Raw genomic sequence first — 112,875 nt, forward strand, 5'->3', positions numbered from 1 at the left:
CGCCGCCTACCTGCAGCAGAACACCAGCCTGCAGCCGGGTGACCGCATCGCGGTGCAGCTGCCTAACGTGCTGCAGTACCCGGTGGTGGTGTTCGGTGCCATGCGCGCCGGCCTCATCGTGGTCAACACCAACCCGCTGTACACCGCGCGGGAAATGGAGCACCAGTTCAACGACTCCGGCGCCAAGGCGCTGGTCTGCCTGGCCAACATGGCCCACCTGGCCGAGGAAGTGCTGCCCAAGACCGGCATCCGCCACGTGGTCATCACCGAAGTCGCCGACCTGCTGCCGCCGCTCAAGCGCCTGCTGGTCAACTCGGTGGTCAAGTACGTCAAGAAGATGGTCCCGGCCTACCACATCGCCCAGGCCGTCAAACTCAACGACGCCCTGGCCAAGGGCCGTGGCCAGACCGTGCGCGAAGCCTCGCCCAAGAGCGACGACGTCGCCGTGCTGCAGTACACCGGCGGCACCACCGGCGTGGCCAAGGGCGCCATGCTGACCCACCGCAACCTGGTGGCGAACATGCTGCAGTGCAAGGCACTGATGGGCGCCAACCTGGACGAAGGCTGCGAGATCCTCATCGCGCCGCTGCCGCTGTACCACATCTACGCCTTCACCTTCCATTGCATGGCGATGATGCTCACCGGCAACCACAACATCCTGGTGACCAACCCGCGCGACCTCAATGCGCTGGCCAAGGAGCTGTCGCAGTGGAAGTTCACCGGCTTCGTCGGCCTGAACACCCTGTTCGTCGGCCTGTGCAACAACGAAGCCTTCCGCAAGCTGGACTTCACCAGTCTGAAGCTGACCCTCTCCGGCGGCATGGCCCTGCAACAGGCCACCGCCGAGCGCTGGAAGGAAGTCACCGGCTGCGCCATCTGCGAAGGCTACGGCATGACCGAAACCAGCCCGGTGGTGTCGGTGAACCCGTTCCAGAACATCCAGATCGGCACCATCGGCATCCCGGTTCCCTCGACCCTGTGCAAGGTCGTCGATGACGCCGGCGTCGAGCAGCCGCTGGGCGAGCGCGGCGAGCTGTGCGTGAAGGGCCCGCAGGTGATGAAGGGTTACTGGCAGCGCCAGGAAGCGACCGACGAGATCCTCGACAAGGACGGCTGGCTGCGTACCGGCGACGTGGCAATCATCGAGGCCGATGGCTACATGCGCATCGTCGACCGCAAGAAGGACATGATCCTGGTGTCCGGCTTCAACGTGTACCCGAACGAGCTGGAAGACGTCCTCGCGACCCTGCCCGGCGTGCTGCAGTGCGCGGCCATCGGCGTACCGGACGAGCGTTCGGGCGAGGTGATCAAGGTCTTCGTGGTGCCCAAGCCGGGCGTCAACCTGACCAAGGAGCAGGTCGTCCAGCACATGCACGACAACCTGACCGGCTACAAGCGACCGAAGTACGTCGAGTTCCGCGAAAGCCTGCCGACCACCAACGTCGGCAAGATACTTCGTCGGGAATTGCGTGACGAAGAGCTAAAGAAGGCCAAGGCCTGAGCCGATAACCAGAAAACCCGCCACATGGCGGGTTTTCTGTCTTGTCGTCCTGGAGGTCTGCCGCCGTGATCCCCTCCCTGCGCCTGCGCGCCAAGGTCCTGAGCCTTGCCCTCGTTCCCATCCTGATCCTCACCGTGGTGCTCTGTGCCGTTACCCTGGTCGCCCTGAACAAGTTGGCCGACCAGCAGGAACAGCAGATTCGCCAGAGCCTGATCGCCGACCGCCAGACCCAGCTCAAGCAATTCGTCGATGTCGCCCTGGCTGCCGTCGGCCCGCAATACGACGCCGCGAGCGAAGGCGATGCCAACGCCCGAGCAGCGGGAATTGCCGTGCTCAAGCGCTTGAACTACGGCAACGGCGGCTACTTCTGGGGCTACGACACCCGCGCCATACGCGTCTTCCAGGGCACCAGCGAAGAGCGCATTGGCGAAGACTTCAGCAGCTACCAGGACCCCAACGGCGTCTACGCCATTCGCGAGCTGGTACGCGCCGGCCAGGACGGCAGCCACGTCGTGCACTACAGCTTCACCCTGCCAGGCAGCAACAAGATCGTGCCGAAGATCGGCTACGCGCAGTACCTGCCGAAATGGAACCTGGTGTTCGGCACCTCGCTGAACCTCGACGACATCGAGCGCGACGTGGCCAAGGCGCGTGACGAGTTCCAGGGCCGCGTGCACGACCTGGTGCTGCTCATGCTCGGCTCCGCCCTGGCGCTGCTGGTGGTCATCACCCTGGTGGCCCTGCCCACCGGCAACGCCATCGTCCGCCCGCTGTTGCGGATCAAGGCCAACCTCGACGACATGGCCGCCGGCGACGGCAACCTGACCCACCGACTGGCGGTGGAGAGCCGCGACGAGTTGGGCGAGCTGGCGACCTCCTTCAACCGCTTCGTCGAGAAGATCCACGCCCTGGTGCAGCAAGTTGCCGGTACCACCCAGCAGTTGTCCGGGCTGGTCGGCGATGTTGCCCAGCAAGCGCAGCGCTCGGAGCAGGCGATGAACGGCCAGCGCAGCGAGACAGACCAGGTCGCCACGGCAATCAACGAAATGACCGCCGCCGCCCAGGAAGTGGCGCGCAGCGCCCAGCGTGCTGCCGATGCCGCCCAGGAAACCGACCGCGAGGGCCAATTGGCCAAGCGCGAAGTGGGCCTGTGCGTGGCGCAGATCAACGACCTGGCCGGCGAAGTCGGCAGCAGCAGCGAGGCGCTCGACACGCTCAGCCAGGACGTGCGCGGCATCGTCGGCGTACTTGAAGTGATCCGCTCGATCGCCGAGCAGACCAACCTGCTGGCGCTCAACGCGGCCATCGAAGCGGCCCGCGCCGGCGAGGCGGGGCGCGGTTTCGCGGTGGTTGCCGACGAGGTCCGCGCGCTGGCCAGCCGCACCCAGCAGAGCACCGGCGAAATCCAGCAGATGATCGACCGTCTGCAGGCCACTACTGCCGGTTCGGTAAGTGCCATGCAGCGAGCCAGCGAGATGGCCGAGCGTACGCGCGGGCAAGCCAACCAGGCCGGCCAGTCGCTGGACGCCATGGCCCACCTGATCGGCACCATCAACTCGATGAACGCGCAGATCGCCAGCGCCGCCGAGGAACAGACCGCGGTGGCCGAGGAGATCAACCGCAGCGTGCACCAGATCGCCGGCGCGGTGGACCAGGTCGCCGACGACGCCATGCACAGTGCGCGTACCGCCGGTCAGTTGAACGGCCTGGGGGATCAGCTGCACAAGCTGGTCAGCCAGTTCCGCATCTGATCCATCCCTGAACCCCCGTCGCCACGCATTGGGCGTGGCGGCGCGGGGCGCTCCTCTGCGACAATCCCGCCTTTCCTTTATTCCGCAGCGGCCCGCCTTCAAGGCGCCAGGCCGCGCACGCCGGTATTGCGCAGCCAATGACCCAAGCCACGCCCAGCCCCGAACAGCTCCTGCAACGCCTCGACCAGGCCCTGATCCGCGACCGTCATCGCCTGCGCCGGCAGTTCCACGACCTTCGCAAGCAGCCCGACGAGGGCAAGCTGGCGCAGTGGGTCGAACGCTTCCAGGCGTCCTGCGCCAAGGTCGAGGGGCGCCGCGCGAGCATCCCGGCGATCCGCTACGACGACAGCCTGCCAATCGCCGCCAAGCGCGACGAGATCAAGGCCGCCCTGCAGAAGCGCCAGGTAGTGGTGATCGCCGGCGAAACCGGCTCGGGCAAGACCACCCAGCTGCCGAAGATCTGCCTGGAACTGGGCCGCGGCACCCACGGCCTGATCGGCCACACGCAGCCGCGCCGCCTGGCCGCGCGCAGCGTCGCCACGCGAGTTGCCGAGGAAATCGGTACGCCGCTCGGCTCATTGGTCGGCTACCAGGTGCGCTTCGAGGACCAGAGCGACGACAGCACCCTGATCAAGCTGATGACCGACGGCATCCTGCTCGCCGAGACCCAGCACGATCGCTACCTCGAGCGCTACGACACGATCATCGTCGACGAAGCCCACGAACGCAGCCTGAACATCGACTTCCTCCTCGGCTTCCTCAAGACACTCCTGCCGCGACGCCCTGACCTCAAGCTGATCATCACTTCGGCGACCATCGACCTGGAACGCTTCTCCAAGCACTTCGGCGATGCGCCCATCGTCGAGGTCTCCGGCCGTACCTACCCGGTGGACACTTGGTATCGCCCGCTGGCGGCGGAAGTGGACGAAGACGGCGAGGCGCTATTCGACGACCTGTCCGTCGACCAGGGCATCCTCCGCGCACTGGACGAGATCGCCGCCCATGAGCGCGAAGTCGGCAAACGCCCCGGCGACGTGCTGGTGTTCCTCCCCGGCGAACGCGAGATTCGCGATGCCGCCGACATGCTGCGCAAGGCCAACCTGCGCCACACCGAAGTACTGCCGCTGTATGCGCGCCTGACCCCGGCCGAGCAACAGAAGATCTTCGCGCCCATGCCCGGTCGCAAGATCGTGCTCGCCACCAACGTCGCGGAAACCTCGCTGACCGTACCGGGCATTCGCTACGTGATCGACAGCGGCACCGCGCGCATCAGCCGCTACAGCTACCGCGCCAAGGTCCAGCGGCTGCCCATCGAAGCCGTGTCCCAGGCCAGCGCCAACCAGCGCAAGGGCCGTTGCGGGCGGGTCGAGCCGGGCATCTGCGTGCGCCTGTACAGCGAGGAAGACTTCAACTCGCGTCCGGCCTTCACCGACCCGGAGATCCTCCGCACCAACCTGGCGGCGGTGATCCTGCAGATGCTCCACCTGCGCCTGGGCGACATCGAGGCCTTCCCCTTCATCGAGCCGCCGGACGGCAAGGCGATCAAGGACGGCTTCACCCTGCTGCAGGAACTCTCGGCGGTTAACCGCGAAGGCCAGCTGACTCCGCTCGGCCGCCAGCTTGCGCGCCTGCCGATCGACCCGCGGCTGGGCCGCATGCTGCTGGAAGCGGCCAACCAGGGCAGCCTCGACGAAGTGCTTACCGTGGCCAGCGCGCTGTCCGTGCAGGACCCGCGCGAGCGCCCGATCGAACGCCAGCAGGCGGCCGACCAGGCGCACGCGCAATGGAAGGACCCGGACTCCGACTTCGCCGCGCTGATCAACCTCTGGCGCGGCTTCGAGGAGCAGCGCCAGGCGCTCGGCTCCAATGCCTTGCGCGCCTGGTGCCGGAAGAACTTCCTCAACTATCTGCGCCTGCGCGAGTGGCGCGATGCGCATCGCCAGCTGACGCTGATCTGCCGCGAGCTGAAGCTGCCGTTCGGCAAATCGGACGCCTCTCGTAGGAGCGAGCTTGCTCGCGAACAACCCAACGCAGAGAAGCCCCAGGACGACAAATCCGTTGGAAAGGACGCCAAAGGTGTCCGCAAGGGATCGGAGCCCGACGCAAAGCTGCGCGACATCGACTACGCCGCCGTGCACAAGGCGATCCTTTCCGGCCTGCTCAGCCAGATCGGCCAGAAGGCGGAGGAGGGCGACTACCTCGGCGCGCGCCAGCGGCGCTTCTGGATTCACCCCTCCAGCGTCATCGGCCGCAAGAAGCCGCAGTGGATCATGGCTGCCGAACTGGTCGAGACCACCAAGCTGTTCGCCCGCATGGTCGCCAAGATCGAGCCGGACTGGCTCGAGCCCCTGGCCGGCCACCTGCTGAAGAAGAACCACCTGGAACCGCACTGGGAGAAGAAGCGCGGCCAGGTCGTGGCATACGAGCAGGTCACCCTCTATGGCCTGATCATCGTCGGTCGCCGCGCCGTGCATTACGGCCCCATCGATCCGCCGGTGGCGCGCGAGCTGTTCATCCGCGAAGCGCTGGTGCGCGGCGAGATCAACAGCCGCGCCAAGTGCCTCTCGGCCAACCGCCAGTTGCTGGAAAAGCTCGACGAGCTGGAAGCCAAGGCGCGCCGCCGCGACATTCTCGCCGACGAGGAAACCCTGTTCGCCTACTACGACGCGCGCCTGCCGGCGGACATCTACCAGACCGCCAGCTTCGAGAAGTGGTACGAGCGCGAGCACAAGCAGCAGCCGAACCTGCTGATCATGCGCGAGGAAGACGTGCTGGCCCGCGATGCCAGCGAAGTCACTGCCGGTCTCTACCCGGACCGCCTGCGCCTGGGCGAGCTGCAATTGCCGCTGAGTTATCACTTCGAGCCGGGCCACGTGCGCGACGGCGTGACCCTGCGCGTGCCGGCGCCGCTGCTGCCGCAATTGCCGGCCGAGCGCCTGGAGTGGCTGGTGCCCGGCCTGCTGGAAGCCAAGTGCGTGGCGCTGGTGCGCAACCTGCCCAAGGCCATCCGCAAGAACTTCGTGCCGGTGCCGGATTTCGTCCGCGCCGCCATCGGCAAGATGACCTTCGCCGAAGGCGCATTGCCCGAAGCGCTCGGCCGCGAACTGCAGCGCATGACCGGCAGCCGCGTACCCGAGGAAGCATGGGGCGAGGCGGCGGCGCTGGTGGAGAGTCACCTGCGCATGAACATCGAGGTGGTCGATGCGCGCGGCAAGTTCCTTGGCGAAGGCCGCGACCTCGCCGAACTCACCGCCCGCTTCGCCGAAGCCAGCCAGGCCGCCCTGGCCATTCCGCAGGCCGACAAACCGCAGAAACCAGTAGAAGCCAAGGGCTTCGCCGAGGTCGCGGAAAAGGCCCAACAGAAGATCGCCGGCCTGTCGATGACGGTGTACCCGGCGCTGGTGGAAGAGGGCGGCACGGTCAAGGAAGGCCGCTTCCCGACCCAGGCCGAAGCCGAATACCAGCACCGCCGGGCGCTCCAGCGCCTGCTCCTGCAGCAGCTCGCGGAGCCGGCCAAGTTCCTCCGCGGCAAGTTGCCGGGGCAGACCGAGATGGGCCTGCTCTACCGCGAACTCGGCCGTGTCGAGGCGCTGGTCGAGGACATCCTGCTGGCCAGCCTGGACAGTTGCATCCTCGAAGGCGAGGCCAGCCTGCCACGCGACGGTGCGGCGCTCGCCTCGCTGGCGGAGAAGAAGCGCGGCGCCTGGACGGAGCACGCCGAACGCATCGCCCGCCTGACCCTGGAAATCCTCAAGCTCTGGCACGGCCTGCAGAAGCGCTTCAAGGGCAAGGTCGACCTGGCCATGACGGTGCCGCTCAACGACGTGAAGGGGCAGCTGGCCAACCTGGTCTACCCGGGCTTCGTCCGCGACACACCGGTGGAATGGCTGAAGGAAATCCCGCGCTACCTCAAGGCTATCGAGCAGCGCCTGGACAAGGTCGCCGGCCAGGTCCAGCGCGACCGCGTGTGGAGCGGCGAGATGGCCGGCTACTGGGACCAGTACAAGGCCCGCCAGGCCAAGCACGCCCAGGAAGGCAAGCGCGACCCGGAGCTGACGCTGTATCGCTGGATGCTGGAGGAGTACCGCGTCTCGCTGTTCGCCCAGCAGTTGGGGACGAAGATGCCGGTGTCCGACAAGCGCCTGACCAAGCAGTGGAGCCAGGTCGAGGTCTGATCGCTCGCCGTTTGGCGCAGTCGATGGGTTTCGCTGCGCTCAACGCCATCCTACGGAGTGTGTTCGTAGGATGGGTTGAGGAACGAAACCCATGCCGTCGTCGTGCTGTGACTCAATCCCGCTTCGGAATCCCCAACCCGCGCTGCACCGCCGGGCGGGAGAGGAAGGCTTCGAGCACGCGCTTCACGTTGTCGAAGCGCTCGAACTGCACCAGCTCGCCGGCCTCGTAGAAGCCCACCAGGTTGCGTACCCAGGGGAAGATGGCGATATCGGCGATGCTGTAGTCCTTGCCCATCACCCAATCACGGTCTTCCAGGCGTTGGTCGAGCACCGCCAGCAGGCGCCGCGATTCTTCCACGTAGCGGTTCAGCGGGCGCTTGTCCTCGTATTCGCGGCCGGCGAATTTGTTGAAGAAGCCGACCTGGCCGAACATCGGGCCGATGCCGCCCATCTGGAACATCAGCCACTGGATGGCCTCGTAGCGCTGCGCCGGGTCCTGCGGCAGCAACTGGCCGGTCTTGTCGGCGAGGTAGATGAGGATGGCGCCGGACTCGAACAGCGCCAGCGGCTGGCCGTTCGGGCCGTTGGGGTCGATGATCGCCGGGATCTTGTTGTTGGGGTTCAGCGAGAGGAATTCCGGGCTGAACTGGTCGTTGCGCTCGAAGCTCACCAGGTGCGGCTCGTAGGCCAGGCCGGTCTCTTCCAGGGTGATCGAGACCTTCACGCCGTTGGGCGTGGGCAGCGAGTACAGCTGCAACACGTCGGGACGGGTGGCGGGCCATTTGCGGGTGATCGGGAAATCGGCAAGCACTGACATGGAGTCTCCGCTTCAGTTTGAAGAAAGCAGCCAGCATAGCCCGCCCGGCTGGCGCAGGGGAGGCGCCAACCGGTATGGTGCGGCCTCCGATCCAACGCTCAAGGACTGTCGCATGAGCCTGCAAGGCACCTACGATCCGCAGAACATCTTCGCCCAGATCATTCGCGGCGATGCCCCCTGCTACAAGCTGTACGAGGACGACGATGTGCTCGCCTTCCTCGACCTCTTCCCGCAGTCCGTCGGGCACACGCTGGTGATCCCCAAGCGCAGCGCCGCGCGCAACATCCTCGAAGTCGACCCGGAGGCCCTGGGCAAGGTCATGGGCGTGGTCCAGCGCCTGACCCGCGTGATCGTCGACGAACTGAATCCCGACGGCGTGCAGGTGGCCCAGTTCAACGGCGCACCAGCCGGGCAGACGGTGTTCCACATCCATATGCACATCGTCCCGCGCTACGCCGGCCAGGGCCTGGGCATCCATGCCGCGCAGAAGGCCGATCCGGCCGAGCTGGAGCAGCTGCAGGCGCGCCTGCGCCAGCGCATCGAAGGCTGAAACGACGACGGGGCCAAGCAGGCCCCGTCGCTGTATTCGTTACTCACTTCTGTTCGGCGGGCTTGATGTCGAAGCCTGTCTGGGCATCGCTGAGGATGCGGAACTGCGCGGTCTGCCCGGCCACCAGGTCGACGTTCAGTTCGCGCAGCAGCCGGGCCTTGCTGCACAGGCCTTCGCCTTTCTCGTCGGCGCCGATGCCGACGATGTGCTGGCCGGGCGGCAGGTGGAAGCTGGCGATTTCGCCCACGGCGATGCGCGCGGCGAGCTGGCGGTCGATCTTGAAGGCGACCATGCAGCCGCCGCCGAGGAAGCCCAGGTCGCGCTCCACTTCCAGCCGGGCACTGCCGTTATCCTCCTGCTGGTAGCCGAGCAGCCGGTCCGGCGGCACGGCACTGGCTTCCTTGGCCTGGAACGAAGAGCAACCGGCCAGGGCCAGCAAGGACAGCGAAACGATGAATGCGCGCATGAAAACCCTCCGTGGGATTGGACTCCACCTAGGCTAGTCCAGCACCATCGGGGGCGCTCGTCGGATTGCCTGTGGCGGGTATCAACGCGTTTCTGCGCGTACGACTAGAATCATGCGCAATGCAGCGGGGGCCGGGCGCTTCCGCTGCTCGGTGTCCGCCAGGCGGCGGCCAGGGAAAGGGCAGAATGTCCAACAAGGCGAAAGACCAGACGACTCCAGAAAGCACGACCGGCAGCGGCGGGCTCGATCTCGCGGACCAGCGCCTGGTGATGCGCCTGATCTTCGTCTGCACCGGTGTCACCCTCGCGGTGTTCTCGATCCTCCAGGCGTTGTCCGGGAACTACTCGCTCGCCAGCCTGGAATTCCTGGTGTTCGCCTTGCTGATGTGGGCTGCCGGGCGCCTGAAACGCGTGGCCAATCTCACACCCTGGATCTACGCCTACCTGCTGCCCACCTTCTGCTTCCTGGTCTACATCATCGTCATGCCGCATGCCTCGGCCACGGCCTTCGTCTGGCTATACCTGATGCCGGTGATGGCCTACCTGTTGCTCGGGGCGATGCGCGGCTTCCTGCTGTCGACTCCGTTCGTCGTGATCGCCACCCTGATGTACCTGCGCCAGCACCCGGTGACGATGGACGCGCCGGGCATGATCGACATCGGCAACGCTTTGCTGTGCGGCCTGCTGATCATGACCTTCGTGCACATCTACGAATCCCGCCGCGCCGAGGCCCAGCGGCTGCTGCGGCGCCTGGCGCTGAACGATGCGCTGACCGGCGTGGCCAGCCGGGAGGCGTTCCAGCGCGCGGTGCAACGGTGCCTGGAGGAGGCCGAGCACGGCGGTCCGCGCTGGGTGCTGGTGTTGCTGGACGTCGACCACTTCAAGGCGGTGAACGACCGCTGGGGGCACGATGCCGGGGACAAGGCGCTGCAGCACATCTGTACGCGCCTGCGCCAGCACCTGCGTGCCGGCGATCTGGTCGGTCGGCTGGGAGGAGAGGAGTTCGGCCTGCTGCTGCGCAACACCGCGCGCCTGGATGCCGCTTCACTGGTCGAGCGCCTGCGCCTGGATCTGGTAGCCAATCCGCTGCTCTACGCCGGTAACCTGATCACCCTGTCGGCCACCTTCGGCCTGGCCGAATGGCCCAACGACGGCCATGACCTGGAAGCCCTCTATCGCTGCAGCGACCGCCGCCTTTACCAGGGCAAGGCGCAGGGGCGCAATCGCCTGGTGTGCAACGACGCTGATTGAAGTCAGCCGACCGGCCAAGGCAAAAGTGCAAGATGATGGGGCGCCTCGGCCATTGGCGCCTCTGCTTGTGTCGAAGGCCGTCTCCGGCCAGTCCAATCCCCGTTCACTGGGTGGAAATGTGCAGCGCAATGGCGGCATTTGGCGCGCATTTGCCGCATAATCCGCGGCTATTCGCGCGGACTCCGCCGCCGACACCGTTGGGCGGCCGGAAGTGCTGCCTCCACAGGTGGGTGGCACACTGCCTGGTCATCAAGTGCGCCATCGCCGGGCGCCGTCCGCGAAACGCTTTTTTGTTGCCCGCCGCGCGGGCATTGAATGCCTAACCACGCTGCCGGACGCGGCAGCCAGATTGAGAAGAGGATTGACCGTGCATAACGTCGTGATCAGTGGGACCGGTCTGTACACCCCGCCATTCAGCATTTCTAACGATGAACTGGTGGAGTCCTTCAATACCTATGTCCGCCACTTCAACGACCAGCACGCCGAAGCCATCGCCAAGGGCGAGATGGAAGCGCTGAGCGAATCCAGCTCGGCGTTCATCGAGAAGGCCTCCGGCATCAAGAGCCGCTTCGTGGTCAACAAGGAAGGCATCCTCGATCCGCAGCGCATGACCCCGCGCATCCCCGAGCGCAGCAACGAAGACTGGGGCATCCTCTGCGAGATGGCCGTCCACGCTGCCAAGCAGGCCCTCGAGCGCGCCGGCCGCACCCCGGCCGACATCGACGGCGTGATCGTCGCCTGTTCCAACCTCCAGCGCGCCTACCCGGCCGTAGCCATCGAAGTGCAGGCTGCACTCGGCATCCAGGGCTTCGGCTTCGACATGAACGTCGCCTGCTCCTCGGCCACCTTCGGCATCCAGGCCGCGGTGAACAGCGTGCAGCTCGGCCAGGCCCGCGCGATCCTCATGGTCAACCCGGAAATCTGCACCGGCCACCTGAACTTCCGCGACCGCGACAGCCACTTCATCTTCGGCGATGCCGCCACTGCGGTGATCGTCGAGCGTGCCGACCAGGCCACCTCCAAGCACCAGTTCGACGTCGTCAGCACCAAGCTGCTGACCCAGTTCTCCAACAACATCCGCAACAACTTCGGCTTCCTCAACCGCGCCGCGGAAGAGGGCATCGGCCAGCGCGACAAACTGTTCGTCCAGGAAGGCCGCAAGGTGTTCAAGGACGTCTGCCCGATGGTCGCCGAGCTGATCGGCGAGCACCTGGCGCAGAACGACATCCCGGTCGGCGACGTCAAGCGCTTCTGGCTGCACCAGGCCAACCTCAACATGAACCTGCTGATCACCCGCAAGCTGCTCGGTCGCGACGCCGAACCGCACGAAGCGCCGGTGATCCTCGACACCTACGCCAACACCAGCTCGGCCGGCTCGGTCATCGCCCTGCACAAGTATCAGGACGACCTGCCAGCCGGCTCCATCGGCGTGCTGAGCTCCTTCGGCGCCGGCTATTCCATCGGCAGCGTGATCCTGCGCAAGCGCTGATCCATGTCCGCAGCCGACGCTGACCTCCTGGCGCGGCTGCGCAACGGAGAGGAGCAGGCCTTCCGCGAGCTGGTCGACACCTACCAGGGCGCCATGCGCGCGGTGGCCTACGCCATCGTCGGCGCATCCGGCGCCGACGAGGTGGTGCAGGACGCCTGGCTCGCAGTGGTTCGCCACCTCGATGGTTTCCAGGAACGCTCCAGCCTCAAGACCTGGCTGCTGACCATCACCGCCAATACCGCCAAGTCGCGCCTGCGCCAGGTGCGCCGTGAAGTGTCGCTCGACGACCTTCCGGCGCCGCACGGCAGCATCGACGACAACCGCTTCGCCGCCGACGGCCACTGGAGTGCGGCGCCGCTGGCCTGGCACTCGGACTCGCCCGAGGCACTGCTGGCCGAGGACGAGCTGCGCGAATGCCTGGAGAAGACCCTGCTCAGCCTTTCCGAGATGCAGCGCAGCGTGTTGCTGCTGCGCGAGCGCCAGGGGCTGGAGTTGGAAGATATCTGTAATCTTCTGGAGCTTTCGCTCTCCAATGTCAGGGTGCTGCTGCATCGCGGACGACTGAAGCTGTTCGCCACCCTGGAGCACTTCGAGGAGACCGGCCAATGCTGACTTGCAGGCAGCTGGTAGCCCAGTCCAGCGATCTGCTGGACGGGCAGCTCGGCTTTCGCGAGAAGCTGGCCCTGCGCCGGCACCTGTTGCTGTGCCGCAATTGCCGGCGCTTCATCCGCCAGATGCGCCTGACCCAGGCGACCCTGCGCCTGCTGCCGGAAGCGCCGGTTACCGACGGCGACCCACTCGCCGGTCGCCTGGCTGCCTTGCGCCGCGATCAACTGCGTCGCTGAGACAGTCCCCTTGTAGGAGCGAGCTTGCTCGCGAACCCGTAGCGGAAACGCTTCGCGAGCAAGCTCGCTTCTACGAAAGCGTTTCCTCCTGATCGGCATGCCACGCATCCAATCCGCCCGACAGCGCCCAGGTCCGCGCATAGCCGCCCGCCTGCAGGCGCTCGGCGAGCATGGCAGCGGAGAGTTCGTGCGGGCAGGCGCAATAGATGACGACGTCGGCATCGCCGAGGGTGTCTTTCAGGCTGTCCAGCGGTGTGTCCAGGCCGACCGAAATGGCGCCGGGAATGCCGTCCTCGCCCAACTCGGCGCGCACGTCGAGGATGCGCGGAGCATCGCCCTGGTCCAGACGCCGACGCAGTTCGCTCACGCTGATCCGTGGAATGCGTGCGGTGCGGCGCAGCAGGCGCTGGCGGCGGAACACGCGCCAGGCGAGGAACAGCACGAAGGCGCCGAGAATCACCAGTGCGCCCAAGGATGCGTAGTCGTGCAGCAGGCCCAGCAGGTGGTCGACCGCGTCGTTGAAGATGGCCCCCAACAGCAATGCGGAGCCGGCCCAGAGCGCTGAGCCGGCCAGGTCGTAACCCAGGAAGCGGCGCATCGACGTGCCAGTCATGCCGGCCAGGCTGGTGGACAGCGCGCCTGCGCCCGGCAGGAACTTGCTGATCAGCAGCGCGCGCGGGCCGATGCGTAGATAAAGGCTCTGGCTCTGGCGGATGCAGCTGTCGCGTGACAACGAGACCCGGCAGATGCTGCGCAGCAGGAAACCGCCGTAGCGCTGGCCGGCGAAATACCAGGCGCTGTCGGCGATCAGGCAGGCCAGGGTGGCGACGGCCAGGGCCTCGCCCAGGGAGATGCCGTGGCCCTGGATGGCCAGGGCTCCAGCGACGATCAGCGCCGGATAGGCGGGTATCGGCAGGCCCAGCTGTTCGAGCAGCACGTTGAGGAAGAGCACGGCAGGGCCGTAGCGTTCGATCAGGGGTTGCAGTTCGGACATGGCGGTGCGTACCGGAGCGGGAAGCCGACAGCATACTGCCGCTCGTCGCGGTCGTCAGTCCTGCCCGGCGCTTACCCTCCAGGTAGCTGAAATCGCAGGAAAAACCAGCCAAATGGCAAGCTGTAACAAAAAGTTAATCTATATGCAGCGGCGCTGAAATAACCCCTCGCCAACATTCCCCGCAACACAAAAGGGCTGCCAGAACGGCTGCGCGCGTGACCATGGGGGCCGCGCCCCATAGCCCGGCACCCGGCGTGTTCAACGCTATAACACTACTAAGGGGAAAGTGATGATCCGTAATAACTACGCCGGTTTTGCCAAGAGCAGCCTGGCGAAGGCCGTGCTGGGCGCCAGCATTGTCCTGCCCGCCGTCGCTCACGCCGACTTCATTTCGGACAGTAAAGCCAGCGTTGAACTGCGCAACTTCTACTTCAACCGTGACTTCCGCACTTCCACTCCGGCTCAGCAGAACAAGCAGGAAGAGTGGGGCCAGGGCTTCATCGCCAAGTTCGAATCGGGCTACACCGAAGGCACCATTGGCGTGGGCGTTGACGCCATCGGCGCCCTGGGCCTGAAACTGGACTCCAGCCCGGACCGCACTGGCACCGGCCTGCTGCCGAAGACCGCCGACGGCTCCGCTCCGGACGACTTCAGCAAGGGTGGCGCTACCGCCAAGCTGCGCTACGAGAAGAACGTCCTGAAAGCCGGCACCCTGATGCCCAAGCTGCCGGTCATCGTGCCCAACGACAGCCGCCTGCTGCCGCAACTCTTCGTGGGTACCGGCTTCAACTCCACCCAGATCGATGGCCTGAACTTCGACGCCGGTCGCCTGAACCAGACCAACCGTCGTGACTCTTCCAACTACGAAGAGATGACCGTCACCACCGGTGGCAAGAAGAACATCACCACCACCAAGGGTCTGACCACCAACGAGTTCGACTACGCCGGTGCGACCTACAACTGGACCAAGAACTTCAGCACCGGTTACCACTACGGCGAGCTGAACGACTTCTACAAGCAGCACTACCTGACCCTGGGCTGGACCCTGCCGATCGCCGACGGCCAGTCGCTGAAGACCGACCTGCGCTGGGCCAAGTCCACCGACGACGGCGGCAGCAACGTCGACAACAAGGCCCTCAACGGCATGGTCACCTACAACCTGGGCTACCACGCCTTCGGCCTGGGCTACCAGAAGATGAGCGGCGACACCGGCTTCGCCTATATCAACGGCACCGACCCGTTCCTGGTGAACTACGTCCAGATCCTGGACTTCGCCAACAAGGACGAGCGGTCCTACCAGGCGCGCTACGACTACAACTTCGCCGGCCTCGGCATCCCCGGTCTGACCTTCATGACCCGCTACGTCAAGGGTGACAACGTCGACCGCCTGACCACCAACGACGAAGGCACCGAGTGGGAACGCGACACCGACATCGCCTACGTATTCCAGGACGGCTACCTGAAGGGCCTGGGCGTCAAGTGGCGTAACGCGACCACCCGCAGCAACTTTGCCAACAACAGCGCTGCCAGCAACGCTGCCGACGAAAACCGTCTGATCGTCAGCTACACCATGCCGCTGTGGTAACAGAAATCCGAGAGAGGTCGTAGGCATTGACCTCCGCGTCACGGACGACGCAACTCCTAATGGTTTGACCCCGCCTGCTGGCGGGGTTTTTTTATGTGCGGTGCGCTGACCGAAAGCGTCAATTGAGCCTGAGCGCTGGCGTCATTGAGAGGGACGGGGACGCCACCTAACCTGCCGGCACCTCCACCGACAAGGTTCGCCGTCATGCAGCGCATTCATTTCGAGACCGAGCACAACCTGTTCCGCGACGCCTTCCGCGCCTTCCTCGACAAGGAAGTGGTACCACACCAGGAGGCCTGGGAAGAGGCGGGCGTGGTCGACCGCAGCGTCTGGCGCAAGGCTGGCGAACTGGGCTTCCTGCTGCCCTGGGCGGATGAGGAATACGGCGGTGCCGGGCTGAAGGACTTCCGCTACGAACAGATCATGTGCGAGGAGCTGGCGCACATAAACGAACCGGGCTTCATGATCCCGCTCCATTCGGCGCTGTGCGGCCCCTACATCGCCGAATACGGTAACGCTGAGCAGAAGGCGCGCTTCCTGCCGGGGATCATCCGCGGCGAAACCATCCTCGCCGTGGCGATGACCGAGCCCTCAGCCGGCTCCGACCTTGCCGGCATGCGCACCACCGCTGTGGACAAGGGCGACCACTACGTCCTCAACGGCTCCAAGGTGTTCATCTCCAACGGCCTGCTCGCCGACCTGGTGATAGTCGCGGCCAAGACCGACCCGAACAACAAGCACGCCATGGGCCTGTTCCTGGTCGAGCGCGGCATGCCCGGCTTCGAGCGTGGGCGCAATCTGAAGAAGCTCGGCATGAAGAGCCAGGACACCGCCGAGCTGTTCTTCAACGACGTGAAAGTGCCCAAGGAGAATCTGCTGGGCGACGCCAAGGGTGGTTTCTACTACCTAATGAACATGCTCGCCCAGGAGCGCCTGACCAACGCCTGCGGCGCGGTGGCTGGAGCCGAGGCGGCGCTGCAGGCGACCATCGACTACGTGAAGGAACGCAAGGCCTTCGACCGGCCCATCGCGCACTTCCAGAACACCCGCTTCAAGCTCGCCGAGATGCGCACCCAGGTCGATGTGGCGCAGGTCTTCACCGACCGCTGCGTGATGGATCACAACCAGAAGAAGCTGACGCCCGAAGTGGCGGCCGAAGCCAAGCTGTTCACCACCGAGCTGCTCGGCAAAGTCGTCGACGAAGGCGTGCAACTGCACGGCGGCTGGGGTTACATGTGGGAGTACCCGATCTGCCGCATGTACGCCAACGCGCGCATCCAGCGCATCTTCGCCGGCACCTCGGAGATCATGAAGGAGATCATCAGCCGCGGCATGAAGCTTTGAGCTGAAAATCAGCGGACCTCGCCGGGCGAGGTCCGCCCATAAGAACAACCAGGAGTTCGCCATGAAAGGCCCGCTCGCCTCGCTGAAGATCCTCGACTTCTCGACCCTGCTGCCAGGCCCCTTCGCCTCGTTGCTGCTGGCCGACATGGGCGCCGAAGTGCTGCGCGTGGAGTCGCCCTCGCGCATGGACCTGGTCCGCGTGCTGCCGCCCCATGACGACGGCGTCTCCGCCAGCCACGCCTACCTCAACCGCAACAAGCGCAGCATCGCCCTCGATCTCAAGCGGCCGGAAGCGGTGGAGGTGGTGAAGCAGCTGGTGCGCGAGTACGACATCGTCCTCGAGCAGTTCCGTCCCGGCGTAATGGACAAGCTCGGCGTCGGCTACGAGGCGCTCAAGGCGATCAACCCGAAGCTGATCTACGTCTCCATCACCGGCTACGGCCAGACCGGGCCGTATCGCGACCGCGCCGGGCACGACATCAACTACCTCGCCCTGGCCGGCGTGGCGAGCTACACCGGGCGGCGCGATACCGGGCCGCTGCCGTTGGGCGTGCAATTGGCCGACCTTGGCGGCGGATCGCTGCACGGGGTAATGGGGTTGCTCGCCGCGGTCATCCATCGCCAGCACACCGGAGAAGGGCAGCAGGTGGACGTCAGCATGACCGACTGTGCCTTCAGCCTGAACGGCATGGCCGGCGCCGGCTACCTGGCCTGCGGCGTGGAGCCGGACATGGAAAACCAGGCGCTCAACGGCGGCAGCTTCTATGACTACTACCGCACCCGCGACGGCCGCTGGTTCTCGGTCGGCAGCCTGGAGCCGCAGTTCATGCAGCAGTTCTGTGCCGTTATCGGCCATCCGGAACTGGCGGCGCGGGGCCTGTCGCTGAAGGCCGAGGATCAGCAGGCGCTCAAGCGCGAGATCGCCGTCGCCTTCGAGAAGCGCGACTTCGCCGACTGGTGCGAGCGCTTCGCAGCCGTGGACGCCTGTGTGGAACCGATGTTGCCGCTGTCCGAGGCGGTCGAGCATCCGCAGATCCAGGCGCGCGGACTGGTCGTCGAAGTGCCGCGTGGCGACGGGCGTAAGCAACGGCAAATGGCTTGCCCGATCCGCTTCTCGGCGGGCCTCCCGGAGCCGAAGCACATAGGCGCGGCCGTTGGCGAACACAGCGCCGAAGTACTGCATGAGCTGGGCTATTCGGAGGCTCAGGTTGCCGAGCTGAAGGCCGCCAAGGTGATCGCCTGAGACAGCTTTACTCGCGCACGACCTGGCCGGTGAACACCAGCGTGGTGCGGCAGCGCCGGCAGTAGTAGCGGCGGCCCTGGGCGACCAGGTTGTGGCGCTGGGCAGAGAAGGGGAAGTCGGGGTTCTCGTCGCAGCGGCAGCGGTAGATGTAGCGCGTGGCGCGGCGCCGCTTGATCTCGTAGGTATGGCAACGATCCGGCGGCAGGCCGTAGACGCCGCGCATGATCAGCTGCCACTCCTCTCCATGCGGGCGGATACGCGGGCCGAACATCTGGTGGGCGATCAGGTGCGCGACCTCATGGGCCACGGTCTGCTTGAGGAAGTGTTCGCGGTTCTCGCGATAGAGCTGGGGGTTGAAGCGCAGCAGGTTCTCGTCCAGATGCGCCACCCCGGCTTTCTGCCCGCGCAGGCGGAAGCTCACTTCCGGGCGCGGGAAGCGCCGCTGGAAGAAACTTTCGGCCATTTGGTAGCAGGCTTCTACGCGGGCATTGAGCTGTTCGGGCATACAGTGTTTTCTCCGGCGGGGGCTGATTATGCCGGAGTCGGCGACTTTGCGCCGGCCGCTCGTCCGCCGTGCAGCTTCAGGCAAGTGCTGTGGGCTTTCAGGCAAGCCGAGGGGCTGTGCCGGGTTGCTGGGTCCCCGCGTTCGCGGGGATGACCGAGGTGAATGGGACGCGTCACTCAACTCGTCATTCCCGCGAACGCGGGCAACCAGAGATGAGGCCCAGGCAAGACCGCGCGGAAACGAAAACCGGGCCGCAAGGGCCCGGTTCATCGACACGTTAAAGGGTCAGGTGTATTCCGGCCCGACGCCGCTGCCCCAGAGGATCACCGAGAGCGCGATCATCGCCACCAGAACCACCAGGCCTACTGCCAGCACCGAGCTGGAGAACAGGAAGCCTTCATCCTTGGGAATGTTCATGAAAGTGGGTATGCCCACATACAAGAGGTAAACGGTGTAGCAGATGGCCGCGGTGCCAATGACCATGCCCAGCCAGAGGTGCGGGTAGAGCGCCGCCACGCCGCCGATGAACAGCGGGGTCGCGGTGTAGGCTGCGAACACGATGCACTGGGTCAGGCTGGGGGTGGCGTCGTAGGTGCGCGCCATCCAGTGGATGAAGGCGCCCATGACGGCAACACCGGCCAGCATCGCCAGGTAGGTCAGTATCGTAAGTTGTATCGCGCTTGCGGCTGTCAACTTGACCGGTCCGCCTCCGCCCAGCACCCAGCCCACCTGAGTGGTGCCTATGTAGGCGCAGATGACGGGAATGGCAGCAAGGATCAGGACATGGGTCAGGTACATATGGCTGATGCTTTCCTCTTCGCCACGGATTTCCTGCCATTCCTGATCGGGATGGGTGAAGAGCCCCCACACGTGATGGATCATCTCGACGACCTCCTCGTTATTATGCAGGCCGCCTCCCAGCGCCGCGCCGGGTACGCATGGCCAGCGTTGCCCGGTGCACGTCAGACTCGTGCGACCTTGTGTCGCAGTATAGGAAGAGGCTGGAGCCCGCGTCGTCCGTGGGTTTAGAGCAAATCGGAGTTTCACGGGCGGCTGTAATAGCGCTGCAGTATTTCCATCGCCTTGTTGATCGACTGCAGGCGCGCCGTGCTACCGCCGCGGTCGGGATGGTGCTGGCTGACCAGTTGGCGGTAGCGAAGCTTGATCAGCGCATAGTCCACCGGGCCGTCCTCCAGCTCGAACAGCGCCAGGGCGGCGGCCTTCTCGCCGTCGCCCTGCATGCGCGTCCAGAAGCTTTCCAGCAGCTTCTCCACGTCACGCTCGGTGGTGTCGCGCAGATTGCTCTCGTCGAGGTAGTAGGCGCGCAGAGGATCGGCCTCGACCAACCCGGGCGCACCGGCCTGCCAGGGCAGCAGGCGAATCTGCAGCGGGCCGATCTGGAGGAACTCGCTCGCCTCCTCGCAGAGCCGATCACGCAATCGGTAGAGCGCGTTGAACACCAGGAAATGGGTGCGAAACAGCACCAGCTTGTCGATCAGCGGCAGGTTTGGGATATGCGTGGAGTGCCGCGACTTCAGCTGCTGGATCAGCTGGTACTCGGAAGCGCCATCGGGCGCCTCGCGCAGCAGCTGGAGCAACTGATCGGCAAGGTCGAGGCTGGAGTCGAGGTCGGTGTTCATAAGAGTGGAGCCTAGCATTCGGGCTCACAGGGGGCTGGGGCGCGCTTCGCTTTGTGCGTAAAATAGCCAGCTTTTCGTCTCCACCCGGATCTCCCCGCACCATGCCCAGCACCCTTTCGGTCAACCAGAACAAACTGCAGAAGCGCCTGCGCCGCCAGGTCGGCGAAGCCATCGCCGATTTCAACATGATCGAGGACGGCGACAAGGTCATGGTCTGCCTGTCCGGCGGCAAGGACAGCTACACGATGCTCGACATCCTGCTGTACCTGCAGAAGGTCGCGCCGATCCAGTTCGAAATCGTCGCCGTGAACATGGACCAGAAGCAGCCCGGCTTCCCCGAGCACGTGCTGCCGGCCTACCTGGAGTCCATCGGCGTGCAGTACCACATCATCGAGAAGGACACCTACTCGGTGGTCAAGGAGAAGATCCCGGAGGGCAAGACCACCTGCTCGCTGTGCTCGCGCCTGCGCCGCGGCACTCTTTATACCTACGCCGATGAAATCGGCGCGACCAAGATGGCGCTCGGTCACCACCGCGACGACATCCTGGAAACCTTCTTCCTCAACATGTTCTACGGCGGCACCCTCAAGGCCATGCCGCCCAAGCTGCTGTCGGACGACGGCCGCAACGTGGTGATTCGCCCGTTGGCCTACTGCAACGAGAAGGACATCGAGGCCTATTCGGTGCTCAAGGAGTTCCCGATCATCCCGTGCAACCTGTGCGGCTCGCAGGAGAACCTGCAGCGCCAGGTGGTCAAGGAGATGCTCCTGGAGTGGGAGCGCAAGTCGCCCGGCCGCACCGAGATCATGTTCCGCGCGCTGCAGAACGTGGTGCCGTCGCAGCTGGCCGACCGCAACCTGTTCGACTTCAGGAGCCTGAAGATCGACGACAGCGCCACGCCTCGTTTCCTCGACGTGATGAGCCTCTAATCAAGGAAGGGCGATGCGCGACTACCAGTGGTTGTACGAGTACTGCCTGAACCGCTTCGGCTCGGCGGAGGCGCTGGAAGCTCGCCTGCCGCAACCGAAGAGCCCAGCGGAGCTGGCCTCGGTCGGCGATGATCGTTATCTGTCGCTGCTCAGCCTGCGCATCTTCCGCGCGGGCCTCAAGCACAGCCTGGTGGACGCCAAGTGGCCGGCCTTCGAGGAAGTCTTCTTCGGCTTTGATCCGGAGAAGGTCGTGCTGATGGGCGGCGAGCGTCTGGAGAGCCTGATGCAGGACGCCCGCCTGATCCGCCACCTGGGCAAGCTCAAGAGCGTGCCGCGCAACGCCCAGATGATCCTCGACATCGCCCGCGACTACGGCAGCTTCGGCAAGCTGCTCGCGCAGTGGCCGGTGACCGATATCGTCGGCCTGTGGAAGCTGCTGGCCAAGCGCGGCAACCAGCTTGGCGGGCTGTCGGCGCCGCGTTTCCTGCGGATGGCCGGCAAGGACACCTTTATTCCCACCGACGACATGGTCGCCGCGCTCAAGGCACAGGAAATCATCGACAAGGCACCGACCAGTCAGAAGGACCTTGCGGCGGTTCAGGCCGCCTTCAATGTCTGGCATGAGCAGAGCGGTCGACCGCTTTGCCAGCTGTCGGTGATGCTGGCGCATACCGTCAATCACTGAGGCGCGCCGAGCGCGCGGGGGAGGGGAGCCATGGAAGACGCCATCGCACGTACCGCCGAAGTACTGCAGCGTGCAGAGCGCATCCTGGTGATCACCGGGGCCGGGCTCTCCGCCGATTCCGGGATGCCGACCTATCGAGGCCTGGGCGGGCTCTACAACGGTGTGACCGAAGAGGGCGTGCCCATCGAGGTTGCGATCTCCGGGCCGATGCTGCGGCGCGATCCGGCGTTGTGCTGGAAGTATCTCGCCGAACTCGGCAAGGCATGCCTCAATGCTGCCCCCAATGCCGGGCATGAGGCGATCGCCGAGTTGCAGCGGCGCAAGCCGCAATGCTGGGTGCTGACGCAGAACATCGACGGCTTCCATCGCCGCGCCGGTTCGCCGGCCGAGCGGTTGATCGAGATCCACGGGGAATTGCAGCCGCTGTACTGCCAATCTTGCGGGGCAGAGAGCGATGAGTTGCGGGAGCATCTTGCGCGTCCGCTACCGCCGCGCTGTGCGGCTTGCGGCGGGGTGCTGCGTCCGCCGGTGGTGCTCTTCGAGGAAATGTTGCCGGAGGAGGCTATCGATGCGCTCTATGCGCAATTGCGCCAGGGCTTCGACCTGGTCCTGCTGGTGGGAACCACCGCGAGCTTCCCGTACATTGTCGAGCCTGTGCTGCGGACCAGAGCAGCCGGGGGCTTCACCGTCGAGGTGAATCCGGCGTCGACCGACCTCAGTTCGGTGGTCGATGTAAAAATTGAAGGACGAGCCTTAGACATTTTGCCGCGTCTGATAAGTCACATTTCTCGATAAAAAACTTGCATGGATCCGATCGAGCGGGCAAATTAGCGCGCTAATGGAACTAATGAGACACGGTCGTGCCCATGCTTAAACGCTTCGCACCCCTCGTGCCCATGAGTTTCGTCTTGCTGCTGGCCGCTTGCGCCAGCCATTCGCCAGAATCCCAGCATGGTCAACAGGTCGCCGTAGAGCAGGCCAACCGCAGTAGCTGGATTCAGATTGACCACCACAAGGCAACACTGGCGGGTGTGGAAGACGAGGGGGCAGGAAATAACAGTGGAAACTCGTCGGGGCGAGTTTCGAGCATTCTTGATCGCGCATTCGCCCTGATCGGTACTCCGTACCGTTTCGGCGGCCGATCGGAAGCAACCGGATTCGATTGCAGCGGCTTCGTCGGTTACCTGTACCGCGAAGAGGCTGGAATCAACCTTCCGCGTTCCACGCGTGAAATGATCAACATGGACGTCCCGCTGGTCTCCAAAGAAGACCTGCAACCGGGCGACCTGATCTTCTTCAACAACCGCGGTCGCGGTCGCGTGAGTCACGCCGGTATCTATATTGGTGATGGCCAGTTCATCCATTCCGCCAGCCGTCGTGGTGGTGGTGTCCGCGTGGATAACCTGGACGACAGCTATTGGCGCCTGAGCTTCCTCGAAGCCAAGCGCGTGCTTGAGCCTGGATTCCAGGCACGGCTGGCAGTGACTCGCTAAACTTAAAGTTTTACTTTAAGTATTGCGCTCAAGTCATTGTTGATACAAAGTGATGGCATTCCTGTATCAGGGGTGCCATTGCTATGTCCACCGTTCTCCGCATCGCAGCCCTCGCGCTCATTTCCTTGCTGTCCGCCTGCGCCAGTCACAAGGCGCCTGCCCCTCCACCGGTTGTCTACGCCCCCTCAGGCAACCCCGGAGTCAATTCGCAGGCCGCTGATGACGTTCTGATTCGTGCTATCGGTCTGGTGGGAACGCCCTATCGCTGGGGCGGTAATACCCCCGATGGCGGTTTCGATTGCAGTGGCCTGATCGGCTACGTCTACCGCGACGCAACTGGCTTGCAACTGCCGCGCTCGACACGCGAAATGATCGTCATGCGAGCCCCCGTCGTCGGTCGCGAGGCCCTGCAGAGCGGCGATCTGGTGTTCTTCGCCACCAGCGGTGGACGCAACGTCAGTCATGCGGGTATCTATGTCGGTGAAGGGCGCTTCGTGCATGCGCCCCGTACGGGCGGGACGGTTCGCCTGGACAGCATCGACAGCCCCTATTGGCAGAAAGCCTTCCTGGAGGCCAAGCGCGTCCTCGCGGTGCAGAGTCTCGCCCTCCACCCCTGACACACCACGGGAGGGCCCATGACTACTCGCACGCTCAATCTGGATGACGCGCTTTACCAGTACCTGCTCGACGTTTCCCTGCGCGATACCCCGCTTAAGTCGAGGCTGCGCGCGGAAACTGCAGCGCTGCCCATGGCACGCTGGCAGATAGCGCCGGAACAGGGGCAGTTCCTGGCCTTGCTGGTCAAACTCATCGGCGCTCGGCGCATCCTAGAAGTCGGCACCTTCACTGGCTACAGCGCACTGTGCATGGCTGAGGCGCTCCCGGAAGACGGCCACATCCTCTGCTGCGACCTGCCCGGTGACTACAACGCGACGGCAAGATCGTACTGGCAGGAGGCCGGTGTCGCCGATCGCATCGAATTGCGCCTCGGCCCTGCACTGGACACTTTGGCGGCCTTGGAAAGGGAAGGGCACAAGGGCAGCTTCGACATTGCCTTCATCGATGCCGACAAAGCCAACTATCCGCTCTACCTGGAGTACGCGCTGACGCTGCTACGCCAGGGCGGTCTCGTGCTCTTCGACAACGTGTTGTGGAGCGGCCGGGTGCTCGAGCGAGATCCGGAAAGCGTCGATACCCAGGCGATCCAGCAACTCAACCTGGCGCTGAAGCAAGACGCCCGCATCGACTATTCGCTGCTTCCGTTGGGCGACGGCATGAGCCTGTGTCGCAAGCGCTGAAAGTCAGTTCGAAGGCATTGCTGACGGTCAGTGGCTAGGCTAGATTCTGCCTACCTCGGGCCGATAGCTCAGCTGGGAGAGCGCCGCGTTCGCAATGCGGAGGTCGGGAGTTCGATCCTCCTTCGGTCCACCAACATGAATAAAGGCACGCATTGCGTGCCTTTTTCGTTCCCGGCGAAGCGGTCAGGCGACGTCCACCAGGATGACTTCGCTGTCTTCCAGCGCCGTCACTGTCACCACTGCTTCGCCTTCGATGGCGGCGCCATCGCGGGCTTCCAGGGTTACGCCGTTGACCTCCAGCTTGCCGGTTGCTGGCACCAGGTAGGCGCGGCGGTTGCCGAGTTCGTACTCGGCGCTATCCCCGGCCTTCAGGGTGGCGGCTACCAGGCGGCCGTCAGCGCGGATGCGCAGGGCATCGGCGTCGCTTTCGTAACCGCTGGCGAGGGTGACGAAACGTCCGGCGCGGTCGCCTTTGGGGAACGGCTTGGCGCCCCAGGACGGCTGGCCGCCACGCACGGTCGGCAGGATCCAGATCTGGAAGATCTTGGTCACGTCCTTCTCCAGGTTGTACTCGGAGTGGACGATGCCGCTACCCGCGCTCATTACCTGCACGTCGCCGGCTTCGGTGCGGCCCTTGTTGCCCAGGCTGTCCTGGTGGGTGATCGCGCCTTGCCGCACGTAGGTGATGATTTCCATCTCGCGGTGCGGGTGCGGCGGGAAGCCGGTGCCGGCGGCGATCTCGTCGTCGTTCCAGACGCGCAGCGGGCCCCAGTTCATGCGTTCGTCGTCGTAGTACTCGGCGAAGGAGAAGTGGTGCTTGGCGTTCAGCCAGCCGTGGTTGGCGCCGCCGAGTTGTTTGAAGGGTCTGCGTTCGATCATGGAGTCAGTCCTCTAGGGGCGCTTGACCGCCCTGGTGGGCGGTTTGCGCGGTTCATGGAGGCTATATTGATCTCGATATGATCGATAAAAAAGCGCAAATATCCGGCGATATCTATCGATAAAGTTGACTATAGACTAGCCGGATGCCTGCTCTGGATTGAGGAATTTGCTGAGGAATTGCCGGGTGCGTTCTTCCTTCGGATGGGCGAACAGCGCCTTTGCCTCGCCCTGTTCGACGATCACGCCCTTGTCGATGAAGATCGCCCGGTTGGCGACGTCGCGGGCGAAGCTCATCTCGTGGGTGACGATGACCATGGTGCGCCTTTCCTGGGCCAGGCCGCGGATGGTCGCGAGGACCTCGCCGACCAGTTCCGGGTCGAGCGCCGAGGTGGGCTCGTCGAAGAGGATCACGTCGGGCTGCATGGCCAGTGCGCGGGCAATGGCGACGCGTTGCTGCTGGCCGCCGGAAAGACGCTTGGGATAGGCGTCTTCCTTGCCGGCCAGGCCGACCTTGGCCAACAGCTGGCGGGCGCGCTGCACGGCGCTTTCGCGCGATTCCTTCTTCACGATCACCGGGCCTTCGATGACGTTCTCCAGCGCGGTGCGGTGCGGGAACAGGTTGAAGTTCTGGAAGACGAACCCGACGTGCTGGCGCAGCTTGCGGATCAGCGCTTGCTGGCCGCTCAGCGGGCGCGTGGCGTCGATCTCGATGTCGCCGACGCGGATGGTTCCACCGCTCGGCGTTTCCAGCAGGTTCAGGCAGCGCAGCAGGGTGGTCTTGCCGGAACCGCTGGGGCCGATGATCGCCACCACTTCGCCGGCCTCGACGGTCAGGTCGATGCCCTTGAGCACGTCCTGGCCGTGGAACTGCTTGGTCAGCTTGCGTACTTCGATCATGCCTCGTGCTCCAGGTCATGGCGGTTGACCCGCGCTTCCAGGCGGTTCTGCAGGTGCGCGAGGATGCTCGCCAGCACCCAGTACATGAGCGCGGCGGTGAGGTACATGGTGAAGACCTCGAAGGTCCGTGCGGTGATCAGTTGCGCCTGGCGGAACAGCTCCGGCACCTGGATGGTGGCGGCGAGGGCGGTGTCCTTGACCAGCGAGATGAAGCTGTTGCCCAGCGGTGGCAGGGCAGTGCGCGCGGCTTGTGGAAGGATGACCCGGCGCAGGGTTTGCGCGCGGGTCATGCCGATGCTGGAGGCCGCTTCCCACTGGCCGCGATCGATGGAGCCGATCGCGGCGCGAAGGATTTCGCAGACGTACGCCGCCATGTTCAGCGAGAAGCCGATCAGCGCTGCCGGCAGCGGGTCGAGCTCGATGCCCAGCTGCGGCAGGCCGTAATAGATCATGAACAGCTGCACCAGCAGCGGCGTGCCGCGGAAGAACGACACGTAGATCCGCGACAGCCAGCGAAGCGCGGTGAAGCCGTAGAGGCGCATCAGCGCCAGGGCGAAACCGAGCAGCAGTCCGAAGAACATGCCACCTACGCTGAGGACTACCGTAAAGACCGCGCCCTTCAACAGGAAGGGCGCGGAATCCAGCGCAAGCTGCAGGCTTTCGTCGATCATTGAGTCACGTCAGCCTGGAAGTACTTCTCCGACAGCTTCTTCAGCGTGCCGTCGGCTCTCAGCTTGTCGATCGCCTTGTTGATCGCCGCGAGCAGTTCGGGGTTGTCCTTGCGCATAGCGATACCGGCTTCCTGGCGGGCGAACGGCGCGCCGGTCAGGGCCATGGCGCCCTTGGTCTTGTTGACCATGTCGAAGGCCGCCAGGCGGTCGACCAGGATGGCGTCGATACGGCCGCTACGCAGGTCCTGGAACTTGGTCGGGTCGTCTTCGTAGGTGCGCACGTCGGCTTGCGGCACGTTCTGCTTCAGCCACTGCTCGTAGTTGGTGCCCAGCCCCACGCCGACTTTCACGCCGGCGAGTTTCTCCGGCTTGTCGTACTTGGCTTCGTCGCCCTTGCGCACCAGCGCCTGGATGCCGGAGACGGTGTAGTACTCGGAGAAGTCATACTTCTTCTTGCGTTCGTCGGTGATGGTCACCTGGTTGATCACCACGTCCAGGCGCTTGGACTCCAGCGCGGCGAGGATGCCGTCCCATTTGGTCGGCTGGAACTTGGCCTTGACGCCCAGCTCCTTGGCCAGCAATTCGCCGAACTCCACCTCGAAGCCGGTCAGCTTGCCGTTCTCGTCGACGAAGCTGAAGGGCGGGTAGGTGCCTTCGAGGCCGACCTTGAGCACGCCGTTGCTCTGGATCTTCTTGAGCAGGCCCTCGTCGGCCGAGGCTTGCTGCCCGAGCAGGCTGGCGCCGAGGGCCAGGGTCAGGCTGGCGAAGATGAAACCGCGTCGCAGGATGCTGAAATTCATGATTTCCCTCGTTCTTGGTGTTTCAAGCAGGTTAGTCAAGGCCGCCGACTATATAGGTCGGTTGTTATTCCAGAAAATAATTACCGGTTTTATGGTTATTCAGTTTTTGATTTGAGTCATGTAGGCGAACAATGCGGGCGAACCGCCGGTGTGCAGGAACAGCACGGGGCCTTCGGCGAAGCGCTGGCGGGCCAGGCCATCGAGCAGACCGGCCATGGCCTTGCCGGTGTACACCGGATCGAGCAGCAGGCCTTCCTGAGAGGCTAGCAGGCGTACGGCCTCCAGAGTGCCAGCATTGGGCTCGCCGTAGCGTGGAGCGAAATACTCGTCCCACAGCGTGATCGAGAAATGTGCCGGCAGCGGGCAGCCGAGCAGGTCAGCGGTCTCCTGCGCCAGACCTTCTACCTTGGGACGTTGTGCCGCATCGGTGCGCGACACCGTGACGCCGATCACCGGGGTTTCCGGCAGCGCCTCGGCCAGCGCCAGTGCCATCCCTGCATGGGTACCAGCACTGCCGGAGGCCAACACCACGGCGGAGAAGTGCTCGCCACTTGTGCGCACCTGTTCGGCCAATTCCAGCCCCGCCCGCACGTAGCCCAGCGCGCCGAGTGCATTGGAGCCGCCAATGGGCACCAGATAGGGCTTGCGGCCTTCGCGGCGGAGGCGTTCCGCCGCCTCTTGCAGCAGCGCGTCGGCGTTATCGAGGTTTGGCACCTGTTCCACCTGTGCGCCGAACAGGTCGAGCAGCAGGCGGTTGCCATTGTTCAGGTAGTTGGCATCGTCAGTGCCGATCGGGTTCTCCAGCAGGGCGACGCAGCCCAGGCCCAGGCGTGCGGCGACGGCGGCGGTCTGGCGCACGTGGTTGGACTGGATGGCGCCGGCGGTGACCAGGACATCGGCGCCTACGCGAAGCGCATCGGCGGCGAGGAATTCGAGCTTGCGTACCTTGTTGCCGCCCATGGCCAGCGGCGTTACATCGTCGCGTTTGACGTACAGTTCACGGCCGAGCCGGCTCGACAGGCGCTCCAGCTTGTCGAGCGGGGTAGGGGCGCCGATCAGGTCCAGTCGGGGAAAACGGGCGAGGGCTTCGCGCAGGGTGCTCATGGGGGCGGCTCGCGGTAGTTGAACGATTGAGCAAGATAGTTCGCGGCCAACTTCCGGGCAATCGGCTCGCTGTTTGGGGCTTCCCTTTAGCCGCGCCTTCGACGAGAATTTCACGCCGATTGTTATAAGGTTACATTTTCGTCGCCGCGCCCAGCGTCCGCTGGCTCTTGCGCCCAGCCGACACCACTGAAGTACCGGCCGGCCGGCGATGGCCGCCTTTGGAGTTGCGATGAGAGTCGACCTGGACAGCGCGGGCGAAGAGCTGCAGGCGTTGCCGCGTTTCCAGCAGGCCGCGGGACATGCCCGGCGCCTGTTCTTCCTGGCCCTGGGCAGCGGGGTACTGGCCGCGCTGCTGTTCCTTCTGGCCATTCTCATCGGTTTGTTCGCCGCCGACTCCCCCTGGCTTCCGCTGTTGTGCAACAACGCCGCTGCCATGCTGCTGCTGGCTGCCGCCGCGCAGTCGGCTTGGCGTGTGGATGCCTGGCGCGCCGCTGTCCTCGGTCAACCTGCCTCGCCTTTTGCGCGATGGTTCGGCGCACGTGAGCAGTCGGACGAAACAACGCCGGTCGATACGCTGAGCGCCTACGACCGCTTCCTCGACGGCATTGGCCGTGGCTTGCGCACGCTGCTGCAGCGCATCGGTGTGGGCGCACTTTGGCTGGCTGGCCTGGCGCTCGCTGCCTTGCTGATGATCCGCGCCGGCTGGAACCTCGCACTGCCCGCCACTGCCCTTGGCCAGTCCGCGTATGTCGGTGCCGGTCTGCTGTTGCTCGTGGCTTTCGGGCTGCTGGTGCTGGAGCGGCATTTCGCAAGCAACAGCGAGGCGCAGTGGCCAGAAGCGGCTGGGCTGGCGCCGCTGCTGCGGATGGTCATCGCGGTGCAGCTGCTGTCGATTCCCGGGTTGCTGTTCGCCAGTGCCGAGAGCGTCTGGCCTGAGCGTCTGCTCGTACTGATCGGCTTGCTGCCGGCGGCGGTGGCGCTGGAGCTGATCCTGCGCGCACTGCTTTCGGTGTTCAGCCCGCAGCGCGCACGTCTGGAACCGCGCCTGGTCGGCGAAAGCCTGGTCGCCGGGCAACTGCGCTGGCCGCCGCGTCCGCTGGAGTTCCTGCAGGACGAACTGCAGCAGCGCTTCGGCATCGATCTGCGGCAGATATGGGCGTTCTCCTTCATGCGCCGGGCCTTCCTGCCGGTGGCCGCGCTGGTGGCGCTGATCGGCTGGCTGCTCAGTGGTATCCATGAGATTCCCCTGGACGGTCGGGGCATCTACGAGCGCTTCGGCAAGCCTGAGACCGTGCTCCAGCCGGGTCTGCACGCCGGGCTGCCCTGGCCGTTCGGCCGGGTGATCGCGGTGGAAAATGGCACCGTGCACGAGCTGGCGACCTCCGGCGATGCCAGCGTCGCCGACCTGCTCGCGCCCGCCGAAGGTCCGGCGCCGGAAGCCGCCAACCGCCTGTGGGACGCCTCGCACGCCAGCGAGAAGTCGCAGGTGATCGCCAGCGAGGCGGGGGGCAAGCAGAGCTTCCAGGTGGTCAACATGGACGTGCGCTTCGTCTATCGAATCGGCCTGAGCGATGCAGCGGCCCTGGCCGCCACCTACAACAGCGCCGATGTGCCGGCGCTGATCCGCAGTACCGCCAGCCGCGTGCTGGTACACGACTTTGCTTCGCGCACGCTCGACGAGGTTCTTAGCGGTCAGCGCCAGGCGCTGGCGGACGACATCGGCAAGGCGGTGCAGGCCGACCTCGCGCGCCTGAACAGTGGCGTGGAGATCCTCGCCACCGTGGTCGAGGCGATCCATCCGCCGGCCGGTGCGGCCAATGCCTACCATGCCGTGCAGGCCGCACAGATCACCGCGCAGGCGCTGATTTCCCGCGAGCGCGGCAAGGCCTCCGAGCAGACCAACGAGGCGCAGCTGGCGGCCAGCGTGGCGGTGGACAAGGCCAACGCCGACGCCCGCGAGAATACCGCCGCGGCGCAAGCCGCCGAGTTGCGCTTCGGCGCCGAGCGCAAGGCCTGGCAGGACGCCGGCCAGGCCTTCCTGCTGGAGCAGTATTTTGACCGTCTTGGCCAGGCCCTGGGCAATGCCCCGGCACTGGTCATCGACCATCGCCTGGGCGCCGCCGAGGCCCCGACCCTCGACCTGCGCAGCTTCGCCGCGCCCATCGATCCGGCGCGCCAGCCGGCCGCCAGATAGGAGCTCGTCCCTTGAGTTCGCCTCATACCCACGATCACGGCCACGCGCACGATCACGAACATGATCATGATCATGACCACGGCCATCACCACCACGACCACGACCATGACGAAGCCGCTCCCTTCCCCTGGCGTCGCACGGGTCTGGCCGCATTGCTGGTACTGTTCGCTGCCGCCACCGCCTGCCTGGTGCAGGTGCGTTCCGGCGAAGCCACGGTGATCACCCGCTTCGGAAACCCCGCGCGGGTGCTGTTGCAGCCGGGCCTGGCCTGGCGCCTGCCGATTCCGTTCGAGGCGGCCATTCCGGTGGACCTGCGCCTGCGCAGCACGTCGAGCGGGCTGCAGGACGTCGGCACCCGCGACGGCCTGCGCATCATCGTCCAGGCCTACGTCGCCTGGCAGGTGCAGCCCGACTCGGCCAGCGTGCAGCGCTTCATGCGCGCGGTGCAGAACCAGCCGGACGAGGCTGCGCGGCAGATCCGCACCTTCGTCGGCTCGGCGCTGGAAACCACCGCCAGCGGCTTCGACCTGGCGGAGCTGGTGAACACCGACGGCAGCAAGGTGCGCATCGCCGACTTCGAGCAACGCCTGCGCGAGCAGATCGACAAGCAATTGCTGGACACCTATGGCGTGCGCGTCCTGCAGGTCGGCGTCGAGCGCCTGACCCTGCCGTCGGTGACCCTCGGCGCGACCGTCGACCGCATGCGCGCCGAGCGCGAGACCATCGCCACCGAACGTACCGCCGAGGGCAAGCGCAAGGCGGCCGAAATCCGCTCCGCCGCCGAACGCGACGCGCGCATCACGCTGGCCGATGCAACCGTGAAGGCCGCCGACATCGAGGCGCAGTCGCGGGTCGAGGCGGCGCAGATCTACGCCAAGGCCTATGCCGGCTCCCCCGAGCTCTACAACCTGCTGCGCTCGCTCGACACCCTGGGCACCATCGTCAATTCCGGCACCCGCCTGGTGCTGCGTACCGACGCCGCGCCGTTCCGCGTGCTGGTCGACGGCCCGCCGCAACTGCCGGCGGCGAAGGCGGGCGGGCAACATGAGTGAGCGCGAGCAGGGCGGCAGCCCCTGGCTGCAGGCCGGGCGCCTGGCGTTCGTCGCCCTCTATGGCGTGACCCTCCTGGCGGCGCTCGGCTGGGCGCTGTCCAACGTCCGCGAGGTCGGTCCGGACAGCCGCGCCGTGGTGCTGCGCATGGGCGCGCTGAACCGCATCCAGAACCCCGGGCTGCTGCTGGCCTGGCCGCGCCCCTTCGAGCAGGTGGTGATGCTGCCTTCGGCCGAGCGGGTGATCGAGCGTCGGGTCGAGACCCTGCTGCGCTCGGTCCAGGCGCAGAAGGCCGATCTCGACGTCAGCCTCTCGAACGACGCCACCGCCGGTTCCGGATACCTGCTGACGGGCGACGCCGGCGTGGTTCAGCTGGATGTGCGGGTGTTCTACAAGGTCACCGATCCCTACGCCTTCGTGCTGCAAGGCGAGCACGTGCTGCCAGCGCTGGACCGCCTGGTCGAGCGCAGTGCGGTGGCCGTGTGCGCCGCGCGTGACCTCGACACCATCCTGGTCGCCCGCCCCGAACTGGTCGGCAGCGACAGCCATGTGGCGGAGCGCCGCGAGCGCCTGCGCGGTGACCTGCAACAGGGCATCAACCAGAATCTGGCGGCGTTGGCCGCGACCGGCAATGGACTGGGCGTGCAGATCGAGCGGGTCGACGTGCAGTCCTCGCTGCCACGCGAAGCGGTTAGCGCCTTCAATGCAGTGCTGACCGCCAGCCAGCTCGCCGAGCAGAACGTCGCCGCTGCGCAGAACGACGCAGCGCGGCAGACCCAGACGGCGACCCAGTCGGCCGACCGCACCCTGCAGGTCGCCCATGCCCAGGCCGGCGAGCGCCTGGCCAAGGCGCGTACCGACACCGCGACCATCGCCAGCCTGGCCGGCAGCCAGGACCCGGGCCTGCTGCAGCGGCTGTACCGTGAGCGCCTGCCGGCAATCCTCGGCAAGGCCGGGGCGGTGACTACGGTCGATCCGCGCGACGCCGGCCACCTGATCCTTCCGGGGCCCAAGCCGTGAGCGGCGGCTGTGAAGCAATGAGCGGACACTGTCATGCGGACGCGCTAGGCTCGCAAAGGACCCCGGCGGCCCATCGCCAGCATTTCCCGACGACTCAGAAAAGGCAGGACACCCCATGATCGCTGCAGGACTACAGCACTTCCTCAAGGCCCGCGGATGGGCGACGCCGCTGCGCGGTGCGCTGGCCCTGGCGGCCATGCTTCTGCTCTTCACCGGCACCGCCGAGGCCGGGCGTGACCTGCCCGCGGGCATGCTGGTTGGCGTGGTCGACAGCGCCAGCTTCCCGGTGATCACCCTCAAGAGGCCCAAACCCAGCCTGGTCAAGCAAGTGGTTAGCCTGGGCTTCTACGAGAAGACCGTCAGCTACCCGGTGGCGGTTTCCGTGCGCATCCGCAACGAGAACAACCTGTTCGTCGTCAACGGCCTGATGCCGCAGCTGAAGGGCAAGTTCGTCGGCCTGAAGAACGGCATCAACGGCGAGGTCAACCAGATCTGGGTGATGACCGAGGCCGAGGCCGCCGACTACGTGAAGCGTCCGGGCACCCGTTTCCCGCCGCAGGCAACCATCCTCAAGGACGGCAGCACTGCGTCCAGTGAATGATCGATAGATGAGCGCACACCACCATCACCACCACGGCCATCACCACCATCATGGCCACCTCACCGGCGGCATGCTCAGCCAGGACGAGCAACGGGTCGCCGCGCGCCAACTGAGCCTGGCCATGGTCGCCCTTGGCCTGCTGCTGCTCGGCCTGCTCTGGCGCTGGTTCGCGCCGCAGCAGGAGGGCGTGGCGCAGATGCTCCTGGGCGTCGCCTCGCTGCTGGTGGCGGTGCCGGTGCTGCGTTCGGCCTGGTCGAGCCTGCGCCATCCGAGCCTGCACGGCATCACCGACCAACTGATCGCACTGGCCATGCTTGGCGCCTGGGCCACCGGCGATCTGCTCACCGCGGCGCTGCTGCCGATCATCATGATCTTCGGCCACGTCCTCGAAGAGCGCAGCGTGATCGGCTCGCAAGAGGCCATCGAGGCCCTCGGCCGGCTGACCCGTAGCCTGGCGCGGCGCATCCGTGCCGACGGCAGCGTGGAGGAAGTGGACAACGCCGAGCTGCGCGCCGGCGACCAGGTGGAAGTGCGCGCCGGTGACCGCGTGCCGGCCGACGGCCGCGTGCTCGAAGGCCAGGCCAGCCTGGACACCGCGCCCATCACCGGTGAGTCGGTGCCGCTGGAGGCGCGCGCCGGCATGGAGGTCTACGGTGGCGCGATCAACCTCGACGGCCTGCTGCGCATCGAAGTGACCCGCACCGGCGAGGCCTCGACCCTCGGCAAGGTGATCGCCCTGATGCAGCGCGCCGAGCGCTCCAAGCCGCCGATCACCCGCCTGCTGGAGCGCTACGCCGGGCGCTACATGGTGCTGGTGCTGCTGATCGCCGCGGTCACCTGGTTCATCACCAACGACCCGCAGGCGATGCTCGCCGTGCTGGTCGCCGCCTGTCCCTGTGCCCTGGTGCTGTCGGCGCCGGCCACGGCCATCGCCGGCATCGCCGTAGCTGCGCGACACGGCATCCTTATCCGCAGTTCGGCCTTCCTCGAGGAACTGGCCGACCTGACCTCGCTGGTGGTCGACAAGACCGGCACCCTGACCCACGGCAGCCTGCGCCTGCAGGCCCTCGACGGCGAACCCGGCGAAGACCCGCAGGCCCTGCGCCAATTGGCCGCCAGCCTCGGCGCGGCGAGCAGCCACCCGGTCAGCCGTGCGCTGGCCGCGCTTGTGCCGCACGACGCCTACCACCCGCTGCAGGACATCCGCGAGCGCCAGGGCCTGGGCGTGATCGCCCATACGCCGCACGGCGAGGCGGCGCTCGGTCGTCCCGAACTCTTCGCCCAACTGGGCATCGCCACGCCGCCCGTGCCTGCTCATGACGGCCCGATCGCCGGCCTGGCCCTGGATGGTCGATTCCGCGCCTGGCTGCGCCTGGCCGACAGCCTGCGCGCCGAAGCGCCGCAAGCCATGGCGGATCTGCGCGAACTGGGCCTGGGCCGCCAGCTGCTGCTCACCGGCGACCGGCAGAGCGTGGCTGATGCCGTGGCCAGCGAGGTCGGCATCGCCGAGGTCAGCGCCCAGGCGCTGCCGGAAGACAAGCTGCGCCGGGTGAGCGACGAAATCCGCAAGGGCTTTCGCCCGTTGGTGGTCGGCGACGGCATCAACGATTCGCTGGCGCTCAAGGCCGGCGTGGTCGGCGTGGCCATGGGTGCCGGCGGCGCCGATATCGCCCTGGCATCGGCCGACGTGGTGCTGATCGGCAGCGACCTGCGCCGCCTGGGCACCTGCGTGCGCCTGAGCCGCCAGTGCCGACGCACCCTGCAGGTCAACGTGCTGATCGGCCTGGGCTGGACCCTGGCGATAGTCGCGGCCGCCGCCTTCGGGCTGCTGGGCGCCGCCGGGGCGATGATCGCCGCCGTGCTGCACAACCTCAGCACCTTGCTGGTGCTGGGCAATGCCGGGCGCCTGCTGCGCTTCGATGAAAGCCTTGGCCAGCCGCGTCCGCCGCTGCCGTTGGGCGAGACGGCCAGCGCCTGAGAGAGCGGGCAGGGCGCCTATCGGGTATGATAGGCGCCATTTTTCGTTACCCATCGGTTCACCCCCATGACTTCGCAACAGCCGCCGCGCGACGACAGCGCAGAAACCAAGGCCCCGCTGTCCCTCGCCGAACTGGCCAAGGCCGCCCTCGCCGCGCAGAAGGAAGCCGCCTCCGGCTACCAGCACCGCAAGGCCCACGACAAGGACGTGCGTCGTCCGCCGGCGCCGCGCGGTTCGCGCCGCTCGATGGGCAAGCGCTGAGCCGACCTGCGGTCGGGAGCGTTGGGCGCTGGGACTTGTCGAAACAGGTCCTGAATTTCCTGATCGGCCGGCCGGGCTTCCCTGTCGGCCTTCTCTTGAAGGAGCGGTGATGAGAGCACTTCCCCTGCTGCTGGGCGTCGGCCTGTTGGCCCTGGCCGGCTGCAAGACCTTCGGCGGCCACTACGAGCTCGACGCGGTGGACGCCAACGGCCACAAGCTGAACAAGAAGCCCTTCCTGGCCCAGGGCAGCGGCATCTATACCGTGCGCAACACCCTCTGCTCCAGCTACCCCAAGGCGACGGTGATCATCCGCGACGTCGATGCCGACCAGGAGCTGGCCGGCGAAAGCCCCCATCACTGCAAGTGACCATGAAACGACTGCTGCTGATCGGCGTGGGCGCCGGCGACCCCGAGCAACTGACCATCCAGGCGGTCAAGGCGCTGAATCGCGCCGACGTCTTCTTCCTGCTCGACAAGGGCAGCAGCAAGACCAAGCTGCTCGACCTGCGCCGCGAGATCTGCGAACGCTACGTCGAGAACCGGGACTTCCGCGTGGTCGAGGCCGAGCTGCCGGAGCGCGAGCGCGGCGTGGCCGATTACGCCGGCAGCGTGGTCGACCTCAACGCAGCCAAGCAGGCTCTGTTCGAGCAATTGATCGACGAGCATGTCGCCGAAGGCGAGTGCGGCGCCTTCCTGGTCTGGGGCGACCCGGCGCTGTATGACAGCAGCATCCGCATCCTCGACGCCATCCTCGCCAGCGGCCGGCTGAGCTTCGACTACGAAGTGATTCCCGGCATCACCAGCGTGCAGGCTTTGGCGGCGCGGCATCGCATCGCGCTGAACCACATCGGCGGTGCGGTGCAGATCACCACCGGCCGCCGCCTCGCCCGTGAAGGCATGCCGGCGGGCGTGCAGGACGTGGTGGTGATGCTCGACGCCCAGGACAGCTACACCGGCCTGCGCGGCCAGGACCTGGAGATCTTCTGGGGTGCCTATGTCGGCACGCCGGACGAGCTGCTCATCGCCGGTCGCCTGGACGAAGTCGCCGAGCGTATCCGCGAGACTCGCCTGGCGGCCCGCGAAGCCAATGGCTGGATCATGGATACCTATCTGCTGCGCAAGGCCGAAGACTAAGGCCAGACCGTAACCGCACGGCTCGGCATTCCCTTGTAGGAGCGGATTTATCCGCGATTCGCGCGCATGGCGCGCTCCTACAGGTTGGAATCGGCGCGGGGATTTTCGCGGATGAATCCGCTCCTACAATTCTTCGTCATCCTCGCGAACCGCACGACACGAATGCCGACCCTGTAGGGCAATGAAATGGACTCCTCCCTCCTACGGCGTCAAGCGCCAGACTGATGGTGTAGCCACAAGTCCCGGAGGGGGAGTCAGTATGAACATTAGTCGCGTTGGTCTGGATCTGGCAAAGCAGGTATTTCAGGTGCACGGCGTCGATAGCCACGAGCGCGTGGTGTGCCGGCGGCAGCTCAAGCGGGCGCAGATGCTGGATTTCTTTCGCCAGCTGGCACCCTGCCTGGTGGCGATGGAGGCCTGCGGCAGTGCGCACTATTGGGCGCGAGAGCTGCAGGGGCTGGGGCACGAGGTCCGCTTGATTGCACCGCAGTTCGTCAAACCTTACGTCAAGGGTGACAAACACGATGCCCACGATGCCGAAGCGATCTGCGAGGCGGCCAGCCGTCCGAGCATGCGCTTTGTGCCGGTGAAGAGTGCGCAGCAGCAGGCCGGGCAGTCCGTGCATCGCATTCGCAGCCGCCTGGTCCGGGCCCGTACGGCACTGTGCAACGAAATTCGCGGCTTGCTCGGCGAATTTGGCCTGATCGCCAGCCGACGCGGGCGCGCGGCGACGGTCGAACTGCTCGAGACGGTCACCGCTGCCGAGCCGGTGCCCTTGCCGGCGCCGATGGGCGAGTTGTTGAGCGGCTTGAAAGAGGAGTTGCAGGCGCTGGATGCCCGCATCGAGCGACTGGAGCGAGTGATCAAGCGCAGTGCGCGCGAGGATGCGCGCATCCAGCGCCTGCTGGCCGTGGAAGGCATCGGCCCGCTCACCGCCAGCGCGGTGGTGGCAGCGGTCGGCGATGCCCGGCAATTCCGCACGGCGCGTCAGTTCGCCGCCTGGCTGGGCCTGGTGCCACGGCAACACTCCACGGGCGGGCAACAGCGCCTGGGCGGGATCACCAAGCGTGGCGATACCTACCTGCGCACCTTGTTCACCCATGGCTCCCGCTCGGTCGTACGCTGTTGCGCCAACAAGACCGATGCTCGCAGTCGCTGGCTGCAAGGCCTGTTGCAACGATGCAATGCCAACGCCGTCGCCGTTGCCCTGGCCAACAAGAATGCCCGGATCGTCTGGGCCCTGCTCAGTCGGGAAACCACCTACCAACCCGCCTGAGCGTTACCGGCAACACCGCTGTAGAAACGCTCCACCACGATTGCACAGTGAATGGCATTGATGACGAACCGGTCGAACCGGCCTGTATGAAACCTGGGTTATCCGCGGGCTCCCTGCTGCCGTGAAGCAAAGCCGTTAGGGCGATCAGACATACAGGCGCGCATTTCATCAGGGCTCGGGAGCTGCCACACCGCTCCATGAAGCCGGATATACGGACGCAGTCGCACCTAGGCTCGAAATCTCCGCCAAACACTGGCAAGCCGGGAGGAGTCCATATACGAATAACCCCGAAGGGGTTATCCGCCGTTTCGTGTTGGGCTGCGGCGCATAACCGCGAACGGTTATGCGTCCTACGGGTGGATCTGTGTGCGAGTTCTCGCGGATGAATCCGCTCCTACGAAAAGCCTGGGCGCTGCGGATCAGCGCTCGAGCTTCTGCATCTGCCCCTGCTGCAACGTCCAGCTCACCACCTCCGCGGCAAGGCGGTCGCTGGCCTGGCCGAAGGCTGTGACCACTTCCGCGACCTGGGTTCCGCTGCTTGGCTGGCGTGCTTCGAAACGGCGGCTGGCGACGATGCGCTGGGTTGCGGTTTGCACCAGGCGGGCTTCCAGCACCACGACCGCTGCCACTTGCTGGCCCTGGTATTCGCTCTGGAAGGCGCGCAGGTCGCCGTCCAGTTCGAGGTCGGCTTGCAGGGTGACGGCGTCGCTGCTCAATGCCGAGATGCGGCCGTCGGCGCGGAAGGCGTCGAGCAGGCGGTCGCGCAGCAGTTTCGGGGCGGTGTCGCTCCAGCGTGCGCCCTGGTAGACGCTTAGCAGGTCGCCCTTGGGCAGTACCGCGATGCGGTTGCTGTCCAGCACCTGGCTGGCATTGGGCGCATCCACCCGCAGCGACCAGCTCACCGGCGGCGTGGCGCGTGCCGGTTGCTGTTTGACCGGCAGCAGGTAGGCGTCCGGGGTTTCCGCCTTGGGCAGGATCGAGCAGGCGCCGATCAGGGCGGCGAGTGCGCAGGTGCCGAGCAGGCGCAGGGGCGCGGTCATGGCTGGAACTCCTTGGTGCGGTGGCCGCCGAGCAGGTAGTCGGTGGGATTTTCTTCCAGCCGCCGGGTTACCCCGCGCAGGCTTTCCAGGGTGGTGCGCAGCTCGCGCAGCGCCGGGCCGACTTCGCCGAGGCCGTTCAGGCCGTTGTTGACTGCGCCTTCATTGCGCTCCAGCAGGCGGTCGATGCGCTCGCTGCTGCTTTGCAGCGCCGCGACTGTCTTGCGGGTGTCGGCGAGGATGTCCTTGCCCTGGCTGTCGAGCAGCTGGTTGGCATTGCCGAGCAACTGGTTGGCGTTGGCCAGGGTCTGGCGCATCTGTCCGCTGGACGCGGCCAGTTCCTTGACGATCTGGCGGATGTCGTCGCGCTGCTCGGCGATGGTCGCGGTGGCCTGGTCGATGTGGTCCAGGGTGCGGCTGACGCGGTCGGCGTTCTCCTGGGAGAACATTCGGTTCACGCTGGTGATCAGGTTGCTGATGTTGGTGGCGATGTCCTCGCCGTTGGCCAGCAGCTTGCTGAGCGGTGAGGGAATCGTCTTGATCACCGGGATCTTGCCGTTCTCGCCCACCAGCGGCGGGCTCTCCGGCGAGCCGCTGCTGAGCTGGATTATCGCAGTGCCGGTGACACCGGTTATGGCGAGCTTGGCGCGGGTGTCCTGGCGGACCGGGGTGCTGTCGAACACGCGGATGCGTGCCAGCACCTTGCGCGGGTCCTGCGGGTCGAGGCGCAGGCTGACCACGTCGCCGACCTTGATGCCGCTGTACTGCACGGTGCCGCCCTGGGACAGGCCGGTCACCGCCTCGGTGAAGATCACGTCGTAGAAGTTGTAGGCCTGGTCGCTGCTGGACTTGGCCAGCCACAGGCCGAAGAGCAGCCCGCCGGCCGCCACCAGCACGGTGAACAGGCCGATCAGCACGTGATGGGCGCGGGTTTCCATTAGTTTTCCTCCGTAAGGCGCTGCGTCGCCTGCTGCGCAGCGCGGCCACGCGGGCCATGGAAATAGTCCTGGATCCAGGCATCGTCGGTGGCTGCCACCTCGTCCAGGGTGCCGATCACCAGCACTCGCTTCTGCGACAGCACCGCGACCCGGTCGCAGATGGTGTAGAGGGTGTCGAGGTCGTGGGTGACCAGGAACACACTGAGGCCGAAGGCGTCGCGCAGGGTCAGGATCAGTTGGTCGAAGGCCGCCGCGCCTATCGGGTCGAGGCCGGCGGTGGGTTCATCGAGGAACAGGATGTCCGGGTCCAGCGCCAGGGCGCGGGCAAGGGCGGCGCGCTTGACCATGCCGCCGGACAGCTCGGCCGGATACTTGTCGCCGGCATCCGGCGGCAGACCCGCGAGGGAAATCTTCACCTTGGCCAGGTACTGCGCGGCCTCGCGCGACAGGCCGGCGTGCTCGATCAGCGGCAGGCAGACGTTCTCCGCGACGGTCAGCGAGGAGAACAGCGCGCCGTTCTGGAACAGCACGCCGAAGCGCCGCTCCAGCGGCGAGCGCTGTTCGGCGGAAAGCGCCAGCAGGTTCTGGCCGAACACCCGCACCTCGCCCTCCTGTGGCCGGCGCAGGCCGACGATGCTGCGCAGCAGAACAGACTTGCCGGTGCCCGAGCCGCCGACCACGCCGAGGATCTCGCCACGGCGCACGTCGAGGTCGAGGTGCTCGTGCACTGCGTGGTCGCCGAAGCGGTTGCACAGGTCGCGGACCTGGATGATGGGTTCGTCCGTGTTCACCAGCCCATCTCCATGAAGAACAGCGCGGCCACCGCGTCGAGCAGGATCACCACGAAGATCGACTGCACCACCGCCGAGGTGGTGTGCTCGCCCACCGATTGCGCGCTGCCGCTGACGCGGAAGCCTTCCAGGCAGCCGATCACGGCGATCAGGAAGGCGAAGATCGGCGCCTTGACCATGCCGACCAGGAAGTGCTGCAAGGATATGTCGTTCTGCAGGGTGACGATGAACAGCCGCGGCGAAATGTCCAGGGCCAGCGCGCAGACCACGCCGCCGCCGGCGATGCCGGCGAGCATGGCGAGGAAAGTCAGCATGGGCAGCACCAGCAGCAGGGCGAGCACCCGTGGCAGCACCAGCAGCTCCATGGGGTCGAGGCCGAGGGCGCGGATGGCGTCGATTTCCTGGTTCGACTTCATCGAGCCGATCTGCGCGGTGAAGGCGCTGGCGGTGCGCCCTGCGAGCAGGATGGCGGTGAGCAGCACGCCGAATTCGCGCAGGAAGGAGAAGCCGACCAGGTCGACGGTGTAGATGGCCGCGCCGAACTTGTTCAGCACCGTGGCGCCGAGGAAGGCCACCACGGCGCCGACCATGAAGGTCAGCAGCGCCACGATCGGCACCGCGTCCAGGCCAGTCTGCTCCATGTGCGCGGCCAGGGAGGTGGGGCGCCAGCGGCGCGGGTTGAGCATGCAGCGCAGCAGGCTCTCGAGGGTGAGACCGATGAAGCCGAGCACGCCGACCAGGTCGCTGCGGAAGGCGAGCATGGCGCGGCCGATGCGTTCCAGCAGATCGATCAGGGCGTTGCCCGGGGGCGGCGTGCGCTCTTCCAGCCGGCATTGCCCGATGGAGGTGCCGACCGCGCGGAGCAGGGCGCGGCGCTCGGCCGGCACGTTGGCGGCCAGTTCGTCCAGGTGTTGCAGGCCGGTGCTGCCCAGCAGGTCGGCGAGCAGACTGGCGCCGGCGGTGTCGAGCGCGCCGAGGCCGTCGAGATCGCAATGCGCGGCTTGGCGGTGCTGGGCGTCGAGGCCGGCTATCTGCTTCTGCAGGTCGGCGAAGTGGGCGAGTGTCCAGTCGCCGCTGATGCGCAGCAGGGGCGGGGAGGCGGAGGTGTCCAGGCGCAGCTGGCTGGTCTGAGTGGTTTCGGTCATGCCGGCGAGTCTAGCGGAGATAACCGCCGCCTTCATTGCACGCAAGGCGCAAGACAAATGAGCCGTGCGGCGATGGACATCCTTCCAGCTGCAATCCGTCCGGCAGCGCGGGCGCCGTCGGCCGCCGCTCTCGAAGGCCTGGCTGGCGTCGATTGACCGGCCACCCCGCCAGCCTCTAAGCTGCGCGCCTGCTACAGGTGCCTTCAGATCCGTCTGAAGGTGAAACAGGGAAGCCGGTGACACCGACTCGAATCGGTCATTCCGGCGCTGCCCCCGCAACGGTAGGCGAGTCAGACGATCGCAATGGCCACTGTGCTCCGGCATGGGAAGGCGCGATCGGGGAAGTCCATACGGACCTCCACTCGCGAGCCCGGAGACCGGCCCGTAGCGCAGACGACGTGCAGGAAGCCGTCGGCCGCGTGCCTTCCTGACCGCGATCCGACCGCCCCGACGTCCTCAAGGTTTTGTACCGCGCGGGTGAGAGCGGTGGAGCGATCAGGCAGATGAGCATTTCTCTTGCAGCCACGGCCCCAGGCCGCGCGGCTGTCGTCCGTCGTCATCCTGCGGTCATTGCCGCCGCGTCCTTCATCCCGCCCCTTCAGCCCCGGCGCACGAGCGTCGCGAGCACGGCCGCCCGTGGCCAGGAGAATCCCCGATGAGCGAATCCGTGGAAAAGGACGAGCGCCACCGCGCACGCATGCAGCGCAAGAAAGCGGTGATCGACGAAATGATCGCCCAGGCGCAGGACGAGCGCGGCGTGCTGCTGGTGCTCACCGGCAACGGCAAGGGCAAGAGCAGCTCGGCCTTCGGCATGCTCGCCCGCGCCCTCGGCCACGGTATGCAGGCTGGCGTGGTGCAGTTCATCAAGGGCGCCGCCACTACCGGTGAAGAAGCCTTCTTCCGTCGCTTCCCCGAGCAGGTGCGCTATCACGTGATGGGCGAGGGCTTCACCTGGGAAACCCAGGACCGCCAGCGCGACATCGAGAAGGCCCGGCAGGCCTGGGATGTTGCGCGCGAACTGCTGGCCGACCCGGCCGTAGGTCTGATCGTCTTCGACGAACTGAACATCGCCCTCAAGCACGGCTACCTGGAGTTGGAGACGGTGCTCGCGGATATCGCCGCGCGCCCCGCGCACCAGCATGTGATCGTCACCGGCCGCGCCGCGCAGCCGGGGATGATCGAGGCCGCCGACACCGTCACCGAGATGGGCCTGGTCAAGCACGCCTTCAAGGCCGGGATCAAGGCGCAGAAAGGGGTGGAGTTCTGATGCCGCAGGCGCGCCAGTGCCCGGCGCTGCTGATCGCTGCGCCGGCCTCCGGGCAGGGCAAGACCACCGTCACCGCCGCCCTGGCCCGCCTGCACGCGCGCCAGGGGCGCAAGGTGCGGGTGTTCAAGGTCGGCCCGGACTTCCTCGACCCGATGATCCTCGCCCGCGCCAGTGGTGCGCAGGTCTACCAGCTCGATCTGTGGATGGTTGGCGAGGCGCAGAGCCGACGGCTGCTCTGGGAAGCGGCGGGAGAGGCCGACCTGATCCTCATCGAGGGGGTGATGGGCCTGTTCGACGGCACGCCGTCCGCCGCTGACCTCGCGCGCACCTTCGATGTGCCGGTGCTCGGTGTGATCAATGGCCAGGCCATGGCGCAGACCTTCGGCGCCCTCGCCGTGGGCCTCGCCACCTACCAGCCGGGCCTGCCGTTCTCCGGCGTGCTCGGCAACCGTGTCGGCAGCCAGCGCCACAGCGACCTGCTGCGCGAAAGCCTGCCGGATTGGATTCGCTGGTACGGCGCGCTGCCGCGCAGTGCCGATCTGGAATTGCCCAGCCGCCACCTCGGCCTGGTGCAGGCTGACGAGCTGGCAGACCTCGACGCACGCCTGGACGCCGCCGCCGATGCGCTGGCCGCCAGCAGCGCGGTAGACCTGCCACCGCCGGTGGCCTTCGCCGCGCCGGATGAGCCCGGTCTGTCGCAGCCGCTGGCTGGCGTGCGCATTGGCGTCGCGCGCGACTCGGCCTTCGCCTTCCTCTACCAGGCCAACCTCGACCTGTTGCGCGAGCTGGGTGCCGAGCTGGAGTTCTTCTCGCCGTTGCACGATGAACATCTGCCGGAGGTGGACAGCCTCTACCTGCCCGGTGGCTACCCCGAGCTGCACCTGCCGCAGCTGGAGAACAACCGTGCCATGGCCCAGGCCATCCGCGCCCATCACACCGACGGCAAGCCCTTGCTCGCCGAGTGCGGCGGCATGCTCTACCTGCTCGACCACCTGACCGATGCCAATGGCCTGTGCGGCCAGTTGCTCGGCCTGCTGCCCGGTCGCGCCACGCTGCAAAAAAGGCTGGCCGCCCTGGCGTTGCAGGAAGTCGAACTGCCGGAGGGGCCGCTGCGCGGTCACACCTTCCACCATTCGCTGCTGGATACCGAGGTGGAGCCTGCCTTGCGCGGCACTTGCCCGAACGCCAAGCCGGTGGCCGAGGCGGTGTTCCGCCTGGGCCGGCTGACCGCTTCGTACATCCACTTCTACCTGCCGTCCAACCCGGCGGCGGCCGCCGCGATCTTCCGCCCATGAGCGAACACGCCTACAGCGCCGAAGAGCGCGCCGCCCTCTACCGGACCATCGCCGAGCGCCGCGACATGCGTCACTTCAGCGGTGGCGAGGTCGCGCCCGAATTGCTGGCGCGCCTGCTCGAAGCGGCGCACCAGGCGCCGAGCGTCGGCCTGATGCAACCCTGGCGCTTCATTCGCATCCCCCGTCCCGAGCTGCGCGAGGCCATTCATGGCCTGGTGGAGGAGGAGCGGGTGAAGACTGCCGAAGCGCTGGGCGAGCGTTCCGACGACTTCATGAAGCTCAAGGTCGAGGGCGTCCGCGACTGCGCCGAACTGCTGGTGGCGGCGCTGATGGATGGCCGCGAGGCCCATGTCTTCGGCCGCCGCACCCTGCCGCAGATGGACCTGGCCTCGCTGTCCTGTGCCATCCAGAACCTCTGGCTGGCGGCGCGCGCCGAAGGGCTGGGGATGGGCTGGGTGTCGTTGTTCGATCCCGCCGCTTTGGGCGAACTGCTCGGTCTGCCGGAAGGCAGCGAGGCGGTTGCGGTGCTTTGCCTGGGGCCGGTACGCGAGTTCTACCCGGCGCCGATGCTCGCCCTGGAAGGCTGGCGCCAGCCGCGCCCGCTGGCGGATTTGTTGTACGAGAACCACTGGGGAGAACACCCATGAGCCTGGCCCTTTTGAGCGTATTGGGCGTGTCCCTGGACAGCCTGCTGGGCGAGCCGAAGCGCTGGCACCCGCTGGTCGCCTTCGGTCGTTTCGCCAATCGCCTGGAACGCCGTTTCAACGGCCCGCGCGATGGGCTCGCAGCAGACGCGCCCGGCCTTGGCTGGCGCAGCCATGGCGTCACCGCCTGGGCGCTTGCCGTGCTGCCTCTGACGCTGATCGTCTGGATGCTCACCTTCATTCCGCACCTCGGCTGGCTGGTCGAGGCCGTTGCCTTGTATGCCGCCATCGGCCTGCGCAGCCTGGGCGAGCACGCCGAGCCGGTGGCACGGGCGCTGCGCCAGGGCGATCTGCCCGAGGCGCGCCTGCGTGTGGGCTATATGGTCAGCCGCGAAACCGCCGAGTTGGATGCCAGCGCGGTGGCCAAGGCAGCGACCGAGTCCGTGCTGGAGAACGGCAGCGATGCGGTCTTCGCTGCGCTGTTCTGGTTCGCGGTGGCCGGTGCGCCGGGCGTGGTGCTCTATCGCCTGAGCAATACCCTCGACGCCATGTGGGGCTACCGCAACCCGCGCTTCGAGCGCTTCGGCTGGGCGGCGGCGAAGATCGACGATGTCCTCAATTTCATTCCGGCGCGACTGGTGGCGCTGACCTACGCACTGCTTGGCAACACCCGCCTGGCCCTGCGCAGCTGGCGCGAACAGGCGCCGCAATGGGACAGCCCCAACGCCGGCCCGGTGATGGCTGCCGGAGCCGGTGCGCTCGGCGTGCAGCTGGGCGGCAATGCCGTCTACCACGGCGAACTGCACGAGCGTCCGCAGCTGGGCGCCGGCTCCGCGCCGGGCGCTGGTGACATCTGGCGCGCGCTGGCGCTGGTGCGCCAGGGCGTGCTGCTCTGGCTGCTGGCGATCCTCGGCGCGGGAGTGCTGCTGCATGCTTGAGCACGGCGGACGCCTGCGCGCGGCGGCGCAGCGCTACGGCATCGAGCTGCGCGACTGGCTCGACCTGTCCACCGGCATCGCGCCCTGGCCCTGGCCGCTGCCGGCGATTCCTTCGAGCCTCTGGCAACGACTGCCGGAAGACGACGATGGGCTGGAGCAGGCTGCGCGCGACTACTACCAATGCGACTCGCTGTTGCCGCTCTCCGGCAGCCAGGCGGCGATCCAGGCCTTGCCGCGCCTGCGTGCGGCGGGGCGAATCGGCGTGCTCGCGCCTTGCTATGCCGAGCACGCGGCAGCCTGGCAGCGTCACGGTCACGAAGTTATCGAGCTCGCCGACGAGCAGGTGGACGGGCTGATCGACCAGCTCGACGTGCTGCTGCTGGTCAACCCGAACAACCCCACGGGCCGCCGCCTCGACGCCGAGCGCCTGCTGGATTGGCATGCCCGCCTGCGGGCGCGCGGCGGCTGGCTAGTCGTCGACGAAGCCTTCATGGACTGCACCCCGCAGCACAGCCTGCTGCCGCGGGCCGGCGGCGAGCCGGGGCTGATCGTGCTGCGTTCGCTGGGCAAGTTCTTCGGCCTGGCCGGTGCGCGGCTGGGCTTCGCTTTCGCCGAAGCCGTGTTGCTGGATCAACTGGCCGAGCTGCTCGGTCCCTGGACCGTCAGCGGGCCGACCCGCTGGGTGGCGCGCGCGGCGCTGGCCGATGTCGGTACCCAGCAAACCCGGCGTGGTGAATTGGGCGAAGCTGGCGTGCGCCTGGCCGGGTTGCTGCGTGGGCACGGCCTGGCTGCGCAGGGCACGGCGCTGTTCCAGTGGCTCGCTTATCCACAAGCCGCCGAGCTGCATGAACACCTGGCGCGTCGAGGCATTCTCGTCCGCCTTTTCGATACGCCGCCGAGCCTGCGCTTCGGCCTGCCGCCGGACGAAGCCGGCTGGGCGCGCCTGGACCAGGCCCTCGGTGAATGGAGACCCGCATGACCACCCTGATGGTGCAAGGCACCACCTCCGATGCCGGCAAGAGCACCCTGGTGACCGCGCTGTGCCGCTGGCTGCAGCGCCAGGGCGTGGCGGTGGGCGCCGTTCAAGCCGCAGAACATGGCGCTCAACAGCGCGGTGACCGCCGATGGCGGCGAGATCGGCCGCGCCCAGGCGGTGCAGGCCCAGGCCTGCCGGCTGGCGCCGCACACCGACATGAACCCGGTGCTGCTCAAGCCAAACAGCGACATAGGCGCGCAGATCATCATCCACGGCCGCGCGGTGACCAGCATGGATGCCGCCGCCTACCACGACTACAAGCGTGTCGCGATGCAGGCTGTGCTGGAGTCGCACCAGCGCCTGAGCGGCGCCTACGACGTGGTGATGGTGGAAGGCGCGGGCTCGCCGGCGGAGATCAACCTGCGCGCCAACGATATCGCCAACATGGGCTTCGCCGAGGCGGTGGACTGCCCGGTGATCCTCGTCGCCGACATCGACCGCGGTGGTGTCTTCGCCCATCTGGTCGGCACCCTGGAGCTGCTCTCCGACAGCGAGCGGGCGCGGGTGAAGGGCTTCGTCATCAACCGCTTCCGTGGCGATATCGCGCTGCTGCAGCCAGGGCTCGACTGGCTGGAAGAGCGCACCGGCATCCCGGTGCTGGGCGTGCTGCCGTACCTGATGGACTTCCACCTGGAAGCCGAGGACGCCATCGACACCCGCCAGGCCGCGAAGGACGGCGAGCGCCTGAAGGTGGTGGTGCCGGTGCTGCCGCGCATCAGCAACCACACCGACTTCGATCCGCTGCGCCTGCACCCGCAAGTGGAGCTGACGTTTGTCGGCCCCGGCCAGAAGATGCCGGCCGCCGACCTGATCATCCTGCCCGGCTCGAAGAGCGTGCGCGCCGACCTGGCCTTCCTCCGCGCCCAGGGCTGGGACGCCGCCATCGAGCGGCACCTGCGCTACGGCGGCAAGTTGCTGGGCATCTGCGGCGGGCTGCAGATGCTCGGGCGAACGCTGGCCGATCCGCACGGCCTCGAAGGCGCGGCGGGGGAGAGCGCCGGCCTCGGCTGGCTCGATCTGCACACCGTGCTGGAGCCGGAGAAACAGTTGCGCAACGTGCGTGGCCGACTGGCGCTGGAAGATGCCGAAGTGGGCGGCTACGAGATTCACGCTGGCGTCACTTCGGGGACTGCGCTGGAGCGTCCGGCCGTGCGGCTCGACGATGGGCGCTGCGATGGCGCCCTGAGTGCCGATGGCCAGGTGATGGGCACCTACCTGCATGGCCTGTTCGAGTCCTCCGCAGCCTGCGCCGCGCTGCTGCGCTGGGCGGGCCTGGGTGAAGTGGCCGAGATGGATTACCACGCGCTGCGCGAACGCGACATCGAGCGCCTGGCCGATCAGGTCGAGGCGCAATTGGATAGCGAGAAGCTGAGGCATCTATGCGGCCTGTGATCGCTTTTCGTAGGAGCGAGCTTGCTCGCGAACCCATCGGTGCCGGGCCCTGTTCGCGAGCAAGCTCGCTCCTACAGGAAGGACCGCGTGCGGAGGCTTCCCATGCTTGAACTCATCCTCGGCGGCGCCCGTTCCGGCAAGAGCCGCCTGGCCGAACGCCTGGCGCGCGACAGCGGTCTGCCGGTCACCTATTTCGCCACTGCCCAGGCCGGCGACGGCGAGATGAGCACGCGCATCCGCCAGCACCGCGAACGCCGTCCCGCCGAATGGGGACTGGTGGAAGAACCGTTGCGCCTGGCGCAGGCGCTGCGCGAGCAGGCCGCGCCGGACCGCTGCCTGCTGGTCGATTGCCTGACCCTGTGGGTGACCAACCTGCTGCTCGCCGACGACGGCGCGCACCTGCAACACGAGATCAACGAGCTGCTGGCCACGCTGCCTGCCCTGCCGGGGCGGATCATCCTGGTCAGCAACGAAACCGGACTGGGCGTGGTGCCGCTGGGCGAACTGACCCGCCGCTACGTCGACGAAGCCGGCTGGCTGCACCAGGCCGTCGCCGAATGCAGCGAGCGGGTGGTCTTCACCGTCGCCGGCCTGCCCATCACCCTCAAGGGAGAACCCGTATGAGCCTGCAATGGTGGCGCGAGCCATGCCAACCCGTGGACCGCGTGGCGCGCGACAAAGCGGCTGTTCGTCAGGACCAGCTGACCAAACCGCGCGGTGCGCTGGGGCGGCTGGAAGAAGTCGCCATCCAGCTCGCCGGCCTGCAGGGCCGTGAGCGGCCGAGCCTGGAGCGCCCGTGGATCGCGCTGTTCGCCGGCGACCACGGCGTGGTGGAAGAGGGCGTGTCGGCCTATCCACAGGCGGTGACCGTCGAGATGCTGCGCAACTTCGTGCGCGGCGGTGCGGCCATCAGCGTGCTGGCGCGCAACCTGGATGCCCGCCTGGAAGTCATCGACCTCGGCACTGCCGTGCCCCTGGAGCCGCTGCCCGGCGTGCTGCACCTGATGCTCGGCGCCGGCACCCTGAACTTTGCCCGCGAGCCGGCGATGACCGCTGCCCAGGCACTGCTCGCCCTGGAAGCCGGGCGTGAGTCGGTGCGCCGAGCGCAGCAGGCCGGCAGCGAACTCTTCATCGGCGGCGAGATGGGTATCGGCAATACCACCTGCGCTGCCGCCCTGGCTTGCGGTCTGCTCGGCGAGCGCGCCGTGACCCTGGTCGGTCCGGGCACCGGGCTGGATGAGAAGGGCGTGGCGCACAAGGCCGAAGTGATCGAGCGCGCCCTGGCCCTGCACGGCGAGCATTGCGCCGATCCCTTCGAGGCACTGTGCCGTCTCGGCGGCTTCGAGGTGGCGGCGCTGGCCGGCGCCTACCTGGCGTGTGCGCAGAAGGGCATGGTCGCGCTGGTGGACGGATTCATCTGCAGCGTCGCCGCATTACTGGCGGTGCACCTGAACCCGCAGTGTCGCGACTGGCTGCTGTTCGCCCACAACGGCGCCGAGCCGGGTCACCGTCGTGTGCTCGCGGCGCTGGAAGCGCAGCCGTTGCTCGACCTCGGCCTGCGCCTGGGCGAGGGCAGCGGCGCCGCCCTGGCAGTGCCGCTGCTGCGCCAGGCCTGCCAGCTGCACGGTGAGATGGCTACCTTCGCCGAGGCGGCGGTGTCCGACCGCCCGGCATGAGCCTGCGCCTCGACCTGCTGCGCCACGGCGAGACCGAGCTCGGCGGCGGCTTTCGCGGTCGCCTGGACGACGAGCTGACCGCGCAGGGCTGGGCGCAAATGCGTGCCGGCATCGGCGATGCGCGGCCGTGGGACGCGCTGGTCAGCTCGCCGCTGCGTCGTTGTGCGGCATTCGCCGAGCGACTGGCTGCCGACAGCGGCCTGCCGTTGCAGCTGGAAGCGGACCTGCGCGAGCTCGACTTCGGCGAGTGGGAGGGGCTTTGCGCGGCTACGCTGATGGAGAGTGATGGCGAAGCACTGGCCCGCTTCTGGGCCGACCCCTATGCCTTTCATCCGCCGGGCGGCGAGCCGTTGCCGGCGTTCGAAGCGCGGGTCGACGCAGCCTTGCAGCGACTGTACGCGGCGCATGCCGGACAGCACCTGTTGCTGCTGACCCACGGCGGGGTGATGCGTCTGCTCGGCGCCCGCGCCCAGGGGCTGGCGCGCGAGCAACTGCTGCAGGTGAGCGTCGCCCACGGTGAGCTGCTGAGGCTGCGCGTTGAACCGCGCGCCGGTGGCTGGGACATTCGACCGGTCGAGCCCGAGGACGCGAGCACGCCCCGATGAGCAACCTGTACCTGCCGCTGATCGCCCTGCAGTTCCTCACGCGCCTGCCGATTCGCCTGGGCGAGGCGCCGACGCCCGAGCAGTTCGGCCGGGCGACGCTGTTCTATCCGCTGGTCGGGCTGTTGATGGGCGCCGCGCTGGGCGGCCTGGGCTGGTGGCTGGGCGATACCCTGGGGGCGTTGCATGCAGCCCTGATCCTGGCGGCGTGGGTCGCCTTCAGTGGCGCGCTGCACCTCGACGGCCTGGCCGACACGGCAGATGCCTGGGTCGGCGGCCTGGGCGACCGCGAACGCACCCTGGCGATCATGAAGGACCCGCGCAGCGGCCCGGTGGCCGTGGTGGTGCTGGTGATGATCCTGCTGCTGAAGTTCGCCGCGATCCTCACGCTTCTGGAGAAAGGCCACCTGTGGCCGCTGCTGCTGGCGCCCTGGCTGGCGCGCACCGCGCTGCCGCTGCTGTTCCTCACCACGCCCTACGCCCGCCCCGGCGGCCTCGGCCAGGCGCTGGCCGACCACCTGCCACGCCGCACGCTGCCCTGGATGCTGGCGCTGAACGTGGTGCTGATGCCGCTCACCGGCCTGACGGGCGTAGTAGCCATAGTAGTGGCGCTGGCCGTGTTCATCTGGTGGCGCAGCCGCCTGATGGCGCGCCTGGACGGCACCACCGGCGACACCGCCGGGGCGCTGGTCGAGCTGGTCGAATGTGCGGTACTGGTGGCGTTGGCGATCTGAGGGGCGGTGTGGCTTGTCGCGGGCCATGCCCGCGATTCGCGGACAAGAGCTAGGCGTCCCCGACCCTCCTACAAGGGAAGCATCGTGCCGTGCGGTTCGCGGATAAATCCGCTCCTACGAAGAGCGCACGCGCGCTTCGCTCTTGGGATTTCCAGAGAAACATCCGCGCGCGCCGAACGCCCCTTACAGAAGGCCGAGCTAAGCCCACGCAGAGGAGGTTGCGCGACATGGATGTCGCAAAAGCCCCGCAGTACAGGGACGTGCCGGACCCGTATGTCGGGGCCAGCGCTTTGGTTACTTTCTGGCGTTTGAGAAAGTGACTCGCCCGAGGGGGCGAAACAAGAAATTTCAACGCACGCCTAAGCGGCGCAGAAACACCCAAGCCAAAAGCGCTTCTGGGTCCCCGCGTTCGCGGGGATGACGTTGGGAGGATGCGGCGTTGCTATGTAGGGCACAGGGCCTATAAGCCTCCGGCTTATCCGCCGTTTAACCATGGCTGCCGGTCCGCTCGAGGTTGAACGGGGCGATCCGAAAGCGTCAGGTTCAGCCCTGGCAGGGCGATGAGGCCCGTGTAACGGCGTACAACCGCGAACGGTTGTACGCCCTACGCTCACCCCAACGTATCCGGCGGCGCCTCGTAGCTCCCCGACTCGTAACTCACCCCATGCCGTACCTTGGGCGGCGCGTCGCCGACATGCAGGCTCGCGACGTTGTCGATGATCGTCTTGTCCTCCAGGGTCAGGCGGTCGAGCATCCTCAGGTGGCCGATCCAGTTGTCCACCAGGAACAGCTCCTGCCAGGACTCCTGGTCGCTGACGTCGCGGTACAGCGACCAGCGTTCGGCGCCGTTGCGCAGGCGCAGGCGGCGCAGCGGCTTGGCGGCGCGGACGAAGTCGCGGGTGCGTTCGGCTGGGATGCGATACTCGATACTCACCAGCACGGCGCCGCGCTGTTCGTCGAAGGCGAAGCTCGGTTGTCCCGGACGCGGTGCCGGCGCGCGGGCGATGCCTCCGGGGTCGAGCTCCGGCAGGCGCGAGTTGTAGAGCAACGCCACCGAGATCAGCAGCAGGCAGCCCGCGGCAAGCATTGCGCCTTGAACGCCCATGGTCTCGGCGAAGTGGCCCCAGAGGAACGAACCCGCCGCCAGGCCGCCGTAGATCGCGGTCTGGTAGAGCGCCAGGGCGCGCGCCTTGACCCAGTCGGGCACGAGGATCTGCACCGCCGAGTTGTAGCTGGCCACCGCGGCGATCCAGCAGGTGCCGCCGAGGATCAGGGCCGGGAACAGTATCCAGAGGTTGTCCACCGCGCCGAGCACCAGCAGCACCAGGCCCAGGGTGCCGCCGCCCAGGCTGATAAGGCGGCTGGTGCCGATGTGCCGGCGCAGGCGGCCGACCAGGGTGCTGCCGAGGATGGCGCCCAGGCCCAGGGCGCCGAGCATGTAGCCGTACACCGAGGCGCTGCCGTCCGGGTTGCGGTGCGCCAGCAGCGGCAGCAGCGCCCAGACCGCGCTGGCGGACAGGCCGAACACCGCCGAGCGCAGCATCACCAGGCGGGTGACGCTGGAGTACTGGGTGAAGCGCAGCGCCGCCACCACGCCCTCGAGGAGGTGCTCCGGCGGCAGGCTGCGCTTGGGCACGTCGCGGCGCCATTGCCAGATCGCCCAGATCAGCGAGGCGTAGCACAGGCAGTTGAAGAGGAAGACCCAGGGAGCACCGGTGACCGACAGCAGCAGGCCGCCGATGGCCGGGCCGACAGCGCGGGCGACGTTGTAGTTGACGCTGTTGAGCAGCACCGCGTCGCCCACCAGGCGCGCCGGCACTTGTTCGTTCACCGCCGCCTGCCAGGCCGGGATGGTGATGGAACTGCCCAGCGACAGCCAGAGGATCGACAGGATCAGCATCAGCGGGTCGAGGTAGCCGAGGAAAGCCAGCAGCGTCACCAGCGCCGCGCCGGACAGTTCGATCGACAAGCCGATGAGCATGATCTTGCGGCGGTCGTGGTTGTCCGCCAGCACCCCGGAAAGGATCGACAGCAGCACCAGCGGCAGCGCCGAGGCGACCTGGATCATCGCCACCATCAGCGGGCTGGCGTGGGCCTCGGTGACCACCCAGGCGGCGGCCACCGATTGCGCCCAGGTGCCCAGGTTGGCGAACAGGTTGCAGATCCAGATGATGCGGAAGGCAGCGATGGAGAAGGGCGCGAGCACGCCGCTGCGTTGCGGTTCGGGGTCGTTCTGCAGCGGCAGGTCGTGCTTGGGCGAAACGGATTGCAGCATGGGGTGAGTCCTTGTGCGGAGCGGCCGGCGCCGTTGGTCGCGCGTCGGCCCGCCATGCCGGGGAAGTGTAGTGGCCGGCATCGCGGGTGCCATTGATGATGGTCAGGCATGGCGCTATCGGTGACTTGCGCTGGCCCGCCGCGGCTGGGCCGGCGCCGGCAGGGTTGCTAGGCTGCGCGGCAAAAAACAACAAGGGAATCTCGATGAATCGCCTGACCCGCCTGGCCCTGCTGTCGTCCCTGCTGCTCCTGCCACGCTGCCTGTGGGCCTGGTCCAATCACGCCATGGGCACCTATGAGGCCCTGGAGAAATTGCCGGCCGTGGCTCAGGCGCCGGCGGTTTCGGTGGAGACGCTGGAGGCCTTCCTCGCCGCCGAAGGCCCGGGGCTCGCGCAACTGCTCGATGAGCAGGAGCGCTTCGCCCGCGAGCACTTCCGCGCCTATCCGCCGCGGCCGGACGACTTGCGCTTCAGTGGTGAGGAACAGGGCGAACGACGCCAGGCCTTCCTCATGGCGCTGCGCCTGAATCCCGAGATCAAGCTGGCCGACGCGATCCAGCCGTTGCCAGGCAACGACCAGCCCGAGCGCCTGCACCTGAAGGCATCGGATGTGCTGGTGTTCCACGACCTCGCCGGCTGGGCGACCTGGCGTTTCATCGCCTTGCAGCCGGGTGAATCGGTCGCCGCCCTTGCGGTGCTGGCCAGTGCCAGCGACGAGCCGGACTTCGGCCACGACATCCACCTGTTCAGCGACAACCCCGGCGCGGCCGGCCAGCGCTATGGCTTCGGCCCGCAGCCCTTCGGCGATCCGGGCTACGAGTTCAGCTCGCAGGCGCCGTTCCACATGGGCTTCTACCACGAGTCGCCGATCATCTTCGCCGGCGCGCCCTACCTGAAGCGCAGCTGGCCGGAGTGGCGTGCTTACCAGTTCCACGGCCTGGCGCGCTACGCCTTCGAACACGGCCATCCGTACTGGGGCTACCGCTTCCTCGGCTGGTCCCTGCACTACGTCCAGGACCTGACCCAGCCCTACCACAGCACGCCGCTGCCCGGCGAAACCACCACCAGCATGCTGTGGACGGCGGTGAAGGCCATGGCCGGCTTCGATGCCGACAAGAAGGCCGCGATCAGCCGCGTGGCGGCCCGCCACATCGGCATGGAGCACTACCAGCTGGACTGGTTGCTGGAATCGCTCCGCAATCCGCAGGGCGCGGCTTTGCTGATGGCTTACGACGACACGAACGGCGATGGGGATTACCCGGCGTACTCCAGCGAGTATCCGCGCGAAGTGGTAGCGGCGGAATCGCATGCCCACGCAGCGGCCTTAGATGCGGCAATAGGTCACTGGTTGGCAACAATCCCGGCGAATGCCGGCCAGGGTTTCAGTGCGGGGAATCAGTTGGCGCCGCTGCAGCACGATGCGCAATTGGACGAGCAGTTGCTGGGGTTGCAGAAGGCGTTCGGCGCGCATAGCCGCAATCTGGTGCGGTCGGTGCTGGAGCCTTGAGAGAAGCGCAGAGCGGGAAGCGAGGGGAATGCTAGCGCCGCGCCGCGAAGGGGGCGTGGACCCTTCGCGGTGGCATCGGGTAGGGCTTAGCCGCCAGTGCAGCCGCTGCCCATGACCTGGTATTCGAGGGTGTGGCGCTGACCCTGGGAATCCTCGTAGGTCATCTGGGCCGGAACGACGCCGCAGACGTTGGAAACATCGGTGGTGGAAACCACGTGGGCGATGTCCAGTTTCATGCCGTAGGTGTATTGCTCGACAGCCGGACTCTGAGGTTGGGCAGCGGCGTCCGCCTGCTCGGCGAGGGCGAGCGAAGAGAAACCGGCCAGGGCCAGAACGACTAGGGCTTTCATGTTTTTACCTGCCTTTTTCCCGAGCGGGAGCCGCATCCGGGCGCACGCGGCCAGGACGAAGATATTCGGCTTCATCGGGAGGGTGTCTTTAGGGAATTTCGATCGGGTTCTTGGGGTGTTTCAGCGCGCTTCGACAGCAAGCAAATGGTAGGTCCGCAGGGCGTCGATTCATATGTCTGGACGCCTTAAATACCTCGTACTAAAAGGCAACAATCCAGCTGTGGCGCGGGTTTGCGGGCGGGGCGGGCGATCTGGCGGCGAGGTTTTCGTGCGGTTGGAACCAGGGCGCGCGAAATCGTCGCCCGTGGCATGGCGTCGCAGGCTGGGTTCGTAGGATGGGTTGAGCGAAGCGAAACCCATGCGGTCGGCATCGGCCTCCGAACGAAGTTCCGTGCAGCATGGGTTTCGCAGGCTCAACCCATCCTACGGCTACGGGGTGCGAAGGCCTTGTTCGACCTCAACCGCGCAGCGGCGAGCTGGGGTCGAGCAGGGAAGTGCGGATGAAGTGCAGGTAGCTGCAGGTCCGGCGCAGTGGCGAGGTATCGAAGTGCGGCGGGCGCGGCTCGTGGGTGTTGCGGGTGCAGTGGATGGCATGCTCGACCGCCGCCAGCGCGCGCAGCCGGTTGTTCTCGCCGGGCTGGATGAACAGGCGGATCAGCGCCCGGCCCATCACGCGGATGGCGTTGCGCCAGGGCATGTTCTCGGCGTACCAGGGTTCGTCCGGCAGGCTTGCCTGCTCGCGGCGCAGCTCGATGATCGCGTGGCCCACTTCCTGTACCTGGAACATCCAGCGCAGCAGCCGGCGCTGCACGTCGGGGCGGCCGCTGGCGAGGCCGTAGGCCTGGTTGAGGAGGTCGCGGGTGCCGCTCTCGAAGCCCGACGACAGGCCCTTCAGCGGATCGCTGATGGTGTGCACCACGCGCATGCGCAGCTCGGTCTCCAGGCGCTTCCACAGCCAGGGGCGGTTGGGCGGGAGTATCACCATCGAGGCGATCACCGCCATGCCCATCGACAGCAGCATGGCCAGGTACTCGTTGATGAAGGTGTAGGCGTCGTAGCGCGCCAGGTTGGCCGGCAGCGAGGCGATGCAGAACCACACCAGCAGGCCGACCCCGTAGCCGCTCCACTGCGGACGCGAGATGAGGAAGGCGCCAAGGGCGAACACCGGGGCGAGCACGAAGCACAGCAGCGGGAAACCATCCAGGTGCGGCAGCACGCGGAAGGTCAGGACGAAGCCGAGGGTCGCGCCGAGCAGGGTGCCGAGGGTCAGTTGCAGCGACAGGCGCTTGGGATTGGGCGAGGCCGAAGACAGTGCGGCGATCAGCACCGAGGTGAGGGTAAAGGTGGCGCCGCTGAGCCAGGACGTCTCGATCCAGAGCACCCCGCCGACCAGCACCAGCAACGCGCAGCGCAGGCCGGCGACACTGGCGGCCAGGGCGTTGGCCTTGGGCGTGAAACGCTCCTTCCAGTGCTCGCGGGCATGCTTGTGCGCGGCCAGCGAGGCGTGGGTCTGGGCGTAGTCGTGGAGGTCGCCGGCGAAGCGGTAGAGCAGCTCGGCGGCGGTCTCGAAATCGAGCTGGTCAGCCTCGCGCGGGCAGCTGTGGCCGAGCTTGGCGCGCGCCTCGCGGATCTGCGCCATGAGCTGCTGGCGGCAGTGCTCCAGCTGGGCGGCGAGGAAGGCCGCGTCGGCATCGCGCAGGGGTCGGCCATGCCAGCTGGCGAGCAGGCTGCCGACCTCGACCAGGCACGGCATCAGCACTTCCAGCACGGCTGCGGCCTGGCGTTCGCGCAAGCGATCGAGCAGGCGCTGCAGGGCGTGGAAGCGCGTGGTCAGCTGCATGAACTCGCTGTTCAGGCGCGCCAGGCGGCCGCTGCGCAGGCGCATGTGCGGGTCTTCGAAGGCGGTGACGTTGCGCAGGTTCTCCAGGCCCACCGCTTCGGCGGCGATGCGTGCGGCGGCCTGCTCGAAACGTGTGGCGTCGAGGGTACCTTCCAGGCCGGCGGCGGCCAGCCCGGCGAAGTCGCCGAAGCGGGCGTCGAGCGCGTTGCGCAGGGCGGCGCTGCTGGTCTGCGGAAAGATCAGCGCGCTGACCACGCCGGTGCAGAGGATGCCCAGGGTGATCTCCAGTACCCGCCACAACGCCTGCATGAATGCGCCCTCGGGGTGCAGGGTGGCGGGAATGCCGATCATCACCGCGGTGTAGCCGGCAAGCAGGCAGGCGTAGGCGCGGAAGTCGCGGTAGCGCGCGGCGCCGGCGGTGCACAGGCCAACCCAGATCGACACGCAGAGCAGGAAGAGCACGCGCTCCTGGGCGAACAGGGCGATGAAGGTGACCATCACCGTCAGCCCGGCGAGGGTGCCGAGGATGCGGTAGAAACTCTTCGCCAATACCTGGCCGCTCTGTGGCTGCAGCACGATGAAGGCGCTGACCAGCACGGTGTTCGGCTGCGGCAGTTCGAGGCGGTAGGCCAGCCACAGGGCGGTGAAGGCGGTGATCAGGGTCTTGGCGATGAACACCCAGGTGATGCCGTCACTGCGTGCCCACTCGGCCAGGGCCTGGCGCAGGGCGTTCGCGTCGGGCAGACGCATGCTCAGACTGCTCATGGGACATGCCTCGAGATCGATGCTGGAAGGGCTGGGAAGGTCGAAGGGATAACAGCGGGATGAAGCGCCTGGCACGAATGGCGGAACACAGCTTCGGATCCTGGATACAGCGGGGGCCGCGGTGGGAGGGCGATTCTAGAAGGCGGGCGGAGGCGGGATAAGTTGACGGATGGAAGAATGATTGTTGCCTGATGGAGCAATAATTTTGCCGGGGTCGATGTGCGACAATTCGCCGCCTGTCTTGAGTCTGTAACAAGGTTTTGCTTGGTGGCGAGTGCCGCCGCAAGCCTTGGCTCGCCGACAGGCTTTGAGGAGAAATGATGGACCTGCTGCACAACATGCGTGCCTTTGTCTGTGTCGCCGAGACCGGCAGCTTCACCGCCGCCGCCCAGCGCATGGACCTCACCACGGCCTACGTCTCGCGTACCGTGGCCAAGCTCGAAGCCCACCTGCGTACCCGCCTGCTGCACCGCACCACCCGCCGCATCGCCCTGACCGAGGCCGGCCAGCGCTACCTGCTGCGCTGCCAGCAGATCCTCGGCTACATCGAGGAAGCGGAGGCCGAGGCCAGCGACGCGCACTCGCGTCCGGCCGGCAAGCTCAAGGTGCATGCCATGACCGGGATCGGCCAGCACTACCTGATCAAGGCGATCTCGCGGTACTGCGAGAAGTACGCCGAGGTCGGCTTCGACCTGACCCTGGCCAACCGCACCACCGACATCCTCGACGAGGGCTACGACATCTCGGTGGTGATCGCCCCCGAGCTTCCGGACTCCGGTTTCGTCTCCAAGCAGTTGGGGCAGACCTACAGCGTGCTCTGCGCTGCGCCGGGCTACGTCGCCAGGCACGGCTTCCCTAACGTGCCGGCCGACCTCGCCACGCACCGCTGCCTGCGTCTGGTGAACAACGTGATGTCGCTGGACAAGTGGCTGTTCCACGGCCCGGACGGCGAAGAGCTGGCCCACGTCGACCACACGCACTTCCAGGTCAATACCGCCGACGCCCTGACCGAAGCGGTGGTCGCCGGGATGGGCATTGGCGCGTTGCCGGTGTATTCGGCCGTCGAGGGGCTGCGCAGCGGCAAGCTGGTGCGGGTGATGCCCAACTTCAGCCTGTTCCACCTCAACATCTATGCGCTCTACCCCTCGCGGCAGTTCCTCGACGCCAAGATCCGCACCTGGGTCGAGTTCCTGCGCGACTGCATCCCCGGCATGCTCGCCGAGCACGAGCAGCTGATGGTCGAGCACAGCGCGCGGCTGCACCCGGCCTCCTGACGTTCCCTTCCAGCTTCCCTCTCTCCCTGAACGGGGCCTGTGACGCTTTGCCGCAGGCCCCGTCAGTCGGGCTTATGCGCCTCATCAGTACGAACATGGATTGGTAAGACCATGGTCGTATGGCTCCTGCAGACCCCTCTCGTTACAACTTGACGCAACAAAAACAACACTCCGTACCGAGGTAATGCGTCATGACTGCGGCATCCGTGTATCCCGTGCGTCCCGAAGTGGCCGCCAATACCCTGACCGACGAAGCCACCTACAAGAAGCTGTACCAGCAGTCGGTGGTGAATCCGGATGGCTTCTGGCGCGAACAGGGGCAACGGATCGACTGGATCAAGCCCTTCACCAAGGTCAAGCAGACCTCCTTCGACGACCACCACGTCGACATCAAGTGGTTCGCCGACGGCACCCTGAACGTCTCCTACAACTGCCTCGACCGCCATCTCGCCGAGCGCGGCGACCAGGTGGCGATCATCTGGGAAGGCGACGACCCCGCGGACCACAAGGAAATCACCTACCGCGAGCTGCACGAGCAGGTCTGCAAGTTCGCCAACGCCCTGCGCGGCCAGGACGTGCATCGCGGTGACGTAGTGACCATCTACATGCCGATGATCCCGGAAGCGGTAGTCGCCATGCTCGCCTGCACCCGCATCGGCGCCATCCACTCCGTAGTGTTCGGCGGCTTCTCCCCCGAAGCGCTGGCCGGCCGCATCATCGACTGCCGCTCGAAGATCGTGATCACCGCCGACGAAGGCGTGCGCGGCGGCAAGAAAACCCCGCTGAAGGCCAACGTCGACGACGCCCTGACCAACCCGGAAACCAGCAGCGTGCAGAAGATCATCGTCTGCAAGCGCACCGGCTCCGACATCAAGTGGAACCAGCATCGCGACGTCTGGTACGAAGACCTGATGAAGGTCGCCGGCTCCACCTGCGCGCCGAAGGAAATGGGCGCCGAGGACCCGCTGTTCATCCTCTACACCTCCGGCTCCACCGGTAAGCCCAAGGGCGTGCTGCACACCACCGGCGGCTACCTGGTGTATGCCTCGCTGACCCACGAGCGCGTGTTCGACTACCGCCCCGGCGAAGTCTTCTGGTGCACCGCCGACATCGGCTGGGTCACCGGCCACAGCTACGTGGTCTACGGCCCGCTGGCCAACGGCGCGACCACCGTGCTGTTCGAGGGCGTGCCGAACTACCCGGACATCACCCGCGTCGCCAAGATCGTCGACAAGCACAAGGTCAACATCCTCTACACCGCGCCGACCGCCATTCGCGCCATGATGGCCGAGGGCAAGGCGGCGGTCGCCGGCGCCGATGGCTCCAGCCTGCGCCTGCTGGGTTCGGTGGGCGAGCCGATCAACCCGGAAGCCTGGCAGTGGTACTACGAGACCGTCGGCCAGTCGCGCTGCCCGATCGTCGACACCTGGTGGCAGACCGAAACCGGCGCCTGCCTGATGACCCCGCTGCCGGGCGCCCACGCCATGAAGCCGGGCTCCGCCGCCAAGCCGTTCTTCGGCGTGGTGCCGGCGCTGGTGGACAACCTGGGCAACATCATCGAGGGCGCCGCCGAGGGCAACCTGGTGATTCTCGACTCCTGGCCGGGTCAGGCGCGCACTTTGTTCGGTGACCACGACCGCTTCGTCGACACCTACTTCAAGACCTTCAAGGGCATGTACTTCACCGGCGACGGCGCCCGTCGCGACGAAGACGGCTACTACTGGATCACTGGCCGCGTCGACGACGTGCTCAACGTCTCCGGCCACCGCATGGGCACCGCCGAGATCGAAAGCGCCATGGTCGCCCACCCGAAAGTGGCCGAGGCTGCCGTGGTTGGCGTACCGCACGACATCAAGGGGCAGGGCATCTATGTCTACGTCACCCTGAACGCCGGCGAGGAAGCCAACGAGCAACTGCGCCAGGAGCTCAAGGCCTGGGTGCGCAAGGAGATCGGTCCGATCGCCACCCCGGACGTCATCCAGTGGGCCCCCGGCCTGCCGAAGACCCGCTCGGGCAAGATCATGCGCCGCATCCTGCGCAAGATCGCCACCGCCGAGTACGACGCCCTGGGTGACATCTCCACCCTGGCCGACCCGGGCGTGGTACAGCACCTGGTGGACACCCATCGGGCGATGAAAGCCGCCTGATCCGTCCGTGAAACGAAAACGCCCCGCTTGCCGGGGCGTTTTTCTTTGTGTGCGGCGGAAATATCAGACGCGCTTCTTCATCACGCTTGATCGACCGGTGGTCTCCGACCGCGCAGGATAGGGCTTCTTAAATATACGCAAAAAGCGCATATAATTATGAAAGCCATCTTCGTCGAGTTGTCGCCGTTCGAGCGAAATCGCAGGTACTACCTGGAAGACGACGAGTACCGCCTGTTCCAGCAGATGCTGCTGATGCAGCCCGACGCAGGCGACGTCATTGCCGGCACCGGCGGCCTGCGCAAGGTGCGCTTCGGCGACCCGCGGCGCGGCAAGGGGCGTCGCGGCGGATTGCGGGTGATCTATTACTGCTGGCTCGGCGGCGCGCAGTTCTGGTTGTTCACCCTGTACGACAAGGACGAGGCGGACGACCTGGACCCGAGGCAAAGGCTGCAACTGGCCGGCCTGCTGCGAGCGGAATTGAGAGCGAGAGGAGAGTCGAAATGAGCAAACGCGACATCTTTGCCGAACTGCTGGAGGGCTTCGGCGACCTGGCGGCGGAGCGCCAGGGCAAGATCACCCTGCGCACCCACAAGGTCGAGCAGCAGGCGCTGGAGCCTGCCAGCGGCGAGGAGATCGCCGCCCTGCGCGAGCGCCTGAACATGTCCCAGCCGGTCTTCGCGCACGTTCTCCGGGCGGCGCCGGCCACCCTGAAGAACTGGGAGCAGAACCGCTCTCGGCCCAACGACCAGGCCACTCTGCTGATCCGCCTGCTGGCCAGGCACCCGGAAACGCTGGAGATGATCCGCGCGCTGGCGTGAGCGGGGGACGGTAACACCTGGCCTGGAACGGGAGCAGAAAAATGGGGTCGCCGGGAACATCGGCACAAGTTCGGTGCACTTCCATTGATGGGTTTTCAGTTTAAACTTCGCTGCAGGGCCCGTCGTTATTGAAGTTGTAAAAAGTTGGCCCATAAAGTGCTTTAAAAATTGGTTTTACTATTCATTCCTTGATCACCTAAAATCCCCTCCGTCAAGGTGCTGGCTGCCTCTGTCCGGCGCTTCTGTAATTACTTGTCGCATTGAAGAAATAACCACTCGGGTGCTGTCGCTATCATTCCGCTCACCCTGGTAGGCGTGATTTTCACGAGAAACACGCCACGGCAATGCGCAGAAAACAATAACCTTCACTTCTGCACAGGCAGCCTGGGCCAACCCCCTTTCTCCTGCCAATCGAAGTCCTACCCTCGAAGGAGTCTCTGATGAAGAAGTTCGCACTTCTCGGCGCGCTGGCGCTTTCCGCTCTTACCGCCCTGGCCCACGCCGATGACAAACCGGTGCGTATCGGTATCGAAGCGGCCTACCCGCCGTTCTCCTTCAAGACTCCCGACGGCAAGCTGGCAGGCTTCGACGTGGACATCGGCAACACCCTCTGCGAAGAGATGAAGGTCAAGTGCGTGTGGGTCGAGCAGGAATTCGACGGCCTGATCCCGGCGCTGAAAGTGCGCAAGATCGACGCCATCCTGTCGTCGATGACCATCACCGACGAGCGCAAGAAGTCGGTCGACTTCACCAACAAGTACTACAACACCCCGGCGCGCTTCGTGATGAAGGAGGGCGCCAGCCTCAATGATCCGAAGGCCGACCTCAAAGGCAAGAAGATCGGCGTTCTGCGCGGCAGCACCGCCGATCGCTACGCCACCGCCGAGCTGACTCCGGCCAGCGTCGAAGTCGTGCGCTACAACTCCCAGCAAGAAGCCAACATGGACCTGGTTGCCGGTCGCCTGGACGCAATCGTCGCCGACTCGGTGAACCTGGATGACGGCTTCCTGAAGACCGATGCTGGCAAAGGCTACGCCTTCGTCGGCCCGCAGCTGACCGACGAGAAGTACTTCGGCGAAGGCGTGGGCATCGCCGTGCGCAAGGGCGATAGCGCCCTGGCTGGCAAGTTCAACGATGCCATCACCGCCATCCGCGCCAACGGCAAGTACAAGCAGGTCCAGGACAAGTACTTCAAGTTCGACGTCTACGGCTCGAACTGACGCCTGATCCCGAAGTGGCGCAAACCCGGGCCGAGACCTGAAGTTTGTGCCACTTTTTTATTGGGCGGCGGACGCTGTAGCGACCGCCGCGGACAATCCGGGCTGCGTGCCGCGCAGCCTGCCGATCTGCGCTTGCCCGGACGGCGAGTAGTTCCATGAGGTGCTGACCATGATTCACGGTTACGGGGCGACCATCGTCGACGGCGCTTGGCTGACGCTTCAGCTGGCCCTGCTGTCGATGCTGCTGGCCATAGTGCTTGGCCTGGCGGGTGCGGCCTTCCGCCTTTCGCCAATTCGCTGGCTGGCCTGGCTGGGCGATCTGTACGCCACCGTGATCCGCGGCGTGCCCGACCTGGTGCTGATCCTGCTGATCTTCTACGGCGGCCAGGGCCTGCTCAACTGGATCGCGCCGCAGCTGGGTTACGAGGATTACATCGACCTCAACCCGTTCGTGGCTGGTGTCGGCACCCTTGGCTTCATCTTCGGCGCCTACCTCTCGGAAACCTTCCGCGGCGCGTTCATGGCCATCCCCAAGGGCCAGGCCGAAGCCGGTTTCGCCTACGGCATGAGCCACCTGCAGGTGTTCTTCCGTGTGCAGGTGCCGCAGATGATCCGCCTGGCCATTCCCGGCTTCACCAACAACTGGCTGGTGCTGGTAAAGGCCACGGCGCTGATCTCGGTGGTCGGCCTGCAGGACATGATGTTCAAGGCCAAGCAGGCCTCCGACGCCACCCGCGAGCCCTTCACCTACTACCTGGCCGTGGCGGCGCTGTACCTGGTCGTCACCACTGTCTCCCTGGTTCTGCTTCGTGTGCTCGAGCGCCGCTATTCGGTCGGCGTGAAAGTCGCGGACCTGTAAGGAGAGGGCATAGCAATGATCTTCGATTACGCCATCGTCTGGGAAAACCTGCCGCTGTACTTCAGTGGTCTGCTGGTGACTCTCAAGCTACTCGCCATCTCCTTGCTCATCGGCCTGCTGTTCGCCGTGCCGCTGGCGCTGATGCGTGTGTCCAAGCAGCCGGCGGTGAACCTTCCGGCATGGCTCTACACCTATGTCATCCGCGGCACGCCGATGCTCGTGCAGCTGTTCCTCATCTACTACGGATTGGCGCAGTTCGAGGCGGTGCGCAACAGCGTGTTCTGGCCGTGGCTGTCCAATGCCAGCTTCTGTGCCTGCCTGGCCTTTGCCATCAACACCAGCGCGTACACCGCCGAAATCCTCGCCGGCAGTATCCGGGCCACCCCGCACGGTGAGATCGAGGCGGCCAAGGCGGTCGGCATGTCGCGCCTGAAGATGTCCCGCCGTATCCTCCTGCCCTCGGCGCTGCGCCGCGCGCTGCCGCAGTACAGCAACGAAGTGATCATGATGCTGCAGACCACCAGCCTGGCGTCCATCGTCACCCTGGTGGACATCACCGGCGCCGCGCGCACCGTGTACTCGCAGTACTACTTGCCGTTCGAGGCCTTCATCACCGCCGGCCTGTTCTACCTGGTCCTCACCTTCATCCTGGTGCGCCTGTTCAAGATGGCCGAGCGTCGTTGGCTGGCCTACCTGGCGCCGCGCAAGCACTGAGCCGGAAGAGGGAAGCAGCATGCAAAGAGTCGATCACCTGCTGCCTGGCGCGAGCCTGGGCAGCGAGCGGCGCCTGAGCGTATTCCGCTTCGGCGCCGGCGAACGCAAGGTCTACATCCAGGCCAGCCTGCATGCCGACGAACTGCCGGGCATGCGTACCGCCTGGGAGCTGAAGCAGCGCCTTGCCGCGCTGGAGGCAGAGGGGCGGCTGAACGGCGTGGTCGAGCTGGTCCCGGTGGCCAACCCGATCGGCCTCGGCCAATGGCTGCAGGCCAGCCACCTCGGGCGCTTCGAGATGAACGGCGGGCAGAACTTCAACCGCGGCTTCGTCGAGCTGGCATCGTTGGTCGGCCCACGCGTTGCCGCTCAACTGGGCGACGACGAACAGGCCAACGTGCGGCTCATCCGCCAGGCCATGCGCGAAGTGCTGGACGAGCTGCCGCCGCCGGTCGGCGAGCTGCAGGCCATGCAGCGCCTGTTGCTGCGCCATGCCTGCGATGCCGAGATCGTGCTCGACCTGCATTGCGACTTCGAGGCTTGCGTGCACCTCTACGCCCTCCCGCAACACTGGCCGCGCTGGCGCTCCCTGGCGGCGCGCCTGAAGGCCGGTGTCGCACTGCTGGCCGAGGACTCCGGCGGCAACTCGTTCGACGAATCCTGCTCGCTGCCCTGGCTGCGCCTGGCGCGGGCTTATCCACAGGCGGCGATTCCGCCGGCTTGCCTGGCCACCACCGTGGAGCTGGGCAGCATGGGTGACACCCGCATCGAGCAGGCGCGTGGCAGCGCCGAGGCAATCCTCGGCTTCCTCGCCGAACAGGGGCTGATCGCCGGCGAATGGCCAGCAATGCCCGAGCAGTGCTGCGAGGGCGTGCCTTTCGAAGGTACCGAATACCTGGCTGCGCCCCATGCGGGGGTGGTCAGCTTCCTGCGCCACGCCGGCGAGCGGGTGGAAAAGGGCGAGGCGCTGTTCGAGGTGGTGGACCCCTTGAGCGACAAAGTCAGCACCGTGCGCGCCGGGACATCCGGCGTGCTCTTCGCCCTCGAGCGGGGGCGATACGCGCTGGCAGGACACTGGATGGCCAAGGTGGCCGGGCGTGAGCCGTTCCGTACGGGCCGGCTGATCAACGACTGAATTCGAGTAACCGACATGTACAAACTGGAAATCCAAGACCTGCACAAGCGCTACGGCAACCACGAAGTGCTCAAGGGCGTCTCCATGGCGGCCAAGGCGGGCGACGTGATCAGCATCATCGGCTCCTCCGGCTCGGGCAAGAGCACCTTCCTGCGCTGTATCAACCTGCTGGAGCAGCCCCACGCCGGCAAGATCCTCCTCAATGGCGAGGAGCTGAAGCTGGTGGCGAACAAGGACGGCGGGCTCAAGGCCGCCGACACCAAGCAGCTGCAGCGCATGCGTTCGCGCCTGTCGATGGTGTTCCAGCACTTCAACCTGTGGTCGCACATGAGCGCCCTGGACAACGTCATGGAAGCGCCGGTGCACGTGCTCGGTGTGTCCAAGGCAGAAGCCCGCGACAAGGCCGAGCACTACCTGGCCAAGGTCGGCGTGGCGCACCGCAAGGATGCCTACCCGGCACACATGTCCGGCGGTGAGCAGCAGCGCGTGGCCATCGCCCGTGCGCTGGCCATGGAGCCGGAGGTGATGCTGTTCGACGAGCCGACTTCGGCGCTCGACCCTGAGCTGGTCGGCGAGGTGCTCAAGGTCATGCAGGACCTCGCCCAGGAAGGCCGCACCATGGTGGTGGTGACCCACGAGATGGGCTTCGCCCGCGAGGTTTCCAACCAGCTGGTGTTCCTGCACAAGGGGCTGGTGGAAGAGCGTGGATGCCCGAAGGAAGTGCTGGCCAACCCGCAATCGGACCGCCTCAAGCAGTTCCTGTCCGGCAGCTTGAAGTAAGCTGTACCTCGTCCATGTCGACAGAAGCCTTCGAATGACTGCCCAACGTATCGGTTTCCTGCTCTGGCCCCAGACTCGCGCGCTGACCCTGGCGCTCGCCGAGGAGGCCCTGCGGGTCGCCCGGCGCCTGCACCCCGAAGCGCTCTACGATCCGGTCTTCATGTCCGTCGAGCCGTCGGTCGAAGGGGAGGGCTGGCGCCTGCCGGGGCAGTCCTGGCAGGGCATGCTGGAGCAGTGCCAGCGAGTCTTCCTGGTTGCCGACGAGGCGCCGCAACATATCTCCGCACCGCTGGCTGCCGCGCTCAAGCAACTCGCCCGCGGCGGCGTGAGCATCGGCGCGCTGTCGGCCGGCATCTACCCGCTGGCCCAGCTCGGCCTGCTCGACGGCTATCGCGCCGCGGTGCACTGGCGCTGGCACGACGACTTCACCGAGCGCTTCCCGAAAGTCATCGCCACCAACCACCTGTTCGAGTGGGATCGCGACCGCCTCAGTGCCTGCGGCGGCATGGCTGTGCTCGACCTGCTGCTGGCCGTGCTGTCTCGAGACCACGGTGCGGAACTGGCCGGTGCAGTGTCGGAAGAGCTGGTGGTCGAGCGCATCCGCGAAGGCAACGAGCGCCAGCGCATCCCGCTGAAGAACCGCCTCGGCTCCAGTCACCCGAAGCTCACCCAGGCGGTGCTGCTGATGGAGGCCAACATCGAGGAGCCGCTGACCACCGACGAGATTGCCCAGCACGTCTGCGTCTCGCGTCGTCAGCTGGAGCGCATCTTCAAGCAGTACCTGACCCGCGTGCCCAGCCAGTACTACCTGGAGCTGCGCTTGAACCGCGCGCGGCAGATGCTGATGCAGACCAGCAAGTCGATCATCCAGATCGGCTTGTCCTGCGGCTTCTCCAGCGGCCCGCACTTCTCCAGCGCCTACCGCAACTTCTTCGGCGTGACCCCGCGCGAAGACCGCAACCAGCGTCGCGGCCAGGGCTCCGCGGAAGCTACGCCGGCTGCAGGCAGCGAGCGCGGCTGAGTCCGTTCCCAGCAGGGGGCCTCCCTGTAGGAGCGAATCTCATCCGCGAAGATCCCCGCACCGATACATCCACCTAGGAGCGCGCCATGTGCGCGAATCGCGGATAAGGTCCGCTCCTACAGGGGCACGTCGTGCATCGAGGTTCGCTTCTACGAACTGCTTTGGGGTTTCAGGAGAAACGCCCACATCCGCCCTGTCCTCACACCGCACAAATTCACCAAGCGCCTTGTACCCACTGGGGCTCCCTGCCTTTACACTGCGCCTTCCCGACGCTTTCTGTCGCATTTCCGAAAACCGCGGAAATCCCCGGGTTGGCGCTATAAGAAGTTGTCGCTTCGCGGCAATGCCAGCCCCTGATCAGCCCCTACAATCCCTCCATCGATAGCCGCCCTACCAGGCAGGAGAACTCCGATGTCCGCTCCGCAAGCGCAGGTTCAACGTTCCGACTTCGACCAGCTGATGGTCCCCAACTACTCCCCGGCCGCTTTCATTCCGGTGCGTGGTCAGGGTTCGCGAGTCTGGGACCAGAGCGGCCGAGAGCTGGTGGACTTCGCCGGCGGCATCGCCGTGAACTCCCTGGGCCATTGCCATCCGGCGCTGGTCGGTGCGCTGACCGAACAGGCCAACAAGATCTGGCACGTGTCCAACGTGTTCACCAACGAACCGGCCCTGCGCCTGGCGCAGAAACTGATCGGCGCCACCTTCGCCGAACGCGTGTTCTTCGCCAACTCCGGCGCCGAGGCCAACGAGGCTGCGCTGAAGCTGGCCCGTCGCTATGCCCATGACGTCTACGGCCCCGAGAAGTTCGAGATCATCTCGATGGTCAACAGCTTCCACGGTCGTACCCTGTTCACCGTCAATGTCGGTGGCCAGGCCAAGTACTCCGACGGCTTCGGTCCGAAGGTGCAGGGCATCACCCATATTCCGTTCAACGACCTGGACGCGCTGAAAGCCGCCATCTCCGACAAGACCTGCGCGGTGATCCTCGAGCCGGTGCAGGGCGAGAGCGGCGTGCTGCCGGCCGACAAGGCCTACCTGGAAGGCGTGCGCAAGCTGTGCGACGACAACGGCGCGCTGCTGATCTTCGACGAAGTGCAGAGCGGCTTCGGCCGGACCGGCCACCTGTATGCCTACCAGCACTATGGCGTGACCCCGGACATCCTCTCCAGCGCCAAGAGCCTGGGCGGCGGCTTCCCGATCGGCGCCATGCTGACCACCGCGAAGATCGCTGAGCATCTGGTCGTCGGTACCCACGGCACCACCTACGGTGGCAACCCGCTGGCCTGTGCCGTTTCTGGCGCCGCCTTCGATGTGATCAATACTCCTGAAGTGCTCGAAGGCGTGCGCGCCAAGCACGAGCGCTTCAAGGCGCGCCTGGAGAAGATCGGCCAGGAATACGGCATCTTCACCCAGGTTCGCGGTCTCGGCCTGCTGATCGGCGCGGTGCTTTCCGACGCCTGGAAAGGCAAGGCCAAGGACGTCTTCAACGCCGCCGAGAAGGAAGGCGTGATGGTCCTGCAGGCCGGTCCGGACGTGGTTCGCTTCGCGCCCAGCCTGGTGATCGCCGATGCCGACATCGACGAAGGCCTGGATCGCCTCGAGCGCGCGGTCGCCAAGCTGACCCGCGGCTGAATCGCCGTACGGCGCCGGGAGTCTCCGGCGCCGGTTCGATCCGGCCGGACGTGGTCCGGCCGTTCTTAGCAGGCCCCGAATGCGTTGGCGCAGGCTGCGTCCTGCGCGCAACCCAGGGAGGGATGTTTCATGTGGTTTTGTCTGGATAGAGGAGTGACGCCATGCTGGTGATGCGCCCCGCCCAAGTGGCCGACCTGCAGCAGGTGCAGCGTCTCGCCGCGGACAGCCCGGTCGGCGTCACGTCGCTGCCGGACGACGCGGAACGATTGAAAGAGAAGATTCTTGCCTCGGAGGCCTCGTTCGCCGCCGAAGTCAGCTTCAACGGCGAAGAAAGCTACTTCTTCGTGCTCGAGGATACGCAGAGCGGGCGCCTGGTCGGCTGCTCGGCGATCGTCGCCTCGGCCGGCTTTTCCGAGCCGTTCTACAGCTTCCGCAACGAGACCTTCGTGCACGCCTCGCGCGAGCTGAAGATCCACAACAAGATCCATGTCCTCTCGCTGTGCCACGACCTCACCGGCAACAGCCTGCTGACCAGCTTCTACGTCGAGCGCGACCTGGTGAACACGCCCATCGCCGAGCTCAACTCCCGTGGTCGCCTGCTCTTCATGGCCAGTCATCCGGAGCGCTTCGCCGATGCTGTCGTCACCGAGATCGTCGGCTACAGCGACGAGCAGGGCGAGTCGCCGTTCTGGAATGCCGTCGGGCGCAACTTCTTCGACCTCAACTACAGCGAGGCCGAGAAGCTGTCCGGGCTGAAGAGCCGCACCTTCCTCGCCGAGCTGATGCCGCACTACCCTATCTACGTGCCGCTGCTGCCGGACGAGGCGCAAGAGGCCATGGGCCAGGTGCATCCGCGCGCGCAGATCACCTTCGACATCCTGATGCGCGAAGGCTTCGAGACCGACAACTACATCGACATCTTCGATGGCGGTCCGACCCTGCATGCGCGCACTTCGGGCATCCGTTCGATCGCCCAGAGCCGCCTGGTGCCGGTGCGCATCGGCGAAGTGCCGAAGGCGACCCGCAGCTACCTGGTCACCAACGGCCTGCTCCAGGACTACCGCGCGGTGGTCGCCGAGCTCGACTGGGTTCCCGGCAAGCCGGTCACCCTGAGTGCGGAAACCGCCGAGGCCCTGGGCATCGGCGAAGGCGCCAGCGTCCGCCTGGTGGCGGTCTAACCAGTTCCGGGGAATCCATATGATCGTTCGTCCTGTCACCAGCGCCGACCTGCCGGCCCTCTTCGATCTGGCGCGCAGCACCGGCACCGGGCTGACCACGCTGCCGGCCAACGAGCAGCGCCTGGCGCACCGCGTCAGCTGGGCCGAGAAGGCCTTCCGTGGCGAAGCCGAGCGCGCTGACGCCGACTACCTGTTCGTGCTCGAGAACGACGACGGCAAGGTCGTCGGCATCTCCGCCGTAGCTGGCGCAGTCGGCCTGCGCGAGCCCTGGTACAACTACCGCGTCGGCCTCACTGTCAGCGCCTCCCAGGAGCTGGGCATCCATCGCGAGATTCCCACGCTGTTCCTGGCCAACGACCTCACCGGGCAGTCCGAGCTGTGCTCGCTGTTCCTGCACGCCGATGCGCGGACCGGCCTCAACGGTCGACTGCTGTCCAAGGCGCGCTTCATGTTCATCGCCGAGTTCCGCGAACTGTTCGGCGACAAGGTGATCGCCGAGATGCGCGGCATGTCCGACGCTGCCGGCCGCTCGCCGTTCTGGGAAAGCCTGGGCCGGCACTTCTTCAAGATGGAGTTCAGCCAGGCCGACTACCTGACCGGCGTCGGCAACAAGGCCTTCATCGCCGAACTGATGCCGAAATTCCCGCTGTACACCTGCTTCCTCTCGGAAGAGGCGCGCAACGTGATCGGCCGCGTGCATCCGGACACCGAGCCGGCGCTGGCCATGCTCAAGGGGGAAGGCTTCAGCTACCAGGGCTACGTCGACATCTTCGACGCCGGCCCGGCCATCGAGGCGCCGACCGAGAAGATCCGTGCCATCGCCGACAGCCAGACGCTGGTGCTGGCCATCGGCACGCCGGGCGACGATGCCGAGCCGTACCTGATCCACAACCGCAAGCGCGAGGAGTGCCGCATCACCGCGGCGCCGGCGCGGGTCGCCGCCGGCTCCCTGGTGGTCGACGCGCAGACCGCCAAGCGCTTGCGTCTTGCCGCGGGCGCCTCGGTGCGCGCGGTGCCGCTGTCCGCCGGAAAACGCAGCTGATCCCGCGCGGATCGGAGGAGAACAAGAGATGACTACCCACTACATCGCCGGCCAGTGGCTGGCGGGCGAGGGCGAGACCCTGGAATCCCTCGACCCGGTCAGCCAGGCCGTGGTCTGGCACGGCCGTGGCGCCAGTGCCGCGCAGGTCGGCGCCGCAGTCGCGGCCGCCCGTGCGGCCTTCCCGGCCTGGGCTCGTCGCCCGCTGGAAGAGCGCATCGCCGTGCTGGAGGCCTTCGCTGCAACCCTCAAGGCGCGTAGCGACGAGCTGGCCCGGGCGATCGGCGAGGAAACCGGCAAACCGCTGTGGGAAGCGGCCACCGAAGTCACCAGCATGGTCAACAAGGTGGCCATCTCGGTGCAGGCTTATCGCGAGCGTACCGGGCTGAAGTCCGGCCCGCTGGCCGATGCCACCGCTGTGCTGCGGCACAAGCCGCATGGCGTGGTAGCCGTGTTCGGTCCCTACAACTTCCCCGGCCACCTGCCCAACGGGCACATCGTTCCGGCGCTGCTGGCCGGCAACGCGGTGATCTTCAAGCCCAGCGAGCTGACCCCCAAGGTCGCCGAGCTGACCGTGCGTGCCTGGATCGACGCCGGCCTGCCGGCCGGCGTGCTCAACCTGGTGCAGGGTGCCCGTGAAACGGGTGTCGCCCTGGCCGGCCATGCCGACATCGATGGCCTGTTCTTCACCGGCTCCAGCCGCACCGGCAACCTGCTGCACAGCCAGTTCGGTGGGCAGCCGCAGAAGATCCTGGCGCTGGAGATGGGCGGCAACAACCCGCTGATCGTCGACCAGGTGAAGGACGTCGAAGCTGCCGTCTACACCATCATCCAGTCCGCCTTCATTTCTGCTGGCCAGCGCTGCACCTGCGCGCGCCGCCTGCTGGTGCCCGCCGGCGAGTGGGGCGATGCCCTGCTGGCGCGCCTGGTGGCGGTGGCAGCGAGCATCAAGGTCGGCCGCTTCGACGAACAGCCGGCGCCGTTCATGGGCTCCGTGGTCTCGCTAGCCGCCGCCGAGCAACTGCTCAAGGCCCAGGCCAACCTGCTGGCCAAGGGCGCCGAAGCCCTGCTGGCGATGACCCAGCCGCAGCCGGGCGCTGCCCTGCTGACCCCGGGCATCCTCGACGTGACGGCGGTTGCCGATCGCCCGGACGAGGAATTCTTCGGCCCGCTGCTGCAGGTCATCCGCTACGCCGACTTCGACGCCGCCGTGCGTGAAGCCAACGCTACCCAGTACGGCCTGGCCGCCGGCCTGCTGTCGGATTCCCGCGAGCGTTTCGAGGACTTCCTTCTCGAGAGCCGCGCCGGCATCGTCAACTGGAACAAGCAGCTCACCGGCGCCGCCAGCAGCGCGCCTTTCGGTGGCATCGGCGCGTCGGGCAACCATCGACCGAGCGCCTACTACGCGGCCGACTATTGCGCCTATCCGGTCGCCTCGCTGGAAAGCGAAAGCCTCAGCCTGCCTGCAACCCTGACTCCGGGAGTGAGCCTGTGATGACTGCCTATGAAATGAACTTCGACGGTCTGGTCGGGCCGACGCACAACTACGGCGGGCTGTCCTACGGCAACGTCGCTTCGCAGAGCAACAGCCAGGCGGCTTCCAACCCGAAGGAAGCCGCCAAGCAGGGCCTGGCGAAGATGAAGGCGCTGATGGAGATGGGCTTCAAGCAGGGCGTGCTGGCCCCGCAGGAGCGCCCGGCAGTCGCCTCGCTGCGCGCGCTCGGCTTCTCCGGCACCGACGCCGAGGTAATCGCCAAGGCAGCGAAGGAAGCAATGCCTTTGCTCGCCGCGGTCAGCTCGGCCTCCTGCATGTGGACGGCCAACGCCGCAACTGTCAGCCCGAGCGCCGACACGGCAGACGGCCGCGTGCACTTCACCGCGGCCAACCTGAACTGCAAGTTCCACCGCTCCATCGAACACCCGGTCACCAGCCGCATCCTCGGCGCCATGTTCCGCGACGAGAAGCACTTCGCGCACCACGCCGCGCTGCCGGCGGTGGCGCAGTTCGGTGACGAAGGCGCGGCCAACCACACGCGCTTCTGCAAGTCCTACGGCGAAGCCGGTGTGGAGTTCTTCGTCTTCGGCCGCAGCGCCTTCGACAGTCGCTTCCCGGCGCCGCAACGCTATCCGGCGCGGCAGACCCTGGAGGCCTGCCAGGCGGTCGCCCGCCTGCACGGCCTGGGTGAGGAGGGCGTGGTCTACGCCCAGCAGAACCCGGCGGTGATCGACCAGGGCGTGTTCCACAACGACGTGATCTCCGTGGGCAACGGCGAAGTGCTGTTCCACCACGAAGATGCCTTCCTCGACACCGAGCGCGTGTTGGCCGAACTGCATGACAAGCTGGGCCGCCGTGGCGGGGGCGTGTCACCGTGGAAGACGCGGTACGTTCCTACCTGTTCAACAGCCAGCTGCTCAGCCGCGCCGATGGCAGCATGCTGCTGATCGTCCCGGAGGAGTGCCGCAAGAACGAACGCGTGTGGAACTACCTGTCGCGCCTGACCGCCGAGGACGGCCCGATCCGCGAGGTGAAGGTCTTCGATCTCAAGCAGAGCATGCAGAACGGCGGTGGCCCAGCCTGCCTGCGCCTGCGCGTGGCGCTCAACGACGCCGAGCTGGCGGCAGTGAACCCGGGCGTGATCATGACCCCGAGCCTTTACGACACCCTGGTCGCCTGGGTCGACAAGCACTACCGCGACCGTCTGTCCGAGGCCGACCTGGCCGACCCGCAATTGCTCGTGGAATGCCGGACGGCGTTGGATGAACTGAGCCAGATCCTTAAACTGGGCTCCGTCTATCCCTTCCAGATGAGTTGAGCACCATGACCACCGAAAGCCTCCCGCTAATTCTCGAAGACAACAAGGGCGAGCGCCGCGAGACCCACACTGCGCGCCTGGCCATTCGCCTGGAAGGGCGCGAACTGTGGCTGGAGGCCGACGGCAAGGGCGGTCTGCTGATCTACGCCGAGTCCTTCGAGGAGGACACCGAGGTGCCGCTGCTGGTGGTTCGTCCGCAGGCAGTCAATCAGCTCGGTCTGAGCCTGGAGCTGGAACCCGCCGAAGTCCACGAACATGGTCCAGACTGTGGATGTGACCACCACTGATCGCCGGAGCCGCCGCCCGCAGAGGGCGGTGGCTGCAAGGGAGACCCGCGCATGCTAGCACTGGGCAAGCTGCTCGACCTGACCCTCGTCGGTCGTGAACCGACCGAAAAAATCCAACTCACCGCCGACGGCACCCGCCTGCATTGGCTGGCTGAAGGCGCCCTCGAAGTGACCCCCGCCAGCGGTCGCGACAAGGGCCTGGACCTGCTGCTTTCTGCCGGTATCCACGGCAACGAGACGGCGCCGATCGAGCTGCTCGACCGGCTCATCCAGCGTATTGCCCGGGGTCATCTGAAGCCGGCGGTGCGTCTGCTGTTCCTGTTCGGCAATCCCGATGCCATGCGCCAGGGCGAGCGTTACCTGGAGCAGGACATCAACCGCCTGTTCTGCGGTCGTCACGAAGACGGCAGCGGCAGCGAGGCCCTGCGCGCTGCGGAGCTGGAGCGACTGGCGGCAGCCTTCTTCTCCCGTGACGGACGCCCGCGCCTGCACTACGACCTGCACACCGCGATCCGCGGCTCGAAGATCGAGCAGTTCGCCCTCTATCCCTGGAGCGAGGGCCGTGAGCATTCCCGTGCTGAGCTGGCCCGTCTGCGCCGCGCTGGTATCGATGCGGTGCTGCTGCAGAAAAAGACCGGCATCACCTTCAGCTCCTACACCTACAGCCAGCTCGAGGCCGAGGCCTTCACCCTGGAACTGGGCAAGGCGCGGCCGTTCGGGCAGAACCAGACGGTCAACCTGGAGCGCCTCGAAGGGATGCTGGAGTCGCTCGTTGACGGCAGCGAGGCGGCGTCCAGTGATGCCGGGCTAGACGGCCTGCAGCTGTTCGCCGTGTCGCGCGAGGTGATCAAGCACAGCGACCACTTCCGCCTGCACCTGGACGATGCGGTGGATAACTTCACCGAGCTGGACCACGGCTACCTGCTGGCCGAGGACATCGGCGGCACCCGCTGGATTGTGGAAGAGCAGGGCGCCCGTATCATCTTCCCCAATCCGCGGGTGAAGAACGGGCTGCGCGCCGGCATCCTGGTAGTCCCCACCGAGCTCTGACTCCTTCCGCAGGAGCGGATCTCATCCGCGAATCGCGCCGGTCCTTCCGGCCATCGCGGACAAGGTCCGCTCCTACGCTCAGCTTGCCTTGTCCCTGGGGCATCAAGCGCATAGCATCGGGCTCCTTTCCCGTTTCCCAGGAGCCCGTCATGTCCGTCATCGATCTTCGCAGCGATACCGTCACCCTGCCGACCACCGGCATGCGCGAAGCCATGGCCCGGGCCGAGCTGGGCGATGACGTCTACGGCGAAGACCCGACCGTCAACCGCCTGGAGGCGACCCTGGCCGAGCGCCTGGGCTTCGAAGCCGGGCTCTTCGTGCCGACCGGCACCATGAGCAACCTGCTCGGGCTGATGGCGCACTGTGGCCGTGGCGACGAATACATCGTCGGCCAGCAGGCGCATACCTATAAATATGAAGGCGGCGGCGCTGCCGTACTCGGCTCCATCCAGCCGCAGCCCATCGACGGCGAAGCGGACGGCTCGCTCGACCTGGCCAAGGTCGAGGCGGCGATCAAGCAGGACGACTTCCACTTCGCCCGCACCCGCCTGCTGGCGCTGGAAAACACCATGCAGGGCAAAGTTCTACCGCAGTCCTACCTGGCTGCTGCGCGCGAGATGACTCGCCGCCGTGGCCTTGGCCTGCACCTGGACGGCGCTCGTCTGTACAACGCTGCGGTGAAGCTTGGCGTCGATGCCGGCGAGATCACCCGTTATTTCGACTCGGTTTCCGTGTGCCTGTCCAAGGGCCTGGGGGCCCCGGTGGGCTCGGTTCTGTGCGGCAGCACCGAGCTTATCGGCAAGGCCCGGCGCCTGCGCAAGATGGTCGGCGGCGGCATGCGCCAGGCTGGCGGGCTGGCGGCAGCCGGGCTTTATGCGCTGGACCACCAGGTCGAACGCCTGGCCGAGGACCACGTCAACGCCGAAACCCTGGGGCGCGAACTGGCCGGGCTGGGCTACGGCATCGAGCCGGTGCAGACCAACATGGTCTACGTCGACATCGGCGCTCAGGCCTCGGCCCTGGGGGCATTCCTTGGTGAGCGCGGCATCCGCGTCAGCCCAGCGCCGCGTCTGCGCCTGGTCACCCACCTGGACGTGAAAGGTACGGACATTCCGCATATCGTCGAAGCTTTTGCCGCCTTTCGTCGCAACTGAGCCCCATCTGCGTCGCGATAGGCATCAACTATCGCGCAAAGACACTACAACCTTGAGCCGGGGCCGATATAATGCGGCCCTTTGCCGGCGATTCGTGGCCGCATTTTTCCGTGGAAGAACCTATGAAAAGCGCTGAAATCCGTGAAGCCTTCCTCCGCTTCTTCGAAGAGAAGGGGCATACCCGCGTAGCGTCGAGTTCGCTGATTCCGGCGAACGACCCGACCCTGCTGTTCACCAACGCCGGCATGAACCAGTTCAAGGACTGCTTCCTCGGCCTGGAAAAACGCGCCTACACCCGCGCCACCACCAGCCAGAAGTGTGTCCGCGCCGGCGGCAAGCACAACGACCTGGAAAACGTCGGCTACACCGCGCGCCACCACACCTTCTTCGAAATGCTGGGCAACTTCAGCTTCGGCGACTACTTCAAGCGCGACGCCATCACCTACGCCTGGGAGTTCCTGACCTCCGAAAAGTGGCTGAACCTGCCGAAGGAAAAGCTCTGGGTCACCGTCTACGCCAGCGATGACGAGGCCTACGACATCTGGACCAAAGAGGTCGGTATCCCGGCAGAGCGCATGGTGCGCATCGGCGACAACAAGGGCGCTCCCTACGCATCGGACAACTTCTGGGCGATGGGCGACACCGGTCCTTGTGGTCCGTGCACCGAGATCTTCTTCGACCATGGCGCCGACATCTGGGGCGGCCCGCCCGGCTCGCCGGAAGAAGACGGCGACCGTTACATCGAGATCTGGAACAACGTGTTCATGCAGTTCAACCGCACCGCAGACGGCGTCATGCACCCGCTGCCGGCGCCGAGCGTTGACACCGGCATGGGCCTGGAGCGCATCAGCGCCGTGCTGCAGCACGTCCACTCGAACTACGAGATCGACCTGTTCCAGAGCCTGCTGAAAGCTTCCGCCGACGCCGTTGGCTGCGCCAACGACGACGCGCCTTCGCTGAAGGTGGTCGCGGACCACATCCGTTCCTGCAGCTTCCTGATCGCCGACGGCGTGCTGCCGTCGAACGAAGGTCGCGGCTACGTGCTGCGCCGTATCATCCGTCGCGCCTGCCGCCACGGCAACAAGCTGGGCGCCAAGGGCAGCTTCTTCCACAAGATCGTCGCCGCGCTGGTTGGCGAGATGGGCGAAGCCTTCCCCGAGCTGAAACAGCAGCAGGCGCACATCGAGCGCGTGCTGAAGACCGAAGAAGAGCAGTTCGCCAAGACCCTGGAGCAGGGCTTGAAGATCCTCGAGCAGGACCTGGGCGAGCTGAAGGGCAGCGTCATCCCCGGCAACGTGGTGTTCAAGCTGTACGACACCTACGGCTTCCCGGTCGACCTGACCAACGACATCGCCCGCGAGCGCAGCCTGACCATCGACGAGGAAGGTTTCGAGCGCGAGATGGAGGCCCAGCGCGAGCGCGCCCGCTCCGCCAGCGCCTTCGGCATGGACTACAACAGCCTGGTCAAGGTCGACGGCGACACCCGCTTCCTCGGCTACCAGGGCGTTTCCGGCGCCGGCCAGATCATCGCGCTGTTCAAGGACGGCAAGGCTGTCGAGACGCTGGCTGAAGGCGAGCAGGGCGTGGTCGTCCTCGACCAGACCCCGTTCTACGCCGAATCCGGCGGCCAGGTCGGCGATTGCGGCTACCTCGCCGGCGCCGGCGTGCGCTTCGACGTGCGCGACACCACCAAAGCCGGTGGCGCCCACCTGCACCACGGTGTGGTCGCCCAGGGCAGCCTGGCTGTTGGCGCTGCTGTGAAAGCCGAAGTCGACGCCTCGGTACGCCAGGCGACTGCGCTGAACCACTCGGCCACCCACCTGCTGCACTCCGCGCTGCGCCAGGTGCTGGGCGATCACGTTCAGCAGAAGGGTTCGCTGGTCGACAGTCAGCGTCTGCGCTTCGACTTCAGCCACTTCGAGGCGATCAAGCCAGAGCAGCTGAAGCAGCTGGAAGACATCGTCAACGCCGAAGTCCGCAAGAACAGCGAAGTCGAGACCGAAGAGACCGACATCGACACCGCCAAGGCCAAGGGCGCCACGGCGCTGTTCGGCGAGAAATATGGCGACCAGGTTCGCGTGCTGACCATGGGCGGCGGTTTCTCCGTCGAGCTGTGCGGCGGTACCCACGTGTCCCGTACCGGTGACATCGGCCTGTTCAAGATCACCAGCGAAGGTGGCGTGGCCGCTGGCGTGCGCCGCATCGAAGCGGTGACCGGTGCTGCCGCGCTGGCCTACCTCAACGGTGCCGAAGAGCAGCTCAAGGAAGCGGCCAGCCTGGTCAAGGGCAGCCGTGACAACCTGCTGGACAAGCTCTCCGGGCTGATCGAACGCAATCGCCAGCTGGAGAAGGAGCTCGAGCAGCTGAAAGCCAAGGCCGCCAGCGCAGCAGGCGACGACCTGGCCGGTTCGGCTGTCGACGTGGCTGGCGTGAAAGTCCTGGCTGCACGTCTCGACGGTCTGGATGGCAAAGCGCTGCTGGCGCTGGTCGACCAGCTGAAGAACAAGCTGGGCAGCGGCGTCATCCTGCTCGGCGGTGTGTTCGAGGAGAAAGTGGTGCTGGTTGCCGGCGTGACCCAGGACCTGACCGCCAAGCTCAAGGCTGGCGACCTGATGAAGCAGGCTGCAGCGTCCGTAGGCGGCAAGGGCGGTGGTCGTCCGGACATGGCCCAGGGCGGCGGCACCGAAGCCGGCAAGCTGGACGAAGCGCTGGCGCTGGCGAAGACCTTCGTCGAACAGGCTGGCTAAAACCTCGAAAACCAAGGTCCGCAGCGCGTCCGGCGGACCTTGGCAGCATGCAGCGATGCATGTTAAATGGGCGCCCTTCAGGAATCAGGCGGCTTTGAAATGGCTTTGATCGTACAGAAATTTGGAGGGACCTCCGTCGGCACCGTCGAGCGAATCGAGCAGGTGGCCGAGAAGGTGAAGAAATTCCGCGAAGCGGGGGATGACATCGTCGTGGTGGTTTCCGCCATGAGCGGCGAGACCAACCGCCTGATTGGCCTGGCCAAGCAGATCATGGAGCAACCGGTTCCGCGCGAACTGGACGTCATGGTCTCCACCGGCGAGCAGGTCACCATCGCCCTGCTGAGCATGGCCCTGATCAAGCGCGGTGTGCCGGCGGTCTCCTACACCGGCAACCAGGTGCGCATCCTGACCGACAGCGCGCACACTAAAGCACGCATCCTGAGCATCGACGACGCGAACATCCGTGCCGACCTCAAGGCCGGTCGCGTGGTTGTAGTCGCCGGTTTCCAGGGCGTCGACGAACACGGCAACATCACCACCCTCGGCCGTGGTGGCTCCGATACCACGGGCGTGGCCCTGGCTGCGGCGCTGAAGGCCGACGAGTGCCAGATCTATACCGACGTCGATGGCGTCTACACCACCGATCCGCGCGTAGTGCCGCAGGCTCGCCGACTGGACAAGATCACCTTCGAAGAGATGCTGGAAATGGCCAGCCTCGGTTCCAAGGTGCTGCAGATCCGCTCGGTGGAGTTCGCCGGCAAGTACAACGTTCCGCTGCGCGTGCTGCACAGCTTCCAGGAGGGTCCGGGCACCCTCATTACCCTTGATGAAGAGGAATCCATGGAACAGCCGATCATCTCCGGCATCGCCTTCAACCGCGACGAAGCCAAGCTGACCATCCGTGGCGTACCGGATACTCCCGGCGTGGCCTTCAAGATCCTTGGTCCGATCAGCGCGGCGAACATCGAAGTCGACATGATCGTGCAAAATGTTTCGCACGATAACACCACCGACTTCACCTTCACCGTCCATCGCAACGACTACCTCGCCGCTCTGGAAATCCTCAAGCAGACCGCCGCCAACATCGGTGCGCGCGAAGCTACTGGCGACACCAACATCGCCAAGGTTTCCATCGTCGGTGTCGGTATGCGTTCCCACGCTGGCGTTGCCAGCCGCATGTTCGAGGCACTGGCCAAGGAGACCATCAACATCCAGATGATCTCCACTTCGGAAATCAAAGTTTCCGTGGTCATCGAGGAGAAGTATCTGGAGCTCGCGGTACGTGCCCTGCACACCGCATTCGAGCTCGACGCTCCGGCCCGTCAGGGCGAGTAAGAGCAGGTTATGCAAAAGGCGCGGCTAATCCCGCGCCTTTTGTCGTTTTTGATCGGGGCGTAGGAACTTTCATTCCCAGCGGACTGGTCAATACTTGGGTGAAGGAGCACACACTTGATTTTCGTGGCTCCGCCGCCATTTCTTTTTTGCAGACTGCTTATCCGAAACACGTAAGGAGAAAGGAATGCTGATTCTGACTCGCCGGGTCGGAGAGACCCTGATGGTTGGTGATGACGTCACTGTGACCGTGCTGGGCGTCAAGGGAAATCAGGTGCGCATCGGTGTGAATGCGCCGAAGGAAGTCGCGGTGCACCGCGAAGAGATCTACCAGCGGATCCAGAAAGAAAAAGATCAAGAACCAAACCATTAATTTTTCTCAAATTTTTCCTTTGCAAACGGGGAAAACATGGTTATCATGCGCCCCGTGTTGCGGAGAGGTGGCCGAGTGGCCGAAGGCGCTCCCCTGCTAAGGGAGTACACCTCAAAAGGGTGTCGGGGGTTCGAATCCCCCCCTCTCCGCCATTTGCACGCTCTGGTGTGAATGCGATGTCAGGTAGCTAAGCTACTGAAAAGATTGAAAAATCTTGTTGACAGAGCGAAATGTTCAAACTAGAATTTGCGCCCTCATCAGCGCACTCATAGCTCAGCTGGATAGAGTACTCGGCTACGAACCGAGCGGTCGGAGGTTCGAATCCTCCTGAGTGCGCCACATACGAAAGGGCCTGCAGAAATGCAGGCCCTTTTTCTTTGCGCCGATTTTTTCTCCTAGCGCTTTTTCTTCGCCGATCCCTTCACACAGCCGAACTCGTCGAAGGTCACACTGCGCTGTGCCTTGCCCGGACGGGCGTGGTAGATGTAGCGGGTGCGACTGTCGGTTTGGGCAACCCTATCGGGCTTGCCAAGGGCGTTTTCCACATCGGCGCGGGTCATGCCGGTCCTGATCCGGCCCTGAATGATCGCTGTGCGGCGTTCGCTCTCGTCGAGCAGGTTGCCGCATCCATCCTGGCGTTCCCCGACAATGGTCAGTGCTGGGCGTTCTTCGGCTGTCGTGCGCTTTGTCGCGCGTGGCGCCTTCGGGCGGGCGAGGGGTACCGGTTTGCCGCTTCCAGGTGTTGGGTTGAAGGCTTCCTGCAGGTTCTGCAACTGATCTGGCGGGCAACCATGCTGGCTGAAGGTCAGGTGTCCGTCTGCCGACTCGCAGCGGTAAAGCGTCGCTGCTTGGCATTCCAGGGCTGTTCCGATTGTTAAGGCGAGGGCTATCCATCGTGGGTGGGGGTTGCACATATTCGGTCCTCATTGCCGAGCCTGCGCGCAGCTTATCCGCGACCCTGAAAGCGAATTCTCCGAGTGCCCTGAGTGAGACTTCCGGCGTCGCATTTGCTGAGTGAGAGACCTGCGAGCTTTTTCGTGCAAGCGATTGTTATATCCGTGTTTTTGTGACGCGAAAGCCGCAACTGAGTGTTATCATTCCCTCTATCTGCCCGACATGGGCGCGTGGGCACACCACCATGGACTTACCCAGTAGTTACTCCGAACCTCGATTGCCTGAACACGACCTGATGTTTTAAGCCCCCACGCGCTCCGCCGCTGGGGGTGGAGCCGTGCCATGACTGAAGTAGAAGCCAAAAAGCCGCAGGAAAGCCTGCAGGACCGCCTGAACCAGGTGGTCGAACTGCTGAACAAGCACAAGCTGGTTGAAGACCTGGCGCACCGCCAGGAAGGCCAGCACCAGGGGCTCGTCGAGAACCTGGTCCACCGGCAGAACCTCGCCGAGCTCCAGCGCAAGCTGGACGACCTGCACCCCGCCGACATCGCCCACATCCTCGAGTCCCTGCCGCTGGACGACCGCCTGACGGTCTGGCAGTTGGTCAAGGCCGAGCGCGACGGCGACATCCTTCTCGAAGTATCCGACGCCGTCCGCGAGACGCTGATCGCCGACATGGACGATCACGAGATCCTCGCCGCGGCCAAGGAGATGGACGCCGACGAACTCGCCGACCTCGCGCCGGAACTGCCGCGCGACGTGGTCCACGAACTGATGGAAACCCTCGATGCGCAGCAGCGCGAGCGTGTTCGCTCTGCGCTGTCGTACGAGGAAGACCAGGTCGGCGCGCTCATGGACTTCGAGATGGTCACCATCCGCGACGACGTCAGTCTGGAAGTGGTCCTGCGCTATCTGCGTCGCTTGAAGGAGTTGCCGGGCCACACCGACAAGCTCTTCGTGGTCGACTACGACGGCGTGCTCAAGGGCGTGCTGCCGATCAAGCGCCTGCTGGTCAACGATCCGGACAAGGACGTGGCGGAGGTCATGGCTACCGACCCGGTAACCTTCCAGCCCGACGAAGACGGCTACGACGCGGCCCAGGCGTTCGAGCGTTACGACCTGATCTCCGCGCCTGTCGTGGACAAGAACGGCAAGCTGATCGGCCGTCTGACCATCGACGAGATGGTCGACCTCATCCGCGAGGAAAGCGAAAGCGAAGTGCTGAGCATGGCCGGTCTGCGCGAGGAGGAGGACATCTTTGCCTCGGTGTGGAAGTCGGTACGCAACCGCTGGACCTGGCTGGCCACCAACCTCATCACGGCCTTCATCGCCTCGCGCGTGATCGGCCTGTTCGAAGGCTCCATCGAGAAGCTGGTGGCGCTGGCTGCGCTGATGCCGATCGTTGCCGGCATCGGCGGCAACTCCGGCAACCAGACCATCACCATGATCGTCCGTGCCATCGCACTGGATCAGGTGCAGGCCAGCAATGCCTCAAGGCTGCTGCGCAAGGAAGTAGGCGTCTCCCTGGTCAACGGCCTGGTATGGGGCGGCGTGATCGGTATCGTTGCCTACTACCTCTACGGCAACTGGGAGCTTGGCCTGGTGATGACCGCGGCCATGACGCTCAACCTGCTGCTTGCGGCCATGGCCGGTGTGATCATCCCGATGACCCTGCTGCGCATGGGGCGCGACCCGGCGATGGGCTCCAGCGTGCTGATCACCGCGATGACCGACAGCGGTGGCTTCTTCATCTTCCTGGGGCTGGCCACGCTGTTCCTCATGTAGCCTCCAAGGCTGCAAGCGAACCGCCTTCGGGCGGTTTTTGCTTTTTGGGGGCGCTAGGTGGGTGCCAAGTCGGTGAAAGCTTCTCAAAGGCCGGTGAAATGCAGCAGGGATCATCACGGTAGTGTTCCTGCCATAGAACCTCTCCCGCTCATCAACAAGACCGCGACGATGTGCCCGGTCACCGTGCAGGCGGGTGACGCGGTTATCGCCGCTGCACGCAAGGCTCCTGATGTCATCGATCATCTGGGATGCGATCGAACCTGCTCGCCGTGCGTCTCGACGTGACGAGCGAAAGCGAGTCCTATCAGGCCGTCATGGGCCAGGTCTTCGAACGGGTAGGTCAGTCCGCAGCCGCCATGTCGGCGTCTGTCTAGTCCTGAAATAGGTTTACACCTCTCAGGCCATGCTCCAGACCTCAGAACGCCCGATGCACCGCATCGGGCGTTTTGTATTTCAGGGCCAGGTGAGGGCGCTCGCGGTTATAGATGTCGACGGCTTCACGCACCATGCGGCGCGCCTGCGCGAGGTCGGCGGGAGGATGCTCCAGCAACTCGTTCTTCAGGATGCCGTTGACGCGCTCAGCCAGCGCATTCTGGTAACAGTCGTAGCCGTCGGTCATCGAGCAGATTGCTCCGTGCTGCGCGTGCAGGCGTTGGTAAAGCCCCGAGCAGTACTGAATTCCTCGGTCGGAGTGATGCACCAGGGGTTCCTGCGTCGTGCGGCGCCGCAGGGCCTGGCTGTAGGCATGGGCCACCGACTCGGCGTGCAGGCTGTCGTGGACGTGATGGCCGACGATCTTGCGCGAATAGGCGTCGGTGACCAGGCTCAGGTACAGCGGGCCGCTCTGGCTGGGCAGATAGGTGATGTCGGCAACCCAGACGCGCTCCGGCGCATCGGGCAAGACCTGTTGCGGCCCTGGCTTGAGCAGATTGGGATGGCGATGGAACCGGTGAAAACTGTGGGTGGTCTTGTGGTACGCCCGCTTGGGTCGAACCAGCAGGCGGTGCTCGGCCAGCACCCGGAACAGGCGATCGCGCCCAACTCGCAACGCGGCTTCCGCTTGCTGCTGCAACAGATAATGCAGCTTGCGTGCTCCCAGGCGCGGCTGACGCATCCGTACCTGCCGCACGAACTGGGCGATCTGTCGATCCTGCTGGCTGCGCTGATCCGCCGCCCGGTTGCGCTGGTAGTACGCCTGGCGGCTGATGCCCATGAACTGGCAAGCCCTGCTAACACTCAGCGCTTGGACTTGCCTTTGCGTGAGGACTTGCCGGGACGCTTTTTTACGATCGAAACGCCGTAGTCATTCTTCAGCACATTCACCACGGCCTCGAAGAACTGCGCCTTCTGGCTCATCACCTCAAGCTGCTGCTCGAGTTCCTTGATGCGTTGTTCCGGGGTCAATGGCAATTTCGGGGTATTCATATCCGGGCTCCGAGCCTTTCGAAGGGAGGCGCCCTGGTTCCAGTCCTGCCGGCCATGCTTGCGTAACCACACCAGCACCGTCGAGCGGCCCTGGATGCCATAGCGGGCCTGAGCCTCCTTGTAGCTCATTTCTCCTTTTTCGACCTGGTCGACCACCGCCAGTTTAAAAGCCAGCGTGTAATCACGCTGGCTGCGACGAACACCTTCTGCCATCGGGGGCTCTCCTGAAATAAGGGCGAAGGTGTAAACCTTATTCAGGACGGGACAGTCCAACGAAAAAAGCCGGCGCTGGGCCGGCTTTTTCGGGGTGAAGGCGATCAGCCTTCGTTTTGCGCCATTTCCGCATCGTGCGCGATCAGCGCGATCAGCGCGTTCTGCTGGCGATGGGTCAGTTGGCGGAAGCGTTGCAGCAGCTCGCGCTCGTGCAGGCTGAGCTCGGGGCTGTCCAGGCGCAGGTTCATGTGGTCCTGCAGGGCGCCCTCTTGCAGCAGGCTCTGCTCCAGGCGGGCGATGATCTCCGAGTTCATGCTGCGATGGTGGCCGCGGGCGACCTCGGCGATGCGTTCACGCATGCCTTCGGGCAGGCGGACAACGAATTTGTCAGCGGTGCGACTGGAGTAGGAGGGGGTTGCCTGTTTCAGTGGGCGCATACAATAAACCTGTAAGTCAGGGAAACGGTGCCAGGGCTATGTTCGAGTCCCTTGGACAGCGAAATCCGTCGGCCGTTCAGCGCAGAGTCAGTGTTCTGGTGAATAACCAATTACTTGACGTCAATTCTGCGACGTATTTTGCTTTCGATGAAGGCTAATTGCCAGCACCAATCGTCCGAAATGCGAGCCTATCGGCAGAACTTTCTTTCGATTGGTTAATGACACCTTGAGACACGTTATTGAGATTAGTCCATGTCCAAGGGCTCAGCTGCCATTGCGCCAGCATTCTACGGGCTAAAAACGGCATTTCCCGCGTTGGATGAAATGATGGCACAGTGCGGGCGCCGGTGCAGCCCGGCAAAATCGGCGGCTTTTCTCATTGCTACATCTCCCGAGGGTATGATGCACGCCGTTCGCCAGGCACTCGGCGGATGCGGGCAGAGAAGAAATGACGGGCAGACTGATCTATCTGATGGGACCTTCGGGGGCGGGCAAGGACAGCCTGTTGCAAGCGGCTGCGCGGCCCCTGGCCGATCACGGCGCGCACATCGTGCGGCGGGTGATCACACGCTCGGCCGAGGCGGTTGGCGAGGATGCCGAGGCGGTCACGCCTGAGGCCTTTGCCGAGCGCGAAGCGACCGACGCCTTCGCCATGAGCTGGCGCGCCAACGGGCTGTGCTACGGCATTCCGCGACAAATAGACGCGTGGCTCGCGCAAGGCAAGGCGGTGCTGGTGAATGGCTCGCGCGGATACCTGGCTGAGGCACGCCGACGTTATCCGGACTTGCTTGCCGTATTGCTCAAGGTCGAACCGGAGGTGCTCCGGAAACGTCTTCTGGCGCGTGGACGCGAGTCGCTGGACGAGATCGAAGCGCGCCTGGCCCGCAATGCCTCGTTCGCCGAAGGGTTGCAGGGACCGCTGGTGGTGTTGGACAACTCGGCCGCACTGGAAGATTGCGTGCAGCGCCTGCTGGTCCTTGTGGCAAGCACTGCGGCTATCAGTCCAGAGACAACGAGAGGCTGACACCGTGGGCACTAAAGCCCATGGCCGCATAAAAGCGATGGGCGGCTTCGCGTTGCAGATGACTGGACAGCGCCAGCTTGTAGCAACCCCACTCTCGCGCCTGTTCCACCGCTCGGCGAATCAACGCCTGGCCGACTCCCTGGCCGCGTGCGCGGCTGTCCACCACCATGTCTTCCAGCACTGCGGAACGGGCGAAGTTGTGCGCGATATGTTCGATCAGGTGCAGGCTGCATGTGCCCAGCAGGGTGCCGTCGCGCTCGGCGACCAGGGTAAGGGTTTGCGTTCCCGGCTGTTCCAGGCAGCGAGCCAGTCGCAGCGTATCCAGCGGGGGCTCGTCATTGCCGAGTTGCTGCAGCAGCGCTGCCAGGGCCACGGCGTCGCTACCCTCGGCGGAGCGCACGTCAAAGGTGGCAAGCGGCGAGTCGGGAATCAACGGGTGTGAGCTGTGGCTGTCCTGGGTCATCTGCGCATTCCACGGGAGAGCACGATTTCGCCCTGTGCGGCCTGCCGGCGGCATGACAAATCCGTCGACGCTGGTTAACATGCCGACCCGGTCGCCACCAGGCGTACTGCTCCTCGGCGTGTCCCCATAGTTCAATGGATAGAATAAGCCCCTCCTAAGGGCTAGATACTGGTTCGAATCCAGTTGGGGACGCCATCCCGCCCGTTCTTCTGCGTCTCTCCCTCACGCCGCGTATGTGAAGCGGTTCTTGCCGTTGTGCTTGGACTCGTACAGGGCCTTGTCGGCCTTGATCAGCGCCTGGCTAAGGCTGTCGCAGGGGCCCAACAGGGCGAGGCCGATGCTCACCGTCACCGGCGGTTCACTGGGCGCCTCGCGTACCTGGCGGCAGAGTTCGTCCACCGCCTGTTCGGCTTCCAGGCGCGTCAGCCCGCACAGGTAGATGCCGAATTCCTCGCCGCCCAGGCGGGCGAACTCATGGCCATTCATCACGTGCTTCAACTGCCGGCCGACATGCTTGAGCACCTCGTCGCCGATGTCGTGGCCGAAGCGGTCGTTGACCTTCTTGAAATCGTCGACGTCGACCATCGCCAGGTACTGGCGCCGTTCGCCGGCGTCCTGCATCTGTCGCTCGACGTTGAGCATGAAGGCGCGGCGGTTGGGTATCTCCGTCAGCACGTCGATGTACGCCTGGTCCAGCAGCAGCTTGGCCATGGCGAAGTTGCGTAGCCTGGCCTCCCGGGTGTGGTGGAAGTTGTAGGAAATGATGCCGGTGAAGAACAGCCAGTAGCTGATCAGCAGGGTCATGCGGAAGGGGCCGACTTCCATCGAGCCGAAGATCGGCGACAGCAGCAGCCAGTCCAGCGCCATCACGCCGGCGAAGGCCCAGGTCCGCAGCGGCAGGATCGAGGCGCAATAGAGCATTGCCGAGGCGCTCAGGGTCGCCCAGACCGGCTGCAGGATCACCGGCAAGCCATCGATGATCAGCCGTAGGCCGATACCGTAGCTGAGCGCGAAGACCAGGTTGAACAGGTCGAACTGCCAGGCCTTGCGGATGCCTTGCAGGATGGCCAGCTGCGCGTAGAGCAGGACCAGGGCGAACACCGAATACAGGGTGAAGCCCTGGCCGCCCTGGAAGCTCACGATCAGGTCAAAGAGGAACCAGATGCCGATGCTGATGGCGTAGATCAGAAGGCAGAAGCTGTGCTGCCGCTCGTACTCGTACTGCTGGAATTCCTGGCGCAGCGCTGCCGTGATGGGGCGCTGCAGGGCTTCTTGTTCGACGGTCTTGAACATGTCGGTGGGCGTCGTGCCTTGCGGGATTCGGGGTCAGGGGTGGGCGCTGCTCCTGTGTGCTTCGAGCAGGACTGCGGCCCATGGCCGATAGCGTAGCTCGAACGATGCCCGAGGGTGACAGGTACTGCCGATGGTTTCTGGTGCTGCCGGCTCTGCGCGGAAGGGCTGGCCAGGCGCGCTGGTCTGGCGGAAGGCTTCGTCGACCACGCCGATGCTGCAGGGCAGGGCGCTGGCGTAGGCCGCGCGTACCGGTGCCGGCAAGCTGCCGGTGCCGGTTCCGTCCTGCCACCAGACTTGTATGCCGAGGCCGGCGATGTCCTGCAGCCAGGCGGCATAGACCGTCGGCGCGAGCTTGCCGGCGCTGAAGGCGCTGAGCTGCAGTGGCGCATCCAGCTGGCCGGCGAAATCCTTGAGCTGGCGCTGCAGGCTCTGGCGGCGGCCGGCGTCGAGGAAGTGCAGGTCGTCCAGCTCCATGGGCATGTACCAGGCCGACAGCGGTAATTGCCAGTCGCGGCGGAGGATGCGCTGTTGGGTCAGCGAGCGGCCCAGCTGGTATTGCCAGTAGCTCTCCAGCCCGGGGCCGTCCAGCTCGCTCAGGCGTTGGTAGTAGGCCGGGTCCATGTACAGGCCGAGCACCAGCTGCAGCCCGGCTGCGTGGGCCTTTTTCAGCGACTGCGCCAGCCAGCCGTGCGGGCCGCCGAAGTCTTCGGTGCCATAGGCGCTCCATTGCACGATCAGCGTGTGTACGCCCTGTCTGGCGGTGGCTTGCCAGAGCTGTTGCCATTGTTCCGCAGAGAGCGCGGCATCGGCGTTCAGCGGCTGGTAGAACAGGCTTTCCTCGGCTCGCACTGCACTGGCGAATGTGCAGAGCAGGGCCAGGACGAACAGGAAGCGGCGCATCAGAAATTCACCTCCACACCGACCAGCCAGCCGTTGGCCTGTTCGTACAGGTTGCCGCCCAGGCCGAGCTGGTACTCGCTGCGCACCGTCACGTGCGCGCGGTAGGCGTTGTAGCGATCCTCGCCGTACCAGTACTGCCAGCGCAGGCCGACGCCGCTGCGCAGGTCCTGGCGCCAGTCGTTGCTCGGGTCTTGCGCGGAGAACTCGCCGAAGCCGTAGGGCATGAGCGTCTGTGGCGATTGCGTGGGCAGCTTCCAGGCGTGCCCCTGCTGGTAGCGCGAGACCCACTGGTGGTCGCCGGCGTGGGTCCACCACGCGGCATCGAGGTAGAGGAAGCGCTCGTCCCACTGGTCCTCGTCGACGCGCCAGTCGTTGCGGTACTTGCCCTGGTCGAGGAAGGACGCGGTGGCGCGCAGGAGGAAGTCGCTGCTGGTCTGGCCGTCGCGCTCGTGGTCGCGGATGCCTTTGTTGACCTTGTCGGGAGAGAGCAGGTCGTGCAGGTGCAGGCCGTCGAACACGCTCTCGTCCACCGAGTTCTGCTTGTACAGCTCGCTGTAGAGGTTGAGGTTGTAGTCGCCGAACGGCTTGTAGCGCAGGCCGACGCCGGTGGCAACGAAGCGGCCGTAGCGGTCGCGCTCGTCGCCGCCGACCAGGGCGCGGCCGTAGATCGACAGGCTGCTGCCGTTGCGTGTCGGTTCCTCGCCCAGGGCGTGGTCCCAGACGGCCATCTGCACGTTCTGCGCGCGGGCGCGGCGTTGCTGCCCGGTGCTGCCGTCGTCGCGGATGAAGTCGTTGGTCGAAGTGCCGGCCGGCGACCAGGTGCTGGCCAGGGTCAGGTTGTCGCGCTGGGACAGCGTCTGGTGGGCGCGGCGCTGGCGGAAGCGCCGCTCTTCCAGGCTGCCGTAGTCGTCGTCGCCGGCCACCGGGGCCTGTTCCAGGTCGATGACGCGGCGCAGCTCGCTGCGTGCGGCGGCGCTGTCTTCGGCTTCGTCGTAGCGCCAGGCGAGGGTCTCGCCCAGGCGATAGTCCTCGGGGTAGTCGCGGGTGGCGCGCTGCAGGTAGGGGATGGCCTGGCGGCGCTCCTCGGGTGTCGCTGCGCCGGCCAGGCGCATGCCGTAGTCGGCGCGATAGCGCGGGTTGTCCGGTTCGCGGCGCACCGCCTCGGCCAGCCAGGCGGTGCTCTGTGCGCTGTCGCCAGCGAGTTGAGCCGTGCCGGCGGCGGCGTAGAAGTGCGCGGCCTCGGGCTGGTTCTGCAGGGCCTGGCGCTGGCGGGCGAGGGCTTCCCGATAATCCTTGCGGCCTGCTGCGATGTTCGCGCCCAGAGCCCAGTCATCCGCGCCGCGGCGCTTGGCTTGTTGCCAATAGCGCTCGGCAGCGGCGTTGTCCTGCACGGCCAGGGCATCGCGGGCGGCGGTAAGGCGCGCGCTGTCATCCAGTTCGGCGTCGGGAACGCTGCGCCAGATGCGCAGGGCGCCGGCCGGGTCGCCAGCGGCGTCCAGCGCATAGGCCAGCGGCAGCCGTGCGGCGGAGTCGCCCTTGGCCAGGGCGCCCTGGTAGTAGACCACCGCGCTGCCCGGCTGGCCGGGCATGGCGCAGCGGCCGAGGGCGCGCAAGTCGCCCGCGGAGGTCGGACTGGCGCCGATCTGGCGCTGCACGATGTCGCAGTGACCGCCCTCGGCCAGGCGGGCGACCAACGGGCCGCGCTGGTCGGCGGGCAGGGTGGCGAGCAGCTTCTGCATGCGCGCCAGGTCGAGCGGTGCACCGGGCCGGCTGTAGAGGTCGGCCAGGCGTTGCAGCAGGGGACGCGGCAGGCGCGCCCCGTAGCGGTCGAAGGCCGGTTCGAGCAGCGCCTGGACGCGATTTGCCTGGCCGTTGCTCAGCGCCAGGTAGCTGGCCTGGTCGAGCGCCGCCAGGTTGCCGCTCTGGCGGTAGTAGCGCTCCCACAGGTCGGCGGCTTCGCCACGGCGTCCGGCGGCCTGCAGCAGCTCGGCGCGCTGGCGTAATACCGTCGGCGTCTGTGGCTGGTTGGCGAGCAGGGCCAGGGCTTCGCGGCTGCGGCCTTCGGCGCGCAAGGTGTCCACCAGGCCCTGGCGGCGTTTGCTGTCCCAGGGTTCGGGCAGGGTCGTCTGGCTCAGCAGATCGCTTGCGCCGAGGCGTTGGGCCAGCACCAGCCAGGCCTGTGGATTCTCTTGCGGAGGGCACTGGCGCAGCTGCTGCAGCGCCAGTTGCTGGTCGCGGCTGGAGAGCCAGTCCACGGTTTCCAGGCAGGGGCGTTGCAGTTCATTGCTCAGGCGTTGGGTGAGGGCGACGTCGCCGCTTTGCCGGGCCAGTTCCCAGAGCTGCTCGCGCTGCCGTGGATCGGCCTGGTCGGCGGCGGGCAGCGACTGCAGCCAGCGCTTGGCCAGTGGCTGGTCGCCGACGGCGATGGCGCGCTCGGCCATGGCCTGGCGCGCACGGTGCTCGGCGGCCGGGTTGGGCGCGCTCTGCAGTAGCTTCTCCAGCGGCGCTTCGTCGAGGCGCTGGGCGTAGGCGTTGGCCAGGCGCTGCCAGTCCTCGGCCGACAATTGGCCGCGCTCGGCCAGCGGTGCCAACTGGTCGATGGTGGTGTTCCAGTCGCGCAGTTGCTCGGCCCAGTTGGCGCGGGCTTCGCGCAGCACCCGGCCGTCCTTGCCGGGCGGCACGGTGGCCAGCCAGTCCAGCGCCGCGCGGGCGCCCTGGCGTTTGCCGAGGCTGAGGCTGTAGGCCTGCCACAGGCGCACGCGGTCGTTGCCTTCGGCCTGGGTCAGCCAGGCATTGACGGTCGCGGCGGGCGGCGGGTCCTGCTCGATCCAGGCCAGGCGCAGTTCCATCAGCGCACGGCCGTCGGTTTCGGCCTGGGCTTCGCGCTCGGCATCGGCATAGCGGCGCTGCTTGGCCAGCGCCTCGACCAGCAGCACGCGCGCTTCCTGGTTGTTCGGCACGGACTTGAGGAGGTGGCGCATCAAGTGCTCGACCTCGCTCCAGTTGTCCTTGCCGGCCTCGCGGTAGGCGCGATCCATGTACGGATAACTGCGGAATTTCTGGAAGTCGGTCAGCGGCTGGGCCGCGCAGAGCGAAGTCCCCACTGCCAGGAGCAGGGCGCCGAGGAGGGCGCTGTGATGCAGCTTCACAGGGCCTCCTTGGCGAGCAGGTAGGACTCGTGCTGTTCCTCGGCCTGCCGCCGCAAGGCGTCGTCCAGTACCGACCGGTCGATCATGCCGCGCTCCATCAGGTGCTGGCCGAGGGACTGGCGCTCGGGGTCGAAGTCGATCAGCGCCTGGTTGAACAGTGCCGAAGGCAGGATCCCGCGCACCTGGAGGAGATCGCCAAAGAGCACCTGGCGGACGCAGATCCGCTCGAGCAGGGCCTCGTCGTCCTGGTGCTTGTGCGCGACCTCGAGCACGGTGCGCGTTTGCTCGTTCAGCCGGTCGCCGCCGTACCAGTAGCGCAGGCCCAGGGTGACCCGACCCTGGGGGGCGAGGCGCCAAGTCACCGGGCGGCCGAGTTGCCGGCTGATGGCGCCGAGGGATACCTGGCTGACCTGGCGTTCGCTGGCCAGCACCAGCGTCTGGTCTTCCTCCGCCACTGGCAGCACTGCGTAGCGCATCGCCAGTAGGCGCGGAAAGGCATGAATGAGCGCAGCGTCGAGCTTGAAGGGATTCAGCGGCGCCCAGGGTTCGTCCAGCTGTTCGGCCAGGGCCTCGACCAGCTGGCGGCTGTCGATCAGGCCGCGCAGCAGCAGTTCATGGCCCAGGCGCCGGCGTATCGGGTTGGTCGCCGCGGCTTCGAGTTGCGTCTCGTCGATCAACCCCTGGGCTATCAGCTTCTGCCCGAGTGCCATGCGCTTGGGGCTGGCCAGGGCGGGGAACTCGTGGGTGGTCTTGTCCCAGGCCACGCGCCGCGAGTCGCCCATTTCCAGCACCTGGCGCAGGGCGCGCAGGTTGGCGAAGAAGTTGACGAAGTTGCTCCACATCATCCGCGGCGCCGACAGCAGGCCTTCGCCGATGCCGTAGTAGCGGGTGACGAACCAGCCGCGCTGGAACAGGCGGTTGAGCAGCATCAGGCCGTTGAGCCAGAGCAGCGTGCTGAGCAACTGGCTGTCGGCCAGCAGCGAGGGGAAGTGCCAGGCGTTGGGCGCCAGCAGGGTGATCAGCCACATGCTGATCAGCACCAGGAACAGCAGGTTGACCAGGAAGCTGAGCAGGTAGGCGATCAGGCCCCGGCGGTCGCGCCAGAGGAAGTAGTTGAGCATCCCCTTGTCGCTCCAGCCGAGGTTGCGCGTGCCCTGGAAGACGATGCCGGTGATCCACCGCGACTTCTGCCGGATGGCGTGCTCGAGGTTGCGCGGGAAGTGCTCGCGCACGCAGATCACCTGGGCGAAGCGGCGGTTCATGCCGAAGCTGAAGTGGCGCTCAAGCGCCAGGCGCGGATCGCTCACCGAGTAGCGCGCGAAGATGCATTTCATGCCCTTGCGCTTGAGGCGGAAGCCGATGTCGTAGTCCTCGGTGAGGCTCTGCACGTCGAAGGCGATGCCGTCGCCGTCCTCCAGCAGCGAGGCGATGGCCTTGCGGCTGAAGCAGGTGCCGACCCCGGCGCTGGGCACCTGGCCGGTGAGCGCTTCGCGGACGATGACGTCCTTGCCGTGGTTCTCGGCGAACTCGTCGACGTAGTGCCCGGCGGTGAAGCCCTTCCACTCCGGGGCGAAGGGGTACACCGGGATCTGGATCATGTCCTTGGCCGGCAGCAGGTAGTTGAACAGGCGCAGTTCCAGGGGCGAGATGACGTCCTCGGCGTCGTGCAGGATGAAGCCGGCGAACTGCACGCGGGCATCGGCCTCGAAGCGCAGGATGGCGTCGATGATGTTGTTCAGGCAGTCGGCCTTGCTGGTCGGCCCGGGGCGTGCGCAGACCACCTTGTGGACGTTGGGGAAGTGCAGGCAGACGGCGTCGACGTCGGCCTGGGTGTCCGGGTCGTTGGGGTAGGTGCCGACGAAGATCTGGTAGTTCTCGTAGTCCAGGGTCGAGGCCGCCAGGCGCGCCATCTCGCCGACCACGCCGACCTCGTTCCAGGCCGGCACCATGATCGCCAGCGGCTTCTCCGGGGTGGCGTAGAGGCGTTGCTCGTCGGCCGGCTCGAAGCGGCTGTAGATGCGCAGCCGGCGGATCAGGCGGCGGCCCCAGTAGACGAGGTCGATGAACAGGTCATCCAGGCCGAGCAGGAACATCAGGATGGCGAGGACGATGGCCAACCACTTCAGGGCGTACAGCACATAGGCCAGTACGTCGACCAGCAACAGACTCATCAGACCTCACTCGCCTTGTGTTCGTGCAGCCACGCGACCAGTCGGGCGCCGATGCGCTCGCTGGCGTGCCCGTCTCCATAGGGGCTGTAGACCCGGTTCATATGGGCATGGGCTTCGGCGTCGTCGAGCAGGGTCGAGGTCTCGCCGACGATGCGCTTGGTGTTGGTGCCCACCAGCATCACGGTGCCGCCTTCGAGCACCGAGGGTCGCTCGGTGACCTTGCGCAGCACCAGCAGCGGCTTGCCCAGGGCCGGCGCTTCCTCCTGGATGCCGCCGGAGTCGGTGAGGATCAGGTAGGCGCGGTCCATCAGCCAGACGAAGTGCTGGTAGTCCTGCGGGGCGATCAGGTGGATGTTCGGCTTGTCCGCCAACAGGCCGTAGACCGCCTGCTGCACCTGTGGATTGAGGTGCACCGGATAGACGAACTGCACGTCGGGATAGCGCCGCGCGAGCTCGGCCAGCGCCTCGCAGATGTGCTGGAAGCCCAGGCCGAAGTTCTCCCGCCGGTGGCCGGTGATCAGCACCAGGCGCTTGTCGGCGTCGAGGGCGGCCAGCGGCGAGTCGGCGGCCGGCTGCCACCCGCTTTCGTGCAGGTGGTCGCGCATCCACAGCAGGGCGTCGATCACGGTGTTGCCGGTGACCTCGATCTGGTCGATGGAGGTACCTTCGCGCAGCAGGTTGTCGCGGGCCTTCTTGGTCGGCGGGAAGTGCAGGTCGGCGATCACCCCGGTGAGGCGCCGGTTGGCTTCCTCCGGCCAGGGTTGCTGCAGGTTGCCGGTGCGCAGGCCGGCCTCGACATGGCCGACCGGGATCTTGCGGTAGAAGGCGGCGAGGGCGGCGATGAAGCTGGTGGTGGTATCGCCGTGGACCAGGACCATGTCCGGGTGCAAGCGCGAGAAGGCGGCGTCGAGCTTGCCGAGCATCTGCTGGGAGAGGCCGTTGAGGCTCTGGTTCTGGGTCATCACGTCCAGATCCTCGTCGGCCTTCAACTCGAAGGAGTCCAGCACTTGCTGTAGCATCTCGCGGTGCTGGCCGGTGGAGCAGATGTGCAGTTGCAGTTCCGGCATCGTCCGCAATACGCGGGCGAGCGGGGCCATCTTGATGGCTTCCGGGCGGGTGCCGAAGACCATCATCACTTTGTATGTCATGTCGATTCCATCCGTCAGGCCGGGTCCTTCCGGTCTAGTCGCAGTCGAGTAGGAAAGTTCCGAGGCAATGAAAGTCCTCGCTGCCGGGCCTGTCCAGCCAAAAGCCGGGTACCGCTGACGCAGGTCAAATTCATTGACCTTTTATTTCACGGCGAGCCTCAGCCAAGTGCTTGAATTCAAAGGATTGACGCCAGGGTGTCGGCGTTTGGGCGGGGTTGCCTTGGATACAGTCGCCACAACACGGAGTGCATGAACGGATGCTGAGCGCCGAACTCAAGGCCTTCTACATGGTTGCCCGCCTGGGCAGCATCACCCAGGCGGCGAAGAAGCTCGGCCTTAGCCAGCCGACGGTGACCACGCAGATCCGCAACCTGGAAAGCCAGTACGCGGTGGAGCTGTTCTATCGCGGCAGCCGTCGCCTGACGCTGACCGAGGAGGGCGTGCGCCTTTTGCCGATGGTCCAGGGGTTGCTGCAGCAGGAGGCGGACATCGAGTTCTACCTGCGCAACTGTGGGCAGATGCAGGGCAGCCTGCGCATCGGTGCCACTTCGCCCTACTACGTGCTGGGTCTGATCAAGGAGTTCCGCCTGCAGTACCCGCAGATCGAGGTGTCGGTGGAGATCGGCAACTCGCAGCAGGTGCTGGAATCCCTCTACGAATGCCGCGTCGACCTGGCCGCCTCGTCGCAGCCGGTGGACGACGCCCGGCTGGTCCACCTGGTGCTCGGCCGCGATCCGCTGGTGCTGGCGGTCCATCGCAGCCACTCGCTGGCAACGCAACGCGCGGTGGCACTCGGCGAGCTGCGCAACCACTGCCTGCTGATGCGCGAGGCGGGATCGACCACCCGCGAGCTGACCGAGAACCTGCTGCACGAAGCGGGCGTGACGCCGGCGTCGATGCTGGAGATCGGCAGCCGCGAGTCCATCCGCGAGGCGGTGATCCGCAACCTCGGCGTGAGCATCATCGCCCGCCAGGAAGTGCCGGATAACCCGGAGCTGCGCGTGCTGGAGCTGCAAGGCGCGCCGCTGATCACCGAATACCTGTTCTGCCTCAAGGAGCGCCGCCAGGCGCGCTTGACCAGCGCCTTCCTCAGCCTGGCGCGGGAGCGGGCGGAAGGGCTGGAGTAACGCCGAGGCCCGGACCTCGCACTCTTTGTAGGAGCGGACCTTGTCCGCGAACGGCTTGTCCCGGATGCGCCGGTATACCGGTGTGCTTCCATTCCCTCTCCCCAACCCTCTCCCGCAAGCGGGAGAGGGGGCTGATCGACGCTTCCCTGTAGGCGCGGAGTCATCCGCGAAATTCCCCGCACCGAGTCCCACCTGTAGGAGCGCGCCATGCGCGCGATTCGCGGCCATGGGCCGCTCCTACAGGTGAGCACCGTGCTGTGCCGTGACGTTCGCCAGCCACGAAAATCGCCGTGCCCGCATCCCAAATCTGCCAATACATCTATTGGCTCAGTTTTCGCCATCGCAACAGTGCGGTCGCATTCGCTCCCTAGCATGACCCCTCATCGAGTCGCGCGGCCCGTCGCCGTCGGCCAGTTCCATGAGGTCCCGCCATGCACCATTCCCTCTCCACCGGTACCCCGCTGCGGGTGCAGGACATGCACAAGCGCTTCGGCCAGTTCGCCGCCCTCGACGGCGTGTCGCTGGACGTGAAGGGTGGCGAACTGGTCTGCCTGCTCGGCCCCTCGGGCTGCGGCAAGACCACGCTGCTGCGCTGCATCGCCGGGCTGGAGCGGCAGGATGGCGGCGTCATCCACATCGGTTCGCGCGATGTCTCGCGCTTGCCGCCGCAGGCTCGCGACTACGGCATCCTGTTCCAGTCCTATGCGCTGTTCCCGAACCTCACCGTCGAGCAGAACGTCGCCTACGGCCTGACCGGCGCGAGCCGCGAAGAGGCGCGTCGCCGCGTCGGCGAGATGCTCGAGCTGGTCGGCCTGGCCGGCAGCGAGAAGAAGTACCCCGGCCAGCTTTCCGGCGGCCAGCAACAGCGCGTGGCCATGGCCCGCGCACTGGCGCCTTCGCCGTCGCTGCTGCTGCTCGACGAGCCGATGTCGGCCCTCGACGCCCGCGTCCGTGAGCACCTGTGCGGTGAGCTGCGCCAGCTGCAGAAGCGCTTGGGCATCACCACGCTGATGGTCACCCACAACCAGGACGAGGCCATGCTGATGGCCGACCGCATCGCCGTGATGAACCACGGCAAGGTCGAGCAGTACGGCACTGCCCAGGAAATCTACAGCGCACCGGCCACGCCCTTCGTCGCCGAGTTCGTCGGCCAGGGCAACTGGCTGCCCTTCGAGCGCGGCGCCGACGGCCATGCGCGGGTTGGCGGGCTGAGCCTGCGCCTGCACGGCGAGCGCGCGGCTATCGCCCACGGGCGGATCTTCTGCCGTCCGGAAGCCATCGGCGTGAACCCCACGGTGCACGAGGAGAACCTGTTCCGCGCCCAGGTGCGCGAGATCACCTTCCTCGGCAACCGCTGCCGCATGAGCTTCGAGCTGAACGAACTGCCCGGCCACGCCCTGCTGGCGGAGCTGGCGCCCGAGCGCATGCCGCACCTGGCCAGCCCGGACATCTGGGTGTCGCTGCCGCCGCACAGCCTGCAGGTGTTCGCTTGAGATGGATGCGGTGATGAAACACGAGCAGACCCTGGCCGCCGAGCGTGCGCCCAGCGACCTCGGCGACCGCCTGTTCATCCTCGGCGGCAAGCTGCTGTTGCTCGCGCTGCTGTCCCTGGCGGTGCTGCTGCCGCTGCTGGCGATCTTCTGGCGTGGCTTCAGCGGCACAGCGCAACAGGGCGCGGGCATTGCAGCCATGGCCGAACTGCTGCGCAGCGCCAACTTCCATTGGCTGCTGGGCAACAGCCTCAAGGTCTCGCTGAGCGTGGCCGCCATCGTGGTGCCGACTGCCTATGTCTTCGCCTATGCGCTGCAACGCACGCTGATTCCGGCCAAGGGCCTGTGGCGGGGGATTTCCCTGCTGCCGCTGCTGGCGCCGTCGATGCTGCCGGGCATCGCGCTGATCTACCTGTTCGGCAACCAGGGCCTGCTGCGCAGCTGGGTGCCGGACAACATCTACGGCTTCTGGGGCATCGTCCTCGGCGAGGCCATCTACACCTTCCCGCATGCGCTGATGATCCTGCTCTCGGCGCTGTCGCTGGCCGATGCGCGCTTGTTCGACGCTGCGTCGAGCATGGGCGCCAGCCCCTGGAAGGCATTCCGCAGCATCACCTGGCCGGCTTCGCGGCAGGGCGTGTTCGCTGCCTTCTGCCTGGTCTTCACCCTGACCATCACCGACTTCGGCGTGCCCGTGGTGGTCGGTGGCGACTACCAGGTACTGGCCCTGGAAGCCTATAAGGCGGTGGTTGGCCAACAGCAGTTCGGCCGCGGCGCGCAGATCGGCATGCTCCTGCTGCTGCCGGCGATCTTCAGCTTCGCCGTGGACGCCTGGCTGCGTCGCCGCCAGGGCGACTCGATGAGCGGCCGCGCCCAGGTCTACCAGCCCAAGCCCTCGACCGGTCGCGACCTGGCCTACCTCGGCGTGGTGCTGGCGGTCAGCGCGGTGATCCTGACGGTGCTGGGCATGGCCGTGTACTCCTCGCTGGTGAAGTTCTGGCCGTACAACCTGTCGCTGTCGCTCAAGCACTATGCCTTCGAGGAGACCGCTGGCGGCGGCTGGCTGGCCTACCGCAACAGCCTGACGCTGGCGACCTGCACCGCGCTGTTCGGTGGCGCGCTGATCTTCACCGGCGCCTACCTGCTGGAGAAGACCCGCGAGCAGGCCTGGCTGAACCAGCTGCTGCGCATGCTCTGCTTCGTGCCGATGGCGGTGCCGGGCCTCGTGCTGGGCCTGGGCTACGTGTTCTTCTTCAACCTGCCGGGCAACCCGCTGCACATCTTCTACGGCAGCATGACCCTGCTGGTGGTCTGCACCATCGCGCACTACCTGACCACCGCGCAGATGACCGCGACCACCGCGCTGCGCCAGCTCGACGGCGAGTTCGAGGCCGCCGCGCTGTCGCTGAAGATGCCGCTGTGGCGCCACTACCTGAAGGTGACCCTGCCGATCTGCCTGCCGGCGCTGCTGGACATCGTCCGCTACCTGTTCGTCGCGGCCATGACCACGGTTTCGGCGGCGATCTTCCTCTACAGCCCGGACAGCATCCTCGCCGCGGTGGCGGTGCTGAACATGGACGACTCCGGCAACGTCGGCGGCGCCGCCGCCATGTCCACCCTGATCCTGCTTACTTCGGCCGCCGCCTCGCTGCTGCTGGCCCTGGCCTCGCGCGGCCTGTTGCGCCGCTCGCAGGCCTGGCGCCAGCCCGGCCACTGATTTCCCTGTTGTTGCACTGACCGTCGTCCCTGCGAAAGCACCCGTTGTCCCCGCGAACGCACCCGTCATCCCCGCGAACGCGGGGACCCAGTAAATAAAAGGAGCGCACCATGTTCAAACGTCTCGCCCTCGCCACTGCCGTACTCGCCGGTACCAGCCTGCACGCCAGCGCCGCCACCGAACTGACCGTCTACACCGCGCTCGAGCCGGAACAACTGACCGCCTACAAGCAGGCCTTCGAGAAGCAGAACCCGGACGTCGAGATCAAGTGGGTGCGCGACTCCACCGGCATCGTCACCGCCAAGCTGCTGGCCGAGAAGGATCGTCCGCAGGCCGACGCGGTCTGGGGCCTGGCCGCTTCCAGCCTGGCGATCCTCGACCAGCAGGGCATGCTCGACAAATACGCGCCCAAGACCCTTGCTGCGATCGGCCCGAACTACCGTGACCCGGCCAATCCGCCGGCGTGGGTGGGCATGGACGTGTGGGCCGCGACCATCTGCTTCAACACCGCCGAGGCCGAGAAACAGGGCCTGCCCAAGCCGACCAGCTGGCAGGACCTGACCAAGCCGGAATACAAGGGCAAGATCGTCATGCCGAACCCGGCTTCCTCGGGCACCGGCTTCCTCGACGTCTCCGCCTGGCTGCAGACCTTCGGCGAGAAGAACGGCTGGGGCTACATGGACAAGCTGCACGAGAATATCGGCCAGTACGTCCACTCCGGTTCCAAGCCGTGCAAGCTGGCCGCCGCCGGCGAGTTCCCGATCGGCATCTCCTTCGAGTACCCGGCCATCCAGCTCAAGCGCCAGGGCGCGCCGCTGGACATCATCCTGCCGAAGGAAGGCCTGGGCTGGGAGATCGAGGCCACCGGCATCATCAAGGGCACTCCGCACCTGGACGCGGCGAAGAAACTTGCCGACTTCTCCGCCAGCCCCGCGGCCATGGACCTGTACAAGGAAAACTTCGCCGTGCTGGCCCAGCCGGGCATCGCCAAGCCGCAGGCCGAGCTGCCGGCGGACTACGAGCAGCACCTGATCAAGAACGACTTCGCCTGGGCCTCGAAGAACCGCGACAACATCCTCAACGAATGGCGCAAGCGCTACGACGGCAAGTCGGAGAAGGTCGCCCAGCAGTAACCCCGCGTTCGCCCATGACCGGCCCCTCGCCGACGGCGGGGGGATTTGTCGGCAGGACGGTGCGCTAGCGCCGCCCACCCCTCGCCAGCGGCGGGCGGGCCGGTCCGGGCCTTTTTCGCTTGCAAGGATTTCCCGCCATGAATCACCCGCACAGCGACGTCGCCATCGTCGGCGCCGGCATCCTCGGTCTTTCCCATGCCTATGCCGCGGCCCGTCGCGGCTTGCGTGTTTCCGTCTTCGAACGCAGCGCCACGCCGCTGGGCGCCTCGGTGCGCAACTTCGGCCAGGCGCTGGTCGGTGGCCAGCCGCCGGGCCCGATGCTGGAGCTGGCGCGGGCCAGCCGGCCGCTGTGGGCCGAATGGGCCGAGCGCGCCGGTTTTTCCATCCGCCGTAACGGTTCGCTGCTGTTCGCCCGTACCGAAGCCGAGGAAGCGCTGCTGGAAGCCTTCATCGCCGGCCGCGCGAAGACCCACGGCTACCGCGCCGAACTGCTGCGCGGCGCCGCGCTGGATGAGCTCTATGACGGCGCCTTCAGCAAGCACCGCGCAGCCCTGCACAGCCTCGACGACCAGCAGCTGTATTCCCGCGAGGCGCTGCCCGCGCTGATCGACTGGCTGCGTCGCGAGCACGACGTGCAGTTCCATTTCTCCACGCTGGTTCGCGACATCGAACCGGGCGTGTTGCGCACCACTGCCGGCGAATTCCGCGCCGGGCACATCGTGGTTTGCTCGGGCCACGACTACCAGACGCTGCTGGCCGAGCAGATGGCCGTGCTCAAGCCTCAGGTCTGCCGCTTGCAGATGCTGCGCGCCCGCGCCGAGCGCGACATCGGCCTGGGCCACGCGGTACTCACCGGCCTGAGCTGCGTGCATTACGGCGCCTTCGCCGAGCTGCCGGAGGCCGAGGCTATTCGCCAGCAGATCCTGCGCGAGGCGCCGGAGCTGGACACCTACGGCATTCACCTGCTGATCAGCCCGACGCCGCACGGCGAGCTGATCATCGGCGATTCCCACGATTACGGCAGCGATGCCTCGCCGTTCAACGCCGAAGCGGTGGACCGCCTGATGCTCGAACTGGCCGAGGACACCCTGGGCATGCGCGTCGAGGTGCTCGAACGCTGGCAGGGCGTGTACGGCGCACGCGGGCCGGCGCCGTTCTCGCAGCTGGCGATCGAGCCGGGGATCAGCGCGGTGCTGATGCACACCGGCGTCGGCATGAGCGTGGGCCCGGCGCTGGGCGAACGAACCATCGCCGGGCTGTTCGGCTAAGGCCGCTGTCATCGCCCTGTCACCGGACAGTCATGCCGATCTGTTAAGCAGGAAGGCCGCCGGCCCGGCCCAGGGCGATGCCACTTTCAGCGAGCGCGCATGAACCAACGCTTTGCCCAGGACCCCTGGGATTCCGACCTGTTCGGGTTGCTCTACGGTTACCGCTTCCGCCCCGGCGAGCGCGGCCAGGAGCTGGACTCCAATGCCGCGCTGCGCTGGCTGGCGGCGCCGGGGGAGGGCGAGGAATTCGTCTGGTTGCACCTGAACCTCGCCCATGTCGCCTGCGAGCGCTGGATGAAGTCGAACCTGGACCTGCCGGATACCTTTTTCGAAACCCTGCGCGAAGGCTCGCGCTCGACACGCATCGAGCACGTCGACGGGGCGCTGCTCGCGGTAGTCAACGACGTGGTGTTCAACTTTGGCAGCGTCTCGTCGGACGTGGCGACACTCTGGGTCTGCGCGCGTAGCCGTCTGCTGATCACCGCGCGCATGCAGCCGCTGCGCTCGGTGGATCGCCTGCGTTCCTCGGTGCGCCATGGCGAAAGCTTTGGCTCGCCGGTGGAGCTGCTGGTGCATCTGCTGCGCGACCAGGGCGACATCCTTACCCAGATCGTCCGCGAGACCACTGTCGGCGTAGACAACATCGAGGACCGCCTGCTGTCGCAGAACCTCTCCGACAACCGCGCCGACCTAGGCGCCATGCGTCGCGTGCTGGTGCGCCTGCAACGCCTGCTGGCGCTGGAGCCGAGCTCGCTGCTGCGCCTGCTGAACCGGCCGCCACGCTGGCTGAAGGAGGCTGACGTACTCGACCTGCGCGAGGCCACCGAGGAGTTCTCCCTGGTGATCAACGACCTCACCGCGCTGGGCGAACGCATCAAGCTGCTGCAGGAAGAGATCGCCGCGCAGATCAACGAGCAGAGCAACCGCACCCTGTTCACCCTCACGGTGGTCACGGTGCTGGCGCTGCCGATCAACATAGTCGCCGGCTTTTTTGGCATGAACGTCGGTGGCATCCCGCTGGCCAGCGATCCGCACGGTTTCTGGGTGCTGGTGATGCTGGTGGCGAGCTTCACCCTGCTGGCCTGGCGCTGGGCCTTCCGCAAGCGCGACGACGCCTGACCGGCGCTCGATCCGTCACCGGCCTGACATCGGGTTCTACTAGGCTGAAAGTAAGAAATTTCCTACTTGCGAGGTGCCGCCATGACCTTGATCGATGAAAGCCTGATGCACCGCATCCACAGCGAATTGCTCGACCAGAGCGACGAAGAGCTGGAGCTGGAGCTGCTGGAAGACATGCGCAGCCTCGACGCGCTGTTCGATGAGCACATTCCCGACGACGATGAGGAAAAGAACGCCCGGCGCCGCTACTTCCGCGAGCTGTTCCGCCTGCAAGGCGAGCTGGTGAAGCTGCAGAGCTGGGTGGTGAAGAGCGGGCACAAGGTGGTGATTCTTTTCGAAGGCCGCGACGCGGCGGGCAAGGGGGGTGTGATCAAGCGCATCACCCAGCGCCTCAACCCGCGCGTGTGCCGGGTCGCCGCGCTGCCCGCGCCGAACGACCGCGAACAGACCCAGTGGTACTTCCAGCGCTACGTCTCGCACCTGCCGGCGGCGGGGGAGATCGTGCTGTTCGACCGCAGCTGGTACAACCGCGCCGGGGTCGAGCGGGTGATGGGCTTTTGCAGCGACGAGCAGTACGAGGAGTTCTTCCGCAGCGTGCCGGAGTTCGAGCGCATGCTGGCGCGTTCGGGCATCCAGCTGATCAAGTACTGGGTTCTCGATCAGCGACGACGAGCAGCACCTGCGCTTCCTCAGCCGCATCCACGACCCGCTCAAGCAGTGGAAGCTCAGCCCCATGGACCTGGAGTCGCGGCGGCGCTGGGAGGCCTACACCAAGGCCAAGGAAATCATGCTCGAACGCACCCACATCAAGGAGGCGCCCTGGTGGGTGGTGCAGGCCGACGACAAGAAGCGCGCGCGGCTGAACTGCATCCACCACCTGCTCGGGCAGATTCCCTACGAGGACATCGAGCACCCGGCGGTGCAGCTGCCGGCACGGCAGCGCAACAAGGACTACGTGCGCATCCCGACGCCGAAGCAAATGATGGTGCCGGAGGTTTATTGATTGCGGTCCGCGCTCGTCGATTACGGGCACGGTGCTTTTCGTAGGAGCGAGCTTGCTCGCGAACAGGCCTGCGACGGCGTGGCCGGTAAGAGGTTCGCGAGCAAGCTCGCTCCTACATTTAGAGGCGTCCGGATCAGCCGTGGTAATGGCGATTAGCGCGGTGTAGCGGCGTACAACCGCGAACGGTTGTACGCCCTACGCCAACTCCCGGGACATGAATTGTCACACTCGCCGCGCATGCTGGCGCGGTCATCTCCCGCAAGCAGGACTGCCGCATGACTACCGATTCCCTGGCCAGCGACGCCGTTGCCACCGCCGGCCGGCCTCACCTCGACGGCAAACCCGGCCGGCTCACCGCCCTGGTGTTCTACGCGCTGCTCGCCACCGGTCTGCTGTTCTCCGCCTGGAGCCTGATCCAGGACGTCGACGACGTCGCCAGCGCGGTCACCACCTGGACGCCTTTCCTGTTGCTCGGCGTGGCCTTGCTGATCGCCCTGGGCTTCGAGTTCGTCAACGGTTTCCACGACACCGCCAACGCAGTGGCCACGGTCATCTATACGCATTCGCTGCCGCCGCACTTCGCAGTGGTCTGGTCCGGCTGCTTCAACTTCCTCGGCGTGCTGCTCTCCAGCGGCGCGGTGGCCTTCGGCATCATCGCCTTGCTGCCGGTGGAGCTGATCCTGCAGGTCGGTTCCTCGGCGGGCTTCGCCATGGTCTTCGCCCTGCTGATCGCCGCGATCCTTTGGAACCTGGGCACCTGGTGGCTCGGCCTGCCGGCGTCGTCCTCGCACACCCTGATCGGCTCGATCATCGGCGTCGGCGTGGCCAACGCCCTGATGCACGGTCGTGACGGCACCTCCGGTGTGGATTGGGCGCAGGCGACCAAGGTCGGCTATTCGCTGCTGCTCTCGCCGCTGATCGGCTTCGTCTTCTCGGCCCTGCTGTTGCTGGTGCTGCGCCTGCTGGTGAAGAACCGTGCGCTGTACAAGGCGCCGAAGACCAGGACGCCGCCGCCATGGTGGATCCGCAGCCTGCTGGTGCTGACCTGCACCGGGGTGTCCTTCGCCCACGGCTCCAACGACGGGCAGAAGGGCATGGGCCTGATCATGCTGATCCTGATCGGCACCGTGCCCATGGCCTATGCGCTGAACCGCACCATCCCGGCGGACCAGACCACCCAGTTCGTGGTCCTCGCCGAGGCCACCCAGCAGTCGCTGCAGCGCAGCGCGCCCGGAGCCGCGCCGGCCGACCCGCGGCCGGTGCTGTCCGACTACATCCGTACCCACCAGGTGACTTCCGCGCTGCTGCCCTCGCTGGCCAGCCTGACCGGCAGCATCGGCAGCGAGGTGAAGAACTACGGCAGCCTGGCGCGAGTGCCGGCCGAGGCGATGGCCAACGTGCGCAATGACATGTACCTCGCCTCCGAGGCGATCCGCCTGATCGACAAGGACAAGGTCGGCAACTTCGACGCCGACACCCAAGCGCGCCTGCTGGCCTTCAAGGGCAAGATCGACGACGCCACACGCTTCATCCCGCTGTGGGTGAAGGTCGCCGTGGCCATCGCCCTGGGCATGGGCACCATGGTCGGCTGGAAGCGCATCGTGGTGACGGTCGGCGAGAAGATCGGCAAGACCCACCTGACCTATGCCCAGGGTGCCTCGGCGGAAGTGGTGGCGATGCTGACCATTGGCGCGGCGGACATGTACGGCCTTCCGGTGTCGACCACCCACGTGCTGTCCTCGGGCGTGGCCGGGACCATGGCGGCGAATGGCTCCGGCCTGCAGATGCGCACCCTGCGCAACCTGCTGATGGCCTGGGTGCTGACCCTGCCGGCGGCGATGGTGCTGTCGGCCTCGTTGTACTGGCTGTTCACCCGGCTGTTCTGACGGCCGCCCGGTTTAGAAACGCCGCCTTTGGGGCGGCGTTTTCGTTTGGGTTTGCGAGCAAGCTCGCTCCTACGAAGTGCGAGTGTTTGTCTGTAGGTGCGCGCGCACCCGCAAGGCAGAATCTCCCCTTTTGTGTGCTTGATATATCGAACGAGCGGTGCGTATTTTGTACAGGTCGCACGTCCTGTGCGACGCGTACTACAAGGATAAGAAGTCATGACTAGCGAAGGACGCAGCCCGCTCGCCGAGCGCCTGGCTGGAGTCGAAGAGATCGAATGCGTCACCCCCGACCTCAACGGGGTGCCGCGCGGCAAAGTGATGACCGGCGAGGGCTTCCTCTCCGGGCGGCGCCTGCAACTGGCCCGTGGCGTTTTGCTGCAATGCATCATGGGCGGCTACCCGCCGGCGCGCTTCTACGGCAGCGACGACGGCGACCTGGCGCTGGTCGCCGAGCCGACCCAGGTGCACCGCCTGCCCTGGAGCGACAGCCCGCGAGCCCTGGCGATCTGCGATGCGGTGGAACTCGACGGCAAGCCGTCCGGGCTGTCCAGCCGCGGCCTGCTCAAGCAGATGGTGGCGCGCTACGCCGCCCACGGCTGGAAGCCGGTCGTCGCCACCGAGCTGGAGTTCTTCGTCTTCGCCCCCAACCCCGATCCGCACGAGCCGTTCCAGCCGCCGCTGGGGCTCGATGGTCGGCGCGAGATGGGCCACTCGGCGTTCAGCGTGTCGTCCAACAATGGCCTGCGTCCGTTCTTCGAAGACGTCTATCGCTGCATGGCAGCTGTCGGCCTCGAGCGCGACACCTTCATGCACGAGATGGGCACCAGCCAGTTCGAGATCAACTTCCTGCATGGCGACCCGGTGCTGCTGGCCGACCAGACCTTCCTGTTCAAGCACCTGCTCAAGGAAGTGGCGCTCAAGCACGGGCTGATCGTGGTGTGCATGGCCAAGCCGCTGGCGCACACGCCGGGCAGTTCCATGCACATCCACCAGAGCGTGGTGGATGGGGAAGGGCGCAATATCTTCAGCGACGCCAATGGCGAAGCCACGCCGGCCTTCCGTCACTTCATCGGTGGCCAGCAGGCCTGCCTGGCCGACTTCACCCTGCTGTTCGCGCCCAACGTGAACTCCTTCCAGCGCCTCTGCCATCCCTACGCCTCGCCGAACAACGCCTGCTGGTCGCACGACAACCGTGCCGCCGGCCTGCGCATCCCGGCCAGCCCGCCGGTGGCGCGGCGCGTGGAGAACCGCCTGCCGGGCGCCGACGCCAACCCTTACCTGGCCATTGCCGCGAGCCTCGCTGCCGGCCTGCACGGCATCGAGAACGAGCTGGAGCCCAGCGCGCCCATCCAGGGCGAGTTCCAGGTGCCCGACGAGCTGCTGCTGCCGTGCACCATGTACGACGCCTTGCAGCGCCTCAAACGCAGCGAACTGGCCCGGAAAGTGTTCGGTGCCGAGTTCGTCGACGGCTATGCGGCGACCAAGGAAATGGAGCTGCTGAGCTTCTTCGACGAAATCACCCCGTGGGAGCGTCGGGTCCTGGCTGCCCAGGCCTGATCCAGCAATCGCGGCGGCAAGGGCTTGCCGCCGTTTTACCCGGCGACGACAGCTTCTGCTGCGTCGCCGTCAATGGACTCGACTCGCCGGTCACCAGGCTCTAGATTGGTAGCCCAACGCCCGCCTCGCCGCGGGCGCTTTTGTGCAGTAGGGCGGCCACTTGCCCGCCCATGATGGACCCGGAGGTCTGATGCGGATTTTCACTGCCTTCCGTGCGCTTTATTTCGCCACTATCGCCTTGCTCACCGGCTCCGGCCTGCTGAGTACCTACCTCGGATTACGCCTGGCGGCGGAGAAGGTCGACGGCCTCTGGATCGGCGCCATGATGGCGGCCTACTACGCCGGCCTCGTGCTCGGCGGCAAGATCGGCCACCGGCTGATCGCCCGGGTCGGGCACATCCGCGCCTACGGCGGTTGCGGCGGCCTGGTGGTTGCAGCCGTGCTGGGCATCGGCCTGACCCACTGGCCGGAGGGCTGGCTGGTCCTGCGCATGCTCATCGGCATGGGCATGATGTGCCAGTACATGGTCATCGAGAGCTGGCTCAACGAGCAGGCCGAAGCCCGTCAGCGCGGCGCGGTATTCGCCGGCTACATGGTCGCTTCCTACCTGGGCCTGGTGGCCGGCCAGCTGATCCTGGTGCTGCACCCGGGGCTGGGCCCGGACATGCCGATGATGATCGCGCTGTCCTTCGCCCTGTCGCTGATCCCGGTGTCGATCACCCACAAGGTCCACCCGGCGCCCATGCGCCCGGCGCCGCTTGAGCCGCGCTTCTTCCTCAAGCGGGTGCCGCAGTCGCTGACCACGGTGCTGGTTTCCGGGTTGGTGATCGGTTCCTTCTACGGCCTGGCGCCGCTGTACGCCACCGACCAGGGCCTGAGCGTCGAGCAGATCGGCGTCTTCATGGGCGTGTGCATTTTCGCCGGCCTCTTGGTGCAGTGGCCGCTGGGCTGGCTTTCGGATCGTTACGACCGCGCCATGCTCATCCGCAATGCCGCGATCCTGCTGCTGATCTCCGCCTTGCCGCTGGCGATTCTGCCGTCCTGGCCGATGGAGGCGATGCTGCCGATGGGCTTCGTCGTCTGCTTGGTGCAATTCACCCTGTATCCGCTGGCGGTGGCCTTCTCCAACGACCACGTCGAGGGCGAGCGGCGGGTGTCGCTGACCGCCATGCTGCTGGTCACCTTCGGCGTCGGCGCCTGTATCGGCCCGCTGGTGGCCGGCGCGCTGATGCGCGAGTTCGGGCCGAACATGCTCTATGCCTTCGCTGCGGCCTGCGCCTGCATCCTCATCCTGCGCGTGCATCCGGAGAAGGTCAGCGGCTTGCACCGGGTCGACGAGGCGCCGGTGAAGCACGTGCCGACGCCGGACAGCCTGGCCAGCTCGCCGCTGTCGGCGGCGCTCGACCCGCGCGTCTCCAACGCGGCGGTGGCAGAACAGATGAAGCCGACCGAAGCCAAGGCGCCGATGCCGGAAGCCGAAGAGGAAAGTCGCCCGGGCTAGGGCAGGGGATGCGCCCGCCGAATGGCGGGCGCCGACTAGAACAGCTCGTCTTTCTCGAAGCGTCGCGCTTCGCGCTGCAGCTGGTAGACGAAGCGCTCGATGTGGCGCTGCTCCAGCCCGCTCATGCGGTGGAAGCGCAGGCCGGCGAAGCTCACGTCGGCCTTTTCGTCGAAGTGCACATGGCGCAGTTCGACTTCCACGGTGATGGCACCGAACGGCAGGCGTGCGATGAAGCGATCGTAGACCTGGCCGGTCTGTAGGCGCTCGCTCACGTTGCCGCCGAAGCGCACCTTGCAGCCGGTGGCGGAGATATCCAGCAGCGTGCCGGTAACCGCTGCCTTGAGTTTCTGCCCACACAGCTCCACCGTTACCGGCTGACCCTGCTGGATCGCTGCGCGATAGGCGTTGCGGCGCTGGTGGTAGAGCATTTCCGCGGGGAACGGCAGCCAGTAGCAGCGCGAGCCGTCCAGTTCGCTGATCTGTGCGCCCTGCTTGCAATCCCAGGCGATACGCACGCCTTCGTGGAAAGCCTCGATGCGGAAGGCCTCGCCGTTCTGCATGTAGCGCTCGCCGTCATTGGGGATGAGCTCGTCCAGGGCGATGCGGTTGCGCTCGCGCTCGACGGCGACGACGAAGCTCTGGAAGCGCTGGTTGCGCTCGGCGAAGGTGATGACCAGGGGATCGTGGCTTTCCATGAGGGTTCGCAGGTTGGCCTGAATCTCCACAGGTGCCTTGAGCATCTTCGGCGGTTGTGGGCCATTTTCCTCGGCGAACGGGCTCGACACGGTCCTTGGGTCTCCAATTGTGGTTGTTATGAGCTGCACGGGGCGACGGCATTGTGCCGTAACGCCGAGGCCGATACTAGAACTCAGGCCTGGCTGAGAGGGCGCTGGCGATTGCCTTGGGTGGCGCTGCCGCGACGGTCGTAGAGACTGGGGGTTTCCTGGCCGCGCAGGATGTCCAGCAGACGGCCGGTGGCGTGCTGGTTGCTGCGGATGACCCGGCCGTTGCGCAGGTTCGCCTGCTTGCATTGCTCCAGCAGTTCGCCCAGTTCGTCGCTGCGCGCGAGCGTATCGGCAGCCACGCTACCCAGCGCGGCGAGCTCGGCGAGCCCCTGGCGATCGCTGCTCACGCCGGCCTGTTGCAGCAGCTGGCTGCGCTGCCGGCCGTTGTTCTCCATCTGCTGCAGGAGCGGCAGCTTAGCGTCGAGCAAGCTCTGCAGGCGTTCGAGGTCGCGGGCCTCGAGGGCCTGGAGTTCGTCCTCGATGAGCTGCAGCAGCCGCTGGGCGGCGCCGATGTCCTCGGTCAACAGGTGGAGCAGGGGGGCGTTGGGCATCTCGGGCTCGGTACTTGGGCGTCCAAGGAGTTCCCGGCGCTGGCGCCAGGGCTCAGCGCTGGGATTCGAAGTCGAGCAGTTTGCCGGCGACTTTCTGGCTGTCGACCTTGTAGCTGCCATCGGCGATGGCCTGCTTCAGTCGCGCGACCTTTTCCGAGTCGACGACAGGTTGGTCTTTCAGCTGGTCGCTGGCTTTCTGCAGTTGCTGGGCAGTGCTGCTCAGCTGCACGGGTTCACCGCTGTTTTGGGCCGGGGTGCTGGCGGTCGGTTCGCTACCGGCGGCTTCGCTCGGGCCGCTTTTGGCCTTGCCGGTGCTGCCGGTACTGGCCGGAGCGCTGGCATTGTTCAGCCGGTTGAAGTCGATGACCATGGTATTTAGCCTCTGGGGGTTCAGGACGCTTGCCAAAGGTTTCGGCCGCCGCCGGGAAAACTTTAGGGCGACTTTTTGTGCGTCTTCCCACAGTTTAGTGAAGGCTGGCGCGTCAGCGCCAGACTTCCGTCACTAGAGCGCTACCTGAACCGCTCCGGCCTCCACCACCTGGGCCTTGATGATGCGCTGCGAACTGAGGTTTCGCACGCGAATCTGCTCGCCGGGCACGCCATCGGCCAGG

98 protein-coding genes, 4 tRNA genes, 3 pseudogenes and 1 riboswitch (2 of these 106 running past the window's edge) are annotated in these 112,875 nt (G+C 66.1%); of the genes and pseudogenes, 74 read left to right on the forward strand and 31 right to left on the reverse strand.

Annotated features, from left to right (window positions below; translation table 11 throughout):
* The 3 genes from fadD1 to hrpA form a co-directional block, all read left to right on the forward strand.
* Positions 1-1,501 carry the 3' portion of a long-chain-fatty-acid--CoA ligase FadD1 gene (fadD1, locus tag PKB_RS07525; protein ID WP_043250423.1) on the forward strand. Its footprint begins 185 nt before the window's first position, so the window shows 1,501 of its 1,686 coding nt (coding positions 186-1,686); its start codon lies beyond the left edge, outside the window; its stop codon occupies positions 1,499-1,501.
* A 65-nt stretch (positions 1,502-1,566) separates the two neighbouring features.
* A complete protein-coding gene (locus PKB_RS07530) occupies positions 1,567-3,252 on the forward strand; it encodes a methyl-accepting chemotaxis protein (protein WP_043250426.1) in 1,686 nt (561 codons plus the stop codon).
* 137 nt (positions 3,253-3,389) lie between these two features.
* Positions 3,390-7,427, forward strand: a complete 4,038-nt coding sequence (hrpA, locus tag PKB_RS07535) for an ATP-dependent RNA helicase HrpA (protein ID WP_043250428.1) — start codon at positions 3,390-3,392, stop codon at positions 7,425-7,427.
* A gap of 112 nt (positions 7,428-7,539) precedes the next feature.
* Here hrpA and PKB_RS07540 read toward each other — a convergent pair whose 3' ends face one another.
* Entirely contained in the window at positions 7,540-8,244 is a 705-nt protein-coding gene (locus PKB_RS07540; RefSeq protein WP_043250430.1) for a glutathione S-transferase N-terminal domain-containing protein, read from the reverse strand.
* Positions 8,245-8,356: 112 nt separating this feature from the next.
* Between PKB_RS07540 and PKB_RS07545 the strand changes: the two genes are divergently transcribed.
* A complete protein-coding gene (locus PKB_RS07545) occupies positions 8,357-8,794 on the forward strand; it encodes an HIT family protein (protein WP_043250433.1) in 438 nt (145 codons plus the stop codon).
* Between the two features lie 43 nt (positions 8,795-8,837).
* Here the strand turns inward: PKB_RS07545 and PKB_RS07550 are convergent, their stop codons facing one another.
* Positions 8,838-9,260: a 3-isopropylmalate dehydratase gene (locus PKB_RS07550; protein ID WP_043250435.1), complete on the reverse strand. Its 423-nt coding sequence runs from the start codon at positions 9,258-9,260 to the stop codon at positions 8,838-8,840.
* 185 nt (positions 9,261-9,445) lie between these two features.
* Here PKB_RS07550 and PKB_RS07555 point away from each other — a divergent pair, with 185 nt between their 5' ends.
* The 4 genes from PKB_RS07555 (at position 9,446) to PKB_RS07570 (ending at position 12,844) form a co-directional block, all read left to right on the forward strand.
* Positions 9,446-10,510, forward strand: a complete 1,065-nt coding sequence (locus PKB_RS07555) for a GGDEF domain-containing protein (RefSeq protein WP_043250437.1) — start codon at positions 9,446-9,448, stop codon at positions 10,508-10,510.
* A 367-nt stretch (positions 10,511-10,877) separates the two neighbouring features.
* Entirely contained in the window at positions 10,878-11,999 is a 1,122-nt protein-coding gene (locus tag PKB_RS07560; protein WP_043257037.1) for a beta-ketoacyl-ACP synthase III, read from the forward strand.
* A 3-nt stretch (positions 12,000-12,002) separates the two neighbouring features.
* Positions 12,003-12,611 carry an RNA polymerase sigma factor gene (locus PKB_RS07565; RefSeq protein WP_043250439.1) on the forward strand — a complete coding sequence of 203 codons (609 nt, stop codon included), beginning with the start codon at positions 12,003-12,005 and terminating at the stop codon, positions 12,609-12,611.
* Complete coding sequence (locus tag PKB_RS07570; RefSeq protein ID WP_043250442.1) at positions 12,605-12,844, forward strand: anti-sigma factor family protein; 240 nt, start codon at positions 12,605-12,607, stop codon at positions 12,842-12,844. The genes PKB_RS07565 and PKB_RS07570 overlap by 7 nt, the downstream gene beginning before the upstream one ends.
* A 70-nt stretch (positions 12,845-12,914) precedes the next feature.
* Here the strand turns inward: PKB_RS07570 and PKB_RS07575 are convergent, their stop codons facing one another.
* Positions 12,915-13,838, reverse strand: coding sequence for a DedA family protein/thiosulfate sulfurtransferase GlpE (locus tag PKB_RS07575; RefSeq protein ID WP_043250444.1), 924 nt, complete (start codon positions 13,836-13,838; stop codon positions 12,915-12,917).
* Positions 13,839-14,127: 289 nt separating this feature from the next.
* On the opposite strand from PKB_RS07575, the gene PKB_RS07580 reads away from it, so the two are divergent.
* The 3 genes from PKB_RS07580 to PKB_RS07590 all read left to right on the forward strand — a co-directional run bounded on the left by PKB_RS07580 (position 14,128) and on the right by PKB_RS07590 (position 18,010).
* The gene (locus PKB_RS07580) at positions 14,128-15,423 is read left to right on the forward strand and encodes an OprD family porin (RefSeq protein ID WP_043250447.1); all 1,296 of its coding nucleotides are present in this window, start codon (positions 14,128-14,130) and stop codon (positions 15,421-15,423) included.
* Positions 15,424-15,627: 204 nt separating this feature from the next.
* Positions 15,628-16,767, forward strand: a complete 1,140-nt coding sequence (locus tag PKB_RS07585; protein ID WP_043250449.1) for an acyl-CoA dehydrogenase family protein — start codon at positions 15,628-15,630, stop codon at positions 16,765-16,767.
* A gap of 61 nt (positions 16,768-16,828) precedes the next feature.
* Complete coding sequence (locus PKB_RS07590) at positions 16,829-18,010, forward strand: CaiB/BaiF CoA transferase family protein (RefSeq protein WP_043250451.1); 1,182 nt, start codon at positions 16,829-16,831, stop codon at positions 18,008-18,010.
* A gap of 7 nt (positions 18,011-18,017) precedes the next feature.
* Here the strand turns inward: PKB_RS07590 and PKB_RS07595 are convergent, their stop codons facing one another.
* From PKB_RS07595 to PKB_RS07605, 3 genes are all read right to left on the reverse strand, one after another.
* A complete protein-coding gene (locus tag PKB_RS07595; RefSeq protein ID WP_043250452.1) occupies positions 18,018-18,515 on the reverse strand; it encodes a SprT family zinc-dependent metalloprotease in 498 nt (165 codons plus the stop codon).
* Between the two features lie 285 nt (positions 18,516-18,800).
* Positions 18,801-19,397, reverse strand: a complete 597-nt coding sequence (locus PKB_RS07600) for a Yip1 family protein (RefSeq protein ID WP_043250455.1) — start codon at positions 19,395-19,397, stop codon at positions 18,801-18,803.
* Between the two features lie 161 nt (positions 19,398-19,558).
* The gene (locus PKB_RS07605) at positions 19,559-20,155 is read right to left on the reverse strand and encodes a DNA-J related domain-containing protein (protein WP_043250456.1); all 597 of its coding nucleotides are present in this window, start codon (positions 20,153-20,155) and stop codon (positions 19,559-19,561) included.
* A 101-nt stretch (positions 20,156-20,256) separates the two neighbouring features.
* On the opposite strand from PKB_RS07605, the gene ttcA reads away from it, so the two are divergent.
* From ttcA to PKB_RS07640, 7 genes are all read left to right on the forward strand, one after another.
* Entirely contained in the window at positions 20,257-21,084 is an 828-nt protein-coding gene (gene ttcA / locus PKB_RS07610) for a tRNA 2-thiocytidine(32) synthetase TtcA (RefSeq protein WP_043250458.1), read from the forward strand.
* A 13-nt stretch (positions 21,085-21,097) separates the two neighbouring features.
* The gene (locus PKB_RS07615) at positions 21,098-21,769 is read left to right on the forward strand and encodes a DNA-3-methyladenine glycosylase I (protein WP_043250460.1); all 672 of its coding nucleotides are present in this window, start codon (positions 21,098-21,100) and stop codon (positions 21,767-21,769) included.
* 30 nt (positions 21,770-21,799) lie between these two features.
* The gene (locus tag PKB_RS07620; protein WP_043250462.1) at positions 21,800-22,564 is read left to right on the forward strand and encodes an NAD-dependent deacylase; all 765 of its coding nucleotides are present in this window, start codon (positions 21,800-21,802) and stop codon (positions 22,562-22,564) included.
* Positions 22,565-22,665: 101 nt separating this feature from the next.
* The gene (locus tag PKB_RS07625; RefSeq protein ID WP_084166781.1) at positions 22,666-23,262 is read left to right on the forward strand and encodes a C40 family peptidase; all 597 of its coding nucleotides are present in this window, start codon (positions 22,666-22,668) and stop codon (positions 23,260-23,262) included.
* Between the two features lie 83 nt (positions 23,263-23,345).
* On the forward strand, positions 23,346-23,879 hold the full coding sequence (locus PKB_RS07630) for a C40 family peptidase (protein ID WP_043250467.1): 534 nt from the start codon (positions 23,346-23,348) through the stop codon (positions 23,877-23,879).
* 18 nt (positions 23,880-23,897) lie between these two features.
* A complete protein-coding gene (locus PKB_RS07635; RefSeq protein WP_043250469.1) occupies positions 23,898-24,560 on the forward strand; it encodes a class I SAM-dependent methyltransferase in 663 nt (220 codons plus the stop codon).
* A gap of 57 nt (positions 24,561-24,617) precedes the next feature.
* Positions 24,618-24,693, forward strand: a tRNA-Ala gene (locus tag PKB_RS07640).
* A gap of 50 nt (positions 24,694-24,743) precedes the next feature.
* Here PKB_RS07640 and PKB_RS07645 read toward each other — a convergent pair.
* The 5 genes from PKB_RS07645 to PKB_RS07665 form a co-directional block, all read right to left on the reverse strand.
* The gene (locus PKB_RS07645) at positions 24,744-25,439 is read right to left on the reverse strand and encodes a pirin family protein (protein ID WP_043250471.1); all 696 of its coding nucleotides are present in this window, start codon (positions 25,437-25,439) and stop codon (positions 24,744-24,746) included.
* Positions 25,440-25,574: 135 nt separating this feature from the next.
* Complete coding sequence (gene tcyN / locus PKB_RS07650; protein ID WP_043250473.1) at positions 25,575-26,336, reverse strand: L-cystine ABC transporter ATP-binding protein TcyN; 762 nt, start codon at positions 26,334-26,336, stop codon at positions 25,575-25,577.
* Complete coding sequence (tcyL, locus tag PKB_RS07655) at positions 26,333-27,007, reverse strand: cystine ABC transporter permease (RefSeq protein WP_043250476.1); 675 nt, start codon at positions 27,005-27,007, stop codon at positions 26,333-26,335. Before tcyL ends, tcyN begins: the two co-directional genes overlap by 4 nt.
* The gene (gene tcyJ / locus PKB_RS07660) at positions 27,004-27,807 is read right to left on the reverse strand and encodes a cystine ABC transporter substrate-binding protein (RefSeq protein WP_043250478.1); all 804 of its coding nucleotides are present in this window, start codon (positions 27,805-27,807) and stop codon (positions 27,004-27,006) included. Before tcyJ ends, tcyL begins: the two co-directional genes overlap by 4 nt.
* Before the next feature lie 99 nt (positions 27,808-27,906).
* Positions 27,907-28,911 carry a D-cysteine desulfhydrase gene (locus tag PKB_RS07665; protein WP_043250480.1) on the reverse strand — a complete coding sequence of 335 codons (1,005 nt, stop codon included), beginning with the start codon at positions 28,909-28,911 and terminating at the stop codon, positions 27,907-27,909.
* Between the two features lie 229 nt (positions 28,912-29,140).
* On the opposite strand from PKB_RS07665, the gene hflK (PKB_RS07670) reads away from it, so the two are divergent.
* From hflK (PKB_RS07670) to PKB_RS07710, 9 genes are all read left to right on the forward strand, one after another.
* Complete coding sequence (gene hflK / locus PKB_RS07670) at positions 29,141-31,105, forward strand: protease modulator HflK (RefSeq protein WP_043250483.1); 1,965 nt, start codon at positions 29,141-29,143, stop codon at positions 31,103-31,105.
* Positions 31,106-31,116: 11 nt separating this feature from the next.
* Positions 31,117-32,157 carry a protease modulator HflC gene (hflC, locus tag PKB_RS07675; protein ID WP_043250485.1) on the forward strand — a complete coding sequence of 347 codons (1,041 nt, stop codon included), beginning with the start codon at positions 31,117-31,119 and terminating at the stop codon, positions 32,155-32,157.
* Positions 32,150-33,175 (forward strand): protease modulator HflK, encoded by a 1,026-nt coding sequence (gene hflK, locus PKB_RS07680; protein ID WP_043250488.1) that lies wholly within the window; start codon positions 32,150-32,152, stop codon positions 33,173-33,175. The genes hflC and hflK (PKB_RS07680) overlap by 8 nt, the downstream gene beginning before the upstream one ends.
* A gap of 115 nt (positions 33,176-33,290) precedes the next feature.
* Entirely contained in the window at positions 33,291-33,776 is a 486-nt protein-coding gene (locus PKB_RS07685) for a hypothetical protein (RefSeq protein ID WP_236658360.1), read from the forward strand.
* 7 nt (positions 33,777-33,783) lie between these two features.
* On the forward strand, positions 33,784-35,754 hold the full coding sequence (locus PKB_RS07690; RefSeq protein WP_043250491.1) for a cation-translocating P-type ATPase: 1,971 nt from the start codon (positions 33,784-33,786) through the stop codon (positions 35,752-35,754).
* 66 nt (positions 35,755-35,820) lie between these two features.
* Positions 35,821-36,015, forward strand: a complete 195-nt coding sequence (locus tag PKB_RS07695; protein WP_043250493.1) for a hypothetical protein — start codon at positions 35,821-35,823, stop codon at positions 36,013-36,015.
* 109 nt (positions 36,016-36,124) lie between these two features.
* Positions 36,125-36,382 (forward strand): hypothetical protein, encoded by a 258-nt coding sequence (locus PKB_RS07700; protein WP_043250495.1) that lies wholly within the window; start codon positions 36,125-36,127, stop codon positions 36,380-36,382.
* Between the two features lie 2 nt (positions 36,383-36,384).
* Positions 36,385-37,149 carry a precorrin-6A synthase (deacetylating) gene (gene cobF, locus PKB_RS07705; RefSeq protein WP_043257041.1) on the forward strand — a complete coding sequence of 255 codons (765 nt, stop codon included), beginning with the start codon at positions 36,385-36,387 and terminating at the stop codon, positions 37,147-37,149.
* A gap of 259 nt (positions 37,150-37,408) precedes the next feature.
* The gene (locus PKB_RS07710) at positions 37,409-38,425 is read left to right on the forward strand and encodes an IS110 family RNA-guided transposase (RefSeq protein ID WP_043250497.1); all 1,017 of its coding nucleotides are present in this window, start codon (positions 37,409-37,411) and stop codon (positions 38,423-38,425) included.
* A gap of 419 nt (positions 38,426-38,844) precedes the next feature.
* Here the strand turns inward: PKB_RS07710 and PKB_RS07715 are convergent, their stop codons facing one another.
* The 4 genes from PKB_RS07715 to PKB_RS07730 are packed head-to-tail and all read right to left on the reverse strand — an operon-like array spanning position 38,845 to position 42,336.
* Positions 38,845-39,465, reverse strand: a complete 621-nt coding sequence (locus PKB_RS07715) for an ABC-type transport auxiliary lipoprotein family protein (RefSeq protein ID WP_043250499.1) — start codon at positions 39,463-39,465, stop codon at positions 38,845-38,847.
* On the reverse strand, positions 39,462-40,400 hold the full coding sequence (locus PKB_RS07720) for an MlaD family protein (protein ID WP_043250500.1): 939 nt from the start codon (positions 40,398-40,400) through the stop codon (positions 39,462-39,464). Before PKB_RS07720 ends, PKB_RS07715 begins: the two co-directional genes overlap by 4 nt.
* On the reverse strand, positions 40,400-41,191 hold the full coding sequence (locus PKB_RS07725; protein ID WP_043250502.1) for an ABC transporter ATP-binding protein: 792 nt from the start codon (positions 41,189-41,191) through the stop codon (positions 40,400-40,402). Before PKB_RS07725 ends, PKB_RS07720 begins: the two co-directional genes overlap by 1 nt.
* Positions 41,188-42,336, reverse strand: a complete 1,149-nt coding sequence (locus tag PKB_RS07730; RefSeq protein ID WP_043250504.1) for an ABC transporter permease — start codon at positions 42,334-42,336, stop codon at positions 41,188-41,190. Before PKB_RS07730 ends, PKB_RS07725 begins: the two co-directional genes overlap by 4 nt.
* 178 nt (positions 42,337-42,514) lie before the next feature.
* Positions 42,515-42,736, forward strand: a riboswitch (cobalamin riboswitch).
* A gap of 255 nt (positions 42,737-42,991) precedes the next feature.
* Here PKB_RS07730 and cobO point away from each other — a divergent pair.
* The 10 genes and pseudogenes from cobO to PKB_RS07780 all read left to right on the forward strand — a co-directional run bounded on the left by cobO (position 42,992) and on the right by PKB_RS07780 (position 51,920).
* The gene (gene cobO / locus PKB_RS07735; RefSeq protein WP_043250506.1) at positions 42,992-43,603 is read left to right on the forward strand and encodes a cob(I)yrinic acid a,c-diamide adenosyltransferase; all 612 of its coding nucleotides are present in this window, start codon (positions 42,992-42,994) and stop codon (positions 43,601-43,603) included.
* Positions 43,603-44,898, forward strand: coding sequence for a cobyrinic acid a,c-diamide synthase CobB (locus PKB_RS07740; RefSeq protein ID WP_043250508.1), 1,296 nt, complete (start codon positions 43,603-43,605; stop codon positions 44,896-44,898). The genes cobO and PKB_RS07740 overlap by 1 nt, the downstream gene beginning before the upstream one ends.
* Positions 44,895-45,545 carry a 5,6-dimethylbenzimidazole synthase gene (gene bluB / locus PKB_RS07745; RefSeq protein ID WP_043250510.1) on the forward strand — a complete coding sequence of 217 codons (651 nt, stop codon included), beginning with the start codon at positions 44,895-44,897 and terminating at the stop codon, positions 45,543-45,545. The genes PKB_RS07740 and bluB overlap by 4 nt, the downstream gene beginning before the upstream one ends.
* Positions 45,542-46,480: an adenosylcobinamide-phosphate synthase CbiB gene (cbiB, locus tag PKB_RS07750; RefSeq protein WP_043250513.1), complete on the forward strand. Its 939-nt coding sequence runs from the start codon at positions 45,542-45,544 to the stop codon at positions 46,478-46,480. The genes bluB and cbiB overlap by 4 nt, the downstream gene beginning before the upstream one ends.
* Positions 46,473-47,459, forward strand: coding sequence for a threonine-phosphate decarboxylase CobD (cobD, locus tag PKB_RS07755; RefSeq protein ID WP_043250515.1), 987 nt, complete (start codon positions 46,473-46,475; stop codon positions 47,457-47,459). Before cbiB ends, cobD begins: the two co-directional genes overlap by 8 nt.
* Positions 47,444-48,908, forward strand: a pseudogene (locus tag PKB_RS07760) (cobyric acid synthase). Before cobD ends, PKB_RS07760 begins: the two are co-directional and overlap by 16 nt.
* Positions 48,909-49,010: 102 nt before the next feature.
* Positions 49,011-49,532: a bifunctional adenosylcobinamide kinase/adenosylcobinamide-phosphate guanylyltransferase gene (cobU, locus tag PKB_RS07765; protein WP_043250518.1), complete on the forward strand. Its 522-nt coding sequence runs from the start codon at positions 49,011-49,013 to the stop codon at positions 49,530-49,532.
* A complete protein-coding gene (gene cobT, locus PKB_RS07770; protein WP_043250520.1) occupies positions 49,529-50,584 on the forward strand; it encodes a nicotinate-nucleotide--dimethylbenzimidazole phosphoribosyltransferase in 1,056 nt (351 codons plus the stop codon). The genes cobU and cobT overlap by 4 nt, the downstream gene beginning before the upstream one ends.
* Positions 50,581-51,189 (forward strand): histidine phosphatase family protein, encoded by a 609-nt coding sequence (locus tag PKB_RS07775; RefSeq protein WP_043250523.1) that lies wholly within the window; start codon positions 50,581-50,583, stop codon positions 51,187-51,189. The genes cobT and PKB_RS07775 overlap by 4 nt, the downstream gene beginning before the upstream one ends.
* Positions 51,186-51,920: an adenosylcobinamide-GDP ribazoletransferase gene (locus tag PKB_RS07780; protein WP_043250526.1), complete on the forward strand. Its 735-nt coding sequence runs from the start codon at positions 51,186-51,188 to the stop codon at positions 51,918-51,920. The genes PKB_RS07775 and PKB_RS07780 overlap by 4 nt, the downstream gene beginning before the upstream one ends.
* A gap of 610 nt (positions 51,921-52,530) precedes the next feature.
* On the opposite strand, the gene PKB_RS07785 is transcribed toward PKB_RS07780, so the two are convergent.
* Positions 52,531-54,195, reverse strand: a complete 1,665-nt coding sequence (locus tag PKB_RS07785; protein ID WP_043250529.1) for an MFS transporter — start codon at positions 54,193-54,195, stop codon at positions 52,531-52,533.
* A 203-nt stretch (positions 54,196-54,398) separates the two neighbouring features.
* Here PKB_RS07785 and PKB_RS07790 point away from each other — a divergent pair, with 203 nt between their 5' ends.
* The gene (locus PKB_RS07790) at positions 54,399-55,700 is read left to right on the forward strand and encodes a phospholipase C/P1 nuclease family protein (RefSeq protein WP_052355206.1); all 1,302 of its coding nucleotides are present in this window, start codon (positions 54,399-54,401) and stop codon (positions 55,698-55,700) included.
* An 86-nt stretch (positions 55,701-55,786) separates the two neighbouring features.
* Here PKB_RS07790 and PKB_RS07795 read toward each other — a convergent pair whose 3' ends face one another.
* Entirely contained in the window at positions 55,787-56,050 is a 264-nt protein-coding gene (locus tag PKB_RS07795) for a DUF2790 domain-containing protein (protein ID WP_043257045.1), read from the reverse strand.
* A gap of 457 nt (positions 56,051-56,507) precedes the next feature.
* Positions 56,508-58,655, reverse strand: coding sequence for an FUSC family protein (locus tag PKB_RS07800; protein WP_043250531.1), 2,148 nt, complete (start codon positions 58,653-58,655; stop codon positions 56,508-56,510).
* A 320-nt stretch (positions 58,656-58,975) separates the two neighbouring features.
* Between PKB_RS07800 and PKB_RS07805 the strand changes: the two genes are divergently transcribed.
* The 23 genes and pseudogenes from PKB_RS07805 to PKB_RS07915 all read left to right on the forward strand — a co-directional run bounded on the left by PKB_RS07805 (position 58,976) and on the right by PKB_RS07915 (position 82,564).
* A complete protein-coding gene (locus PKB_RS07805; protein ID WP_043250533.1) occupies positions 58,976-59,929 on the forward strand; it encodes a LysR family transcriptional regulator in 954 nt (317 codons plus the stop codon).
* Positions 59,930-60,120: 191 nt separating this feature from the next.
* Complete coding sequence (acs, locus tag PKB_RS07810) at positions 60,121-62,076, forward strand: acetate--CoA ligase (RefSeq protein WP_043250535.1); 1,956 nt, start codon at positions 60,121-60,123, stop codon at positions 62,074-62,076.
* Between the two features lie 156 nt (positions 62,077-62,232).
* Entirely contained in the window at positions 62,233-62,580 is a 348-nt protein-coding gene (locus PKB_RS07815) for a hypothetical protein (protein WP_043250537.1), read from the forward strand.
* Positions 62,577-62,894, forward strand: coding sequence for a helix-turn-helix domain-containing protein (locus PKB_RS07820; protein WP_043250539.1), 318 nt, complete (start codon positions 62,577-62,579; stop codon positions 62,892-62,894). Before PKB_RS07815 ends, PKB_RS07820 begins: the two co-directional genes overlap by 4 nt.
* Positions 62,895-63,334: 440 nt before the next feature.
* Complete coding sequence (locus PKB_RS07825) at positions 63,335-64,114, forward strand: ABC transporter substrate-binding protein (RefSeq protein WP_043250541.1); 780 nt, start codon at positions 63,335-63,337, stop codon at positions 64,112-64,114.
* A gap of 169 nt (positions 64,115-64,283) precedes the next feature.
* On the forward strand, positions 64,284-64,973 hold the full coding sequence (locus tag PKB_RS07830; protein ID WP_043250543.1) for an ABC transporter permease: 690 nt from the start codon (positions 64,284-64,286) through the stop codon (positions 64,971-64,973).
* A gap of 15 nt (positions 64,974-64,988) precedes the next feature.
* Positions 64,989-65,687: an ABC transporter permease gene (locus PKB_RS07835; RefSeq protein WP_043250545.1), complete on the forward strand. Its 699-nt coding sequence runs from the start codon at positions 64,989-64,991 to the stop codon at positions 65,685-65,687.
* A 19-nt stretch (positions 65,688-65,706) separates the two neighbouring features.
* On the forward strand, positions 65,707-66,819 hold the full coding sequence (locus PKB_RS07840) for a succinylglutamate desuccinylase/aspartoacylase family protein (protein WP_043250547.1): 1,113 nt from the start codon (positions 65,707-65,709) through the stop codon (positions 66,817-66,819).
* A gap of 15 nt (positions 66,820-66,834) precedes the next feature.
* Positions 66,835-67,599: an ABC transporter ATP-binding protein gene (locus PKB_RS07845; protein WP_043250550.1), complete on the forward strand. Its 765-nt coding sequence runs from the start codon at positions 66,835-66,837 to the stop codon at positions 67,597-67,599.
* Positions 67,600-67,633: 34 nt separating this feature from the next.
* A complete protein-coding gene (gene argR, locus PKB_RS07850) occupies positions 67,634-68,620 on the forward strand; it encodes a transcriptional regulator ArgR (protein WP_043250552.1) in 987 nt (328 codons plus the stop codon).
* Between the two features lie 411 nt (positions 68,621-69,031).
* Entirely contained in the window at positions 69,032-70,252 is a 1,221-nt protein-coding gene (locus PKB_RS07855) for an aspartate aminotransferase family protein (protein WP_043250554.1), read from the forward strand.
* Between the two features lie 161 nt (positions 70,253-70,413).
* The gene (gene aruF / locus PKB_RS07860) at positions 70,414-71,430 is read left to right on the forward strand and encodes an arginine/ornithine succinyltransferase subunit alpha (RefSeq protein ID WP_043250555.1); all 1,017 of its coding nucleotides are present in this window, start codon (positions 70,414-70,416) and stop codon (positions 71,428-71,430) included.
* Positions 71,431-71,449: 19 nt separating this feature from the next.
* Complete coding sequence (gene astA / locus PKB_RS07865; protein WP_043250558.1) at positions 71,450-72,472, forward strand: arginine N-succinyltransferase; 1,023 nt, start codon at positions 71,450-71,452, stop codon at positions 72,470-72,472.
* 28 nt (positions 72,473-72,500) lie between these two features.
* Entirely contained in the window at positions 72,501-73,964 is a 1,464-nt protein-coding gene (gene astD / locus PKB_RS07870; protein ID WP_043250560.1) for a succinylglutamate-semialdehyde dehydrogenase, read from the forward strand.
* Positions 73,964-75,282, forward strand: a pseudogene (gene astB / locus PKB_RS07875) (N-succinylarginine dihydrolase). The gene astD and the pseudogene astB overlap by 1 nt, the downstream one beginning before the upstream one ends.
* A 5-nt stretch (positions 75,283-75,287) precedes the next feature.
* Complete coding sequence (locus PKB_RS07880; RefSeq protein WP_043250562.1) at positions 75,288-75,569, forward strand: hypothetical protein; 282 nt, start codon at positions 75,288-75,290, stop codon at positions 75,567-75,569.
* Positions 75,570-75,620: 51 nt separating this feature from the next.
* Positions 75,621-76,619, forward strand: a complete 999-nt coding sequence (astE, locus tag PKB_RS07885) for a succinylglutamate desuccinylase (RefSeq protein ID WP_043250564.1) — start codon at positions 75,621-75,623, stop codon at positions 76,617-76,619.
* Positions 76,620-76,768: 149 nt separating this feature from the next.
* A complete protein-coding gene (ltaE, locus tag PKB_RS07890) occupies positions 76,769-77,773 on the forward strand; it encodes a low-specificity L-threonine aldolase (RefSeq protein ID WP_043250566.1) in 1,005 nt (334 codons plus the stop codon).
* 122 nt (positions 77,774-77,895) lie between these two features.
* Complete coding sequence (gene alaS, locus PKB_RS07895) at positions 77,896-80,520, forward strand: alanine--tRNA ligase (protein ID WP_043250568.1); 2,625 nt, start codon at positions 77,896-77,898, stop codon at positions 80,518-80,520.
* A 99-nt stretch (positions 80,521-80,619) separates the two neighbouring features.
* Complete coding sequence (locus tag PKB_RS07900) at positions 80,620-81,855, forward strand: aspartate kinase (RefSeq protein WP_043250570.1); 1,236 nt, start codon at positions 80,620-80,622, stop codon at positions 81,853-81,855.
* A gap of 184 nt (positions 81,856-82,039) precedes the next feature.
* Positions 82,040-82,225 (forward strand): carbon storage regulator CsrA, encoded by a 186-nt coding sequence (gene csrA, locus PKB_RS07905; protein WP_003085981.1) that lies wholly within the window; start codon positions 82,040-82,042, stop codon positions 82,223-82,225.
* Between the two features lie 61 nt (positions 82,226-82,286).
* Positions 82,287-82,377: transfer RNA gene (locus tag PKB_RS07910), tRNA-Ser, on the forward strand.
* Positions 82,378-82,487: 110 nt separating this feature from the next.
* Positions 82,488-82,564 (forward strand) — tRNA-Arg (locus PKB_RS07915).
* A 56-nt stretch (positions 82,565-82,620) separates the two neighbouring features.
* On the opposite strand, the gene bamE is transcribed toward PKB_RS07915, so the two are convergent.
* Positions 82,621-83,139 (reverse strand): outer membrane protein assembly factor BamE domain-containing protein, encoded by a 519-nt coding sequence (gene bamE / locus PKB_RS07920; protein WP_043250572.1) that lies wholly within the window; start codon positions 83,137-83,139, stop codon positions 82,621-82,623.
* Between the two features lie 322 nt (positions 83,140-83,461).
* Here bamE and mgtE point away from each other — a divergent pair, with 322 nt between their 5' ends.
* The gene (gene mgtE, locus PKB_RS07925) at positions 83,462-84,904 is read left to right on the forward strand and encodes a magnesium transporter (RefSeq protein ID WP_043250574.1); all 1,443 of its coding nucleotides are present in this window, start codon (positions 83,462-83,464) and stop codon (positions 84,902-84,904) included.
* A 415-nt stretch (positions 84,905-85,319) separates the two neighbouring features.
* Here mgtE and PKB_RS29000 read toward each other — a convergent pair.
* Positions 85,320-86,542 (reverse strand): IS3 family transposase gene (locus tag PKB_RS29000; protein ID WP_156958003.1). Its coding sequence is split into 2 segments (ribosomal slippage): positions 85,320-86,191 and positions 86,191-86,542, totalling 1,224 coding nucleotides; the frame shifts between segments, so codons are not numbered across the junction.
* 104 nt (positions 86,543-86,646) lie between these two features.
* Positions 86,647-86,979, reverse strand: a complete 333-nt coding sequence (locus tag PKB_RS07940) for an Arc family DNA-binding protein (protein ID WP_043250577.1) — start codon at positions 86,977-86,979, stop codon at positions 86,647-86,649.
* A 448-nt stretch (positions 86,980-87,427) separates the two neighbouring features.
* Here PKB_RS07940 and phnN point away from each other — a divergent pair, with 448 nt between their 5' ends.
* Positions 87,428-88,003: a phosphonate metabolism protein/1,5-bisphosphokinase (PRPP-forming) PhnN gene (phnN, locus tag PKB_RS07945; RefSeq protein ID WP_043250579.1), complete on the forward strand. Its 576-nt coding sequence runs from the start codon at positions 87,428-87,430 to the stop codon at positions 88,001-88,003.
* Here phnN and PKB_RS07950 read toward each other — a convergent pair.
* Entirely contained in the window at positions 87,978-88,466 is a 489-nt protein-coding gene (locus tag PKB_RS07950) for a GNAT family N-acetyltransferase (protein WP_043250581.1), read from the reverse strand. The genes phnN and PKB_RS07950 overlap by 26 nt on opposite strands.
* Positions 88,467-88,586: 120 nt before the next feature.
* On the opposite strand from PKB_RS07950, the gene PKB_RS07955 reads away from it, so the two are divergent.
* A tRNA-Arg gene (locus tag PKB_RS07955) sits at positions 88,587-88,661 on the forward strand.
* Positions 88,662-88,688: 27 nt separating this feature from the next.
* Here PKB_RS07955 and PKB_RS07960 read toward each other — a convergent pair.
* From PKB_RS07960 to wecB, 5 genes are read right to left on the reverse strand one after another with little or no spacing between them, the layout of a single operon-like run.
* Entirely contained in the window at positions 88,689-89,759 is a 1,071-nt protein-coding gene (locus PKB_RS07960; RefSeq protein WP_043250582.1) for a GGDEF domain-containing protein, read from the reverse strand.
* Positions 89,760-89,792: 33 nt separating this feature from the next.
* Complete coding sequence (locus PKB_RS07965; RefSeq protein ID WP_043250584.1) at positions 89,793-90,659, reverse strand: DUF4434 family protein; 867 nt, start codon at positions 90,657-90,659, stop codon at positions 89,793-89,795.
* Positions 90,659-93,808, reverse strand: coding sequence for an NfrA family protein (locus PKB_RS07970; protein ID WP_043250587.1), 3,150 nt, complete (start codon positions 93,806-93,808; stop codon positions 90,659-90,661). The genes PKB_RS07965 and PKB_RS07970 overlap by 1 nt, the downstream gene beginning before the upstream one ends.
* Positions 93,805-95,979, reverse strand: a complete 2,175-nt coding sequence (gene nfrB / locus PKB_RS07975; protein WP_043250589.1) for a cyclic di-3',5'-guanylate-activated glycosyltransferase NfrB — start codon at positions 95,977-95,979, stop codon at positions 93,805-93,807. Before nfrB ends, PKB_RS07970 begins: the two co-directional genes overlap by 4 nt.
* Complete coding sequence (gene wecB / locus PKB_RS07980; RefSeq protein ID WP_043250590.1) at positions 95,979-97,127, reverse strand: non-hydrolyzing UDP-N-acetylglucosamine 2-epimerase; 1,149 nt, start codon at positions 97,125-97,127, stop codon at positions 95,979-95,981. The genes nfrB and wecB overlap by 1 nt, the downstream gene beginning before the upstream one ends.
* A gap of 257 nt (positions 97,128-97,384) precedes the next feature.
* On the opposite strand from wecB, the gene PKB_RS07985 reads away from it, so the two are divergent.
* From PKB_RS07985 to PKB_RS08030, 10 genes and pseudogenes are all read left to right on the forward strand, one after another.
* Complete coding sequence (locus PKB_RS07985) at positions 97,385-98,254, forward strand: LysR substrate-binding domain-containing protein (RefSeq protein WP_043250591.1); 870 nt, start codon at positions 97,385-97,387, stop codon at positions 98,252-98,254.
* A 431-nt stretch (positions 98,255-98,685) separates the two neighbouring features.
* The gene (locus PKB_RS07990; protein ID WP_043250592.1) at positions 98,686-99,747 is read left to right on the forward strand and encodes a putative 2-aminoethylphosphonate ABC transporter ATP-binding protein; all 1,062 of its coding nucleotides are present in this window, start codon (positions 98,686-98,688) and stop codon (positions 99,745-99,747) included.
* 1 nt (position 99,748) lies between these two features.
* Positions 99,749-101,461 carry a putative 2-aminoethylphosphonate ABC transporter permease subunit gene (locus PKB_RS07995; protein WP_043250593.1) on the forward strand — a complete coding sequence of 571 codons (1,713 nt, stop codon included), beginning with the start codon at positions 99,749-99,751 and terminating at the stop codon, positions 101,459-101,461.
* 110 nt (positions 101,462-101,571) lie between these two features.
* Positions 101,572-102,594, forward strand: a complete 1,023-nt coding sequence (locus PKB_RS08000; protein WP_043250594.1) for a putative 2-aminoethylphosphonate ABC transporter substrate-binding protein — start codon at positions 101,572-101,574, stop codon at positions 102,592-102,594.
* Between the two features lie 137 nt (positions 102,595-102,731).
* A complete protein-coding gene (locus PKB_RS08005; RefSeq protein ID WP_043250595.1) occupies positions 102,732-103,862 on the forward strand; it encodes a TIGR03364 family FAD-dependent oxidoreductase in 1,131 nt (376 codons plus the stop codon).
* 99 nt (positions 103,863-103,961) lie between these two features.
* A complete protein-coding gene (locus tag PKB_RS08010; protein WP_043250596.1) occupies positions 103,962-104,981 on the forward strand; it encodes a transporter in 1,020 nt (339 codons plus the stop codon).
* Positions 104,982-105,086: 105 nt separating this feature from the next.
* Positions 105,087-105,984, forward strand: a pseudogene (ppk2, locus tag PKB_RS08015) (polyphosphate kinase 2).
* A 275-nt stretch (positions 105,985-106,259) separates the two neighbouring features.
* Positions 106,260-107,870, forward strand: coding sequence for an inorganic phosphate transporter (locus tag PKB_RS08020; RefSeq protein ID WP_043250597.1), 1,611 nt, complete (start codon positions 106,260-106,262; stop codon positions 107,868-107,870).
* Between the two features lie 318 nt (positions 107,871-108,188).
* Positions 108,189-109,427 (forward strand): glutamine synthetase family protein, encoded by a 1,239-nt coding sequence (locus tag PKB_RS08025; protein WP_167333389.1) that lies wholly within the window; start codon positions 108,189-108,191, stop codon positions 109,425-109,427.
* A gap of 187 nt (positions 109,428-109,614) precedes the next feature.
* The gene (locus tag PKB_RS08030) at positions 109,615-110,928 is read left to right on the forward strand and encodes an MFS transporter (RefSeq protein ID WP_043257047.1); all 1,314 of its coding nucleotides are present in this window, start codon (positions 109,615-109,617) and stop codon (positions 110,926-110,928) included.
* Positions 110,929-110,963: 35 nt separating this feature from the next.
* On the opposite strand, the gene PKB_RS08035 is transcribed toward PKB_RS08030, so the two are convergent.
* The 4 genes from PKB_RS08035 to flgA all read right to left on the reverse strand — a co-directional run.
* Positions 110,964-111,668: a flagellar brake protein gene (locus PKB_RS08035; RefSeq protein ID WP_052355207.1), complete on the reverse strand. Its 705-nt coding sequence runs from the start codon at positions 111,666-111,668 to the stop codon at positions 110,964-110,966.
* Positions 111,669-111,796: 128 nt separating this feature from the next.
* A complete protein-coding gene (locus PKB_RS08040; RefSeq protein WP_043250599.1) occupies positions 111,797-112,264 on the reverse strand; it encodes a flagella synthesis protein FlgN in 468 nt (155 codons plus the stop codon).
* Positions 112,265-112,316: 52 nt separating this feature from the next.
* A complete protein-coding gene (flgM, locus tag PKB_RS08045) occupies positions 112,317-112,634 on the reverse strand; it encodes a flagellar biosynthesis anti-sigma factor FlgM (protein WP_043250600.1) in 318 nt (105 codons plus the stop codon).
* 132 nt (positions 112,635-112,766) lie between these two features.
* Positions 112,767-112,875, reverse strand: partial view of a flagellar basal body P-ring formation chaperone FlgA gene (gene flgA / locus PKB_RS08050; RefSeq protein ID WP_043250601.1) — the 3' end only. It continues 650 nt past the right edge of the window; the window shows 109 of its 759 coding nt (coding positions 651-759); the start codon falls outside the window, past its right edge — the gene reads right to left on this strand; the stop codon is at positions 112,767-112,769.

This window comes from Pseudomonas knackmussii B13, assembly GCF_000689415.1.
Lineage (GTDB): Bacteria > Pseudomonadota > Gammaproteobacteria > Pseudomonadales > Pseudomonadaceae > Pseudomonas > Pseudomonas knackmussii.

Bases quoted from the DNA above. Each gene is read 5' to 3' on its own strand.
- hrpA (WP_043250428.1), top strand. From the start codon at position 3,390: ATGACCCAAGCCACGCCCAGCCCCGAACAGCTCCTGCAACGCCTCGAC.
- PKB_RS07540 (WP_043250430.1), bottom strand. From the start codon at position 8,244: ATGTCAGTGCTTGCCGATTTCCCGATCACCCGCAAATGGCCCGCCACC.
- PKB_RS07545 (WP_043250433.1), top strand. From the start codon at position 8,357: ATGAGCCTGCAAGGCACCTACGATCCGCAGAACATCTTCGCCCAGATC.
- PKB_RS07550 (WP_043250435.1), bottom strand. From the start codon at position 9,260: ATGCGCGCATTCATCGTTTCGCTGTCCTTGCTGGCCCTGGCCGGTTGC.
- PKB_RS07555 (WP_043250437.1), top strand. From the start codon at position 9,446: ATGTCCAACAAGGCGAAAGACCAGACGACTCCAGAAAGCACGACCGGC.
- PKB_RS07565 (WP_043250439.1), top strand. From the start codon at position 12,003: ATGTCCGCAGCCGACGCTGACCTCCTGGCGCGGCTGCGCAACGGAGAG.
- PKB_RS07570 (WP_043250442.1), top strand. From the start codon at position 12,605: ATGCTGACTTGCAGGCAGCTGGTAGCCCAGTCCAGCGATCTGCTGGAC.
- PKB_RS07575 (WP_043250444.1), bottom strand. From the start codon at position 13,838: ATGTCCGAACTGCAACCCCTGATCGAACGCTACGGCCCTGCCGTGCTC.
- PKB_RS07580 (WP_043250447.1), top strand. From the start codon at position 14,128: ATGATCCGTAATAACTACGCCGGTTTTGCCAAGAGCAGCCTGGCGAAG.
- PKB_RS07585 (WP_043250449.1), top strand. From the start codon at position 15,628: ATGCAGCGCATTCATTTCGAGACCGAGCACAACCTGTTCCGCGACGCC.
- PKB_RS07590 (WP_043250451.1), top strand. From the start codon at position 16,829: ATGAAAGGCCCGCTCGCCTCGCTGAAGATCCTCGACTTCTCGACCCTG.
- PKB_RS07595 (WP_043250452.1), bottom strand. From the start codon at position 18,515: ATGCCCGAACAGCTCAATGCCCGCGTAGAAGCCTGCTACCAAATGGCC.
- PKB_RS07600 (WP_043250455.1), bottom strand. From the start codon at position 19,397: ATGATCCATCACGTGTGGGGGCTCTTCACCCATCCCGATCAGGAATGG.
- PKB_RS07605 (WP_043250456.1), bottom strand. From the start codon at position 20,155: ATGAACACCGACCTCGACTCCAGCCTCGACCTTGCCGATCAGTTGCTC.
- ttcA (WP_043250458.1), top strand. From the start codon at position 20,257: ATGCCCAGCACCCTTTCGGTCAACCAGAACAAACTGCAGAAGCGCCTG.
- PKB_RS07615 (WP_043250460.1), top strand. From the start codon at position 21,098: ATGCGCGACTACCAGTGGTTGTACGAGTACTGCCTGAACCGCTTCGGC.
- PKB_RS07620 (WP_043250462.1), top strand. From the start codon at position 21,800: ATGGAAGACGCCATCGCACGTACCGCCGAAGTACTGCAGCGTGCAGAG.
- PKB_RS07625 (WP_084166781.1), top strand. From the start codon at position 22,666: ATGAGTTTCGTCTTGCTGCTGGCCGCTTGCGCCAGCCATTCGCCAGAA.
- PKB_RS07630 (WP_043250467.1), top strand. From the start codon at position 23,346: ATGTCCACCGTTCTCCGCATCGCAGCCCTCGCGCTCATTTCCTTGCTG.
- PKB_RS07635 (WP_043250469.1), top strand. From the start codon at position 23,898: ATGACTACTCGCACGCTCAATCTGGATGACGCGCTTTACCAGTACCTG.
- PKB_RS07645 (WP_043250471.1), bottom strand. From the start codon at position 25,439: ATGATCGAACGCAGACCCTTCAAACAACTCGGCGGCGCCAACCACGGC.
- tcyN (WP_043250473.1), bottom strand. From the start codon at position 26,336: ATGATCGAAGTACGCAAGCTGACCAAGCAGTTCCACGGCCAGGACGTG.
- tcyL (WP_043250476.1), bottom strand. From the start codon at position 27,007: ATGATCGACGAAAGCCTGCAGCTTGCGCTGGATTCCGCGCCCTTCCTG.
- tcyJ (WP_043250478.1), bottom strand. From the start codon at position 27,807: ATGAATTTCAGCATCCTGCGACGCGGTTTCATCTTCGCCAGCCTGACC.
- PKB_RS07665 (WP_043250480.1), bottom strand. From the start codon at position 28,911: ATGAGCACCCTGCGCGAAGCCCTCGCCCGTTTTCCCCGACTGGACCTG.
- hflK (WP_043250483.1), top strand. From the start codon at position 29,141: ATGAGAGTCGACCTGGACAGCGCGGGCGAAGAGCTGCAGGCGTTGCCG.
- hflK (WP_043250488.1), top strand. From the start codon at position 32,150: ATGAGTGAGCGCGAGCAGGGCGGCAGCCCCTGGCTGCAGGCCGGGCGC.
- PKB_RS07685 (WP_236658360.1), top strand. From the start codon at position 33,291: ATGATCGCTGCAGGACTACAGCACTTCCTCAAGGCCCGCGGATGGGCG.
- PKB_RS07690 (WP_043250491.1), top strand. From the start codon at position 33,784: ATGAGCGCACACCACCATCACCACCACGGCCATCACCACCATCATGGC.
- PKB_RS07695 (WP_043250493.1), top strand. From the start codon at position 35,821: ATGACTTCGCAACAGCCGCCGCGCGACGACAGCGCAGAAACCAAGGCC.
- PKB_RS07700 (WP_043250495.1), top strand. From the start codon at position 36,125: ATGAGAGCACTTCCCCTGCTGCTGGGCGTCGGCCTGTTGGCCCTGGCC.
- cobF (WP_043257041.1), top strand. From the start codon at position 36,385: ATGAAACGACTGCTGCTGATCGGCGTGGGCGCCGGCGACCCCGAGCAA.
- PKB_RS07710 (WP_043250497.1), top strand. From the start codon at position 37,409: ATGAACATTAGTCGCGTTGGTCTGGATCTGGCAAAGCAGGTATTTCAG.
- PKB_RS07715 (WP_043250499.1), bottom strand. From the start codon at position 39,465: ATGACCGCGCCCCTGCGCCTGCTCGGCACCTGCGCACTCGCCGCCCTG.
- PKB_RS07720 (WP_043250500.1), bottom strand. From the start codon at position 40,400: ATGGAAACCCGCGCCCATCACGTGCTGATCGGCCTGTTCACCGTGCTG.
- PKB_RS07730 (WP_043250504.1), bottom strand. From the start codon at position 42,336: ATGACCGAAACCACTCAGACCAGCCAGCTGCGCCTGGACACCTCCGCC.
- cobO (WP_043250506.1), top strand. From the start codon at position 42,992: ATGAGCGAATCCGTGGAAAAGGACGAGCGCCACCGCGCACGCATGCAG.
- PKB_RS07740 (WP_043250508.1), top strand. From the start codon at position 43,603: ATGCCGCAGGCGCGCCAGTGCCCGGCGCTGCTGATCGCTGCGCCGGCC.
- bluB (WP_043250510.1), top strand. From the start codon at position 44,895: ATGAGCGAACACGCCTACAGCGCCGAAGAGCGCGCCGCCCTCTACCGG.
- cbiB (WP_043250513.1), top strand. From the start codon at position 45,542: ATGAGCCTGGCCCTTTTGAGCGTATTGGGCGTGTCCCTGGACAGCCTG.
- cobD (WP_043250515.1), top strand. From the start codon at position 46,473: ATGCTTGAGCACGGCGGACGCCTGCGCGCGGCGGCGCAGCGCTACGGC.
- cobU (WP_043250518.1), top strand. From the start codon at position 49,011: ATGCTTGAACTCATCCTCGGCGGCGCCCGTTCCGGCAAGAGCCGCCTG.
- cobT (WP_043250520.1), top strand. From the start codon at position 49,529: ATGAGCCTGCAATGGTGGCGCGAGCCATGCCAACCCGTGGACCGCGTG.
- PKB_RS07775 (WP_043250523.1), top strand. From the start codon at position 50,581: ATGAGCCTGCGCCTCGACCTGCTGCGCCACGGCGAGACCGAGCTCGGC.
- PKB_RS07780 (WP_043250526.1), top strand. From the start codon at position 51,186: ATGAGCAACCTGTACCTGCCGCTGATCGCCCTGCAGTTCCTCACGCGC.
- PKB_RS07785 (WP_043250529.1), bottom strand. From the start codon at position 54,195: ATGCTGCAATCCGTTTCGCCCAAGCACGACCTGCCGCTGCAGAACGAC.
- PKB_RS07790 (WP_052355206.1), top strand. From the start codon at position 54,399: ATGAATCGCCTGACCCGCCTGGCCCTGCTGTCGTCCCTGCTGCTCCTG.
- PKB_RS07795 (WP_043257045.1), bottom strand. From the start codon at position 56,050: ATGAAAGCCCTAGTCGTTCTGGCCCTGGCCGGTTTCTCTTCGCTCGCC.
- PKB_RS07800 (WP_043250531.1), bottom strand. From the start codon at position 58,655: ATGAGCAGTCTGAGCATGCGTCTGCCCGACGCGAACGCCCTGCGCCAG.
- PKB_RS07805 (WP_043250533.1), top strand. From the start codon at position 58,976: ATGGACCTGCTGCACAACATGCGTGCCTTTGTCTGTGTCGCCGAGACC.
- acs (WP_043250535.1), top strand. From the start codon at position 60,121: ATGACTGCGGCATCCGTGTATCCCGTGCGTCCCGAAGTGGCCGCCAAT.
- PKB_RS07815 (WP_043250537.1), top strand. From the start codon at position 62,233: ATGAAAGCCATCTTCGTCGAGTTGTCGCCGTTCGAGCGAAATCGCAGG.
- PKB_RS07820 (WP_043250539.1), top strand. From the start codon at position 62,577: ATGAGCAAACGCGACATCTTTGCCGAACTGCTGGAGGGCTTCGGCGAC.
- PKB_RS07825 (WP_043250541.1), top strand. From the start codon at position 63,335: ATGAAGAAGTTCGCACTTCTCGGCGCGCTGGCGCTTTCCGCTCTTACC.
- PKB_RS07830 (WP_043250543.1), top strand. From the start codon at position 64,284: ATGATTCACGGTTACGGGGCGACCATCGTCGACGGCGCTTGGCTGACG.
- PKB_RS07835 (WP_043250545.1), top strand. From the start codon at position 64,989: ATGATCTTCGATTACGCCATCGTCTGGGAAAACCTGCCGCTGTACTTC.
- PKB_RS07840 (WP_043250547.1), top strand. From the start codon at position 65,707: ATGCAAAGAGTCGATCACCTGCTGCCTGGCGCGAGCCTGGGCAGCGAG.
- PKB_RS07845 (WP_043250550.1), top strand. From the start codon at position 66,835: ATGTACAAACTGGAAATCCAAGACCTGCACAAGCGCTACGGCAACCAC.
- argR (WP_043250552.1), top strand. From the start codon at position 67,634: ATGACTGCCCAACGTATCGGTTTCCTGCTCTGGCCCCAGACTCGCGCG.
- PKB_RS07855 (WP_043250554.1), top strand. From the start codon at position 69,032: ATGTCCGCTCCGCAAGCGCAGGTTCAACGTTCCGACTTCGACCAGCTG.
- aruF (WP_043250555.1), top strand. From the start codon at position 70,414: ATGCTGGTGATGCGCCCCGCCCAAGTGGCCGACCTGCAGCAGGTGCAG.
- astA (WP_043250558.1), top strand. From the start codon at position 71,450: ATGATCGTTCGTCCTGTCACCAGCGCCGACCTGCCGGCCCTCTTCGAT.
- astD (WP_043250560.1), top strand. From the start codon at position 72,501: ATGACTACCCACTACATCGCCGGCCAGTGGCTGGCGGGCGAGGGCGAG.
- PKB_RS07880 (WP_043250562.1), top strand. From the start codon at position 75,288: ATGACCACCGAAAGCCTCCCGCTAATTCTCGAAGACAACAAGGGCGAG.
- astE (WP_043250564.1), top strand. From the start codon at position 75,621: ATGCTAGCACTGGGCAAGCTGCTCGACCTGACCCTCGTCGGTCGTGAA.
- ltaE (WP_043250566.1), top strand. From the start codon at position 76,769: ATGTCCGTCATCGATCTTCGCAGCGATACCGTCACCCTGCCGACCACC.
- alaS (WP_043250568.1), top strand. From the start codon at position 77,896: ATGAAAAGCGCTGAAATCCGTGAAGCCTTCCTCCGCTTCTTCGAAGAG.
- PKB_RS07900 (WP_043250570.1), top strand. From the start codon at position 80,620: ATGGCTTTGATCGTACAGAAATTTGGAGGGACCTCCGTCGGCACCGTC.
- csrA (WP_003085981.1), top strand. From the start codon at position 82,040: ATGCTGATTCTGACTCGCCGGGTCGGAGAGACCCTGATGGTTGGTGAT.
- bamE (WP_043250572.1), bottom strand. From the start codon at position 83,139: ATGTGCAACCCCCACCCACGATGGATAGCCCTCGCCTTAACAATCGGA.
- mgtE (WP_043250574.1), top strand. From the start codon at position 83,462: ATGACTGAAGTAGAAGCCAAAAAGCCGCAGGAAAGCCTGCAGGACCGC.
- PKB_RS07940 (WP_043250577.1), bottom strand. From the start codon at position 86,979: ATGCGCCCACTGAAACAGGCAACCCCCTCCTACTCCAGTCGCACCGCT.
- phnN (WP_043250579.1), top strand. From the start codon at position 87,428: ATGACGGGCAGACTGATCTATCTGATGGGACCTTCGGGGGCGGGCAAG.
- PKB_RS07950 (WP_043250581.1), bottom strand. From the start codon at position 88,466: ATGACCCAGGACAGCCACAGCTCACACCCGTTGATTCCCGACTCGCCG.
- PKB_RS07960 (WP_043250582.1), bottom strand. From the start codon at position 89,759: ATGTTCAAGACCGTCGAACAAGAAGCCCTGCAGCGCCCCATCACGGCA.
- PKB_RS07965 (WP_043250584.1), bottom strand. From the start codon at position 90,659: ATGCGCCGCTTCCTGTTCGTCCTGGCCCTGCTCTGCACATTCGCCAGT.
- nfrB (WP_043250589.1), bottom strand. From the start codon at position 95,979: ATGAGTCTGTTGCTGGTCGACGTACTGGCCTATGTGCTGTACGCCCTG.
- wecB (WP_043250590.1), bottom strand. From the start codon at position 97,127: ATGACATACAAAGTGATGATGGTCTTCGGCACCCGCCCGGAAGCCATC.
- PKB_RS07985 (WP_043250591.1), top strand. From the start codon at position 97,385: ATGCTGAGCGCCGAACTCAAGGCCTTCTACATGGTTGCCCGCCTGGGC.
- PKB_RS07990 (WP_043250592.1), top strand. From the start codon at position 98,686: ATGCACCATTCCCTCTCCACCGGTACCCCGCTGCGGGTGCAGGACATG.
- PKB_RS07995 (WP_043250593.1), top strand. From the start codon at position 99,749: ATGGATGCGGTGATGAAACACGAGCAGACCCTGGCCGCCGAGCGTGCG.
- PKB_RS08000 (WP_043250594.1), top strand. From the start codon at position 101,572: ATGTTCAAACGTCTCGCCCTCGCCACTGCCGTACTCGCCGGTACCAGC.
- PKB_RS08005 (WP_043250595.1), top strand. From the start codon at position 102,732: ATGAATCACCCGCACAGCGACGTCGCCATCGTCGGCGCCGGCATCCTC.
- PKB_RS08010 (WP_043250596.1), top strand. From the start codon at position 103,962: ATGAACCAACGCTTTGCCCAGGACCCCTGGGATTCCGACCTGTTCGGG.
- PKB_RS08020 (WP_043250597.1), top strand. From the start codon at position 106,260: ATGACTACCGATTCCCTGGCCAGCGACGCCGTTGCCACCGCCGGCCGG.
- PKB_RS08025 (WP_167333389.1), top strand. From the start codon at position 108,189: ATGACCGGCGAGGGCTTCCTCTCCGGGCGGCGCCTGCAACTGGCCCGT.
- PKB_RS08035 (WP_052355207.1), bottom strand. From the start codon at position 111,668: ATGCTCAAGGCACCTGTGGAGATTCAGGCCAACCTGCGAACCCTCATG.
- PKB_RS08040 (WP_043250599.1), bottom strand. From the start codon at position 112,264: ATGCCCAACGCCCCCCTGCTCCACCTGTTGACCGAGGACATCGGCGCC.
- flgM (WP_043250600.1), bottom strand. From the start codon at position 112,634: ATGGTCATCGACTTCAACCGGCTGAACAATGCCAGCGCTCCGGCCAGT.